We start from the raw sequence: 115,343 nt of genomic DNA, 5'->3' as shown, positions 1-115,343 counted from the left end.
GGACCAGGTTATTCTATAAAGTGTGAAACGGAAGGAAATCCACATAAGCATGTGGCTGGAGCGTTATCAATGGCGCACGCTGGAAAAGACACTGGTGGAAGCCAATTTTTCATCGTACATGAGCCACAACCGCATTTAGATGGAGTACATACTGTATTCGGTCAGGTGATTGAAGGATTAGAGTCTGTTTACCGCATTAAACAAGGCGATGTTATGAAAGAAGTTAAAGTTTGGGAAGAATAATAGTTGATTTTAGACACAACAGGTGATTCTTGTTGTGTCTTTTTCTTTTATTGTCCTATAATAATTCTTGAGGTGAAACTAGATGGGAAAAGGAAGATGGACAGTATTTTTTGTTCTGCTATTATTATCTTTGGCATGGGGAGTCATTTATTGGTTGTTTATTGTCTAATTTGAATGCAGAAGTGTAAAATTCGACAAAATAATATTACTTTATGTTATACTGTTTTAAATCGCTATAATAATTATAATTAAATATTTCCTTCGGGGTTAGGTGAAATTCCTTACCGACGGTGATGAACAATTTGTTCTAAGCCCGTGACCCATTTTAATGCCATATATAATGTAGGTAGGCACTTTTGCCATAAAAACTCAAAGTTTTGGTTTTTTATTTAAAATGGTGGACTTGGTGAGAATCCAAGGCCGACAGTTAAAGTCTGGATGGGAGAAGGATGTTAGGTACGTACAGGTATGTGAAAAAATTTGCTCAATATACCCTTATTTGAGTTGGGCAAAAATACATATTGTGTTACTTGATTACATCTACCAGACCCCGGATTGTTTTCCGAGGTCTTTTTTATTTTAGTAACTAAGATAGAAACTCCCTAATAAGTAAAAGATAAAAGAAAGGAGCGTAGTTTAAAATGAGAGATCAGGATTATATGAATTTAGCGATAAATATTGCAAAAGCAGGGGTCGGTCAAACTACTCCAAACCCTGTTGTGGGTGCAGTTATTGTAAATGACGGACGTGTTGTAGGAATCGGAGCACACCTGAAAGCGGGAGAACCCCATGCAGAAGTGCATGCCGTTAGGATGGCAGGCGAAAAGGCACAAAATGCAACTGCCTATGTCACGTTGGAGCCATGCAGTCACCATGGAAAAACCCCACCTTGTGCGGATTTGTTAATAACAAGTAAGGTGAAAAGAGTTGTAGTTGCAACCACTGACCCTAATCCACTCGTTGCTGGAAAAGGCATGGCCAAACTAAAAGCAGCAGGGATTGAAGTCGAGGTTGGGGTATGTAAGGAACAAGCTGATGCATTAAACGCGGTCTTTTTTCACTATTTAGATAAAAAACGACCCTACGTAACGCTAAAATCGGCTACCACTCTTGATGGAAAAATAGCGACCGTTACTGGTGAGAGCAAATGGATAACTGGTGAGGCTGCAAGACAAGACGTTCATTTATATCGTAGTATACATGATGCCATTCTTGTTGGTGTTAACACGGTACTTATGGACAACCCAAGCTTAACAACACGACTTCCAAATGGTACAGGGAAAAATCCTATTCGTGTTATTTTGGATTCAAAATTACGTACACCAATGGATTCGCAAATTGTAAATGACGGCAAAGCAGAGACATGGATTATTGTTTCTAATCAAGTTAACCAGGAGAAAATGAACGAGTTCTCCGGAAAAAAAGGCGTTCGAATTATTCAATTACAAGAGGATAATTTATCTATCAGCACGATGTTAACACGGTTAGGTGAAGAAGGCATCTCCTCTATTTTTGTGGAAGGTGGAGCTGAAGTGAACGGCAGCTTCTTAAAGGAAAAAGCAATTAACCAAGTTATCGTATACCTAGCACCTAAACTATTTGGTGGCAAGCAAGCACCCACTGCGATTGGTGGCTCTGGAATTGAATCGATTGATGATTCATTACAATTAACAATAAAATCGGTAGAACAGCTTGGAGAAGATGTGAAAATCATAGCCGAACCGGTATTGTAGGTGAAAAAATGTTTACAGGAATTGTAGAAGAAATCGGGAAAATTAAGGCGATAAATGGATCACAGGATTCGGTTGAAATGGTCATTAAAGCTAGAAAAATTCTTGATGATGTGAATCTTGGAGATAGTATTTCTGTTAATGGTGTTTGTCTAACGGTGACCGAATTTACATCAGATGGATTCACAGTTGATGTGATGCCAGAAACGGTTAAATCAACCTCGTTACGTGATTTACAACGGAATGATGATGTCAACCTCGAAAGAGCAATGTCTGCAAATGGGCGTTTTGGAGGACATATCGTTTCAGGACATGTGGATGGTATCGGAAAAATTGTTCGAAAAGAACCCAAAGGGAATGCAGTGTATTATGAAATCGAAATCCCTGAAGAACTTATCCAGTTCATGATTTATAAAGGGTCAGTAACAGTTGATGGAACGAGTTTAACGATCTTTGGGCTGACGAAAAATACATTTACTCTATCACTAATTCCTCATACGCTAACAGAAACAATTTTGCGAAAAAAAGGAGTAGGAGACATTGTAAACATCGAGTGTGACATGCTTGGCAAATATGTCAGTCAGTTTATGCGAAGGTCTTTTGGAAATGAAAAATCAACTGAATCAAGGATTACAGCGAGTTTTTTAGAAGAAAATGGTTTTAAATAAAAATAAAGGGGGGACTACAATGTTTGATCCAATTGAAGAGGCACTTGAAGAACTAAAGCAAGGAAAAGTAATCATTGTATGTGATGATGAAGATCGTGAAAATGAAGGAGACTTTATCGCGATTGCTGATAAAGCAACTCCAGAGGTCATTAATTTTATGATCACACATGGACGTGGACTCGTTTGTACTCCTATTACAAAGTCTCTAGCGAAAAAACTAAATCTTGAGCCAATGGTGACTCATAATACGGATCCACATGGAACTGCTTTTACAGTAAGTATCGACCATAAAACAACTACAACTGGTATTAGTGCAATAGAACGTTCAACAACAATAATGGAGTTGCTTAATCCGGAATCAAAAGCATCCGACTTCAAAAGACCTGGTCACGTCTTTCCTTTGATTGCTAAAGAAGGTGGAGTTCTTCGAAGAGCCGGTCATACCGAAGCAGCTGTTGACTTAGCCGCGCTTGCAGGAGCAGAGCCTGCAGGAGTAATTTGTGAAATTGTCAAAGAAGACGGAACAATGGCTAGAGTTCCTGATTTACGGAAGATTGCCGATGAATTTAACTTAAAAATGATTACGATTGAAGACTTAATTCGATATCGAAATCAAAAAGAAAAATTGGTTAAAAGAGAAATTGAAGTAACCCTACCAACAGAATATGGAGATTTTAAAGCGATTGGATATACTAGTCTTATTGATAATAAGGAACATGTTGCCCTTATTAAAGGTGAGATCAGTGAAACAGAACCAATGTTAGTTAGAGTACACTCAGAATGCTTAGCTGGGGATGTATTCGGTTCGAAGCAATGCACATGTGGACCACAGCTTTATGCTGCATTAAGGCAAATCGAGCAAGCGGGCTCGGGAATCCTCTTATATATGCGTCAAGAAGGTAGAGGACCTGGTTTAATTAATAAAATGCGTGCCTATAAACTCCAAGAAGAAGGGCATAACTCTGCTGAAATCACTAAAAAACTTGGGGGATTACCGGAATTAAGGGATTATGGGATTGGTGCTCAAATCCTTAAAGACCTAGGCATTAAGAAAATGAAGCTATTAACGAATAACCCAAGAAAAATTGCTGGCCTTGAGGGATATAATTTAGAGATAGTAGATCGTGTTCCCATTGATGGAGCAAAAGGAACTGAAAATGTAGGGCATATACTTCATTTTTAAAAAAATAGAACAAATAACTTATAACATAGGAGGATTATAATGAATAAAATTTATGAAGGACATTTAGTTGGTACAGGTTTAAGAGTAGGGATCGTAGTTGCACGTTTTAATGAATTTATAACAGCAAAGCTACTAAGCGGTTCACTTGATGCACTTAAAAGACATGGTGTTGCAGATGAAGATGTTGAAATTGCATGGGTTCCAGGAGCGTTTGAACTTCCGCTAATTGCTAAAAAAATGGCTGAATCAAACAAATATGATGCAGTTATTGCGTTAGGAACTGTTATTAGAGGTTCAACTTCTCACTATGATTATGTTTGTAACGAAGTCGCAAAAGGACTGGCTGCAACTGCCCTATCGACTGGAAAACCTGTTATGTTTGGTGTTTTAACAACAGATACAATTGAACAAGCGATCGAAAGAGCAGGAACAAAAGCAGGAAATAAAGGATGGGATTCTGCGGTAACAGCGATTGAAATGGCGAATCTATCCCGTTCTTTTGAATAATAAATAAGTTTTTGTATAAAATTATAAGATTTTGGTAATAATTTAAATTTAAGGGTATTCCAAAAAGACTATGGAAAAAAAGAATAGAAAATGGTACTCTTAATTAATGTAATGAGGTTAGTCCAAAAGTAGTAGAATGTTTGAAAAATATACTACTCGGAAAGTTTTTCGATAATGAGGGATTTATATGTTAATTCGTTATAAAAAGAATTATGAGAAAATCGCAATGGGGCTTCTTTCATTTATGCCGACTGAAAAGGACTTAAAGAACCTGCAAGCAACGATGAAGCAATATGATGAAGACGATACTCAGCAGTTATTCTTATGGAAAGAAGAAGATATTGTAGGAATTATCGGAACAACAATCCATGACGGGAATCTTGTAGAAATTCAACATATCTGTGTCAATCCATCCCATCGATACCAAGGCATTGGGAAAAAGATGGTGAAGGCACTTAAAGAGCATTTTCCAGAACGTGAGTTACGACCAAATGAACATACCGCAGCCTTTTTTGAGAAATGTGATTTCTCGGAGAATGAAAAATGCGAGGAAGGACAGTCTTAAGACTGTCCTTCTTATTTTTCGTTCCTTAACTTTTGCTTTATAAGAAATTGTTTTTGTCGTTCAGCAATGACATCACTTCTGTCACGTAATTTGTGTTTATCAATTAATCCTTTATTAGATAAGTCACTTGGAGCTCCCCAAGGTTGCCCAATTTGTAGAGCTTGGGAAACACATGTTTCTAATAGTACTTGATCATTAATTGGTAAGTTAATACTGTCATAGGGTACGCCGTTTCCAATATCATGATATTTCTTTTGTAATATTTCAATTAACTTATCAACCTGTAGGCCTAACTGAGCTAAGTCAGTTTTTTTGGCCTTACATATCATTAATGCACTTTTCATCATTCGTAAAGCACCTGCATGATTTCCACGCCGGTGATGATAAAGGGAAACTGCAATTTGAATTAAACCGACCCAATATTGCTTTCTTTCTGCAACAGGGTCTTCTTTCCAATGATCTTCTAATATTTCATGGCATTCAAAATAGTCCCGGCCACAATGGAAGTGAATTAGATATTCAATATAAGCTTGAGGGTACAAGTGGCTTAACACACTCCTTTAACAATATGTATATGTAGTTTATCATATTTTCATATCCGTAACATGGAATAAACAAGGTGTTCAGCAAAATGCCGAACACCTTATTGTTAATTTTTTGTTTATCTTAGAACCAAGCTGCACCAACAATAATTAAAAGAATAAACAATACTACGATTAAGGCAAATCCGCCTCCGAAGTTATATCCGTCACCCATTTAAAATACCTCCTTAATTTTCTTGGTTACACAGTTATAGTATGACTTTTAGTCCTTCATGTGTGGGCGATTGTCCGTATCGACATCATTTTTTTTTGAAAACACTTGGGACAAATATCCAAAAACCTGATATGGCTTGAATGCAAATTATGTTCTATACTAATTATTGTGTTAAAATTAACTATATGAAATTGCGATGAAGGGTATTTTTGGTGAGATGAGCGAGGAATTACATTACAGCGTAAAAATTGACTCTTTTGAAGGTCCATTAGACCTTCTTTTACATTTAATCAATCGATTAGAAATTGATATTTATGATATACCAGTAGCGGAAATTACTGAACAATACTTAATTTATATACATGCTATGAAAGTATTACAATTAGATATAGCAAGCGAATATCTTGTCATGGCTGCTACGCTTTTAGCGATTAAAAGCAAAATGCTACTTCCAAAGCAGGAAGAAGAGCTTATTGACGAAAATTCCGAATTTGAATTTGAAGAAGACCCACGAGAAGACTTAATGAATCGCTTGATTGAATACCGTAAATATAAAAATGCTGCCGATGATCTAAAACATCTAGAAGAAGAACGGTCACAGTTATTTACGAAACCTCCGAGTGATTTAAGTGAATTTACAAAGGATGTTACAATCGATCATTCATTAGATGTCAATATCTATGACATGCTTGGAGCCTTTCAAAAGCTAATGCGCCGTAAAAAATTGCAGAGACCATTAGCGACAAGAATCACAAGACAAGAAATACCCATTGAGAAAAGGATGGAAGAGATTATTCATGAATTAAAAGGGTATCGTGGAAAAAAGAAATTCACAGAGCTTTTTCCATACCATGATAAAAACCATATGGTTGTCACATTCCTTGCGCTTCTTGAATTAATGAAAAAGAATGCTGTGTTAATTGAACAACAGAACAATTTTTCAGAGATTTATATATCGAGTTTGGAAAGGGATTTTATGTAATGAAATTAATAGATTGGAAAGCCGTTATCGAAGGGCTTCTTTTTGCTGCTGGTGATGAGGGTTTGACATTAAAACAAATGGCACTTGTTTTAGAGATTAATGAGAGTACGGCTTTAGATATCATAAATGAGTTAATAAATGATTATAAGCAAGCTCACAGAGGTATTAATCTAGTTGAAGTAGCTGGAACCTACCAACTCACAACAAAAAAGGAACATGCCGTTTATCTGAAAAAACTAGTAGAATCACCTTCATCCTCTTCATTATCACAGGCTGCCTTAGAGACACTAGCAATTATTGCGTATCGTCAGCCGATTACACGTGCAGAGGTCGAAGAAATCCGTGGAGTGAAGACAGAAAGGCCGATTCAAACCTTAATAGCAAAGGCATTGATCAAAGAAGTTGGCCGTGTTGAAGGGACAGGAAGAGCTATTTTATATGGCACAACGAAGGAGTTTTTAGAGTATTTCGGTTTAAAAACATTAAAAGAATTACCTCCACTTCCTGAAAAAGTAGATGAAGAATATGTACAAGAGGAAGCAGACCTGTTTTTTGAAAGGTTTCAAGAAACGATAGAAGATTCAAATTAATTCACCTTAGATAAGTTAACTATGGTAATATGAAGATATATCTAAATGGAAAATGATGGCTGATGAGGTGAAATTGTGTTAATTAAAAAATGTAGTGGATTTGAGCTTGAGAAAACGTTAAAAAATACTTTTGAAGATTTCTTTAATCAATCTGAGGTCACATTTGTTGAAGATGGAGAAGAAAAAACTTTACAAGTCCTTTATTTACGTTATTTTGATGAACAATTTACATCATTTACTCCTTTTACTGAAGACCCGGTTTTTACAATTGATTCGAATGAAGTATATTTCAAAGATCTCGTAGCATTAGTATGTTTACTTAAGAATCCTGGGTACCGTCATCGTAAACGGGTATATCTCAATGAACAAAAACAATTTGAAGAGCATTTTAAAGATATACAATTTGAGAGATTGAAAGAAATTTTCACGCATCTCCATCATAAAAACAGCTATGAAATAAAATCACCACTGGAATTTATTCAACCATAACAACGAACCCCAATTGCAAGTCTTTTAAGCAATTGGGGTTTTCTATTATTCTTGAACGCGCGGCTTTGTTGGATCACAATTTGGTTGATTGATTTCCTTTGTGGATTGCGCTAATTTTATTAAGTAATAGCATTCTTCTCTTGCCATATGGTCTGCCATCAGTGGAGTAAGGACTCCTAGGATTTCTTTATTTAATTGCATCTCCTCTAACTCTTCAAGGAAACCTTTAAAAATTTTCATCTCTAACTCTACATCATTGTTAAAACGGGTAAGGGCAGGGAATTCATATTGACTGGTACGTAAGAATCCAACCATTTCCACTGCTTTTAAGTAAAAATCCTCCCACTCCTTAACAAATTTCTCGCTTTTTTTGAGTAACTCTTTCTCCACACGGTCAACATTTGAAGCAATTCCGCCTGCATGACCTGCAGCATCTAATAGCCAAATGAGGTGGTGATGAAGCGCATGAGTTGGTGGTACACTTTTTCCTTCTACTAGAAAGCTGGATACCCGAAGCCATTCATCTAATTCGTTGACCATATGATTGATAAAAGAAGGAGTAAGACTAATTTTTACCTTTCCAACTAATTGTTCTTTAATAATGTCTAATTTTAAAATGCGAAGCTGTTCTCCTGCACTTCTACCTTCTTTAATGATAGCTATTAATTGATTTGTTTGGAGAGGCTGACGTGCAGTATCTAATAAATAGTCAAATGTGTTTTTAAATTGTTTGGTTTTGGCGATTTTTGATTCTTCACTAGGTGCAAGTGAATCGTGTAAAAATCGGCTGTGGTCACCTAGAACTTGCATCCAAAACTGGGTTTCAAATAAAGCTTGCTCTTGAAAAGAATGATTCAATTCTTATACCTCCTATACTGTTAAACGAAGGCCTTTTTCATAATGATTAGGCGTTTGTCTTGAATTCTATATGTATCTGTATGATGAAAGGATTAAAGAGGTGAATCATAAACAGACATTTTTATCTCTTATAGTCACGAAAAAGGGTTAAGCGCATACGATAGTGACGATTAAACCCTAGGGAGGATAAAGATGAGCAGCCCTGAAAAGTATGTAGAAGAAGTGAAACAATGGTTTTTGAAGCTGAAAAGTCAATTTGAATATGAACGGAATGAAGACCTGCAATCTTATTTATCAAATTTTTCATCTTTCTTAGATTCAATAGAAGAGAATCTAACACTGACGAACTTGCTTCAATTGCAGGAGCAAGTGGAGTTGCTTTATAATGCTGGATTAAGATATTCCGAACAGTCAGAAGAAAATGGAGAACTCGGAGAGGTAAGAAGGATAGGGATTGGACAGCATACATTACCACCTCTCCCATATGACTATGATGCACTCGAGCCATATATATCAAAAGAAATAATGAGACTGCATCATGATAAACACCATAAAAGCTATGTTGACGGTTTAAATAAGGCCGAGAAAATGATGGAAAAAGCACGTGACACAGGGGATTACGAATTACTAAAGCACTGGGAAAGAGAAGCTGCTTTTAATGGTTCTGGTCACTATTTGCATACAATTTTTTGGGAAGTTATGAAGCCAAAAGGTGGAGGAATGCCAGGACGCGAATTGCTTCGGCAGATTAATAGAGATTTTGGAAGTTTTGAGGTGTTTAAGAGACATTTCAGTGAAGCGGCAAATAAGGTCGAAGGAGTCGGTTGGGCGATTCTGGTATGGTCGCCAAGGGCAGGGCGCTTAGAAATTCTTCAATCAGAACGTCATCAGCTGATGACACAGTGGGATACGATTCCTTTACTCGTTTTAGATGTTTGGGAACACGCTTATTATCTTCAATATAAAAATGTTCGTGCAGATTATGTGAAAAATTGGTGGAATATCGTCAATTGGGATCAAGTTGAACGTCGATTTAAGGAAGCATCAAAACTTCAGTGGAAACAGTATTAATTCAATATTTGCTAAGCTGACCCTGTGTTGGTCAGTTTTTTTTGTGTCCCTTTTACTGTCTAACTCAGGTGTTGGAACTTTTCGATGTTTGTACATATTTTATTCATATAGGTGGACATGTTCTGCATACACTTTTACAAAACAGCAAAAGGGACGGGGATCGAATGACATTTATTCGCAGAAGAATTTTTATACTTATCATCACTGTTATGGTTCTCTTAGGCTTAGTTCCTCAAAAAACGAGCGCGCTTTCTGTTAGTGCAAAAGGTGCGATCTTAATAGAGCAAGAGTCTGGTAGAATTTTGTTTGAAAAAAATGCCCATCAACGAATGAGAATCGCAAGTATTACAAAAATCATGACAGCTATTCTTGCCATTGAATCAGGAAAACTAAACGAGATGGTTAAGGTGAGTAATAAAGCTGTACGAACAGAAGGCTCCTCCTTATATTTGAAGCCTAATGAACAAATAAAGCTTGAGGATTTAGTTTATGGATTGATGTTACGATCTGGTAATGACTCTGCAGTTGCTATCGCAGAGCATGTGGGTGGTAGTTTGGAAGGCTTTGTTTTTATGATGAACCAAAAAGCTGCGGAAATTGGTATGCAAAATACAGAGTTTGCAAATCCGCACGGGTTGGATGACCATGAAAATCATTTTTCATCTGCTTATGACATGGCCATTTTAACGCGATATGCGATGATGAACGAAAAATATCGGGAGATTGCTGGTACAAAAGTGCACCGTGCCCCTAACCCTACTGAAAAATGGGATCGTGTTTGGAGAAATAAAAATAAGTTACTGACAAAGCTTTACCCGTATAGCACAGGTGGAAAAACAGGCTATACCAAGCGGGCAAAACGGACATTGGTATCAACTGCAACAAAAGATGAAATTGATTTAATTGCTGTAACGATAAATGCCTCTGATGACTGGAATGATCATATGAATATGTTTAACAGAGCTTTTGAAACGTATGATTTAGTAAAGGTCATCAAAGAAGGCGATCTTCAAACTGATAATAGTTTTTATAAAGGGAAAGTATTTGTGGATCATGATTTCATGTACCCTCTAAGTGAGGAAGAGAAAAAGAATATTAAGCTCGACATTTCTTTAGTAGAACCTGAAAAAGAGTGGCGTAAACCAGAAGCAGTTCCAGACATAGTAGGAACTATTACTGTGAACCTTGGGGATGAGACGATTGAGGAGATGCCTATCTATTTTGATAACGGCAATGTCGAGAGGTCCAAGGAAACATTCTGGGAAACACTTAAAAGTATTTTTCTAGTAATTTTAGGGGTTAGATGACGATGGTTAATATCATATGGGTTGCGATGACAATTATTGGGATAATCTTTGCCGTGGTGAATGGAACCATCAGTGAGGTAAATGAAGCGATCTTTAAGGGAGCATCAGAAGCAGTTACTATTTGTATTGGTTTAATTAGTGTCCTTGTTTTTTGGTTAGGACTCATGAGAATTGCACAAGAGGCTGGTTTATTAGAAAAACTCTCAAAATTATTTCGTCCAGTGGTTAGACGGTTATTCCCTGAAGTTCCAGTAGAGCATCCAGCTATGGGATATATACTGTCAAATATGATTGCCAATATGTTTGGACTCGGAAATGCAGCAACACCCATGGGAATTAAAGCGATGGAGCAATTAAGAGAACTGAATGGAGGCAAAACCTCGGCTAGTCGATCAATGATTACGTTTCTAGCGATTAATACTTCGAGTTTAACGCTTATCCCGACTACTGTAATTGCGATTAGGATGACCTACGAATCTACAAATCCAACTGAAATTGTAGGAACAACCCTTATAGCAACGATTTGTTCGACCATAGGAGCCATACTAATAGATCGATATTTTTATTATCGACGGATGAAGAAGGGTGGCTTTGAAAAATGAGTGTAATCAATTCCATATCACTTTGGCTAATACCTGCGATTATAGGATTTATCCTTCTATATGGTACATTTAAAAGGATTCCAACCTACGAAACTTTTGTAGAGGGAGGAAAGGAAGGAATTAAGATATCCTTTTCCATCATTCCTTTTTTAGTTGGAATGTTAGTTTCTATTTCAATCTTTAGAGCATCAGGTGCAATGGAGTTTTTCATTAATTTAATTCGCCCTGTGCTTGAATTTGTCGGGTTTCCTGCAGAAGTTGCTCCTTTAGCGCTGATCAGGCCAATATCTGGAACCGCAGCGTTAGGAATGACGACAGATTTAATAGCTACATATGGCCCTGATTCTTTTATTGGTAGACTTGCTTCAACTATGCAAGGAAGTACAGATACAACTTTGTATATTTTAACGGTCTATTTCGGAGCCGTAGGAATTAAGAAAATGGGCGATGCGTTAAAGGTCGGTCTTTTAGCAGATTTAGTTGGCATCGTGGCGAGTATAATTGTTGTAACTTTACTATTTGGTTAAGTAGAAAACACGTGAAAACGTGTTTTCTTTTTTATATAGGAAAGTTCTGGGTTGGGCATACTAGAGAATGTTTTTATCTTGTGAAAATACAAAGAAACAAGTAAGATGTTTAAGGGGTGAGCATAGATGGAACGTTTACAGAAAGTAATAGCACATGCAGGTGTAGCATCAAGGAGAAAAGCTGAGGAGCTTATTGTTGCTGGACATGTTAAGGTGAATGGAAAAGTTGTAAAGGAGCTAGGGATTAAAGTAAGCTCAAACGATAAAATTGAGGTGAGCGGCATTCCGCTTGAAAGGGAAGAGCCTGTTTATTTTTTATTTTATAAACCACGTTCTGTGATATCTAGTGTAAGTGATGATAAGGGTAGAAAAGTTGTAACTGACTTTTTTCCAGAAACAAAAGAACGTATTTACCCAGTTGGAAGACTGGATTATGATACGTCCGGATTGCTTTTACTAACGAATGACGGTGAGTTTGCAAATCTTTTAATGCATCCAAAGTATGAGATTGAAAAGGTGTATGTGGCGAAACTTAAGGGTATTCCACCGAAAGAGAAGCTTCGTCAATTAGAAAGAGGAATAAAGCTAGAAGATGGTAAGACGGCTCCTGCTAGAGTGAAGCTGATTTCAATGGATAAGCGAAAACAAACTTCAATTGTCGAAATTAGCATTCATGAAGGAAGAAACAGGCAGGTAAAAAGAATGTTTGAGGCGATTGGACATCAAGTAATAAAGCTTAAGAGAGAAAAGTTTGGCTTCCTTACTCTAAGCGGCTTAAGTACTGGTGAATTCAGAGAACTACTTCCGCATGAGGTTAAACAATTAAGAGCTTTAGCAAGTACCAAAAATAATCGTTTGTAGGGAATAGATTTGTTCAGGTCAAACAAGCTTTACTCGCCCTATTTAGTAAGCTAAAGTGTGACTAAATTACATGAAATCTTTTCGGAAAAGAAGCTTTCTCTTAAGTCTCATGAAATTTAGTCAACTTAGCTTGGCGATAATGGTTCTCAATTGTCACATAACCTTCAAAATGTATGCAATGTTGCTATATTAATAAGTGCTATAATGGCAAAGAAAGTACGCATCAAATCAAATATAAAATAAAGGGAGATTTCAATGGACAAGAAAAAGCGACGATTAGTTATGCGGACCGTCATTTTATTACTTCTCGCCGCTGCACTCGTTTATACATTGTATATCAATTTCTTTACTAGTAAGGAAAAGGTTGCAGTAGGGGATAAGGCACCAGATTTTGTCGTAACAGACCTGAATGGGAAGGAACACCATTTGTCGGAGTATATAGGGGAAAAAGGTGTGTTCTTAAACTTCTGGGGGACATGGTGTGAGCCGTGTCAACGTGAATTCCCATATATTGATACATATTATCAGGAATATAAGGATCAAGGAATTGAAGTTATCGCAATCAATGTTGGTGAGCCGAAATTCAGTGTTAATAATTTTATTAAAAAGTACGACTTATCATTTCCTGTTGTAATCGATAAAGGAAACCAGTTGCTAAATGCCTATGGAATTGACCCGTTGCCAACAACTTTATTAATTGATAAAGATGGAGAAGTTGTTAAAATAATCACGGGCGAAATGACAAGTAAGATGGTGCGAGATTATATGGAGCAAATTAAGCCATAGGGAGTTATTTTTATGGAAAACGTTAAATGCGAATGTGGGCATGTAAACCCACATGGTACAATTTTTTGTGAGGCTTGTGGAAAACCTGTCCAAAACGAAGAAGAAAATCAGAGTGAAAAAGAGAAAAAAACACTGCTTGATATGAGGTATGAGGGTAGTGCAAGGCGCTCTCAAACCTATAATAAAACAATAGTTGATAAGATTTGGAACTTCTTTTCCTCTGTAAAAGTGGGGATTTGGATCATCGTTGTGCTTCTAGTCGCTTCAGCACTGGGTACAATTTATCCTCAAGAATTATACATACCTCCAGCGATGAATCCAGCTGATTTCTATGAACAAGAATATGGTATCACTGGAAGATTATATTATCAGTTAGGCTTCCACAACCTATATGGTTCATGGTGGTATATGATTCTAATTGCAATGCTTGGTATTTCCTTAATTATTTGTAGTATAGACCGCGTAGTACCTCTGTATAAAGCATTAAAAAAACAAGGTGTTACACGTCATGAAAGTTTCCTGAAAAGACAGCGTGTATATGGTAAAAATACTGTTGAAAATATCGATAAGGACTTTGAAAATGCTAAGGAGAAACTAAGGAAGAAACATTATTCTGTCCGTGAAGAAAATGGGAATATATTAGCCGAAAAGGGTCGTTTTTCTCGATGGGGCCCATATGTTAACCATTGTGGACTTATTCTTTTCCTTATTGGTGCGATGCTTCGTTTTGTGCCTGGAATGTACATTGATGAAGTACTCTGGCTTCGTGAAGGGGAAACAGCAAGTATTCCGGGAACAGATGGGAAATATTATTTAAAGAGTGAACAATTTCTTGTAGAAGTTTACGAGAAGGGCAAGGAAAAAGAAGTATTTGATGAAGCGATTGAACTTGCCGGAAATGCAATGGTAGTAAAAAACTATCAAACTGATGTTACGTTATTCGAACGTACAGATGAAATAATTCCTGGAGTGGAACCAGAATTAAAAGAAGTTAAATCTCACGAAATTCGAGTAAATGAGCCATTAAAGCATGACCATTATGCAGTCTACCAAGTGGATTATAAATTAAATGAATTTAGCACGATGTCCTTTACAATGGTAGACAAAGAGACGAATCAGGAATTTGGTTCAATTACAATTAACTTAAACGATCCCCAAGATAAATATGACTTAGGAAACGGATATTCAATCGAGTTGGCAAGCTATTTCCCTGATTTCTTTTTTAATGATGAAGGGGAACCTGCCACGAAAACAAAAATACCGAATAACCCAGCATTTGTATTTAAAATGTATGCTCCAGATAAACCAGAAGGTGAAATTAGTTTCGTAGCTATTCAGCAAAATATTGAGCCTGTGGGTGAGAATAAGTATAAAATGGCGTTTTCTGGTATAGATATGAAGAATGTATCTGGATTAACTGTTAGAAGAGACTTTACATTATGGATACTTGCTTTGGGTGGTGCAATATTTATGATTGGTGTTATTCAAGGATCATACTGGCACCATCGTCGGATTTGGATTCAGCGAAAGAATAATGAAGTTATTGTTGCTGGACATACAAATAAAAACTGGTTTGGCTTGAAAAATGAAATTCGTTATGTATTGGCAGATACCGAAATCGCCGAACCTATCGATCAAGTTGATGCAAAGAATAAGGAAAATAAGGAAAGTAAGGAGGGATAAAAATGGCTGAATTAAGTTCGAATTTGCTATATGCAGCTTTTATTCTCTATCTTGTGGCAACATTTGTCTTTGGTGGAGCAATTCGAGATAAAAAAAGTTCAAATGGGTATAACCGCTGGTCCCATATCGGGATTGCTGTTACAATCATTGGATTTGCTGCACAGTTAGGCTATTTTTTTACCCGATGGATTGCAGCTGGACATGCACCAGTAAGTAACCTATTTGAATTTATTACATTTTTCGGAATGATGCTAGTCCTAGCGTTTATTATTATTTACTTTATATATAAAACAAGTATCTTAGGACTGTTTACTTTACCAATTGCATTGTTAATTATTGCTTATGGTAGTATGTTTTCAAGAGAAATCTCTCCATTAATTCCAGCTTTACAAAGTGATTGGCTCCACATTCACGTTACGACTGCTGCATTAGGGCAAGCAATTCTTTCAATAAGTTTTGTCGCAGGAATCCTCTATCTTTTAAAAAGTGTGGATCAGTCTGTCAAAAGCAAAGAAACATTTTGGTTAGAATTTGTCATGTATATATTAGTAGTTGTTGTTGGATTCGTAGCTATTTCGACGGCCTTTGGTGCTATGAAATATGAATCTGTGTTTTCATGGGTGGATAAAGACGGCGTTGAAGCTGAGATGGTATACAAATTACCAGCTTTAGTAGTTCCTAATGAAGGCGAATTACTAACAGATGGTAAGTTTTCTAGCGGGATTGAATTACCTGCCTTATTAAGCGCTAGAAAAGTAAATACATTACTTTGGTCGATTATATCAGGATCTATACTATATGGATTACTACGTTTAATTTTACGTAAACGTGTAGGAGCGGCCTTAAAGCCTTTAACAAGAAGATTAAATCTAGACTTAACTGATGAAATTGGATATCGTTCAGTAGCGATTGGATTTCCGGTATTCACGTTAGGCGCGTTAATTTTTGCTATGATTTGGGCGCAAATTGCATGGACTCGCTTCTGGGGCTGGGATCCTAAAGAGGTATGGGCGCTTATTACATGGCTCTTCTATGCAGCATTTTTACACTTGAGGCTTTCAAAAGGCTGGCATGGTAAAAAATCTGCATGGCTTGCAGTCGTTGGATTCTTCATAATTATGTTTAATACGATATTTGTAAATCTAGTTATCGCTGGTTTACACTCATATGCTTAAGAGAAAAAGCCCTCATCATTTGATGAGGGCTTTTTTATCTAACACTTTTTGTGTCGAATTATCGACTTTTCCCTCGTTGGTTAAACTAGTGTGATATATGTTATAGCAAATTATGAAATTTTTATGTACGATAGTGATGTAGAGAAATATTCTTTCGGAAAGAAAATGGAGGAATAAGAAAATGGAAAATGAAGCGAAAATTTTAATTGTCGATGATGAAGAAAGAATTCGTCGTTTACTAAAAATGTATTTAGAAAGAGAAAATTATGCAATTGAAGAAGCGGAAAATGGAAATATTGCCTTAGAAAAGGCAATGAAAAATGATTATGATCTTATTCTATTAGACCTCATGATGCCAGAAAAAGATGGAATTGAGGTATGTCGTGAATTGCGTGAGAAGAAATCAACTCCGATTATTATGCTTACTGCAAAAGGAGAAGAAGTAAACCGTGTGCAGGGCTTTGAAGTCGGTACAGATGATTATATAGTGAAGCCATTTAGTCCAAGAGAAGTTGTTCTTCGAGTAAAAGCTTTACTAAGAAGGGCATCACTTACAACCTATCTACAAACGGAAACAACAGCTAAGGATGTTATCGTGTTTCCACATCTAACAATTGATAATGATGCACACCGAGTGCTTGCAGATGGCAAGGAAGTGGGCTTAACACCGAAGGAATATGAACTCTTATGCTTTTTAGCAAAATCACCTGACAAGGTATTTGACCGTGAACAGCTATTAAAGGAAGTATGGCACTACGAATTCTTTGGTGATTTGCGTACTGTAGATACACATGTAAAACGCTTGCGTGAAAAGTTAAATAAAGTGTCTCAGGATGCAGCGAAAATGATAGTAACTGTATGGGGCGTTGGTTATAAATTTGAGGTCGGCCAAGAATGAAATTTTGGAGAAGTGTAGTAGGAAAACTATGGGCAACCATTCTTTTACTGTTTTCCTTTGTGTTATTTGTTTTAACGGTACTTTTCATGGAGTATTTTGAGAATTACCATATCCAAGAAGCTGAAAGAAGTTTAACTCAACTTGCTGCAAATATTGCTGTTATTATGGAGCAGCATGAGGATAAAGATGTGGCAAGGACCCTTGCTTGGGAGCTTGTGAATGATGAAACAAAGGTAATTATTGCGGCAGACAAAAACACGTTATGGGTATCTCCTGATCGAACAGCTGTACCAAACATTCCTGTTACAGTTATTACAGAAGACCCAGATCTTAGACGTGTTATTACAAACGACCAAAACGCAAGCAAAAAGATAAAACTATCAGAAAATGGAAAAAAACCTCAAGAGCAAGGACAAGAACTATTTGTGGTTGGGGCCCCTCTTCACATCGAAAATGACCAGATGGGTGCAGTTTTTCTCTATCAATCCTTAGATGTAGTTCAAAAAACTACCAAGGATACTACTCAATTCATAATATTGGCTGCAGGTATCGGAATTGTCCTTACAACAGTTTTTGCCTTCTTCCTATTAACACGTATTACAGCTCCTTTACGTAAAATGAGGGAAGCTGCTACTGAAGTAGCTAAAGGGAAATTTGATACGAAGGTTCCTATACTTACTCATGACGAAATTGGCGCTTTAGGAATGGCACTAAATCAAATGGGAAGGCAGTTAAAATATAATATAAATGCTCTTAATCAGGAGAAAGAGCAGCTTGCAAGCATATTAAACAGTATGGCGGACGGAGTTATCACTTTAAATCGTGATGGAACGATATTGATAACAAACCCACCTGCGGAACGCTTTTTACAAGCTTGGTATTACCAGCAAGGTATGTATCAGGACGTTGGTCAAGAGCTTCCACCAGAGGTCAAGGATTTATTTCAACGTTCCGTTTCATTTGAAAAAGAACAATTTATTGAAATCAGTCTACAAGGTAGAACTTGGGTTATTTTAATGAGTCCACTTTACAATCAGACGTATATTAGGGGTGCTGTAGCGGTACTTCGTGATATGACGGAGGAAAGACGTTTGGACAAGTTACGTGAAGATTTTATTGCGAATGTTTCTCACGAACTGCGAACTCCGATCGCAATGCTCCAGGGCTATAGTGAAGCAATTATGGATGACATAGCGAGCTCCGAGGAAGAGCGAAAGGAAATTACCAAAGTCATCTATGATGAGTCATTACGAATGGGTCGACTTGTCAACGAGTTACTAGATTTGGCTAGAATGCAATCTGGGAATATTACCTTAAATAAAGAAAAAGTTGATTTCGATACCCTTATTAACCGTGTGATTCGGAAATTCCAAGGTTTAGCTAAGGATAATCAAATAACGTTAACTGCTACAAAGGTAGACGAAATTGGTGAAATCTATATAGATTCTGATCGTATTGAGCAGGTTTTTACAAACTTAATTGATAATGCAATTAGACATACCGATGAAAATGGTCAGGTTGTTGTTCATGTTACTGGTCAAGAAACTTCAATAAAAGTTGATATTAAGGATACGGGTTCTGGAATTCCAGAAGAAGATTTACCTTTTGTATTTGAACGGTTCTATAAGGCGGACAAGGCTAGAACAAGAGGGAAATCTGGAACTGGTTTAGGACTTGCGATTGTAAAAAACATTATTAGTGCACACAACGGGAATATCTCGGTCCATAGTAAGCTTGGTGAAGGAACGACATTTACATTCGTAATACCTCGAAAAAGTGAGTAATTTGAAAAAACGTGGCGAAGATTCTTGTTCCATAAGAAACAATTTCCTTGTAAAAGAAAAACTCTTCTTGTAATATAAGGATTGTTAAATAGAAAATTAAATAATTTATTGAATTTTAGGTGTCAGAGAATGTAGTATAATTCTTTTTGAATTAAAAGGGAATCTGGTGTGAATCCAGAACTGCCCCCGCAACTGTAAAAGTGGACGAAATGAGAAGAACCACTGTATGCCTGGATGGCGAATGCTGTTCAACATATGGGAAGGACTCAAAGTAGGAAGAAGCTTAAGTCAGTAGACCTGCCTAATTCATTTCTTTTTTAATTCTCCGGGGTGCGAGAATTAGCATTAAAACACCATGCATTTTTGTTGTTTTCCTGTTATATCTTCTAAGCTCACCCCAAGGGTGAGCTTTTTTATTTACGATGTTAGGTGCAAAAAACACTTATTCATACACATATTTTAACAAAAGGGGAGCTAGAAACATGAAAAAATTATTAGTTGCTTTACTATCATTGGGAATTTTATTTGGATGCAGCAATGAGCCATCTACAAATGAATCTTCCAACAACAACACCGCAGAAACTGTAGATAAAGAAGAAACAGCAGCAGAGATTGTTACTGTTGTTATCTCGAAAAACAATGGTGAAGAAATCATTGAAGAAAAAGAAATTAAAATTGAATCAGGAAAAGAAGTTACCGTTATGGACGTCATGCAAGCAAACTTTGACATCGAAACACAATTCGATGGTGCTTTTGTTGCCAGCATTAATGGCGTTGCAGGCAGCGAAGAAGAAAAGACATCATGGTTTTATTCTGTTAATGGCGAAGAAGCCATGGTAGGAGCTAATGAATACAAATTAGAGCCTGAAGATAAGATCGAATTCGATCTCCATAAGTGGGAATAATGAATTTATCTGTTAAAAATTTAACGCTCTTATCGATGCTAATCGCATTGTCTGTTGTAGGCAGAATTACATTTACATTCCTTCCGAATGTCCAGCCTATGACAGCGATTATCGTGATAACTAGCTTATTTTTGGGTCCAATCTATGGTATGGTTGTAGCTGTTTTCGGTTCTGTATTATCGAATCTTGTAATGGGTATGGGTTTATGGACCATTGGACAAATCGTTGCATGGGGGATAATTGGGTTAATTAGTGGGGCTTTACGGAAGTATCGTGATCGAATTCCTGTCATATTATTAGCCATCTATGCAGTATTTTGTGGTTTCTTATATGGCTTTGTAATCTCAATCCCTCTTTATTTATTCTCGGGTAAGTTCCTTGCCTATTACGTAGCTGGACTACCATTTGATTTGAGTCATGCAATTGGGAATGGAGTATTTTTTCTCATTCTGTATCCAATTCTGAGACTACTATTCTTAAAAAATGTAACAATTGCAAAGTAAGGAAGAATATTACCAAAATATTCTTCCTTTTTTTATTAATTCATACTATATTGGGAGTGTAACTTTTTTTATAAAACATTCGACTAATGAAATGAACGGGAGGATTTGCAAATGGATTCCTTGTTTGAGGAACTATATGAAAAGTATCATCACGATGTCTTTTCCTTCTTATTTTATATGGTAAAAAATCGTGAACAAGCTGAAGATCTCGTTCAGGAAGTTTATATAAGAGTTTTAAAATCATATGATAGATTCGAAGGAAAAAGTAGTGAAAAAACATGGTTATTTTCAATTGCTAGACATGTCGCGATTGACTCGTTCCGGAAACAAAAAGGGTGGAAACAGCGTATAATGGATTCTTTTGATTGGAGTCGCCAAGAGGTAAAAGACTTTGCTCCACTTCCGGAAGAAATAGCGTTGCAAAATGAGCAGGTACAAATGATGTACCGATGCTTAGAAAACTGTACTACCGACCAGCGTATGGTGCTTATATTACGATATATCCAATCACTTTCAATTTCAGAGACTGCTGAAGCTCTTGGATGGACGGAGAGTAAGGTAAAGACAACTCAGCATAGAGGTCTAAAGGTCTTAAAGAAGTATATGGAGGAATCAGGCGTAAAGGAGGGTATAGATGATGAAAAATTCAAAGTGGAGTGATGACCAACTCGAGCAGATGCTATCGCAAATGCCAGGAATAAAAGACAAACGGAAACCACAAGAGATTTATCAAAATATCACCCTTAAAATGAATAAGAAAAAGAGAAAAATGTGGCTTGTTCCTACCCTTGCATCTGCGGCAGCAGTGCTTCTATTATTCATCTTAGCTCCTTCTTTCATTAATAATATGAACAGCTCAAGCTTCGATTCTGCTGAAATGGCAAGAGAAAATACAAACATTACTATGGATTCAGACAACAGAGAAGCAGCATCAAAGGATGCATCATTGAGCACACTAGAAAAAGCAGAGGAACCACAACAAAATGAAGAGGCTGGAATATTTTCATTTGAGGAACAACTAAGCAATAGTTACACTGTTAATAGTGTAGGGGAAAATGAAGTCCTTCTAACATATGGTGTGTATTTGGGTGGTGTAATGTTTCCTACTGTTGTTTCAGTAATCGTCGAATCTAACGGGGAAAATGTTGTTGAACAATGGCAAAAGACAGTTCCAAGAGTAAATGAGGCTATTCGCGAAAACAAAGAATGGGGCATTGATGAAATTTCGAATTCATATTTTGAAGATTTCTCAGAAGTTGTAACGAAAGACAATTCAAAGGCTGTAAGGGTGGACGTAGACAACTCGATTAATACTGAGTCATTTGCTACTGCGGAAGCTGCAGAATTTTCACATACGATTAGTTCGTTCCGTTATCTGTTAGAAGACTATCAACATGTTGAACTTTTCCAAAATAATCAACAAGGAATTACCATAGGGCAAACGGGTATCATTGAAAATTATATTGATGTTGAGGAAGATACAAAAAAAGCATATCTATATTATGTAAATGATCATTCAGACCGTAAAATTTTAGCTCTAACCTATGAAAATTTTAATACGATTGAACAAGCACTAGAAGCTATGAAAGTGGAGGCTAAACAAGGTGATTATACCCTACATCCGCCAATCATATCTGAAATTAAACAAATTAAAGCAGATGGTACTAATTTAGAAATTCATTTTAGTGATGATTCGGTCTTAGAGAATACAGATAATTATATCCTTATGTTGGATGCAATCATGCTAACCGCTAAAGAGTTTAATTTCGAAACAGTTACTTTTTACGGAAATATTGATCAAATTGGTAATGTGCGTATAGGGGAACCGGTACCAGTACCGCTCGCACCAAATCTAATTCAATTGCAATAAGAGACACCAAGTTGTCTCTTTTTTTTTTGCTTAAAAATATGATTTTGATAGGTGTAAATGGGCAATATTACCTTGCCAGTTACGAAAAGTGTTACTTTATTTACATAATTTAAGAAAATTTTTCAAATAATGTAAGGGTGTCCCTTATTTGCTTAGTAAATAGAGATAATGTGAGATAGGGGGTGTCCTTGAATCTAATCATAACGGGTTCACATTTTCATAGCATCATTTGTTCAATATTTTGAGGAGGATCAAAATGTTTGGTAAACGATTTGTAATTCTTGCCATTTTGGCAGTTTGTACAGGATTACTCTTTGTAGGAGATCGTAATGTCAACGCACATGAACTTACAGGTAATAATGCAACAGAGGAATGGGCGTGGCCGGTCACAGGGAGAATCACTGATACGTTTGGAACGAGACAAGGCAATCACAAAGGCTTAGATATCGCTGCTCCGCTAGGAGATCATATATATGCGGTTGAAGAAGGAATCGTAAAAAAATCATATTACAAGGGTTCATATGGGCATGTCGTTTTTATTGAGCATCCAAATGGATATGAGACAGTTTATGCACACTTAAGTAAGCGCAATGTTCAAGAAGGAGAAAAGGTTGTAAAAGGTCAGTTAATTGGTCATATCGGTAGTACAGGTAATTCAACTGGTCCACATTTACATTTTGAAGTACATAATGGAGAATGGAATTCTTCTAGAAACAATGCGATTGACCCTCTTTATATGCTAACCGATGAGCAAATTTTAGTTCCTACATTAATGGAATTGGAAAAAGAGGACGCTGAAGTTTTAAAAAAGATTGAAACCTATACAGTGAGGGCTGGGGATTCTTTATCAGTAATTGCACATCGGGTAGGTTTAACTGTTGAGGAAATTAAGATGTTAAATCAGTTAACAGATGATTTAATTTTTCCTAATCAAATCTTAATTGTCGAAAAATCCTAAATAATTTTGAGCTTTTTTATTCCCCTAGAGAGACAAGTTCATGTATAATAAGAAAAACTTTGGGGGGATTCGGTATGCGAACTGATTATCACAATCATTTAGAGCTTGGAACGCTTGAATTAGACTATTTAATGAAGTTTATTGATGAAGCAAAGGCAAAAAAAATTGATCATTTCGGGATTTCTGAACACGCTTATCATTTTTATCAGACAAAAGATATTCTGAGTAATCCATGGGTTGATGCAAGAAGATATTATGACATGAAGGATTATGTAGATTTATTTAAGATTGCCTGGAAAAATAATATTGATGTAAAGATGTCCATTGAAATGGATTATACACCTGGGAAGCATGCAGAAATGGAGAAATTCATTTCTACCTATGATTTTGATTATGTAATTGGCTCCATCCATTGGGTTGGCGATTTTGGAATTGACCTTGCGGAGTTTCGTGATGAATGGGATAAAAGGGATCTACATGATACATATACAAAGTATTATGATCAGGTGATTACATTGGCCGAATCAAACCTATTTGATATTATCGGTCATATTGATCTAGTCAAGATTTTTAAATACATTCCTGAAGATGAGGAGTTCCTTTTGCATCAATTTGATCGTGCAACTACAGCATTAGCGAACTCAAAAACCTGCGTTGAAATTAGTACTGCTGGATTGCGAAAGCCAATTGGCAAGCTTTATCCAGATCCTCGACTACTCCAAATGTGCTTTGATAAAAACATTCCAATCGTCTTGTCATCGGACGCACACCGACCACAGGATGTAGGTGCTGATTTTGATCAAGCAATTGAACTAGCTAAAAGTGTAGGCTACAAAACCTTAATGACATTTGAAAAAGGGGAACGTAAAGAAGTTCCACTTGGATAATAGAACGACAAAAAGCAGGCATTGCCTGCTTTTTACCATTTAAAAAAAGAACCCCTAAACGAAAGGGTTCTTCATTGAATATAAAGACTATTCAAATTTTAGTGGATCACCGTCGAATGGCTCGTCTGCTACCTTAATGGAATCCGTTGGGCAACCTTCAAAAGCATCGATCATGTCTTCCTCTAATATTTCTGGAATTTCTACAATTCCTTGGTTATCATCAAGTGTTACAAATGCAATTCCGTCATCATCGTAATCGTAGATGTCAGGTGCAGCTGCACCACATGCACCACATGCGATACAAGTTTCTTTGTCAACAATGGTATACTTTGCCATGTGTACTTTACCTCCCGAAAAATCGTTACATGTATAAAATGTATATTTATAGTAGTTCCCCATCCTACTTCCTCATAGCATGGAAACAGCTTCCTCATATTCATTGTAAAGCTGTTCACAAAACTTTTCAATAAAAATATATAGTGAGATTGCTTAATCTAAAAGGGTTTTTCCCATTTGACAAGCATGTTCATAATTCCACACGAAAACATCCCACTTTTCGTTATTATTTGATAAAATAAAAGTAACATTCGTTCGACAATTTTCCATCTATTTCGTCGTTTGAGGGGGAGAAGCCGTGAACATTACTTATCGCTCGATATTAATCTTATATTGCTTGCATAAACTAGACGGTGAACGGACTGTTTATGGGATACATCACTTGTTGAACGGTAAAAAGTCCTCTCAAACGATTGGGGATGCGAATCTATTTGATCTCACTCCTCTATTCGGTATTCTAAGGCCGATTCGAAGAGAACAGGTTGAGAAGGAGATACAAATACTTCATGAACATGCTCTAATTGAAGAAATAACACCTTCAAGTAATAAATTTACCATTACATCTCTTGGTAAAAGTGTACTAAAAAAGGAATTTGAAAAGAAACCGATTCCTCCGCATTTAAATGGCTGGAAGTATAATGAACAGTCCATCTTACTTTGGCGTAGGCTTTCATTGTTAACGCAGGTTTTGTCGAATTTAGTAAATGAAAAAAAACAATATACTCCAATCCAACAAGAAGATTCAATTGCTGACTGGGTAAAAGGTTTCTTAATTAAGGATGGACATACTCGATTTATTTTATCAGAAGCGCTTTACAATGAGATTTTGTCGCTCCTTGAAATGGTTTCAGAGCTAGAATCAACCATTTTTGTCATGAGGCTGACCAGTTCAGCGAGAATTGGATATACAATCGATCAGATTAGTTCCTTACTAGGTGAGGATGAAGTATGGTGCCAGGTTCTCTTTTTACATACCTTACATACTATTATTCATCATCTTGAAATGAATGGGAACAGTTTCCCTCTTCTTAGTTCTATGATTGAGGCTCAACATCAAGAGGATGTATTACTAACAGCTTCAACAAAGAAAACGTATCAATTGCTACTACAGGGTAAAACAATCGATGAAATTGGAATCATTCGAAATCTAAAACGGAATACAATTGAAGATCATATTGTTGAAGTAACGCATCAAAAACCTGATTTTTCAATTGATCGATTCGTTCCACACGAACATCAGCAGCAGATACTATCTGTTTATAAGACATTACAAATAAAGCAATTACGACCTTTAAAGGAAAAATTGACAAATGACATCTCGTATTTTGAAATTAGACTAGTTCTTGCAAGATTTGGTGGTAAACATGGATCTTAATTTAATTTTAAAAGAAAAATTTAATCATTCTACGTTCCGAGAAGGGCAAAAGGAAATTATAGATGATATTTTAGCTGGACAAGATGTCATGGCACTCTTACCCACAGGTGGAGGGAAATCGCTGTGCTATCAGCTTCCTGCTCAAATTCTCGAAGGTAGTGTACTTATCATTTCACCACTTGTTGCACTTATGGAAGATCAGGTTCTTCAGATAAGAAAAATGGGTGAAAAAAGGGTGATTGCCCTTAATAGTTTTTTATCAAATGAGAGAAAACGTAAGGTTCTACCCAGCTTGCACAAATATAAATATATTTTTGCCTCCCCTGAAATTCTCCAGTCAAAGTTTATTTTAAGTCGATTAAAAGGAATTCGTTTTTCTATGTTTGTGGTGGATGAAGCACATTGTATCTCGCAATGGGGGCATGATTTTCGTCCAGACTATTCCCGATTGGGTGATATTCGCCGTGAAATCGGATCCCCACCTTGTTTAGCACTAACCGCAACAGCTACAAAAGAGGTTCTAGGGGATATTAGCAGGACATTACAATTGAATGATCCGAAAATGCACATCCACTCGATTGATCGACCAAACATTGCCATAACGGTGAAAAAGGTTAATTCGCTGGAAGAAAAGAAAGATGTGCTTTTAAACTATATAAAAGATTTGCAAGGGCCAGGAATTATTTACTTTTCAAGTCGATTATGGGCCGAAAATATTGCGCAATTTTTAAAAGATGAAGGCTTTGATCGAGTTGCTTATTACCATGGTGGAATGGAACAGGAAAAAAGAATGTTGATCCAGGAGCAATTCATCAATAATCAACTATCCATTATTTGTTGCACGAATGCATTTGGGATGGGTGTGAATAAGTCAGATATCCGATATGTCATTCACTTCCATTACCCTTCACAAGTAGAGGCATATTTACAGGAAATAGGGCGTGCTGGCAGGGACGGTAAATCAAGTATTGCTATTTTACTTCATAGTGAATTTGACCGAGAAATACCTGAAGTCTTGCTTAAATATGAGTTTCCATCGAAAGAACAAACACATCAAATAATTGAATACATGAATAAAGAGATACAAACGAAAGGAAAATTTACAAATACAAAATCGGTTGAAGAGTATTTTTATTCAGCATTCGGTGTATCTGAAGTTCAATGGAGATTTATTCAATTTTACCTGGAAATCGATGACTGTATCGAGTACGAACTTAATACACGGCAAAAAGTTGAAATCATTGAGGAAGCTGCAAATAAACGATATTTATACAAGTACAGCAAACTTAAACTGATGGAGAGATGGTTAGAGACTCACGGATGTCGAAGGGAAGCTGTATTATCATACTTCGACGAAAGCCTAAAAGTGAGACCTTCATCTTGCTGTGATTTATGTGGAATTGACTTCAAGTTGTACAAACGAAACGGTAAAGAAGTAAATGAGTGGGAGCTGCCATCTTGGAGACAAGAATTGCATCGTATCTTCCATAGAAAAGGGTGAAAAATTATGGGTAGGCGCCAAGCTGATATTGTCAAAAATTTAGCAGATAAAGAAATCGTTTTTCACCTTTATCTAACACAAGGAATCTTATTAATTTTGTCTTTAGGGCTTGGTTTTTTCCTATTTGATCATTGGTCATCATTTATGGAGCTCTGGCATTGGAAGGATTGGAATATTCTTCTTATTGGTTCTGGATTTGCAATTGCTGTTGTTATTATTGATTTATTGCTTGTAAAATGGCTTCCAGAAGCAATGTATGATGATGGTGGTATTAACGAAAGAATTTTCCAAAAAAGAAGTATTCCGCATATTTTTATTTTATGCTTATTAATTTCCTTTGCGGAAGAGATTTTATTTAGAGGTGTTATTCAGACCCATTTTGGACTGATTATTGCTAGTGTTATTTTTGCATTATTACATGTACGCTATTTACATAAGTGGGTTCTACTATTGTCTGTTGTTATTTTAAGCTTTTTATTAGGTTATATTTATGAGGTTTATCAAAATCTTTGGATTACTGTATATGCTCATTTTTTGATAGATTTTATTTTGGCAGTAAAGCTTAGAATTGATTATTTGCGTGCTCAAAAAGAGGGGGTATCGTCTTGAAGCATCCTGAAGGAGAAGAAAAGTCAGTTGATATAAAAAAACGCACTTCGACTTTACCATCTCGAAGTGAAATCCATAGACAAAAGAAAAAGAAAACACGGTTTAAGATAAAATACCCGATTATTCGCTTGTTGGCTCTTTTATTTATTTTACTTCCTGTTGCAATTCTTAGCTTTAAATTTAATACGAATCCTGAAAAACTGGAGGCAAGTCCGGTAAAAAAGAGTGCGAATTTCGAAAGCATTAGCTATGAAAATAAAGAAAATAAAGACGAGGCCGTTCGTTATCCTGAAAATAATGAGGAAGAAACACCAACTGAAGAAACAGAGACTAAACAAGATCCAGAAATAACTGAACAAGAACAAAAAAATGTTGAACAAGAGGAAGCAAAACAGCCAGAAGTCAATAAACAAGAGGAACCTAAAGAAGAAGCAGGTCAACAGGTTAATGAAAATACAGCAAGTAATGAAGAGGCAAAGCAACCAGTTCAGGAACAGCCAAAGGACCGTTATGATGTGAAATATCATAAGGTAAAAGCCGATGAAACATTATATCGGATATCTATGAAATATTATAATAGTCGCTCTGGTGAAGAGTTAATCAAAAGATGGAATAATATAAATGGTGATACCGTTATTGAAGGTCAAGTTTTACAAATACCGATAAAAAAATAAACGAATGAAACCAGTACAGTGGCGTGAGCGCCAGAGGGTATTTGAAATGATGAAAAAAGAGTTTGACGTGAATTTATATCATGAAAGTAAATAGCTGAATATAGCATTCAGCTATTTACTCATTTAGAAAAATTTCTTTTTATCCCTTTCTTCTTTAAGGATTTCAACAGCTTCTCTAAAACGTTGAGCATGGATAATTTCCCTTTCTCGAAGAAATCGAAGACTATCATTTAAGTCTGGGTCATCACTCATATTAATAATCCATTGATAAGTGGCTCTTGCTTTTTCTTCAGCTGCAATATCTTCATATAAATCAGCAATCGGGTCGCCTTTTGCCTGGATGTATGTCGCAGTAAATGGTACACCACCAGCATTTTCGTAAAATAATGCAGAATCATGGTTCACATAGTGTGCTCCTAGTCCAGCAGCTTTTAGTTGTTCTGGTGTTGCGTCTTTCGTTAGTTTATATACCATTGTCGCAATCATTTCTAAATGAGCAAATTCTTCAGTTCCAATATCATTTAACAATCCAATCACTTTACCAGGTATTGTGTAACGTTGATTTAAATAACGTAATGCAGCCGCAAGCTCACCGTCTGCACCACCATATTGTTCAATCAATAATTTAGCTAAAGCTGGATTACACGTACTTACTTTAACGGGATACTGTAGTTTTTTTTCATATATCCACATTTATATAAATTCCTCCCCTTGATGAACAAAATGATTATTTTGTTAAACCTGCCATGGCCAAGGTTCGTCATCCCAGTTCCAAGGATAATTGGAATAGCTATAACGACCATATTGAGTTAATGGCCCAAACCTTTCCTCATATAGCTTTGCTACTTTTCTTCGTTGCTGTGAAACTGAGTTGAACTGTTGAATCGCCTCATAATCATTAGGGTGGGTATCTAGATACAGGGTGAGTTCTACTAAGACAAAATCCAAAGCCTGTAAGTCTTCTAATAACGCATAATACTCTGGGGGCATCTGTTTAGGATTCATTCATTTTCAGCCTCCCTTTTAGGTTCATATGGACCGTAATACGGATCATAAAAAATTTTCCAAAGTGTACCTGTGTATAATGCTTGCTTTGGAGTGAATTGTGGTAGGTTTGCTGGTTGAAATGTTATATAAAGATTTGGAGGAGTAACGTAGGTTTTACATGTGATTGGTTTGCAAGGATCAAAAGGGCTCACATAGGGATAATAGGCCTTCCTAGTAGTAAACATGAAGTAACCTCCTTGATGTCAAAATACAAAACGATGTCAGTTTACTTTATGGCTGGAGAAATAAAAAAATGACTAGGAAATTATTTTTAATACTGAATAGGAAAATTTGTATCTATTTTATCCTCTCTTCATAATCTGAAATAAGAAGGAGATGGGGGTATGGATAAAATTATATATGAAGTGATTGGATTTTTTTGCGGGTTTATGCTCATTTTTTTAACATCAGGAACTTCCATTATTGAAATACCACAATTGTTAACAAGTTTTATCATAAATCCGTTCCTGTTTTTCATCTTAATGATTTGTTTTTTTATCGGGTTTTTAGCCCATTCTGTGCTAATTAAGGGTGCCATTGAAAGCTTTTATCACATGGCTAAAGGTAATCGTTTTTCATTTATGCAATTATTCATCCCTGTAAGTTTAGTAGGAGGCTATTTGATTTTATTTATATATGGTCCTTGGCAAACTTTTTTATTGATAGCCTTTTCCATTATTTATGGTATCATTACTGTAGATTTACCTTCATACAGTCAAAGTTCAAACTCCGAAAGAATTAAAGTAAAAAGCTGATTAGATAGGTAGGGGCAAGACCATGACCATGCTAATTTTTTACGGTATACTTTTAGTTGGAATAATACTCCTTCTCTATATGTGGCGTGAAGCAAGAATGGAGCGTGTGATAACGAAAACTCTTTCGTTTTCGAACTTCCCAAAAAGCTTTGGAAAGATTACCATTTTCTTCATTTCAGATATTCACAGAAGAGAAGTTTCAGAAAATATAATCAATGAAGTAAAAGGGAAAGCAGACATTGTTATAATTGGAGGGGATTTAACCGAAAAGGGAGTACCGTTTGAAAGAGTGGAGAAGAACCTTCAATTAATAAAAATTGTTGGGCCGACTTACTTTGTATGGGGAAATAATGACTATGAAGTTGATTACCATGAACTTGATTCTCTTCTTTTAAGTATGGGAATTAAAATTCTTGATAATACAGCTATGTTTTTTGAAACTGGTGAGGGAGAAAAGCTCGCTCTCTTAGGAATAGATGATCTGAGGGAAGGCAGAAGTCGTTTGGACCTTGCTCTTCTAGACGCAGGGGATGAGGTGGATTTTAAAATTTTGGTTAGCCATAATCCAGAAATCAAAAGTGAACTTCAACCAGAACAAGGGATAAGTCTTTTATTATCTGGACATACCCATGGTGGACAAATCCGGTTTTGGAAATTCGGGCTTTATCCTAAAGGTGGGGTAGAGCACAAAAATGGAACGACCATTTTCGTAAGTAATGGATTTGGAACATCCGGTATTCCACTCAGGCTCGGTGCACCACCTGAAACACATTTACTTATCCTACAATCATCACAAAGTGAATAGACGTCGCAAAAAAAGTCCCAACAACGGTAATTCCAAGAACATAATTTATATTCCTTCATAAAATAAAGAAACGGTTGCTGTAGGTGTGATGGTGAGGGAGGGTTTTTAATGCGTCTCGAACGCTTAACTTATAATAAAATCAAGATTTTTCTAACATTCGATGATCTGGTTGATCGTGGCCTCACTAAAGATGATCTTTTGTCGGATTCGCTTAAGGTCCACCAATTATTCCGAGATATGATCGAGGAAGCAAGTATCGAATTAGGCTTTGAAGCCGATGGTCCTATTGCTGTTGAAGTGTATTCCTTACAGGCTCAAGGTATGGTGATCATCGTAACTAATTCAGTAGGTGACCTTGAAGACGAAGAATTTATGGATGAAGATTACATTGAAATGCAGGTTACGCTTGATGAAAGTAAAGATATATTTTACGAATTTCGCTCATTTGAAGATGTGATCCAACTTTCAACTAGATTAATAAGTTTATCAATAGATGGTGGAAGACTATATTCATTTAAAGACTATTTTTATTTACTACTTGAAGATAATTTGACACTCCAAACTGAAAACGTCATTGCCATTTTAGCTGAATTTGGCAATCCTGCAACTATTACAAAATATAGGGTCCATGAATATGGGAAAATACTTTTTAAAGAAAATGCAATGAAAGATATTTACAAGTATTTTATTAAAAAATAGGGGAGACCTCTAACCTTGATTAGGGGTTTTTCTTTTATGTTGTTAGCTCTAAAATCTCAAATTGTAAACTAATTTACAATTTAGAGAGAAAAATGAAGATTCTTCATTTTTCATCTTGCATAAACATATGGAAGGTGTATACTAGTGACTGGAAAGGTGGACAATAAGAGAAATTCGATTCGCCAGTTCACCGCACTTTTTGAACATCCTCTAATGGAATTGTGAAAAATCTTGGGAGGTTTACAAATGGTAGCCGAAAACAAAAAGGACATTTCAGGGCAGAATAAGGAAGAAAAGATGGATGTCCTCAAATCTACACAAACAGTTATACATAAAGCATTAGAAAAACTAGGGTACCCTGAGGAAGTTTATGAACTATTAAAAGAACCGATTCGAATGATGACCGTAAAAATTCCTGTAAGAATGGATGATGGATCTGTTAAAATCTTTACAGGCTATCGCGCACAGCATAACGATGCTGTAGGTCCTACAAAAGGTGGAATTCGATTTCATCCAAATGTGACTGAAAAGGAAGTTAAAGCGCTTTCGATTTGGATGAGTTTAAAATGTGGTATCGTTGATTTACCATATGGTGGAGGAAAAGGTGGAATCATTTGTGATCCTAGAGATATGTCATTCCGTGAGCTTGAACGACTAAGTCGTGGATATGTTCGTGCAATTAGTCAAATCGTAGGTCCTACAAAGGATATCCCGGCGCCAGATGTATTTACCAATTCACAAATCATGGCCTGGATGATGGACGAGTATAGTCGCATAGACGAATTTAACTCACCTGGATTTATTACGGGTAAACCACTTGTGCTAGGTGGATCACATGGTCGTGAGTCTGCAACTGCTAAGGGAGTTACAATTTGTATTCGTGAAGCAGCGAAAAAGCGTGGCATTGACTTAGAAGGGGCCCGTGTCGTTGTACAAGGCTTTGGAAATGCAGGTAGCTTTTTATCCAAATTTATGCATGACGCCGGTGCTAAAGTAATTGGTATTTCAGATGCTTATGGTGGTTTATATGATCCAAATGGTCTGGATATTGATTACCTATTAGATCGTCGAGACAGTTTCGGAACAGTTACGAAGCTATTTAATGATACAATCACCAACAAGGAATTGTTGGAGCTTGATTGTGATATTCTTGTTCCGGCTGCGATTGAAAACCAGATTACTGAAGAGAATGCCCATAATATAAAAGCAAGCATAGTAGTGGAAGCTGCAAACGGACCTACTACACTTGAAGCAACACAAATCTTAACTGAAAGAGGGATTCTACTAGTACCGGATGTTTTAGCAAGTGCTGGTGGTGTTACCGTTTCTTATTTTGAATGGGTTCAAAATAACCAAGGTTATTACTGGTCAGAAGAAGAAGTGGAAGAAAAACTTGAAAAAGTAATGGTCAAATCCTTTGAAAATATTTATACAACTGCGCAAAATAGACGTGTTGACATGAGACTTGCAGCCTACATGGTAGGCGTAAGAAAAATGGCAGAAGCTTCACGCTTCAGAGGCTGGATTTAACTTATTTTCATGTGGGTTTAAAAAGTCTGGGCAGGAAATGTATGTCATATTTGATTTATCATTTTATTTGCAAAGACAAGAAAAAACTCCTATCATTTTGGTAGGAGATTTTTTTTTGACTAGTAGGAGTGACAAACATGCAATTGGAAGAAGTCGTCATTGTCGGTGGGGGTCCCTGTGGACTGGCAGCAGCAATCGCACTGCAGAATATTGGAATCAATCCATTAGTGATTGAAAAGGGGAATATTGTAAATGCAATATACCATTATCCAACACATCAAACATTTTTTAGTTCAAGTGAGAAATTAGAAATAGGGGATGTACCATTTATTATTGAAGGTCGGAAGCCCAAAAGAAATCAGGCCTTGGCCTATTATCGTGAAGTAGCAAAACGAAAGAAAATTAGAGTCAATGCGTTTGAAAAAGTGGCAGAAGTCTTGAAGCAAGAAAATGGAGAGTTCCTGATCACTACTTCAAAGGGTAAATATCAATCAAAATACGTCATTATTGCGACTGGATATTATGACAATCCAAACTATATGAATGTTCCTGGTGAGGATCTACCTAAAGTGTTTCATTATTTTAAAGAGCCACACCCATATTTTGATAAGGATGTCGTCGTTATCGGAGGAAAGAACTCGAGCGTGGACGCAGCATTAGAACTAGCAAATGCAGATGCAAGAGTAACAGTCTTATATCGTGGTTCCGAGTATTCGCCTAGCATTAAACCCTGGATTTTGCCAGAATTTGAAGCATTAGTACGAAATGGGATTATTACTATGGAGTTTAATGCAAATGTCCTTGAAATTACCCCTGATGCTGTTAGTTATCAGGTTGGGAATGAGAAAAAACAAGTGAAGAATGAATATGTATTTGCAATGACTGGTTACCATCCGGATCACAGTTTTCTGCAAAAAATGAATGTTGAAATCGATAAAGAAACAGGTAGACCGTTATTTAACCCTGATTCAATGGAAACAAATGTGGAGGGTATTTTTATTTCCGGTGTAATTGCTGCGGGTAATAATGCCAATGAGATATTCATTGAAAATGGGCGTTTCCATGGAGACTTAATTGCAAAAACAATAATGGAAAGAAAATAGGGCGACCATACTGGCGCCCTTTTCTTATTTGTAAAACATTTCTTGTAGTTCATCATGGTCATTTGTGATTTCTAAAGTGACTAGTAGCTTAAGTCTTGCCTTTTGACCATTTAAACCATTTGAAAAAATCACACCAAAATCTTTTAATTGGCGTCCGCCACCTTCATAATTGTACACTTCCTGTACATATCCATTAAAACAGCGGGAAACTAAGACAACAGGTATTCCACTATCCATAAGCTTCTTTAACTCTGGTACCATTCTTGGGGGGAGATTACCTTGTCCAAGGGCTTCGATAACTAAGCCATCAGGATGTAATGAGCGAATCGCTTGAATAATTGACCCATCCATACCCGCGTATGCTTTTAGTACGACAACATTTTTTGTGATCTTTTCTATTTCATATGTTTCTCGAACAGTTGGTACATGGTGAAAGGTAATCTCTCGCTTACTTACAATTCCTAGTGGACCATACTGTGGGCTTTGGAATGTAGCAATATTACTTGTGTGAGTTTTTGTTACGTTCTTTGCTGAATGTATTTCATCGTTTAGGACAACTAAAACACCTTTCCCAATTGCGCTATCGGAAGCCGCTACCCGTACAGCTGAGATCAAATTATAAGGACCATCTGCCCCAATCTCATTGCTTGATCTCATCGCTCCAGTAACAACAATTGGTATATCAGATTGAACGGTTAAATCAAGGAAATAAGCCGTTTCCTCAAGTGTGTCAGTCCCGTGAGTAATAACAACACCCTCGATATTCTCTTCCTTGATACTTTTTTCAATTTTTTCCTTTAGTAACAACATAATCTTTTCAGTAATATGTGGAGAAGGCAACTGGAATAGATCCTCGACCTGAACATCAGCAATGGATGATAAAGCATCAGTGTGCAGAAGCAATGGATTTTGTTGGTTTTGCTGTACCGCCCCGGTGTCTTTATCCTCCATCATTGCAATTGTTCCACCAGTGTGAATAATGAGTATTTTTTTCAATGTAACTCCCTCAATTCTATATAGAAAAATTATCCATAAACAGGATAGTTCATATTTTCATTTACCAACTTACATGTTACGATAAAAGTATCTGTTACTCAAACATTAATTGATTATTAGGGAGAAGAGGAATTATATGGTGGCGGTCATAACCGCAGGACTTGCACCTGGACTTGCGTTATTAAGTTATTTTTATTTAAAAGATAAATATGAAGCAGAACCCATTTTAATGGTTTTTCGAATATTCATTTTTGGTGCATTATTGGTATTTCCAATCATGTTTATTCAATATGTCTTAGGGGTTGAAGAGGTATTTAAGCACAGCTTTTCACAGGCTTTCTTAAGGGTAGCTTTATTAGAAGAGTTTTTTAAATGGTTTATCCTTTTTTATACCGTTTATCAGCATATTGAATTTGATGAACAATATGACGGAATAGTCTATGGTGCGGCGCTGTCGTTAGGATTTGCAACTTTAGAAAATATTCTTTATCTATTGGCGAATGGGGTTCATTTGGCTGTAGGTCGAGCCCTTTTACCAGTATCAAGTCACGCTCTTTTCGGTGTGATTATGGGGTTTTATCTTGGAAAAGCTAAATTTTCTCCTAATGAAAAGCGAAAATGGATTTTGATATCCTTCTTATTTCCATTCCTGTTACATGGGATGTACGATTACATACTTTTATCTTTAAAGAAATGGATTTATATGATGATCCCATTTATGTTGTTTTTATGGTGGTTTGGATTACGAAAAGTAAAAATAGCAAAACCAAATGTATAGATAACCTGTCGCTTAGGCAGGTTATTTTTTATGTTCATTTTTAATCAAATATAAAATCTGAATAAAATACCAATCTCTACAGAAAATACTTGTAAGTATATATAGAAAATGGTTAGGGAGGTAATTGATCATGAGCTTCAAAAAATATTTGATGTTCCCCATCGTCCTTATCATGTTTGTCAGTGTGTTCATCGGCGGAACTAATTATAATGTTCATGCTTTTTCTGAACAGATTATTCAACGTGGTGCAACAGGTGACGATGTAATTGAATTGCAATCAAGACTTCAGTATAACGGTTATTACCACGGAACGATTGATGGAGTGTATGGATGGAGTACGTATTGGGCTGTTCGTAACTTCCAAAAGGCTTTCGGGCTAGAAGAAGTGGATGGGCTTGTTGGTGACAAAACGAAAGCCATGATAAACCGCTTTACAAAATATAATAAGCAATTTGTATATGATAATTTGCGTAAAGGGAATCGTTTTACCCACTATGGAGGCGTTCCGTGGAGCATCCAGTCCGCTCCATCTGAAGCGAACATCCAAAAAGCAAAAACAGCGGCAGAAACAAGGCGAACTGATATAGAAAAGCAATTTACAGCGGAGCAAAAGCAACCACAGGCAGGCCAGGGACAAGCACAACAACCGAAGGCTAAAGCGCCAGCACAACAGCAACCGCAAGCGAAGCAACCAGCGCAACAGCAACAGCAGCCTCAAGCTCAGCCAAAACAACCACAAGGGCAGCAGGGCCAAGCTGGTCAGGCTCAACAGCCTCAAGCTCAACCGAAACAACCAGCTAAACAACAAGCAAAGGTTGAACAGAAGGAAGAGGCACAATCACAAGGACCAACAGCAGTGAATATGCCGGGTGGATTTTCACAAAATGATATTCAGCTCCTTGCAAATGCAGTTTATGGAGAAGCTCGTGGAGAGCCATATGTTGGACAAGTAGCAATTGCAGCAGTGATTTTAAATCGTTTGGATAGCCCGACTTTCCCGGATACAGTATCTGGTGTTATTTTTGAACCACTTGCGTTTACGGCAGTGGCGGATGGACAAATTTGGTTGACGCCGAATGAGCAGGCAAAAAAAGCAGTAATTGATGCGATAAATGGTTGGGATCCGACAGGAGGTGCGACCTATTACTTTAATCCAGATACAGCAACAAGTAAGTGGATTTGGGGTAGACCGCAAATTAAGAGAATCGGAAAGCACATATTCTGTAATTAGAATGGAAGGTGAGACAATTTGCTAAGAGGAATATTAATTACAGTACTTACAATAGGGATTATTGGAACAGGCTATTGGGGCTATAAAGAGCACCAAGAGAAAAATGCCATTCTAATACAAGCAGAAAATAACTACCAACGAGCGTTTCATAATTTAACCTATCATATTGACCTTTTACACGACAAAATTGGAACAACACTTGCAATGAATTCACAAAGTTCACTTTCTCCAACACTTGCAGACGTGTGGAGACTTACGTCCGAGGCACATTCAGATGTAGGACAATTACCATTGTCTCTTATGCCTTTTAATAAAACGGAAGAGTTTCTAAGTAATATCGGGGATTTTAGTTATCGTACAGCGGTACGTGACCTATCAAAAGAGCCATTGTCTGATAAAGAATACGCTACGCTTCAACAGCTCTATAAAAATTCAGAGGATATCCAAAAGGAGCTTCGGACTGTCCAACATCTAGTTATGGAGAATAACCTTCGCTGGATGGATGTTGAATTAGCGCTAGCTTCAGGTGAAAAACAGGCTGATAACACCATTATAGATGGTCTTAAAACCGTCGAAAAAAATGTGGCTGCTTACTCTGAGAGTGAGTTTGGTGTCACGCTAACAACCACGAAAAAAGATGGTGAGAAATTTCCTGATTTAGAAGGACCGGAAATAAATGAAGAACAAGCAAAAGAAGTCGCAAAAAAGTTCCTAGGGTTAAAAGGGAACATTGAAATGTTAGTTACTGAAAATGGTGAGGGGTCGCAAAATGGATTTTATAGTCTAGAAATAAATGATCCAAAATCAAAAGTAAATACGTTCATGGATATTACGAAAAAGGGTGGAGTTCCGATTTGGATCATTCGTAACCGTGAAGTTGCAAAAAGTGCAATCAGTCTTAATGATGCATATAACAGAGCTCAGAAATTTTTAAAAGAGAATAAATTTGAAAACTTAGAGCTATTTGAAAGTGCTCAATATGATAACATCGGAGTATTTAATTTCGTTTCATCTGTTAATGGAGTCAGAGTGTATTCAGATTCCATTAAAATGAAAGTTGCACTTGATGATGGAAACATTATCGGATTTACGGCAAGAGATTATTTAATGGCCGGCAAGATAAAAACAGCAGGTAAACCAAAAATTTCAATAGAAGAAGCGAAGAAACATATTAACCCGAATCTTGAAATAATGGAAGATCGTCTAGCTATCATTACAAATGATCTAGACCAAGACGTCCTTTGCTATGAGTTCTTAGGAACCATTAATAATGATACGTACCGAATCTTTATCAATGCTGAAAATGGATTTGAAGAAAAGGTTGAAAAGCTTAAAAATGCTGAGCCAGTCTATAAAGGGTTAAACAAATCATAGGCGTACAAAAAGGAAAGCAAATTTGCTTTCCTTTTTTTATTTATTCGTGGTTTAATTAGTATACAGAATGTTTTAGAAAGAGTGAACGTCCGTGTTGAAAATTGGGGATATGATAAACCTTGAACCAACCACTAATCCAAATGGTGAGAAATATAGGTGCAGGGTTGTTGAAAGAAATGAACACAAGCTCTATATTGACTATCCTGTTAATACGAAAACAGGGAAAACAGTTTATTTATTAAATGGAACAATGTTAAAGGCTTTTGTAGCGGGAGATAGTACTTCGGCTTATTTTTTTGATACTTCAGTACTAGGCAGAGTTAAACAAAATATCCCTATGATTGTTCTTTCCTTTCCAGGTGACGATCAGATGTTTAAGATTCAACGACGAGAATATGTACGTATAGAAACACCAGTAGATGTTGCTATCCACAGCATGAACGGGGAGTTTCAGCCATTTGTTACAATTACTCATGATATTAGTGCTGGTGGTGCCTCAATCATTCTACCTTCTTCGAAAAGCCTTAATCCTGGAGCAGATATAAACACATATTTTGTCTTCCCAACCCTTCCTGACGAATATCAATACGTATCCTTTAAAAGTAAAGTAATCCGTATTGTTGAAGGGAAAAACGGAGAAAGAAAAAAAGCGTCAATTAAATTTGTGGACGTTACAGAGTCTGCTCGGCAACAGTTAATTAAGTTTTGTTTTCAAAGACAATTATTGTTAAAGAAAAAAGGCATACATTCTAGCGAATTGAAAGAATAGCATGCTTTCCAGAATAAAAAAAGAGATACATTAGCATACTAGTAGTAAAAACTTGGTTTAGGGCTGGTATGGAATGAAAAATTTTGAACGTATTTTAATCAAGCTTGCTATTATTCAATTTATCTTTCTACTTGTTGCACAGGCTATTATTTTATATAGCCCGTTGACTCCGTACATCACGAGAATGATTGAATATGAAGGTGTCGATAAATCAGACACGACTAAAACCATTGAAACATTATTAGATAACAATTAAAATATAAATGCAGGGATTCCCTGCATTTTTTCGTAAGAAGGAATACTGTTCTAATGAATAAATATAATAAGCTTTAGAGAACAAGCTTATTTGTTTATCAAGGTAAAAGGACCTTTTTAGAGCGTTACTAACAGGAGGCTTACTTAGTTTATGGACAAGAAGATTTCAATCGCAATAGACGGACCAGCAGCTGCTGGAAAAAGTACTGTTGCAAAAATTATTGCAAAAGAATTATCTTACATATATGTTGATACAGGTGCAATGTACCGTGCATTAACCTACAAAGCATTGCAATTATCCTTAGATCTAGAAAGTGAAGAACAAATTCTTGATGCTCTTCAAAATGCAAATATAGAATTAAGACCTAGCGAAATTGGTCAGCTTGTTTTTATTGATAATAATGATGTAACCGAAAAAATTCGACAGCATGATGTAACAAATTCAGTTTCTATTGTTTCTAAGCATCGTAAAGTTCGGGAAGATATGGTAAGACGCCAACAAAGCTTAGCTAAGTCCGGTGGAGTTGTGATGGATGGAAGGGATATCGGGACTCATGTGCTGCCAGATGCAGAAGTGAAAATATTCCTTCTCGCTTCTGTTGATGAAAGGGCAGAACGTCGCCACCAAGAAAATCTATCGAAAGGATATCAGTCGGATTTAGAGCAACTAAAGTTGGAAATTGCACAAAGAGACAAACTAGATTCAGAACGAGAGGTTGCTCCATTACGAAAAGCAGAAGATGCGATTGAAATTGATACAACATCATTAGGCATCGAAGAGGTTGTTGCAAAGATTATGGATGTTGTAAAGGAAAGGATTTGAATGGAATGAATCTCTACCCCTTTGCAAGAGGATTAGTTGCAGCAATCATCAAGCCTCTTTACCGTATTGAAGTAATAGGTAAGGAGAATATACCTAAGGAAGGTGGGGTCTTGATTTGTTCGAATCATATCGACAATTTAGACCCACCTGTAGTTGGAGTAACTTCTCCAAGACATATTCACTTTATGGCAAAAGAGGAATTGTTTAACGTACCAGTATTAGGTGCGATTTTACCAAAAATAAATGCATTCCCAGTAAAGCGTGGGATGAGTGATCGTGAAGCACTAAGAACAGCATTAAAGGTGCTAAAAGAAGGGAATGTTTTAGGCATTTTCCCTGAAGGAACAAGGAGTAAGGATGGAAAGCTGGGAAAAGGTTTAGCGGGAGTTGGCTTTTTTGCACTACGAACTGATTGTGTTGTTATCCCGTGCGCAATCTTAGGGCCTTATAAACTGTTTGGTAAATTAAGAGTGGTATACGGTGAGCCAGTTCAGATGGAAAAGTTCAGAACTGAAAAAGCATCACCTGAAGATGTAACCAATAAAATTATGGATTCTATAAGAGAAATACAGGAAAAATATCAATAGATTAAGAGTTTATACTTGACAAATATCTCTATTTATTAGAAGTTAATTAAAAGAATATTTTTAACTTTATTAAGTAGAGGTATACCTCTACTTAATAAAGTTAGCCTCCGGCGGATGCCACGATTTTTCAAAGGAAATTTTTCGATTTGTAAGATCAAAGACTAAGTACGCCACATCCTGTGGCAACGTCTTTATGACCCACTTCCTGTGGGCCTAAAAATCGGGCGCAAATACGCCAAGGCGCATTTGATAATATTATTTATACATACATTGTTTTTCGTGTTGGACTTTGAAGGAGGTAATTGGAATGGCAGAGGATATGAACCAAGTTGAGTACAAAGAGTTACAAGTTGGTGATGTAATCACTGGCAAGATTACAAAGGTTGAGGAGAAGCAAGTTTTTGTATCAGTTGAGAACAGTAAGTTAGATGGCATTATCCCAATTAGTGAGCTATCCAGCCTACATGTTGAAAAAGCTAGTGATGTTGTATCAGAAGGAGAAGAATTAGAGCTTTCTGTAACAAAAGTAGAGGAAGAAGCTTTAATTTTATCCAAAAAAGCTGTACTTGCTTCTAAAGCGTGGGATGATTTAGAGCAAAAATATAATTCAGGTGAAGTATTCGAAGCGGTTGTAAAAGATGTTGTAAAAGGTGGACTTGTTGTTGACCTCGGTGTAAGAGGATTTATTCCAGCATCTTTAGTTGAAAATTATTATGTGGAGGATTTCTCTGATTACAAGGACAAATCATTAACTGTTAAAGTTGTTGAGCTTGACCGTGAGAAAAATAGAGTAATCTTATCACATCGTGCTGTAGTTGAAGAAGAGCAAAAAAATAAAAAACAACAGGTTTTAGATTCTTTACAAGTTGGAGCTGTTCTTGAAGGTACTGTTCAACGATTAACAGATTTTGGCGCATTTGTTGATATCGGCGGTATTGATGGACTTGTACACATTTCTCAGCTTTCGCATGAGCATGTCTCAAAGCCTTCCGATGTTGTATCAGAAGGTCAAGTGATTAAGGTTAAGGTATTATCTGTTGACCGTGATAATGAAAGAATTTCGTTATCAGTGAAGGAAACATTACCTGGACCTTGGGAAAGCATCACAGAAAAATTATCGATCGGCGATGTAGTTGAAGGTACAGTAAGAAGACTTGTTTCCTTTGGTGCTTTTGTTGAAGTGTTACCTGGAGTTGAAGGGCTGGTTCATATTTCACAAATTTCTTCTAAGCACATCGGCACTCCTCACGAGGTATTAAAAGAAGGCCAAGAAGTAAAAGTGAAGATCCTTGAACTAAATCAATCTGAAAAACGTATTTCATTAAGCATGAAAGAACTAGAAGAAAACGTTGAAGAAGACTACAGCAAATACCAACAACAAGAAGAATCAACTGGTTTTCAGCTTGGAGAAGTAATTGGTGACCAATTAAATAAATTAAAGTAAGCATTCATCGAAAAAAAGCTCTCACCCATATGGGTGAGGGCTTTTTATTTTGGATTCATACGGTTCATTTCCCTAGCTTCATCAGGAGTATCTAATCTCGTTGCGCCGGGATAGTCAAGAGATTGATCACGGTCAGACTCCGTTAATCGCGCCTCTTTATGCTTTTTTTCCTGTCTATCTTTACCCACTTCATTTCCACCTCTTTCTTCCTACATAACAATCCTTTTTTTAGGGGATTGTATATAGGGGTAATGAGTATTTCTGAATTCATTTTATTGTTTCATAAAAGGAATTTTGGTATTCAAATAAGGTTAAAATTCATAATTTCTAGCCATAATGGGAATAATGGGAGGTGGAGATATGGAAGGTGTCTTATTTTATTGGATTTCTTGGATGGCTTGGGTGTGTAGTACTTTTTTGATGAAGAAAAACAAAGAAAGGCTTTTCCTATCAATTTTGTTTCTAGTAACTATCATATTATCACCGTACTACGTTGGAGTGGGTGATATAAAAATAAATTACAGTATCTTTCCAATCTTGTTTTTTTGCATAAAAGAAATTTCGAAACGACCAAAAAAACAAGTGTTTTATATGCTAATTTGTATTCTTACCATTTCATTAGCGTATTGTAGTTTCTTAATGTTCGAATTATATGACCCGGTCTGGCTTTTTTTTAATCGTAATTTGATGCTTGGTGCCGCATTAATTTACGTAACCTTAATGTTATTAAAGGATTTCCGTTTACGATTGGTTGGGCTTTTAGTGGGTGCTATACAAGGGGATATTCTTTATGGAATTATTATAAATAAGGTCAACTTTTCTTATGAAATTGGTTCATTTGTCTTTTTAGATGTTATTGCAATTAGTTTTTGTTTTATTTTTGTTTGGTCATCATTAGAGATTCTACTACATCATGTGGATGTTCTGGTCCAAAAAAACACAAAGGAGAAACACGGCTAGCATGAATGAATATACATACCCAATTTTATTTGGGGTCATATTTGGAGTTTCGGTACGCCTTTACATGCTGCGTACAGATTATCGTCAGTATCCAACATATCTACATGGTAAGATCATTCATATTGCGTTAGGATTTATTGCTGCAGGCTTGGGAACTGTGGCTGTACCTTCAATCATGGAAGAAGATTTTACGGCAATCACCTTCTTAACAATTGCGGCTTCGCAATTTCGCGATGTGCGAAATATGGAGCGAAACACACTTACTGAACTTGATTCATACGAACTTGTTCCAAGAGGAAAGACATATATTGAAGGAATTGCGGTTGCCTTCGAAAGTCGAAATTACTTAGTTATTTTTACTTCCTTATTATCTACCTTTGCCTATTTAGCAATCAATATGTGGGTTGGAATACTTGTGGGTATCATTTGTCTGTTAATCTGCAAAAAGCTAATGGCTGGCAGTAGACTAAAGGATATTGTAGATATCGAGTTTGTTAAGCCACATTTTAAGGATGCAGGATTATATGTTGATAATATCTATATTATGAATATCGGACTTCCTGCTAGACAGGAAGAAATATTAGAATATGGGATGGGGTTTATTTTAAAGCCTAAAACGTTTAATGCCAGAGCTACCATTGCAAACTTAGGTCAAAGACAAGCCATTCTACACGATGTATCTACTGCTTTGGGGATCTTCAGAGATTCAGGGACCCCTGCTCTTACGCCGTTGGCAAAACGAGATTTGAATGATGGACGAGTCGGAATTTTTGTTTTGCCACAGGAAAAAGATGTTGAGAAAGCAATTGAAATAATTGGTCGTGTACCAACTTTAGAAAATGCAATCCGAATGCCAACAGAGAGGAACGCAAACGAAAAGGGGCGTCCACTTAAATGAATATCGAAAAATTTATTTTAGCAGCGATTAAGATGGATACATCAAAGGTTAATGTTTCTGGGGGAACACCCGTGTTTTCATGTCCTACAAAAGAGGAAATGGAGACAGTAGCTGCAAATTTGGAGGCAATCTTAGATGGAATTGCTCATGAAATCAGTGAGAATTTGTACATAATCGTAAAACACTAAACAATTGATTGTTGTTACCATTTATTTTTGATAGAATGTAAAAGCATGACCCTTCTAACGTAGAAGGGTTTATTTTATACATAACGTTGATTTTAATCATATTTTATGTGATATATGTAGTATTAGATAGTTTAGAAAGGAAGAACGCATGTGGCAAAACCAGTAGTGGCTATTGTTGGTCGTCCGAACGTTGGAAAGTCAACAATTTTTAATCGTATAGTAGGAGAAAGAGTATCAATTGTAGAAGATGTACCTGGAGTGACAAGGGATCGAATCTATAGTTCAGGTGAATGGTTGAATCAAGAATTTAGCATTATTGATACAGGTGGTATTGATATCGGTGATGAACCTTTTCTTGCCCAAATTAGACATCAAGCTGAAATCGCAATCGATGAAGCAGATGTAATTATTTTTATGACAAGTGGTCGCGAAGGCGTGACAAGTGCGGACGAAGAGGTTGCTAAAATATTATATCGCTCCGAAACGCCAGTTGTTTTAGCTGTTAATAAAGTGGACAACCCCGAAATGAGAACAGATATTTATGACTTTTATGCATTGGGATTTGGTGAACCTGTGCCAATCTCAGGCTCCCACGGAATTGGCCTTGGAGATTTGCTAGATGAAGTTATAGGACATTTTCCAAAGGGTGGAGATGAAGAATATGATGAAGACGTCATTAAGTTCTCTCTAATTGGTCGTCCTAATGTAGGAAAGTCATCTCTTGTAAATTCTTTGTTAGGTGAAGAAAGAGTAATCGTAAGTGACATAGCGGGGACCACAAGGGACGCTATTGATACAAAATACACAGTTGATGGTAAGGAATATGTCATCATCGATACAGCTGGTATGAGGAAAAAAGGAAAGGTCTATGAAAGCACTGAGAAATACAGTGTATTAAGAGCGCTGAAAGCGATTGAACGCTCTGACGTCGTCCTTGTCGTCTTAAATGCTGAGGAAGGTATTATTGAACAAGATAAAAAAATAGCCGGCTATGCTCATGAAGCGGGTAGAGCAGTGGTGATTGTTGTTAATAAATGGGATGCCATAGAAAAAGATGATAAAACCATGAAGGAATTTGAACAAAAAGTACGTGATCATTTCCTATTTCTTGATTACGCACCGATTGTATTTTTGTCTGCAAAAACAAAAAGACGGGTCCATACGTTGCTACCGATGATTGATATGGCCAGTGAAAACCATACAATGCGTGTTCAAACGAATGTGTTAAATGATGTCATCATGGATGCTGTTGCAATGAACCCGACACCAACAGACAAGGGAAAACGATTAAAAATTTTCTATGTATCACAGGTTGCTGTTAAGCCACCGACTTTTGTTGTATTTGTCAATGAACCTGAATTGATGCATTTTTCTTATGAACGTTTCTTACAGAATCGAATTAGAGATGCTTTTGGCTTTGAGGGTACGCCAATTAAGATAATCGCGAGAGCTCGAAAATAGAAAGGGGAGGAAGTAATGGAGAAGATAACGGTTGTTGGAGCTGGTAGTTGGGGTACTGCACTGGCGCTCGTTCTTGCGGACAATGATCATGAGGTGAGGCTTTGGTCACATCGTAAGGAACAGGTGGATGAGATCAATTCGAAACACACTAATTCAAAATACGTGCCTTCAATTGAGCTTCCAGAAACCATTATTGGGTATTCGGATTTAGACAAATCCCTAGAGGACGTCAAAACAATTGTACTTGCTGTTCCGACGAAAGCAATTCGTGAAGTCCTTCAGAAAATAACTCAGGTCGTTTCAATTCCTTTAACGATTATTCATGTTAGTAAAGGGATTGAACCGGATACATTAAAGCGGATATCTGAAATGATTGAGGACGAAATGCCGTCAAACTTACTCAAAGATGTTGTTGTTCTTTCTGGGCCTAGTCATGCAGAGGAAGTGGTACTTCGCCATCCAACAACTGTTACAGTGTCATCAAAAAATATGGAAAGTGCTGAATATGTGCAAGACTTATTTATTAATCAGCATTTCCGTGTCTACACAAATCCTGATATTGTGGGTGTAGAAATTGGTGGGGCGTTAAAAAATATTATTGCTTTAGCTGCCGGCATTACGGACGGACTTGGGTATGGTGATAATGCTAAAGCTGCGTTAATCACACGCGGTTTAGCCGAAATTTCACGTTTGGGAAGCAAAATGGGGGCAAATCCCCTAACTTTCGCTGGATTAACTGGGATTGGTGATTTGATCGTAACTTGTACAAGTGTCCACTCACGGAACTGGCGTGCAGGAAATCTGCTTGGCAAAGGTCAAAGTCTGCAGGAAGTTTTAGATAATATGGGTATGGTTGTCGAGGGTGTTAGGACAACAAAAGCAGCCTATCAGTTAGCCAAAAAAATGGATGTTTCCATGCCGATAACGTTTGCCCTATATGATGTTCTATTCAACGGTCAGTCACCTAAAGAAGCTGTAGATAAACTCATGTCCAGAGGAAGGACAAACGAGATGGCTGATCTTTTCAACTATTTAGAAGAAAAAGGGTCAATGTAGCAAGATTTAGCACACCTACCGCTTTTAGCGTGCATATGATGGCAAGGAGAATACCATATTAGCGGGATTTCTAATAATTTCGCATAGCAAGGATTTTCTACCGAGTAAAACGTTTGCACTTTTCTTGCTAAAAATAGGCATTAGACGATACATTTCATGCCTTTTTCGCATAAAATGCAACGTAGTATACTGTGTGGGTTGAGCGATTGGATAAAGGGAATATTTAGTTGTTCAAGTTTTGCTGAGGTAAAGGCGCCCCTCTTTACTTCAGTTTTTTTGTTTTATTTAGGAATAAAAAAGTTTTCATGTTCACAGTTAACAACATTGCCTTAGTTTATAGATGCGTATTATGATATAATATTTGACGGAATGTTAGAGTTGGACAAGGGAGTGAAAAAGGTGACACCAGGATTACTAAAAATGTGGATATCATTTGCAGGCATTGCATTTATGTTTATCGCTGTTATATCCATTTATCTTAGTCGTTTTAAACTGAAGGGCTTCTTAAAAGGATTAGTAGCCACGATTGCATATATTTTTATGATTCTAGCAGGAATTATTATCTTCTTCGTCGTGTTCAGCGGACCTGTTAGTGAATAAAGATACAAACATAAGGATGGTATTATTATGAGAGTTACGTTACAACTGATGGTAATTGTTTTTTCTTTATCATTACTTACAGGATGCTTGTATCCAAAAGAAAAGCTTACTCAAAACCAAATTCCATATGAAGATCAAATCGCAGATGTTCAGAGGGCGGTTGACCAATTTAAAGAGGATAGTGGTGGGCTCTTACCGATCAAAACAAGAGACATGGAGACCCCTCTATATCAAAAATATCCGATTGATTTTACCCGAATTTCACCCAAGTACATAGCCGAACCTCCTGGAAATGCATATGAAACTGGTGGAGTTTATTTATATGTTTTAGTAAATGTAGAGACAAACCCGACTGTTAAACTTTTAGATGTTCGAATTTCAGAGGAAATTAGTGAATTAAATTTACGAGTAGAAATGTATCGGTCTTCAAATGGATATGCGCCATTTAAAGACCAACTTCAAACAAATGTGTTTACTTTGGATTATAGCAAGCTAGGTTTGAAAGAAGAACCTTTTGTGGTTAGTCCTTTTACAGGGAAAAATTTACCACTCTTGATAACGAACACAAATGAGATATTTGTAGACTATCGTATGGATTTATATGAGTATTTAACAAAGTATGAGCATACCTATCAAACAGGTGATGATATTCGGGATATTTTAGTTGAACATTCAATGTTTGTTCCAATAAATTCCCAGCCCACTACGATTGATGATAAAAATGAACCAATATTTTTAAATAAATAAGTCATGAACCCTTTTTTTAGACATAAACTCTAAGAGAAGGGTTTTTAATTTGTAAATTATGTTCAAAAAGTGTAAGAAATATAGCTTGCTAGGGAGTTTTCAATCTTCTTTTTGAACTCAACTTTGCTGCTACATATTATGGGGGGAATTTTTTTCTAGAAATAGTCATATTTAATTAGGACAACGTCATACAAATATAATGTCCTAGAATATGTAGTAAACGGATAAAATTATCCCAAGAACTGTAAAATCGGGAGGGATCACACTTGGAAAAGGTAGATATTTTTAAAGATATCGCTGAGCGCACCGGTGGCGATATATATTTAGGAGTCGTTGGTGCAGTTAGAACTGGCAAATCTACTTTCATAAAGAAGTTCATGGAATTAGTAGTCTTACCGAATATTGGTAGTGAAGCAGATAAGGCGCGCGCACAGGATGAGCTACCACAAAGTGCTGCAGGTAGAACAATTATGACAACAGAACCAAAGTTTGTTCCAAATCAAGCTGTTTCTGTACATGTTGAAGATGGGCTTGATGTTAACATTCGCCTTGTGGATTGTGTGGGATACACGGTTCCAGGTGCAAAGGGCTATGAGGATGAAAATGGGCCTCGTATGATAAACACTCCTTGGTATGAAGAGCCTATTCCGTTCCATGAAGCAGCTGAAATTGGCACAAGAAAAGTAATTCAGGAGCATTCAACAATTGGGGTTGTGGTAACAACAGACGGCTCAATTGGAGAGATTCCTAGAAGAGATTATATTGAAGCAGAAGAGCGTGTGATTGAGGAACTTAAAGAGGTAGGAAAACCATTTATTATGGTTATAAACACCGTTCATCCTCATCACCCAGAGACAGATGCGCTTCGTCAAGAGTTAAATGAAAAATACGATATTCCTGTATTAGCGATGAGCGTTGAAAGCATGCGTGAAGCAGATGTATTCAATGTTCTACGCGAAGCACTTTATGAGTTCCCAGTACTAGAGGTAAATGTAAATCTACCAAGCTGGGTAATGGTCTTAAGAGAAGATCATTGGTTAAGAGAAAGCTATCAGGATGCTGTGAAGGATACAGTCCAAGATATCAAGCGATTACGAGATGTTGATCGCGTTGTCGGGCAATTTAGTGAATATGACTTTATTGACCAAGCAAGCTTGGCTGGTATCGAAATGGGGCAGGGTGTAGCTGAAATTGACTTATATGCTCCAGATGATTTATATGATCAAATCCTTAAGGAAGTAGTGGGTGTTGAAATCCGCGGAAAAGATCATCTCTTACAGTTAATGCAAGACTTTGCGCATGCAAAAGCTGAGTATGATCAAGTGGCTGATGCACTAAAAATGGTAAAACAAACAGGTTATGGAATTGCAGCACCTGCGTTATCTGACATGAGTCTTGATGAGCCTGAAATTATTCGCCAAGGTTCAAGATTTGGAGTTCGCTTAAAGGCTGTTGCACCATCTATTCATATGATTAAGGTAGATGTAGAATCTGAATTTGCGCCGATTATTGGTACAGAAAAACAAAGTGAAGAATTGGTCCGATACTTGATGCAAGACTTTGAAGATGATCCACTTTCTATCTGGAATTCAGATATATTTGGCAGATCGTTAAGCTCTATCGTTCGTGAAGGTATCCAGGCGAAATTATCTTTAATGCCTGAAAATGCGCGCTACAAGCTTAAAGAAACGCTTGAAAGAATCATTAACGAAGGTTCGGGCGGATTAATTGCTATCATATTATAGGATAAGGGCTCCTCACAAGGGAGTCTTTTTTTTTATGCCATAATTGCACAAAAAGAGGCGGATTTGCTTACGAAACACTAATGTGATAAGCTTTTTACAAAAAAACATAGACGAATTGGTGAAATATACATAAAAAGGTAAAATTTCTGTTGAAATATATTGAATTATGTCTAATAATCGTTTATTATAAGGCATGTTAGTATTAGACTAACGTTGAAGACACTTGATGACACAAGACTCGCAGAGCAATGAATAATCACTCATATTGATTGAATAGCATATTTGGGAGGAGGTGAATGTCATGAACAAAACAGATTTAGTTAACGCGGTGGCTGAAAGTGCTGAACTATCTAAGAAGGATGCTACAAAAGCTGTTGATGCAGTTTTTGATTCAATTCTTGAAGCCCTTAAAGGTGGAGACAAAGTTCAGTTAATCGGATTTGGTAACTTTGAGGTGCGTGAGCGTGCTGCTCGTAAAGGTCGTAATCCTCAAACTGGTGAAGAAATCGAAATTGCTGCTAGCAAGGTTCCTGCATTTAAACCAGGAAAGGCGCTTAAGGATGCAGTAAAATAATTTTACATAGAAACTATGTGAAAGATAACAAAGAGGGTCGTTTTTAACGACTCTTTTTTGTTTTCTGTACATAATTATGCTAGAATCAATGGACTGGCAGTACGTAATAAGAAGAGGGGTTGGCTAAAATGACTTCCATAGATTATAAAAAAATAGAGCAGGCAGTAACCATGATTTTAGAAGCAATCGGCGAAGATCCACAGAGAGAAGGACTAGTCGATACGCCAAAAAGAGTCTCTAAAATGTATGCGGAAGTGTTCTCTGGTCTCCAAGATGACCCAAAAGAATATTTTCAAACGATTTTCGGTGAGGAACATGAAGAGTTAGTGCTTGTCAAAGACATCCCATTTTTCTCAATGTGCGAGCACCATCTTGTCCCATTTTATGGTCACGCACACGTTGCTTATATTCCTAAAGGCGGTAAGGTAACTGGCTTAAGCAAGCTTGCACGCGCCGTAGAAGCTGTCGCTAAAAGACCTCAATTGCAAGAAAGAATAACCTCAACAATTGCTGATTCCATCGTTGAAACCCTACAACCTCATGGGGTAATGGTAGTAATCGAAGCAGAACATATGTGTATGACGATGCGGGGAGTGAAAAAACCAGGAGCAAAAACAGTTACTTCTGCTGTTCGTGGAATATTACAAAAAGACCCAGCTGCTCGCAGTGAGGTATTATCTTTAATTAAGAATTGACATACGTAATGAAGTACGAGATAGTAAAAAAGATGTGAGTTTCACTCATTTTCCATTAAGTGTTGAATGAGTTGAAAAAATTTCCTTTACATAGCATTCATAGGAGTGAAGAAGGATGAGTAATAATTCAAACTCAGAGTTTATTGTAATTAAAGCAGTAGAAGATGGAGTGAATGTAATCGGTTTAACTAGAGGAACTGATACACGCTTTCATCATTCGGAGAAATTAGATAGAGGCGAAGTAATGATCGCTCAATTTACTGAACATACTTCAGCAATAAAGGTTCGTGGTCATGCCATTATTCAAACTAGCCATGGAGAAACTGAATCAGGTTCCAAAAAATAAAGCAGGTAATTCCTGCTTTTTCTTTTGGATTGCACAAAACTAAGGGAAAAACTATGGGATATATGTTATAATTAACGTTGTTTTAAGGAGACTAATATAAAGACCTTCAAAATAGAAAAAATTTTATTTAAATTGGGGAAACAAGGGTGATTGATTTGCATGACATCAAGGAAATAGTTGCCAATCTTAAGGAGCGTATTGAGGTTAAAATAGGACACTCATACCTTCAAAGATATATGGAAACACCTAGCATAGATGAAGATAAGATTTTATTATTAAATTCGATATGCGAGGATTTACTTTTGCCAAAAGAGCAATTGGAAAACTATATAGTAACAACTATGCTTGTTCAACAGGCATTGGATACCCATGAATCAGTCCCCAATCGACTTTCCTATTCAGATGAACACATGCGCAGTCAACAGTTGGCTGTATTGGCGGGAGATTATTTTAGCGGATTATATTATAAACTTCTGGCTCAGGTCTCCGATATTAACTTCATTCGAGTACTTGCAGAAGGTATTAAAGAAGTTAATGAAGCCAAAATTTATTTGTATCAAATGGACAATGAAAATATAGACAAGCTTTTTACTTGTGTAACAACAGTTGAATCGGCTATTTTTCAAAAAATTGTAAAAAGCTTTCAAATAAAAAAATGGGAAGAGCTCATTTTAAATTTTTTGTTATTAAAAAGATTACTGCATGAAAGAGAACAGTATTTAGAAAATGGTAATTCAATTCTCTTCAAGACTTTAAAGAAAATAGTTTTTCATCAAGAAAAACAAGATCAGGAAGCAGAAGTTATGATCATTTTTAACAGGCAGCTTTCTTATGTAACAAATAAGTTGGAGCAGTTTTTAGCAACGAACCCGAAAATGAACAGTATGTTATTAAATCGAATTAATGAGCTACGATTTGAAGGTGCTTCAATATCAATGAATAAGATTGTGGAAGAAGGGTAATTATGGAGCAATCTAAAGAACAGCGTGTACACCATGTGTTTGAAAAAATATATAAAAATTATGACCAAATGAATTCCGTGATTAGCTTCCAACAACATAAAGCTTGGCGTAAAGATACAATGAAACGAATGGATGTCCAAAAAGGTTCTTCCGCGTTAGATGTTTGTTGTGGAACTGCCGATTGGACAATTGCGCTTGCAGATGCAGTGGGTTCTACGGGGGAAGTAATTGGTTTAGACTTTAGTAAAAATATGCTAAAAATTGGTCAAGAGAAGGTAGACAAGCTGGAATTAAATCAGGTTAAATTGGTACATGGAAATGCGATGGAATTACCGTTTGAGGATAATTCTTTTGACTATGTAACAATTGGCTTTGGCTTACGAAATGTTCCGGATTATATGACCGTTTTAAAAGAAATGCAAAGGGTAGTAAAACCTGGTGGCAAGGTTGTTTGTTTAGAAACTTCACAACCAACAATAATTGGATTTCGTCAATTATACTTTTTCTATTTTCGTTTTGTTATGCCAGTTTTCGGAAAGCTTTTTGCAAAAAGTTATCAGGAATATTCATGGTTACAAGAATCTGCCCGTGATTTTCCAGGCATGAAAGAACTAGCAAATATGTTTCGAGAAGCAGGCTTAAAAGACATTGAAGTTAAACCGTACACTTTAGGTGTAGCTGCTATGCATTTAGGGTATAAGAAATAATATTTTCGCGTCATATTTTTGTAAACTAAGGTGAAACTCATGAAATTATCTTTGATGTATTCGTATTTGAATACAGATTTAGCCATTATAGAAAAGGAACTGGAGGCTTCCATCAAAGGGGAGCATCCTGTTCTTCAGCAAGCTGGATTGCATTTATTGCAATCAGGTGGAAAACGATTACGACCTGTTTTTGTCCTATTAGGTGGCAAATTCGGTAAGTATGATATAAATGTGATAAAAAACGTAGCAGTAACACTTGAGCTTATTCATACAGCATCGCTTGTCCATGATGATGTAATTGATGACGCGGACCTACGTCGTGGCAAGCCAACCATTAAAGCAAAATGGGACAACAAGATTGCGATGTATGCAGGAGATTATATACTAGGAAGTTCATTAGAAATCATCACGAAGCTTGATAATCCTTTATTACATAAACTTCTTGCTCATACAATCGTCGAGGTCTGTTTAGGTGAAATTGAGCAAATCAAAGATAAATATCGGTTTGATCAAGACCTACGGTGTTATTTGCGTCGAATTAAACGGAAAACGGCCCTATTAATTGCAAGTAGCTGCCAACTAGGTGCAGTTGCTGCAGGTGTTCCTTCTGATATCCATAATAAATTGTATCTTTTTGGTTATTATGTTGGAATGGCCTTTCAGATTACAGATGATATTCTAGATTTTACAGGCACTGATCAACAACTAGGAAAACCTGCTGGTAGTGACTTGATGCAAGGGAATATTACATTGCCTGTTCTTTATGCGATGAAGGATGAGAAACTTAAAGACCTTATTACAAAAGTTTCAGAACATACAACATCAGATGAAATTAAACCTTTAATCACGTTGATTAAACAATCAGATGCAATCAAGCAGTCCGAGGCTATAAGTAACCGTTATTTAGATAAAGCGTATAAGGTATTAGAGGAATTACCTTCTGGTCGTGCTAGAAATACGCTTTATAATATTGCAAAATATATCGGAAAAAGAAAATTTTAACTATATTTGTCCCCTATGTAACCTGCATCCTGTTGTCATTAAAAACTGAGCGCAAAAACGCAAAAGTGTATTTGATGAATAAAGTTGCAAACCAATCAAAATAGTGTTACTATTTTGATTGGTCGCTAAAACATGACTATTATACATATTTTGGTGGGGTGGAGAGAATTATGGAAAAAACGTTTTTAATGGTTAAGCCTGACGGAGTTCAACGTCAATTAATTGGTGAGATTGTTTCACGCTTTGAAAGAAAGGGCTTTCAATTAGTCGGAGCAAAATTAATGGTTATTTCTGAAGAGCTTGCTGGAGAACATTATGGTGAGCATAAAGAGCGTCCATTCTTTGGAGAGCTTGTAGATTTCATCACTTCTGGTCCAGTATTTGCAATGGTTTGGCAAGGTGAGAATGTAATTGCAACTGCACGTCAAATGATGGGTGCAACAAATCCGAAGGATGCCCTTCCAGGAACAATTCGTGGTGATTTTGGATTAACTGTTGGAAAGAACGTTATTCACGGTTCTGATTCACCGGCAAGTGCTGAGCGTGAAATTGCACTTTTCTTCAAAGAAGAAGAAGTAGCTGCGTACGAAAAGCTAATTAATAACTGGATTTACTAATCCATCAAAAACCAGCTCTAGTAGGGCTGGTTTTTCTTAAGGAACTTTCTATTATCACCACCAAAATTATGTTTAGTTTTTAGGAGATTGCTATGAACACAGATTACATCACTTTTACCCAACAAATAAAAAGGAAAACAGGTATTGATTTACGTTTATATAAGGAAGCTCAAATGCTAAGAAGACTTACATCGTTATACGAAAAAAGGGGTTTCGCAAGTTTTGTTGATTACTATAAGGGCATTGAAAAGGACAATGAGCTATTTCACGAATTTTTGGATCGAATGACGATTAATGTTTCCGAATTTTATAGGAATGCGAAAAGGTGGGAAATACTAGAAAAAAAGATTCTCCCAAAACTCATAGATAAGAATCGAAATCTAAAAGTATGGAGTGCTGCATGTTCTGCAGGTGAGGAGCCTTATACTCTAGCAATGATTCTTTCAAAATTTTTGCCTTTACAAAAAGTATCGATTTTAGCTACAGATATTGATGAAAATATACTAGCTAGAGCAAAGCTTGGTGTGTACTCTGAGCGCGCGCTTCAAGAGCTCCCAAACGATATGAAGAATCATTTTTTTTCACAAAAGGATACTTTTTATCATATCAAACCTGAGATTAAAAAGACGGTGACCTTTAGAAAGCAAAATTTATTAGCAGACCCATTCGATGCTGATTTTGATCTGATCGTCTGTCGTAATGTCTTGATCTATTTTACAGAAGAGGCTAAAGACATGGTATACAAAAAGTTTAGTAATGCCTTGAAAAGTAACGGGATATTGTTTGTCGGTAGTACTGAACAAATTTTCAATCCTGGTTCATATAATTTAGAAACCGAAGATATATTCTTTTATCGAAAAAAATAAAACATGTAAAATAAAACGTCAGAATAATGACAAATATAATAATGTTTGCTACGATATAGTAATCGAATTTGCCTATGGGTGAATTCTTTTTCTTTATCACAATTGTATATAATCATAGAAATTTTTGAAAAAATCTATCCGGAATTACAGAGATTATGATATATTGGTACATAATCGCTTTAAATTACGAAAGTGAAATTCTTTTTCACTATTGCATATAAGGGGGAAACACACATGAGATACTTAACAGCTGGTGAATCACACGGGCCACAACTTACAACCATACTTGAAGGTGTACCTGCTGGTTTAGAACTTACTACAGAAGATATAAACTTCGAACTTGCTAGACGTCAAAAGGGACATGGACGAGGCAGAAGAATGCAAATAGAAAAGGACCAAGTGCAAATTGCAAGTGGTGTTAGACACGGAAAAACTTTAGGTTCTCCAATTGCATTAGTTGTTGAAAATAATGACTGGAAACATTGGACGAAAATAATGGGTATCGATCCAATTACTGATGAAGAGGCAGAAGATATTAAGCGTAAAATTACACGTCCACGCCCTGGACATGCAGACCTTAATGGAGCCATCAAATACGGACATCGCGATATGCGTAATGTTCTTGAAAGATCCTCAGCACGTGAAACAACAGTACGAGTTGCAGCTGGGGCAGTGGCTAAAAAATTCTTGGCATCTTTAGGGATTCAGGTTGCTGGACATGTATTAGAAATTGGTGGAGTACGTGCGAAGAACACTACATATTCATCCCTAGAAGAATTGAAAATAAAGACCGAAGAATCTTCAGTCAGATGTTTGGATGAAGAGGCAGGCATTCAAATGATGAATGCCATTGATGAAGCAAAGAAAAATGGTGACTCCATCGGTGGGATTGTAGAAGTCATCGTTGAAGGTGTACCTGCAGGTTTAGGAAGCTATGTTCATTATGACCGTAAATTAGATTCGAAAATTGCAGCAGCAATGGTAAGTATCAATGCCTTTAAAGGTGTTGAATTTGGTATTGGATTTGATGCAGCAAGAATTCCTGGAAGTCAGGTTCATGATGAAATCATTTGGGATAAAGAAGATGGATATAAGCGAAGAACCAATAATTTAGGCGGCTTTGAAGGCGGTATGACAAACGGTATGCCAATTGTTGTTCGAGGTGTAATGAAGCCTATCCCAACCCTATATAAGCCATTAAAAAGCGTAGATATTGAAACTAAAGAAGTATTTGAAGCAAGTATTGAAAGATCTGATAGCTGTGCAGTACCTGCCGCATCAGTTGTCGCTGAGGCAGTTGTGGCTTGGGAAGTTGCAAACGCAATTGTTGAACAATTTGGACAAGACAGAATCGATTTAATTCAAGAAAATGTAGCGAAAACGCGTGAGTATTCGAGGGAATTCTAATGGACCAGTTAACCATAGCAACAAAATCGAAAACCTATCCAATGTTCATTGGAACTGAAATTATCGATCAATTGCCACAGGTTATAAAGGATACATGTAAATCGGTATCAAAGGTACTTGTTATAAGTGATGAATCTGTTGCGTCACTTTATTTAGAGAAAGTAATAGATATCCTTAAGTCCCAATTTGATGAGCCGTTATCATTCGTTATCCCTGCTGGGGAAAGTGCAAAATCTTTTGAAATGTATTATCAATGTCAGACCTTTGCGCTAGAAGAAGGATTAGACCGTTCTTCGGTGATTCTTGCATTAGGTGGGGGTGTTGTTGGCGATTTAGCAGGGTTTGTCGCGGCAACATTCATGCGTGGCATCCCATTTATCCAAATTCCAACTACATTACTTGCTCATGACAGTGCAGTTGGAGGGAAGGTTGCCATTAATCATGAACTTGGAAAAAATATGATTGGTGCTTTTCATCAACCGAATGCGGTATTGTATGATATTGATTTAATGAAGACATTGCCAAAAAACGAGCTTCGTTCAGGCTTTGCCGAGGTCATTAAGCATGGATTAATTTGGGATCCGGAGTTTTATGAGTGGCTAACTGAAAACATAACATCTTTAGACGATTTAAAAGGTGAAAAGCTTCAATATGCTGTATTAAAAGGTGTAGCCGTAAAGGCAAAGGTTGTTTCTGAGGACGAACAAGAAAAAGGACTACGTGCCATCTTAAACTTTGGTCATACCCTAGGTCATGCTATTGAAGCTGAATCTGGTTATGGAAAGATTACCCATGGAGATGGCGTTGCGATTGGGATGATTTTTGCATTAAAGGTGAGCGAAAAAATCTTTAATAGTAATCTATCATCTGAAAAAATAAAAGAATGGTTCAGTTTGTTTGGGTTCCCAACAAGCATTCCTGATGAATTAGAAGTTGAAAAATTACTTGAACGAATGAAGCATGATAAAAAAGCTACCTCTGGTAAGGTAAAAATGGTCTTGTTAAAAAACATTGGGGAAACTGTTATTCAAGATATAGAAGATGAGCATCTACTCCGTTTCTTAAAGGATTTTATTTAAGATAAGATGTCTTCATGCAAAAAAAAGGAGGAGTGTAAATGATCAGGGGAATACGTGGCGCTACAACGATTAAAGAAAATAATAGACAAGAAATATTAACATCTACTGAGCAGCTATTGCGTGACATGATCACTGAAAATCACATTGAAGCTGCTGATGTTGCTCAAATTGTATTTACAGTTACCGATGATATTGATGCAGCTTTTCCTGCTGCAGCAGCAAGACAAATTGATGGATGGACATTTGTTCCAGTAATGAGTATGAGAGAAATTCCTGTACCAGGTTCATTGCCAATGTGTATTCGTATCTTGATGACTGTGAATACTATGGCAAAACAAGAAGAAATCAATCATGTTTACCAAAATGGAGCGATCGTCCTCAGACCGGACCTTTCAACTGTTCAAGGTAAATAAACTATATATTGACAAACTAAAGATGTATATGATAAGTTTAGTTACAATATTTGATAAAGTTTGAGTTTAGTAAGTTTTCTGTGAAGTTTAGAGTTGAGTTTAGGGTAGATGAGAATGAGAGAGTTTAGCCGAGGTTAGCAGAGTTTAGTTATGTTACTTCTACCCAAAGATACGAATGTGTCTTTGGGTTGTTTATTTTTATCGTTTTTTATATTAAAAAGCGATTCCTATCTTCAAATACCTCCTAAATCCTCATTCTCCATATTACATGGAGGAGTGAGCTAAATGAATACGTATGATTTTTCCTCGTTTGCGTCCGATGCAAAACAATTTCGGACAATTCCGATTGTCAAACGTTTCTTAGTTGATACGTTGACACCCATTCAAATTTTTCAAAACCTAGAAAATGAAGCATCCTTTCTGCTTGAAAGTAAGGATCACGAATCCGAGTGGTCTCGGTATTCATTTATTGGCTTAAAGCCATTCCTGTTTATGGATGAAAATAAAGGTCACTACTACGTGAAAAATGAAAACCAGCAAAGCTTAGTAAAGAAACCAACAATGAAGGATGCATTTAACTGGATTAAGGATTACCTTGCCTTAAAGCCGCTTGATATCGAAATCCCCTTTTATGGAGGGGCAGTTGGATATATTGGGTATGATGCAATCTCGACATTTGAAAAGGTAGATGAACACTCAAACAATGATTTAAACATGGAACGCTATCAATTTTTCTTTTGTGAAACCATTTTAGCGTTAGACCATCATTCACGCGAGTTGATTGTCGTTCATTTTGTTCGGTTAAACGGCGGTGAAGATGATCGGATTCAAAAGGCTGTTTTCGATCATGCCCACTCAAAAATCAACATGTATTTATCCCGAATCATTCAAAACAAAGAACAAAGTGAAATGTTACTACTTCCAAAGTTACATGAAATACCGAATGTAAAAGATATAAAAACGAACTTCGAAAAACAGGATTTCTTAGATGCTGTTGCTAAAATAAAGGATTATATCACGGATGGAGATATTTTTCAGGCGGTTTTATCACAACGCTTTGAAATTCCTGTCTCAGTAAGTGGATTTCAGCTTTACCGTGTCTTACGGATGGTAAATCCTTCACCTTATTTGTTTTATATCAAAATCAATGATATCGAAATTGTAGGTAGCTCACCAGAGCGTTTAATCAAAGTTCATAACAAACATCTTGAGATTCACCCGATTGCAGGTACAAGGCGGAGAGGGAAGACGAAAGAAGAAGATGATGCCCTTGCATCGGAATTGCTTCAGGATGAAAAAGAGATGGCGGAGCATTATATGCTAGTCGATTTAGCACGTAATGATATTGGCAGGGTATCTACATTTGGCTCTGTTAAAACGCCTGTATTAATGGAAATTGGTCGATTTTCACATGTGATGCACATTATCTCGAAGGTCACAGGTGAATTAGATGAGAAAATTGATCCATTAGATGCGTTACAAGCAGCGTTCCCGGCAGGAACTGTATCTGGAGCACCTAAAATTCGTGCAATGCAAATTATCTCAGAACTGGAACCAACGGCTCGAAACTTATATGCCGGCACCATTGCTTATATAGGCTTTGATGGAAATATAGATTCCTGTATTACAATTCGGACGGCAATTATAAAAGATGGTGTGGCTTACGTCCAGGCGGGAGCAGGTATCGTTGCTGATTCAGTTCCTGAACATGAGTGGATGGAAACCGTAAATAAAGCAAGTGCCTTAATTCAAACAATCCAGTTAGCAGAAGAAGCATTCGATAAGGAGGATATTCATGTTTAAACAACTTTTAAATAAATGTATTACTGGTGAGGTATTAACTGAAGAAGAAAGCTATCGAGTGATGGACGTGATTATGTCTGGTGATGCAACTGCAAGCCAGATTGCAAGCTTACTTTCAATCCTTCGTTTTCGTGGGGAAACAGTCGATGAAATTACTGGCTTTGCAAGAGCGATGAGGGAGCATATGATGCAGCTTGATTATGAAAGTGATCAAGTAATTGATACATGTGGGACAGGTGGGGATGGTGCTTCTACCTTTAATATTTCAACTGCATCTGCAATTATTGTCTCTTCCTTAGGAATAAAAGTTGCAAAGCATGGGAATCGTGCTGTGTCATCAAAAAGTGGTAGTGCTGATGTTTTAGAATATTTAGGTGTTGAGATCCAATCAACCAAAGAAGAAGCGAAGGCTGCATTAAATAAACGAAATATGAGCTTTTTATTTGCCCCTATCTACCATGCTGCGATGAAGCATGCTGTCACACCGAGACAGGAAATTGGATTTCGAACCATTTTTAACCTATTGGGGCCAATGGCAAACCCAGCTAGATGTAAAAGGCAAGTATTAGGTGTGTACTCAACTGAGTACGCTGAAAAGATGGCATATGCCCTTCAAAAACTCGGTTCTGAGCATATTTTATTTGTTTCAGGACGTGATGGACTAGATGAATGCAGTATTACAACTGAAACAGATATTGTGGAATTAAAAGATGGAGAGATTACTAGATTTGTCCTCTCGCCTGAGGATGTCGACCTTCCCCGTGGAAATATGAAGGACATTCAAGTATCTTCCGTGGTTGAGAGCGCAAACCTCTTGCGGGATGTTTTATATGGAAGTGCCAATCAAAGTGCAACGAATATTGTTTTATTAAATGCTGGTGCAGCTATTTACATCTCAGGAAAAGCGAACAGTATTCGTGAAGGTGTTGAAATGGCGAGGGAGGCACTTGTAATGGGAATAGCAAGAAACCAATTTGAACAGCTAAGAAATCGTGAGGTGGAGTATTTTGCTAAACAAAATTCTTGAAAATAAGAAAATAGAGGTTAAAAACATTAAATATCCTGAGATTGACAGTGTTGTAAAGCGAATCTCTTTATATGAAGCATTATCTAATCCTAATCGTTCCCTTGGTATCATTGCAGAGGTGAAAAAGGCATCACCTTCTAAAGGTGTGATACGAGAAGATTTTCATCCAGTCGATGTTGCAACAGAATATGAAGAAGCAAAAGCGGACGCTATTTCAGTATTAACAGATGAACCATTTTTCCAGGGGTCAATTGAATATTTAATGGATATTAAGAAGAATGTAAATATTCCTGTTCTTCGGAAGGATTTTATCGTTGATGCAAAGCAGATTAAACAAAGTGAAAAAATAGGTGCAGATGCGATCTTATTAATTGGAGAAGCACTTGAGCCCAACCAATTACATGAATACTATTGCGAAGCCTATGAAAAAGGCCTTGAGTGTCTTGTTGAAGTCCATTCTAGGGAAACACTAGAACAGGTGTGTAGCATTTTTACACCTAGAATCCTTGGTATTAATAATCGGAATTTGAAAGTGTTTGAAACTTCGATTACACATACAGAAGAAATTGCAAAAGATGCTCCAGCAGATAGTCTTGTCGTGAGTGAAAGTGGAATTCACACTCCACAAGATATTAAATCCATCATTAAATATGGTGCAAAGGCAGCGCTTATCGGAGAAGCATTTATGCGAGCAGAGTCTCCGGGGATTGGGATTAAGCAAATGTTTGGAGAGGTCCCTCATGCAACGTCCTCTCATTAAATATTGTGGAAATAAATCATACGAGGACTTACAAGTGGTTGCAAAAAGCAAAGCGGATTATATCGGATTTATTTTTGCAACCAGTAAGCGAGAAGTAAATCCAGTTTATGTGAAACAATGGTTACAAAAAATTGATCTGAAGGATAAACAAACTGTTGGAATCTTTGTTAATGCAGGCCTGGAAGAGATAGAGACTGTATTGGCAAATGTCCCATTATCCGTTATCCAATGTCATGGAACAGAGTCAGTTGATTTTATTACGCAACTAAAAAAGAAGACAGGGACTACTGTATGGAAGGTTATCCATCACGATGAACAAGCTCTAAGAACGATGGAGGAGTTTGCTGATGTAGCTGATGGTTATGTTGTTGATACAAAGATTGCAAATGTTTGGGGTGGCTCTGGTATCACATTTGATTGGCAGTCAATTCCTGTCTATCAACAGGAAGCAAATCGACAAGGGGTTCCTTGTTTCATTGCAGGTGGAGTAGGCCCTGAAAATATTGATAGCCTACTAAGCTATAAGATCGATGGGTTTGATATCTCAAGCGGGATTGAATACGAAGGAAAGAAAAATCAAAACATCATACAAACTATTGAGAAATGGGTGGATAAATTTGAAGAACGTACCAAATGAAAATGGTAGATTCGGAGATTTTGGTGGGAAATTTGTACCGGAAACATTGATGATGCCATTAGAAGAAATCGAAAAGGCATTAGACGAAGCATATCAAGATGAAGAATTCCGTAACGAATATACTCGTATTTTAAAAGAATATTCAGGTCGACCTACAGCACTTACATATGCTGATCAATTAACGAAAGAATTAGGTGGTGCGAAGATCTATTTAAAGCGTGAGGATTTAAATCATACTGGCGCACACAAAATCAATAATGCAATTGGTCAAGCTCTCTTAGCAAAAAGAATGGGTAAGAAAAAAATAATTGCTGAAACAGGAGCGGGTCAACATGGTGTTGCAGCAGCTACAGTGGCCGCTAAATTTGGATTAGAATGTAAGGTTTTTATGGGTGTAGAGGATATTGAGAGGCAAAAGCTAAATGTGTTTCGAATGAGACTTTTAGGTGCTGAAGTAATTCCAGCTACCAGTGGAAATCAAACATTAAAGGATGCAACGAATGAAGCAATCCGTTACTGGGTACAAAATTGTGATGATCACTACTATATGATTGGCTCGGTAGTAGGTCCACATCCTTATCCGAAAATGGTGCGTGATTTCCAACGAATTATTGGTGATGAAGCAAGAGAACAGTTTTTAAAACGCGAAAATCAATTACCTTCAACAGTAGTAGCCTGTGTAGGTGGCGGAAGTAATGCGATTGGTATGTTCTATCCGTTTCTAAATGATGATGTGCGTTTAGTCGGTGCTGAAGCAGCGGGAAAAGGTGTCGATACATTGTTACACGCAGCAACAATTACAAAAGGAACAAAAGGTATTATTCACGGTTCGCTTACGTATCTTCTTCAAGATGAGCACGGCCAAATAACAGAACCTTATTCCATTTCTGCTGGATTGGATTACCCTGGTGTAGGCCCTGAACATGCATATCTTGCAAGCAGTGGAAGAGTGAATTATGAAAGTGTAACCGATCAGGAAGCTCTCGATGCATTGCAATTACTTACTCGGGTTGAAGGAATTATCCCAGCTATTGAATCCGCACACGCGATGGCTAAAGCAATCCAGTTGGCAAAAGAAATGTCACCAGAAGAATCAATCTTAGTTTGTTTATCCGGACGAGGAGACAAAGACGTTTACTCACTAATGACATATCTAGAAGAAGGGGGAGCTAAAAATGAACACAACCTTTACGAACCGATTACCCAAGGCTGAAAAATTATTTATCCCATTTATCGTGGCAGGGGATCCTCATCCTGATGTGACCGTTGAAATCGCCTTAACATTACAGGAATCTGGTGCTTCAATCATAGAATTAGGGATACCATATTCAGATCCACTAGCAGATGGTCCTACTATTCAAAGAGCTTCTGGGCGTGCACTTAAAAATGGGGTCACACTAGAAAACTCAATGAAACTCGTTTCGGTAATGAGAAAAAAAGGTCTAAAAATTCCAGTAATTATCTTTACCTATTACAATCCTGTGCTACAATTAGGAGAAGAAAACTTTTTCGCTTTAGCGCGACAAAATGGTATTGACGGACTACTTGTTCCTGACCTTCCTTTTGAGGAAAGTGAAGACCTTAGAAGTAAATGTGAAAATGAGGGATTAAAATTTATCTCTCTAGTTGCACCAACTTCTTCAAGTCGAATTGAAAAGATCGCTTCGAATGCACAAGGATTTTTATATTGTGTTTCATCCCTTGGTGTAACGGGTGTTCGAAATTCGCTTAATAATGAGGTATACTCATTTTTACAAGAGGTAAAACGCTATAGTAATATTCCTGTAGCGGTTGGGTTTGGTATTTCTAATTCTTCTCAAGTAGAAGCACTTAAAGACCATTGTGATGGGGTGATCATGGGAAGTGCCCTTATCCAAAAGATTGAAGAGTATCTACCAGAATTAGTAAATGAAGAAACAAGAGCTACCGCCTTATCCCATTTTAAAAATTTTGTAGATGATGTATTGCATCCAATTAACAGTTAAGAGGTGTAGCTTCAGATGAATATCAAGGAACAGTTATTAGATTTAAAACCATATCAACCAGGAAAACCAATTGAAGAAGTAAAAAGAGAATACGGTTTAGAAAAGATTGTGAAATTAGCTTCAAATGAAAATCCATATGGGTGCTCAGAAAAAGTTAAAGAAGCAGTTAAAAATAGCTTGGACTCATTTGCGATTTACCCTGATGGCTATGCAACGGTGCTTAGAGAAAAGCTCGCAAAACACTTAGGTGTAGATGGTTCACAACTTCTTTTTGGGAATGGGTCTGACGATGTCATTCACATTATTACGGCTGCTTTACTTGCACCTGGCAAAAATACAGTTATGGCAAATCCTTCATTTTCGCAGTATAAGCATAATGCTATTATAGAAGGGGCAGAAGTACGTGAGGTTGAGCTAATTGATGGTCATCATGACCTTGATGGAATGCTCAAGCAAATCGATGAGAATACGGAAATTGTTTGGGTTTGCTCTCCAAACAACCCATCAGGAGTGTATGTGAACTCAGAGAAACTTCATCATTTCTTGAAGCAAGTTCCAAAGCATGTCCTAATTGTAATGGATGAAGCTTATTATGAATTTGCGGCAAATGAAAAGGATTATCCAAATACTGTTGCACTTCTAAATGACTATCCTAACTTACTTGTTTTAAGGACTTTTTCAAAGGCATATGGCCTTGGTGGACTTCGCGTTGGCTATGCAATTGGAAACAGTGATTTCATCAATAAAATTGAACCTGTTCGTCAGCCGTTCAATTCAAATCGAGTAGGTCAAATAGCAGCAGCTGCTGCAATAGATGATCAAGATTTTATCACTTCTTATGTTGAGAAAAACAAACAAGGCTTGCAGCAGTATTATAGTTTCTGTGAGGAAAATCAATTATCTTATTATCCATCGTTCGGAAATTTTATTTTGATTGATTTTAAACAACCAGGTGATGATGTGTTCCACTATTTATTGGAGCGTGGTTTCATTGTTCGCTCAGGAAATGCTCTAGGCTTTCCAACTAGCCTTCGAATTACTGTTGGCACAGAAGAACAAAATAGTGAACTTATAGCGATACTTTCAGAGATGTTAGCAAATCAACAGAAGTAAAACTGTGGGGGTTCAATGTAACCCCCATTAGTGTTTCTATTATCGGTGGTGATGAGATGGGAAAAAATATATTAGTAATTGGACTTGGTTTAATAGGGGGTTCAATTGCACTTGCGATAAAGAAGGAACATCCTAATGCTACAATTTATGGTTTTGATAGCAATACAGAATCATCACTGTTGGCAAAAACGTTACAAGTGATTGATGAAGTGGTATTTAAGCTAGAGGATGTCGTACATACATGTGACTATATTTTTATATCGGTTCCAGTAAAGCAGACGATTGACATTATTCATGAGCTCAGCTTATATGAGCTAAAAGAAGATGTCATCGTTTCTGATGTGGGGAGTACGAAACAGGAAATTGTTCATACAGCAGATTCCATTTTTGAGGAGATTGGTGTAACCTTTATCGGTGGCCATCCAATGGCTGGTTCTCATAAAAGTGGTGTTGTTGCTGCGAAGGAACATTTATTCGAGAATGCTTTTTATATTTTTACCCCCCATAATGAATCACCTTCTAGTAAACTTGGTGTAGAGCAACTTAAAACTCTATTAAAGGGAACAAAAGCAAATTTTGTTATCATGACTCCTGAGGAGCATGATCGTGTTGCTGGTGTAATTAGTCATTTTCCACATATTGTTGCAGCAAGTCTTGTACATCAAGCGCTAAAATATGATCAAAAAAATGAACTGGTTCGTCCACTAGCAGCAGGAGGTTTTCGCGATATTACTAGAATCGCATCTAGTAATCCGTCCATGTGGCGTGATATATTATTACATAATCGAAATGTATTACTAGATCTTTTTGAAAATTGGATTGACGAAATGGAACAAATCCGAAACTTTGTAGCAAGTGGAAATGGCGATGATATTTATAATTATTTTATGGATGCCAAAAACTTTCGCGATGGACTTCCTACTCGTACAAAAGGTGCTATACCTTCATTCTACGATTTATATGTTGATATTCCGGATTATCCTGGTGTCGTTTCGGAAATCACAGGTCTTCTAGCTCAAGAAAGAATTAGTATTACGAATATCAGAATTATTGAGACGAGAGAAGAAATCTACGGTGCGTTACGTATCAGCTTCCAAAGTGACGAGGATCGTGCCAAAGCTAAGTTATGTATTGAAAGCAAGACGAATTATGAAACATTTAATGGATAATGTATAAAAAACACAAAGGGGTATTTGATTAGGAGTGGTAATATGGATTCAATAAAGCTACGTACAAATATTACAGGTCTCAATGGTTCAATTGATATTCCTGGTGATAAATCTATCTCCCATCGCTCTATTATGCTTGGGGCAATTGCAGAAGGGAAAACAGTTGTGGACAATTTTCTACCTGGGGATGACTGCTTAAGTACGATTAGTTGTTTTCAAAAACTTGGTGTGAAAATTACACAGGATAAGGACCATGTTGAAATTGAAGGAGTAGGTTTTGAAGGGCTACGTGAACCAGAAGTAGTATTAGATACAGGTAATTCTGGAACAACCACAAGACTAATGGTCGGACTTCTCTCTGGTATACCAATTCATACTTGCATGATTGGGGACGAGTCAATTGCAAAGAGGCCAATGAAGAGGGTAACAGCACCATTGCGTCAAATGGGAGCAAAAATCGATGGAAGAGAAGATGGGAATTTTACTCCACTCTCAATTCGAGGTGGCGAAATACAGGGAATTGACTATGTTTCTCCTGTAGCAAGTGCACAAGTAAAATCATCTATTCTTTTAGCGGGTTTAAATGCGAAAGGGACAACATCTGTTACTGAGCCGCATAAATCAAGAGACCATACTGAACGCATGCTGCGTGCCTATGGCTGTGATGTTGAAGAGGAAGGTCTAACTGTTAAAGTAAAAGGCGGACAGAAGCTCATAGGAACAAATATTCAGGTTCCTGGGGATATTTCTTCTGCTGCATTCTTCCTTGTTGCAGGGGCGATTGTACCAAACAGTCGAATTACACTGAAAAATGTTGGAATGAATCCAACTAGGACAGGTATTATTGATGTGCTGGTTAAAATGGGAGCACGTCTAGAAATCGAGAATGAGAGAGTGGAAAATAACGAACCTATTGCTGATTTAACAATCCAAACATCTGAGTTAAGAGGGATTGAAATTGGTGGTGACCTCATTCCGCGTTTAATTGATGAGATTCCAGTCATTGCGCTTTTGGCAACACAGGCTGAAGGTAAAACAATTATTAAAGATGCCGAGGAGCTTAAGGTAAAGGAAACAAACCGAATTGACACAGTTGTCGGCGAGCTTTCTAAACTTGGAGTTTCAATTGAACCGACAGATGATGGAATGATTATATCAGGCGAGAAGAAACAATTAACGGGTGGACATGTTCATAGTCATGGAGACCACAGAATTGGCATGATGCTAGCTGTTGCGGCATGTATTGCGGGTGATGAAGTTTCTCTTGAAGATTATGATTCCATTAAAGTTTCGTACCCAAGCTTTTTTGAACACCTTGATTTATTAATAAAGGAAGATTAAGAATGAAAACCCTTGGAAAACTGAATTTCCATGGGTTTTCTGTTTTATTAAGAACAAAAACTAACATACATCCACTACTTTTTGCATAGCTTGTCTTAAGACTAAGATTTGCGAAAGGGGAGGTTTGATGCCATATATATTAGAAAAAGCGAATGTTTTAAAGGATAATAGGGTCATAACATGCTCAATTCTTATAAAAAATCAACGCGTAGATTATATGAAAGAAAACCTCAAAAGACTCTCTTTTATGAAGACAAACCTATCACAATACTTATTAACACCCGGTCATGTTATGATTAACTACTCCTTTTCGAAAGGGCATTCATTTCAATCCTTTAAAATGGAAGTGACGGAAAAATACTTGAGAAAAGGCTGTACAACCTTACTAGTCATAAGTGACGTAAAGAGTGAACGCGAACTAGCCAACTCACTAAAGAATACTAGGCATTACCTGTTAAATAGTCCAATTGATTATTATTTAGGAATTCGTATTCCCCTTGAAGCCTTAACGCCATCTATCATTATTGCCTGCAGGCGAAAAAGGGTCCCTGTCATTATTGTCACAATTGAGAAAGTGGACGATCTATACAAGGTGCCATGGGGATGGATTAGGGAATCCTATCATTCATTCCAAATTCCAATCATTCCTGAGTGGAAAATCAAAGAGAAGGCGATTTTTCATAGTAATCGAAAAGAAGAGATGTGGAAATCTATTACTGAAGAGAATCGAATCCCGACGATACCGGTTTGTCCGACTGAGAATGAACCATTGTCCTTTGATATGTTAAAAAAGATCGGGATATATCCAGATAAAGGGGATATACGTGTAGGTGGAGAACTAGATTATAATTTATATGAAAATGATTCTATAGGCTATTCAGTTGATGAAAAGCCAACTCTCGATTATCATAATCTTATACCCACAATCACCATGCATAAAGGTAATTTTACAAAAGTTGATGCTAATGTATACTTTCGTTCCGGCTATGGTAATGAATGTATAGTAAAAAAGCCTGGCTTTTTTGCATCTTCGTATGATCCGGACGTATTGGTGGAAGAGAGATAGGTAAGAGGAGTTAATAATTTTATGAATAGATTAGAGAATGCAATTCAGTTAGTTGAAGATGGTAAAGTTGAAGAAGGGCTCAAAGCTTTAAAGAAGCTAAGAGAATACTCCAATGATGATGAAAAATACACCATTGCAGAAAGTTACTATAAATGGGGCTTTGTCGAAGAAGCCAAAGAAATCGTTGAGGAATTAATCGCAAGATACCCTGATGAAGGTGAGCTTTTTGTATTTTTAGCAGAAATTATGATTGATCTAGATATGGAAGAGGAATCAATTGAAATTCTCGAGCAAATTTCAGAAGATGACCCAGTCTATTTGGAATCCCTTGTTTTGCAAGCTGACCTGTTTCAGATGCAGGGTTTACACGAAGTGAGTGAGCAAAAGCTTCTGTTAGCTAAGGAAAAATCAGGGGATGAGCCAATCATTGATTTTGCTTTAGCAGAATTGTATTCAACTCACGGCGAATACAGCAAAAGTATTCCTTATTATGTGAAGGTTTTACAGGATAATGACGAAGTTGCAGGTGTAAATGTTAACGCCAGAATCGCGGAAAGCTATAGTACAACAGGTAAATTTGAAGAGGCTCTTCCGTATTATGAAGAAGCAATCAAAAAACAAGAAGATAGTAATACGTTGTTTGGATTCGGCGTTACTGCTTTTCAGGCAAAATACTATAAAAAGGCAATTGAGATTCTTTCTAGACTAAAAGAGCTAGACCCGGACTATGGTTCACTTTATTTATACCTTGCTAAAGCTTATGAGGAAGAAGGAAGCTTCACTGAAAGCCTTCAAATCCTCTTAGAGGGTCTTGAAGTGGAGTCATTAAATAAAGAACTCACATATTATGCAGGAAGAATATCTATGCTGCTTGGAGATAAAGAAAACACTGAGAAGTACCTTCGCGCTGCAGTTGGAATTGATCCAGGGTATCTGGAAGCAACTTTACAACTTTCAAAGTTTCTATTGCGCGAAGAAAGATTCGAGGATGTTGTGGAATGCCTCGATAATGTCATGAGCTATGGCGAATATGATGAACAATTTGAGTGGGACCTTGGGTTTGCAAAAAATAAACTAGAACAATATTCGGATGCATTAAACCATTACCGTCATGCATATACTTCTTTTAAAGAAACTCCAGAGTTTTTAGAAGAGTTTGGATATTTCCTGTTGGAGGACGGTAAACGGGAAGAGGCAATCGAAGTATTTAGGGAACTTCTTAAGCATGACCCAATGAAGTACGAGATTGAAGAATTAATATCCGAACTTGAATAAGCTTAAAGTTCTGTTGTTTTTAACATCCTTTTGAAGGATATTTTGATGTCAATGTTGAAGTATAACATTAAAATTACTCCATACTAGCAGAGGAGGGAAGCATGCGATGACTACCCCTGTATCTGTCAACGAGAAAAAAGACTTCATTCGCTGGTTTCTGAATAATTATCAGCTAAAGAGAAGAGAGTGTGTTTGGATTTTAAACTACTTGATGAGCCATGACCAACTCATGAAAAATGTCCACTTTGTCGAGCAAGCCCAATACTGCCCTCGAGGAATCATTATGTCGACTCATTGTGTTGATGATGTACCCTTCCGTTTTTATAAGGAAAATGTCATGACCACTGATGCTGAAAAGTCATTTCATGATATTCGACTAAATAGGGAAGAAGAAATTTATATTCAACTAAATTTCAGATCCTCCTTCCATTCTCCGAATTATGTGGCTGTACTTGAAGAGAATCCATATATGCCAAAACATCTTCAAGTGAACGAACAGGATAAAGAGCTGGCGAAAAAGTTTCTTGAGGAATCCATTCATATGTTTCAAAAAGAACATCTGTTGAAGAGGATTGATGAGGCGCTTGACAAACAGGATGAGACAGCGTTTAAAAGGCTAACTGAACAACTTAAACAATTATAGAGGGTTGTATGAACATTGGGGCTGACAAAGTGTGTCAGTCTTTTTTATTTGTCCAGAATATGGTATGGTAGTTTAGGAGTTTACCATTACAACATAACGCAATTGAGAAAGGAAGCATACATAATGAAATGGGTAACCAAGGATATGGATGTGTACATTCAAGCAAAGGAATATGTTGATACAGCTGTCATTCCACTCATTCCTGTTTCGCTTGAAGGAAACTTAAAAAACACTGTTTCGATGGGGGAGTTTATTACCATTCTTTCAAATGAAGTGGAACGTCAATTTAAAGGAAGAATTATCTTATTTCCTGCGTTCACGTATTCAAATGGTGAAGAACTTGAAATGGCGAAAGTTCGATTAAATCAGTGGACAAGCGATTTAAGTAGTGGTGGTATGAAGCATACGATATTTATCACGTCTGATAGCAGCTGGAAACAGGTAGAATCGGATATAAATGGATCTCTAATTTGGCTTCCTACTTTACCGCTTGAATATGTTGAAGAAAAATATAAACAAACGATGCTTCAAGATCAAATGAAACAACTTGTCACATTATTTACAAACATCTGGCAAAGATAATTCATCATTATTTAGCAATAATATTGAAAAATTCCTTACTTTTCCTAAGAAAGTCACATAGTTGCCATTGTTTCGGTAAATCCTATTATTGACCTGTACCAAATATTGATATATCATGAGAATGTCCTAGTTTTAAATGTGTACAATTATGTCCGGAGTGGACTTAGCTTAGCATAGAGGGGGGAAAAAAATGAGCGAGAATAAACAACGGGTTTCAAGACGTCAATTTCTAAACTATACTCTAACAGGTGTAGGTGGATTCATGGCAGCTGGGATGTTAATGCCAATGGTTCGCTTTGCAGTTGACCCATTACTTCAGCAGGATGCTGAACAAGACATGGTACAAGTGGTAAGTGTTGATAAGATTTCAAATGAACCTCAAAAATTTGATTTTAAAATAAATCAAGTTGATGGATGGTATGAATCAGAGGTTCCAAATTCAGCATGGGTTTATAAAAAAGATAACGGCGACATCATTGCATTGTCACCGGTATGTAAGCACCTAGGCTGTGCAGTTTCTTGGGGTGAAGATCCAGCTAACCCAGATCGTTTCTTCTGTCCTTGTCATTATGGTTTATATGAAAAGGATGGTATGAACGTTCCAGGTACACCACCAATGGGCCCATTAGATGTATTTGAAAGTGAAGTAAAAGATGGTTATTTATATTTAGGAAAAGCAAAACCACATCCTGGAGGAGGCAAGTAATCAATGTTAAATAAGATTTTTGATTGGGTTGACGAACGACTTGATATTACTCCTCTCTGGGCAGATATTGCAGACCATGAAGTTCCTGAGCATGTTAACCCAGCGCATCATTTTAGTGCGTTTGTTTATTGCTTTGGAGGATTAACATTCTTTATCGTCGTCATCCAAGTACTATCTGGTATGTTTTTAACAATGTATTATGTACCAGATATCATTAATGCATGGAATTCTGTTTATTACTTACAAAATGAAGTAGCATTTGGACAGATCGTTCGCGGAATGCATCACTGGGGAGCTAGTTTGGTTATCGTCATGATGTTCCTACATACCCTACGTGTTTTTTTCCAAGGTGCTTATAAAAAACCTCGTGAGCTTAACTGGATAGTGGGAGTTTTAATTTTCTTTGTCATGTTAGCGCTCGGTTTAACAGGTTACCTATTACCTTGGGATATGAAAGCGTTATTCGCAACAAAAGTTACAATCCAAATTGTTGAATCAGTTCCACTCATTGGGCCTTACTTAAAGACTCTAATTGCGGGACACCCTGAAATTGTTGGGGCACAGACTTTGACACGTTTCTTTGCTATTCATGTATTCTTCTTACCAGCAGCATTATTTGGATTACTAGCTGCTCACTTTATCATGATTCGTCGTCAAGGTATTTCTGGTCCATTGTAGGATGGAATTACCTTCATTTTATGAAGTGTAAAGTGTGCACTACACACATTGGTTTGAAATGGACTAATAATTTTCGAGCTTGCTCGATTGAATAATGAAAAATATGTACAAACTCTTTTGAATGAAAAATTCTCTAAAAAGGAGGGGGACTGATTATGCATCGCGGAAAAGGAATGAAATTTGTTGGGGACTCACGTGTTCCTGTAAGTAATAAAAAGCATATTCCTAAGGATTACTCCGAGTATCCAGGGAAAACAGAAGCATTCTGGCCAAACTTCCTCTTAAAAGAATGGTTAGTTGGTTCTGTTTTCTTAGTAGCCTTTTTATGCTTAACAGCAGCACACCCATCACCATTGGAAAAAATCGCTGATCCAACTGCGGCAGGATATATTCCATTACCAGACTGGTATTTCTTATTCATGTATCAATTAATTAAGTACACGTATGCATCAGGTGATTATAACATAATAGGTGTACTTGTTATTCCGGGACTTGCGTTTGGAGCACTTTTACTAGCACCATTCTTAGATCGTGGTCCTGAGCGTAGACCATCTAAACGCCCAATTGCTACAGGTATGATGCTTTTAGCATTTGCCGCAACTGCTTACTTAACATGGGAATCAGCTTCTCAAGTAGACTGGGAAGCAAGAGCAGAATCTGCGAAAATTGTAGAAGAGGCTGAGGTAGATAAGGAATCTGAAGGATACTTACTTTACCAAGACAAAGGTTGTATCGGATGTCATGGTGGTAACCTTGAAGGGGGACCAGCTGGAAAGGCGTTAGTAGATAACGGACTATCAGCTGAAGAAATCGCAGACATTGCGAAAAATGGTCAAGGTGCAATGCCTCCAGGTATGTTCGAAGGAACTGATGAAGAATTACAGAAGCTAGCTGAATTTATTTCAGGTGTAACTTCTAAATAATGAAACAAAAAGCTGACTTATACGGTCAGCTTTTTTTATTAGAAATACAACCTTTTTTAACTTGACAAAGAGACTATTTTTAAGAGAATCTTGAGGTAAGAAAAAAGGAAAGTTGGTACATAAATGAAGTGGATTTCATATTTAATGGGGCAACGCTGGGTGCTTTGGATTCTATTACTCATTAACATACCTGGTACGATATATGGTTATATTTGGTATGAAAGTCAATTAAACACTACACCTCCAAAATTTTTAATTTTTGTTCCAGACAGCCCGACGGCAAGTTTGTTTTTTTGTTTTGTTTTAATCGCGTTTTTACTGAGAAAAAACTGGCCGCTTATTGAAGCATTGGCCATTATTACCCTATTTAAATACGGGATCTGGGCAGTAGTTATGAATATTCTTACTTATTTTGTGGACGGCCTAAATATATATGGGTATATGCTTATTTTTTCTCATCTAGGAATGGCAATTCAAGGGCTATTATATGCTCCTTATTATCGAATAAAGCCGATTCATTTAGTAATTGCAGCTATATGGACCCTACATAATGATGTAATTGATTACGTTTTCTTTATGATGCCAAGGTATAGTGTGTTGGATCAATATATCCCTCAGATCGGGTACTTTACATTTTGGTTAAGTATGGTGTCAATTTTAATTACCTATCTTCTTTGTATAAAAAAAGATCGATATAAATTAGAGTTAATCTAATCAAATACACCTTGGTGTATTTGACGTCCGACTTTTAGGCCCACAGGAAGTGGGTCATAAAGACGTTGCCACATGAAGTGGCGCTTTTAGTCTTTAATCTTACTGGTCGAAAAATTTCCTTTGAAAAATCGTGACATCCGCCGGAGGCTTTTTACTTTATTCAACAGAAGTTCGTAACTTATTCTGTTGAATAAAGTAAAATTAGTGGTCTACTCTTGTCCAATCTATCATACATTTTATTAGATGTTTGAGGAGGGACAAGTATGAAAATTTCTAGAATTATATGTATTATTTGCTTTATAGTTATGATTCATCCTATATCCATAAACGCCACCTCCAACGAAGAAAATTGGGAAAAGCTCGATCAAATCTCTGATCAGGCACTGCAAATGGTGAAGCAAGAAAGATACAAGGATGCCAAGCAATTATTAACACATTTTTCAAATGAATTTTTACGAATGAATCAGCGAGAACAATCATTTTCAATGGATGACCTTCGAATTATTACAATGACCCATAATTCAGCATTTGAAGCTGTAAATTCGACTTCAATCAGTTTTGAAGATAGGATAAATCGTGTTACACAATTCCGTTTAGTGATTGATGCGATGAGATCCGAACATCAGCCGATGTGGACTGAAATGGAAGATTCCATTATGACGACATTTGGACATATGAAGGAAACTGTAGAAGAAGGAGATACTGAAAGCTTTAATCATCAACTGACAGTCTTTCTATCAAAATATGATATGATCCACCCGAGTATAACGGTTGATATTACGCCAGAGGATGTTCAAAAAATTGATTCACATATCGCATTTTTAGATACGTACCGAAATGAAGACCTTAAGTCAACTACAAGAATCCAGCAACTTGAACAAATGGAAATGGATCTGAAGAACTTATTTGAACGCATGAAAGAGGATGAAGCCGATCCATCACTTATTTGGGTGATGATATCAACGGGTGGTGCCATTATTCTCACATTAATTTATGTCGGATGGAGAAAATATAAAGGTGATAAACAAAAGCGACAAAAACAAAGAGATTATGATAATCGATAACAGTGGGACATAACCCACTGTTTGTTTTTTAACGATTATATTTTGTAAGCAAGTCAATTGACTTTAGGTCCTACTCAAATTAAAATTAAACTATACTATAAGTATGGAGGAAAAAAAATGATTTTTGTTTATTTTGCTTTAATCATTATCATTCCAATTTATGCGCAAATTAAAGTTAAGAGCGCATATAAGAAGTATTCACAAATTCCCTCTTCATCTGGTATGACAGGTGCAGACGTAGCGAGAAGAATACTCGATCAAAATGGACTATATGATGTGAGAATTGAAGAAACACCTGGTATGCTATCAGACCATTATGACCCAAGATCAAAAGTTGTTCGACTATCTACAAACAATTACTACGGGAATTCAATTGCGGGTGCGGCAGTTGCAGCCCATGAGGTTGGACACGCGATTCAAGATCAACAAAATTACGCTTTCCTTCGCTTCCGCCATGCACTAGTACCGGTAGCGAACATTGGCTCAAACTTTTCATGGATTTTAATTATTGCAGGTATGATTTTCACAATACCAAGCTTAATGCTATACGGAATCATCTTTATGGCAGCAGCAGTATTATTCCAGCTTGTAACACTACCAGTTGAATTCAATGCTTCGTCAAGAGCAATGAATGAAATCGTATCAGCAGGCGTTATTCGGAATGATGAAGAGCGTGAAACTAAAAAGGTTCTGAATGCAGCGGCATTAACATACGTTGCAGCAGCTGCAGTAGCGGTACTAGAACTATTGAGATTGATCTTAATGTACACAGGAATGACTCGTTCAGAAGAATAATATAAGCCGAAAGCCAGTTATCAAAGTGATAACTGGCTTTTTTATTCATCGCTCTATTGGCTTTTTATTCTCATCTAGCGTAAAACCTTCACCGAGTACATCATGAACGTCACTAACCGAAACAAAAGCGTGGGGATCAACAGATATAATGACCTGTTTTAAGCGACCAACCTCACTTCTACCCACAACACAATATAAGATATTTTTCTCTTGTTTCGTATACGACCCCATTCCCTTCAAAATCGTAACACCACGTTCCATCTCATTTAAGATCTTTTCAGCTATTTTATCGTTCTGCTCTGAAATAATCATCGCACCTCTAGCCGCATACGCACCTTCCTGCATAAAATCAATCACTCTTGCCCCAATAAACACAGCTAGTAACGTATACATTGCCTCTCGAGGAGATAGATAGAAAATAAGCGAAATCGTGATAACAACAGCATCAAACAAAAACATTGTCCGTCCCATTGGCCAACCTACGTATTTGCGAACTAGCCTTGCAATGATATCTACCCCGCCAGTGGTTCCTCCATAGCGGAATATAATACCGAGTCCAACCCCAATAAAAACACCCGCAAATAGAGCTGCAAGCATTAAATCCCCATGAAGTGGGATATCAAACTGATAGCGTTGAAATAACCATAAAAATATTGAAACACTAATAGTACCGATCATTGTATAGTAAAATGCAACACGGCCTAGAAGCTTCCACCCGAGTATAAACAGCGGGATATTTAATATTAGATTCGTATAAGATGGATCGAATTCAAATAGAAAATAGAGCAAAAGAGTGATTCCGGTAAATCCACCTTCCGCAAGATTATTTTGCATATTGAAATGTACAATTCCAAACGAAAAGATGGCAGAGCCTAATAATATAAAAAAGATACTTTTGATCGATAACTTCAAAATGATTTACCCCCGAGATAGTAATATTTTGCCACTTTATTATAAAGTATGGGTAAATATCTGACAAATCATGTTATATAAAAGAAAAGTTTGTCAAAACTCTATATTTTAAGCTAACATAAGAAGAGAAACTTCATGAGGTGATAGAGATGGCAGATAAAACAATGAAACAGCTACAAGAAGAAGTAGATGCGTACATAAGCCAATTTAAAGAAGGATATTTCAGCCCTCTTGCATTACTAGCAAGATTGACAGAAGAATTAGGTGAACTTGCTAGAGAAGTTAATCACTATTACGGTGAAAAACCAAAAAAAGATACAGAAACTGAAAAAAGCATGGCAGAAGAAACGGGCGACATGCTATTTGTTTTGATTTGTCTTGCAAATTCCTTGAACATTGACCTTGAAGACGCACATAATACTGTTATGAACAAATTTAATTCAAGAGATAAAGATAGATGGACTCGAATTGACACTAACGAATAAGGGAGATATAAGAATGGAAACAATTAAAATCGTAATTGCTGGACCTAGAGGCAGAATGGGAAAAGAAGCGGTAGCGCTTGTACAGGACACAGAGAATTTTTCTCTAGTTGGGGTAATCGACCATAAGAACAACGGAATGTCTTTAAGTGAGATTGATGGATTCTCAAATGTTAACGTACCTATCTTTACTGATATTAAAGAAGCGTTTAAAGAAACAAATCCCGATGTTTTGATTGATCTAACGACACCTGAAACGGGTAAATATCACACAGAGATTGCTATTGAACATGGAGTACGACCAGTCGTTGGCACTACAGGATTCACAAAAGATGAATTAGAAAGATTGTCAGTGCTAGCAGAGGAACGTAAAGTGGGTGCAATTATTGCTCCAAATTTTGCAGTTGGCGCGGTTTTAATGATGAAATTTTCACAAATGGCAGCCAAGTATTTTCAGGATGTGGAAATTATCGAGCTACACCATGACCAAAAACTCGATGCTCCTTCTGGTACAGCTGCTAAAACGGCAGAACTTTTAACAACTGTTAGGGAATCAAAGAAACAAGGACACCCTGATGAAAAGGAAACCATTCAAGGTGCTCGAGGTGCTGAGTATGATGGAATTCGTATACATAGTGTCCGCTTACCAGGACTTGTCGCACATCAAGAAGTACTGTTCGGTGGAAATGGACAAATGCTTTCCATTCGCCATGATTCTTTCAACCGAGCTTCTTTCATGTCGGGTGTTAAATTATCGGTTGACACTGTAATGAACCTTGATGTACTAGTTTATGGATTGGAAAATATTATCGAATAAGGGGATACATAACTATGAAAATTGCATTAATTGCTCATGATAAAAAGAAAACAGATCTTGTTCAATTTTCTACAGCTTATAAATCCATTTTAGAGGATCATGAATTGTTTGCTACAGGTACAACAGGTTCACGAGTTTCTGAAGCTACTGGGTTAAAAATCCACAGATTCCAATCCGGCCCATTAGGTGGCGATCAGGAGATTGGTGCCATGATTGCAAATAATCAAATGGATATGGTGATCTTTTTTAGAGACCCACTTACTGCACAGCCACATGAGCCAGATGTAACAGCACTTATAAGATTATGCGATGTATATGCTGTACCATTAGCAACAAACATGGGAACGGCAGAGGTGCTTATTCATGGCCTTGAACAAGGATTTTTCTCATGGCGTGAAATAATCCGTGATAGACAAGAAGGAAATAAATTGTAAGTTATTAAATACACATACATGTATTTGACGAAGAAGTGGGAGATTCGTAATGAAACTTAAAATTGGGATTACCTGTTACCCATCTGTTGGAGGTTCAGGTATTGTAGCAACAGAGTTAGGGAAGCTACTTGCAGAAAAAGGACATGAAATTCATTTTATTTCCTCAAGTCTTCCATTTCGTCTCAACAAAATTTATTCAAATATTTATTTTCATGAGGTGGAGGTAAATCAATATTCTGTTTTTAAATATCCACCCTATGACCTTGCATTAGCTAGTAAAATGGCAGAAGTCACAAAGAGGGAAAATCTAGACCTTCTTCATGTGCACTATGCGATCCCACATGCTGCATGTGCATTTTTAGCAAAGCAAATGGTGGGCGGTGATGTGAAGATTGTAACCACCCTCCACGGAACAGATATTACAGTTCTCGGGTATGATCCATCTTTAACAGAACTTATTCGTTTTGGAATTGAACAATCTGATGCGGTGACGGCTGTTTCACAATCACTTGTTGACCAAACGTATGAGTTAATCGAACCCCAAAAAGAGATTAAGACAATTTATAATTTTGTAGATGAGAAAATCTATTACAAGCGAGATGTAAATGATCTGCGAAGTCAATATGGGATTGAAAAGGATGATCGAGTGATCATCCACGTTTCCAACTTCCGTAAGGTAAAACGTGTACTCGATGTTATCCGCGCATTTGACCTCGTTCAAAATGAAGTTAAATCAAAGCTGTTACTGGTTGGTGATGGGCCGGAGTTAACAACTGCCTGTAAATTAATTAATGAATTAGGACTAGATGATAAAGTCCTTCTTTTAGGAAAGCAGGAGAACCTTGCTGAACTGTATTCGATCAGTGACTTAAAGCTACTATTATCTGAAAAAGAAAGCTTTGGACTCGTTCTCATTGAAGCTATGGCATGTGGGGTTCCGACTATCGGTACAAATGTTGGTGGAATTCCGGAGGTCATTGAGGATGGTGTAGATGGCTATATTTGTGAACTCGGTGATATTAAAGATATTGCAAAAAAGGCAATCAACCTGCTATCCGATTTTGAGTTACATAAAAAGATGTCAAATCAGGCAATTAAATCTGTTCAACAGAAATTTAATTCTGAACGAATTGTCAATAACTATGAGGATTTATATTATTCAATACTTTCGAAAAAACGTTGATAGGGGCTCACGAAGATGGATGAATCTTTTGTAAAAGCAAAAGCAATTCTTACAACATTACATAATAATGGCTACGAAGCTTATTTTGTTGGTGGTTCTGTTCGTGATTATCTCCTTCATCGTCCAATTGGTGATATCGATATTGCTACCTCGGCATTACCGAAGCAAATAATCGATTTATTTCCTAAAACGATTGATGTCGGAGCCGTTCATGGTACCGTGATCGTTTCACATGAGGGTGAACAATTTGAGGTCACAACCTTTAGAACGGAAGAAGGTTATGAGGATTACCGTCGACCATCACATGTGGAGTTTGTTACTTCCCTACATGAAGATTTAAAAAGAAGAGACTTTACGATGAACGCGATTGCGATGACGATTAATGGAGATATTATCGATCCTTTTGATGGAAGGAAAGCGATTGAAAAGAAAATTATCCAAACAGTCGGTAATCCAACTGAACGTTTTCGTGAAGATGCGCTAAGGATGATGAGGGCTGTTCGATTTTTAAGTCAATTGTCCTTTTTGCTTTGTGAAAAAACTCAATCTGCTATCATGGAAAATGCATATTTATTAAAAAAGATCTCAGTTGAACGGATTACAATCGAATTTGAAAAGTTACTATCGGGGCCGAGTTGTCAGGCTGCTTTTCCAATCTTAATTGATACAAAATTATTTAAGTACATACCAGGATTAGAAAATGAAATAAAAGGGTTGGAAAACTTCCCTACATACAAATGGAATCAATTGCAAGACAGAGCTGAATACTGGACACTTGTTTGTTATTTGTTGTCTAAAGAGGATTTCAATTCTTTTTTAAGGCAATGGAAACTCCCAAATAAAGTTATAGAACAAGTTGTAAAAAATGTAGCTTGTATACAAAATGTCTTTCAAAGTGGTTGGAACAATCGGCTGTTATATGATAGTGGAGCTAATTGTGTCCAACAAGTTGAGAGAATTTTAAGTGTGCTGGGGTGTGAACAAGAAATATCACCCTATAAAGCATATGAAAAATTGCCCATTAAGCATCGATCAGACTTAGATATTATGGGTGAGGATTTATTAAATTGGTTCGATCAAAAACCAGGAAAATGGGTATCAGATCTCTTTTATAAAGTTGAAGATGGAATACTTGAAAACGAAGTGGAAAATAACAAGGGAAAAATAAAGGAGTGGCTTCTATCGTGCAATCAGAAATAAGAAAAAGATTGTTAGAGGTCTTCTCTAATGCTAACGGAAAATTTATTTCTGGTCAAAAAATTAGTGAGCAACTAGGGTGCTCACGTACTGCCGTTTGGAAGCATATTGAAGATTTGCGAAACGAAGGGTATGAGTTAGAGGCAGTTAGAAAACTTGGTTATCGAATCATCACGAAGCCAGATAAAATTAGCGGCAACGAAATTCAATTGGGTCTTGAAACCGAATTTCTAGGAAGAAATATTCATTTTGAAGAATCACTCACCTCAACCCAAAAAATAGCACACCGTCTATCGTATGATGGTGTTGCTGAGGGTACACTTGTAGTGGCCGAAGAACAAACAACAGGTCGTGGAAGACTAGACAGGGCCTGGTATTCACCCAAGCATACAGGAATCTGGATGAGCATGATATTAAGACCACAAATTCCACCTTCACAAGCTCCGCAATTAACGCTTTTGGCGGCAGTAGGTGTAGTCCAAGCGATTCAAGAAGTGACAGGGTTAGAGCCTGATATAAAATGGCCAAATGACATTTTAATCAATCAAAAAAAGATTGTTGGTATTCTAACAGAACTTCAGGCAGAAACTGACCGGATTAATTCAGTTATTATTGGAATTGGCATTAATGTAAATCAAGAATTGGACCATTTCCCTGAAAGCTTACATTCAATTGCAAGCTCACTTGCAATTGAAAAAGGAGAAAAAATTGATCGCGCGAAGCTTGTTCAGGTAATCTTATTAAAAATCGAAAAACTGTATAAGGAATATTTACAACATGGCTTCAAGGTTGTGAAGTTATTATGGGAAAGCTATGCAACAAGTATTGGCAAGAGAATCGTAGCAAGAACACTTTCAGGGGCGATTGAAGGTAAAGCAATCGGTATCAATGACGAAGGTGTATTACTTCTTGAGGATGCAGCTGGGGTATTGCACCATATCTATTCAGCAGATATTGAGGTTCCTGAAAAATAAAATGTAGAAATAATATTGAATATTTTATATAATTCAAAGTAATGGGTGGTATCCTTTTTGGAACTACACCAGTCACTTACGTTTTACCATTGTCATTTACAATTATATTCTGCCTTGATCCATTGGACTGGGACAGAGGGATGAAATTTACCGAACACATTAATGTTTAATCCTTCTTTCTCTTTTTAGAAAGAAGGATTTTTTACTGAATTTACAAAAAACGCCACGAATCGGTTTTTCATCTCCTCTTTAAGGACTCGAGGACAGCCTTAAGCAAGGCGAGCTTTAAAAGCCAAAAGGAGGAAAAATGATGAAACAAACAACAGAATTTTTAAAAATGAAGCAGAAGAAAGAGCCAATTGTAATGCTAACAGCTTATGACTATCCATCTGCAAAGCTTGCAGAAGAAGCAGGGGTCGATATGATCCTTGTTGGTGATTCATTGGGTATGGTTGTATTAGGCTATGATTCTACTATTCCAGTAACAGTAGATGATATGATTCATCATACGAAGGCCGTAAAACGTGGTGCAAAGGATACGTATATTGTAACGGATATGCCATTCATGTCGTATCATGTCTCTCGATCAGATGCCTTGAAAAATGCCGCTCGAATTATTCAAGAATCGGGTGCAAATGCAGTTAAAATAGAAGGATCAAATGATGTTATTTATACGATTTCGGCTTTAACTGAAGCTGGAATTCCTGTAGTTGCGCACTTAGGGTTAACCCCACAGGCAGTTGGTGTATTAGGTGGTTATAAGGTACAAGGAAAAGATGCAGAAAGTGCTAGACAGCTCATTGAGGATGCAAAAAAAGTAGAAAAAGCAGGTGCAATCGCTTTAGTATTAGAATGCGTTCCGAAACAATTAGGAGAAGAAGTCACAAATAGTATTTCAATTCCGACTATTGGAATTGGGGCTGGAAACGGTACAGATGGGCAAGTTCTTGTTTTCCATGATGTGGTTTCTTATGGAGTCGATCGTGTTCCGAAATTCGTGAAACAATATGCTTCTGTAAATGAACCGATTAAACAAGGAATCCAAGCTTACATTACTGAGGTTAAAGCTAAGTCATTCCCTGATGAAAAACATTCGTACACAATGAAAGAAGAAGAGCTTGCAAGCCTTTATGGGGGAAAATGAACATGAAAGTTATAACATCGATTAAGGAAATGCAGCAACATATCAAGACTTTAAAGCTAGAAGGAAAAACGGTTGGGTTTGTACCAACAATGGGGTATCTTCATGAAGGTCATTTAACATTAATGAATAAGGCAAGAAGCGAAAATGATGTAATAGCTGTAAGTATATTTGTAAACCCGCTTCAATTTGCTCCAAATGAAGATTTTGATTCATATCCACGTGATTTTGAAAGAGATAGCAAACTCGCAGAAAACAATGGTGTTGATATTCTATTTCACCCAAGAACCGAAGACATGTACCCGACCAAGATGTCACTGACTGCAAATGTTCAATCAAGAATAGATGTGTTATGTGGTAGACAACGAAATGGACATTTTGACGGAGTGGCTACAGTATTAATCAAATTATTTAATATTGTACAACCAGACCGAGCGTACTTTGGGTTAAAGGATGCTCAACAGGTAGCTGTGGTGGATGGTTTAATTACTGATTTTAATTTCCCAATTACGCTTGTTCCGGTCGAAATTGTCCGAGAAGAGGATGGGCTAGCAAAAAGCTCTCGTAATGTTAATTTAACTGCCAAAGAGAGAGCAGAAGCTCCAAAATTATATGAAGGCCTTCAAATAGCTAAAACGGCCATAGAGGATGGACAACGAAATCCAAGAGTAATTGAAGAACTAATCATGAACCATCTTACAAAACATACATCTGGTGAAATCGATTATGTAGAAATATACAGTTACCCTGCGCTTGACGAGCTTTCTGAGCTAACTGGTAAAATCATTATTGCGATCGCTGTTAAGTTTACAAAAGTTAGACTTATTGATAATATAACTTTTGATGTGAAAGAAATCTTTTGATTCAAGGGGGAGCATCATGTTCCGTACAATGATGAACGCAAAAATACACAGAGCACGTGTCACAGAAGCAAACTTAAACTATGTAGGTAGTATTACTATTGACGAAGATATATTAGACGCAGTCGGAATGGTTGCTAATGAAAAAGTTCAAATTGTTAATAATAACAATGGGGCTCGACTTGAAACATATATTATCCCTGGTGAAAGAGGAAGCAGTGTTTTTTGTTTAAATGGAGCTGCTGCTCGTCTTGTACAAGAGGGAGATGTTATTATTGTGATTTCATATGCGATTGTACCTGAAGAAAAACTGGCAGAACATAAGCCTAGGGTAGCAATCATGAACGAAGACAATCAAATTAAAGAGTTACTTTATCAGGAACCAGCTGCAACTGTTTTATAAGAAAAACTTGATAAAAACAACGCCCCCGCATTGGGGGCGTTTGTGTTAGGAGGTGGCACCAAATGAATAAGCGCTTTGTCGTTGTAGACTTGGAAACAACAGGGAATTCTCCAAAGAAGGGTGATAAGATTATTCAGTTTGCAGCTGTAGTTATTGAAGATGGAGAGATCATTGAAAGATTTGCAACTTTTGTAAACCCGAAACAAGACATTCCTGTTTTTATCGAACAATTTACAGGGATTTCAAATGAAGTCGTTGCAAATGCTCCTGATTTTTCAATTGTGGCACCCGAAATTATTTCGATGTTTAAGGATTCCTATTTTGTTGCTCATAATGTTCCTTTTGACTATTCCTTTTTACAGGAGGAGCTAGCCAAGTGCGGTTTTACGAACTTTCAATGTCTTACTATTGATACGGTTGAACTTTCAAGAGTGATGCTTCCATTGGCAGATAGCTATAAACTTGGACAGCTTGCTGAATCTCTTTCATTAACCCATGAAAATCCACATCAAGCTGATAGTGATGCTGAAGTAACTGCAGAAATCCTCCTGAAAATAGTACGTAAAATAGAGCAACTGCCTTTAGTAACGATTCAAAAGCTTTATACCCTTTCAAATTATTTTAAAAGCGATATCCGTGAAATTTTGCGAGAAATTATAGATGATAAATCCATTCATGCACAACGTGAATCGAAATTTGATATCTATCGAGGACTTGCACTGCGTAAAAAGAAGAAGCGTAAAGGTAAACCAAACCCAAAAAGTAATACATATACTGAGGTTTTTCACTCGGTGATACATGATTATCCTTTTCGACAGGGTCAATTAGAAATGGTGCAAACAATTCACCATGCGCTTGAAACAAACCAACATGCAATCATCGAAGCGGGTACAGGTATTGGGAAATCATTAGCTTACTTGCTTCCAGCAATCTATATCTCGAAAAAGAAGGGACGTTGTATGATCAGTACAAATACCCTTCAACTTCAGCAACAATTAGTAGAGCGGGATATCGCGAAATTGCGAGAAATCCTTCCGTTTGATTTCGACGTTGCTCTTTTGAAAGGAAGAGGGAATTATCTCTCTTTAAGAAGGTTTGAACAGATTCTTTATGAGAACAGTGAAAACTATGATGAGGTCTTAGCGAAGGCTCAAATACTAGTATGGTTAACTGAGACAGAGACAGGAGACATTGACGAAATTAACCTACCTTCAGGCGGCAAGCTTTTATGGGATCGTGTGAAAAGCACATATGAAAATCCTGGATTTGAAGATACGATTTGGGAGTCAAGAAGTTTCTATAAAAGAGCAAGGGAAGCTGCAGAAAAAGCGGATATATTGATTACAAATCATGCTTTACTATTACAGGATCTGAGCCGTGATTTTGAGATTCTCCCTTCTTATGACTATTTAATTATGGATGAAGCACATCATTTTGAAGCTCTGGCGAAGCGGCAGGTAGGATTACATATTCATTACTTAATGATTCACTCTGTACTAACGAGGATTGGTCTACTCGAAACAAATGATTTACTTAGGAAATCATCAAAAGTAATGGAGCGGATTGGATACAATTCAGATTCATTTGTACGTGTGAACCAACTCTTAAAGGACATGAGGGCATCTGTTAATGAATTTTTCCGGATGATACGGAGTCATGCATTATCAAAACAATCATATGATAACCAAACCAATCGGATTCAATATGTAGTAGATCCAATAAATGAAACAGGTGATCATTGGCAAGAAGCGATTGAACAACTGACAAAGCTCAGTATTTCAAAAAAAGAGCTTACTACAATGGTTCAATATCAGAACGAGTTTATTATACAAAATAAATCATTGCTAACACCTTTGCAATTTGGCCTATTTAATGATTATGTATTAAGTTTCAATTTGTTATTTGAAAAATGTGCTATCATCGAGAGTTTTTATAGTGTGTTGGAAAATCAAATGGTTTGGATTGAAATCGATCCAAAAGGGCCTGTAAATTCAGCAACATTATTTGTGGAGCCTACAGATGTTTCTGATTATTTAGCTGATCACTTTTTTACTTTTAAGAAAAGTGTGATTATGACTTCTGCAACATTAACGATAGATGATTCATTTTTTTATATGGTTAAGAAACTGGGCTTGTCAGATTTTCAACCAATTACATTGTCAATACCATCACCATTTGATTATGAACGTCAAGCAGCAATGATGGTACCGTCAAATGTTCCACTAATCAATTCTGTATCACAGGATGAATTTGTTGATTCGATTTCTGTTCATATTGCTGAAATTGCCAAAAAAACGAATGGACGTATGCTTGTTCTTTTCACTTCTTATGAAATGTTGCAGAAAACATATATGAATTTAAAAAGTATGCAGCAACTTGAAGAATTTGTGTTAATTGCTCAGAGTATAAGTGGGGGTAGTCGGGCAAAATTAACAAAGAATTTTCAAGCGTTTGATAAGTCAATTCTTTTAGGTACGAGCAGCTTTTGGGAGGGGGTAGATATCCCAGGCGAAGATTTAACCGCACTTGTTATCGTCAGGTTGCCGTTTACTCCTCCAAACGATCCAATTTTCGCTGTACGTTCAAATGAAATTGAAAGAAAGGGCGGAGATTCCTTTAGGGACCTTTCTTTACCTGAAGCGATTCTTCGATTTAAACAAGGCATTGGTAGGTTAATACGGTCAGAAAAAGATAAAGGGGTAATCTTTATTTTAGATCGTCGAATTGTAACAACATGGTATGGAAAGAAGTTCATTTCATCTATTCCACAGATGAAATTTATTCAAAAACCTCTTAATGAGTTATTAGAACATGTTGAAAAATGGCTATAGATTTTCTTATTCTGGAGGCTGATTTGTGAAGCATTTAAATCTGATCTTATTACTTTTTTTAACATTACTTAATTCAGACTGGACAAGTGAAAATGTGCGGACTAATATAGAGAAAATAAATGTTAAATTATCCGAGGATGAGATTGCGATTACATTTTTGGACCTATCAAATGGTGAAGCAAGTTTGATCCATTTACCAAATGGGGAGTTTTACCTAGTGAATACCGGTGGGAACGGAACGCAAAAGGAGCTAAAGGAGTACCTTGAAGTCTATGAAGTGAAACAATTAAAAGGCATTATTATTACAAAACAAGATACATTATATACTTCAAATAGAGACTGGCTATTACAGCAATTCTCAGATGTACAAATCATTCAAGGGGCACATAATAAACAGGAATATCCCCATATCAAAATCGTTAAGTGGGAAAATCAAAAGACCTATCAATTAAGCTCTTTATTAGCTGCAGAAGTCATTCATGAAGAACATGATAATGAAAAGTCTCTAGGCATGGATGTATTATTGAGATTTGGTAACCATCAGATTCTTTTTATGACCAGTGCTAATTCAAAGTTAGAGCATCAAATGCTTTCAAATAAAGAGCTGCCCATAACAAATATTCTAAAGGTCGCAGAATTTGGGAATGAAAAGGGTTCAGGAGAAAAATTTGTGAATCATGTAAATCCCCAAATGGCGATTATATTCCATAAAAAAGGATCACTTCCTAGTTCAGACGTGTTAGAAAGACTAAATAGTAGTTGGATTGACATTTACTATACAAAACAGTTTGGCAGTGTCACCATCAAATGTTCACTGACCGATTATGAAGTCTTTCCAATATCGTTAAAAAGTGACCAACCAAAGGGTGACTAAGAATAAAAAAGACCTGTCAAAAGACAGGTAAAGGCATGGGATTAGGAGTTAATTTTTTAGGCTATTTTTTCAGTTTGGATTTAACCCGAACTGAAAAAATTATATTGTGAATGGTAATACACCTGTTATAATGATGTAAGGCAACTTAGTGTAGACAACTTCAACTGTAATGTTGTAGTACTTCTATTGTTGCCGTTAGTGAGATATCGTATGAGTAGTAAAATTTGTGATGAATGAAGGGAGAGCTCTTGCTTGGAAAGTAAGATAGAAGTTCTATCGACTGTTAAGATTCAAAATACTCCTGATTTATATAAAATTGTTGATGTGTTAAATCGAAGTTTAAAGCATGAAGATCTTATGTTTGGATTGGCACTCGATAAAGATGATGAAAATAAAGCAGTTTTTACAATTTATCGTACGTAAAGAAGTTGATTAAAATGAAAAAATGGATTATTTGGATACTCGTCCTTCTCCTTATTATAATAATTTGGACAGGAATCAGCATTTATCAGTCGGCATTAGAGCCGTTTAATATTGCTCAATCAAAAGGAAATGAAATTGCGCTCGAGAAGACAGCAATTGAAACAATTGAAGAAAGTTATACATATTTTGGAACGAAAGCGTATCAAGTCGTTATTGGTAAAAGTGATAAAGGTGAAAAAATGATGGCTTGGATTCCAGAAAAAAATGGTGAAATAGTAACGCGCTTTGAACGTGATGGAATCACAGAAAAAGAAGCAATTGCTATACTAAAAAGGGAACGGGATCCACAAGAAATTCGTTCCGTCAAACTTGGGATCGAAGATAATATCCCAATTTGGGAAATTATTTATATAGGTAGCGATAATCGATTAACCTACCATAAATTATATTTTGAAACTGGCAAATACCGCAATTCAATCAAACCATAATACGTGGGGGGAAAACCATGAAATTAGCAAACAGAGTAGCAGCATTAACACCTTCATCTACACTTGCCATTACCGCAAAAGCAAAAGAATTGAAGGCAGCGGGGCATGATGTGATAGGACTTGGTGCAGGTGAACCGGATTTTAATACACCTGATCATATAATCGAGGCTGCAATAAAAGCAATGAAAGAGGGGCATACAAAATACACACCTTCTGCCGGATTACCTTCTTTAAAACAAGCGATTTGTAATAAGCTTCTAAAAGACCAACAATTAGAATATAAGCCAAATGAAGTGATTGTTGGAACGGGTGCAAAGTTTGTATTATATGCTTTATTCCAAGTGCTCTTAAATAAAGATGATGAAGTTATTATTCCAACTCCTTACTGGGTTAGCTATCCTGAGCAAGTAAAGCTTGCAGAAGGTGTTCCAGTGTATGTTGAAGGAAAAGAAGAAAATAATTTTAAAGTTACAGTAGAACAGCTGGAAGCAGCCATTACAAATAAAACAGTTGCTTTAGTATTAAATTCACCAAGTAACCCAACTGGTATGCTTTATTCAGAAGAAGAATTAAAAGCAATTGGTGAATTATGTGTGAAGCATAATATTTTGATTGTTTCTGATGAAATATATGAAAAACTTGTGTATTTTGGTGCTACTCACTATTCAATAGCTCAGGTAAGTGAAGAAGTGAAAGCAAAAACCGTGCTTATCAATGGACTTTCAAAATCACATTCAATGACAGGTTGGAGAATTGGTTATGCGGCGGGTCCTGTTGATATCATTAAAAGTATGACAGACCTCTCAAGCCATAGCGTATCTAATCCAACATCAATTGCACAATATGCATCAATTGCTGCTTATGAAGGGCCACAAGAACCTGTTGAAACAATGAGACAGGCGTTTGAACAAAGGTTAGATGTTATTTATGATAAATTAGTAAGCATTCCTGGTATTTCATGCAAAAAGCCACAGGGCGCATTTTATCTTTTCCCAAACGCTAAAAAATGTGCGGAATTGACAGGATATGATAATGTAGATGATTTTGCTAAGGCTCTATTAGAAGAAGCACTTGTTGCTGTTGTACCTGGATCAGGATTTGGTGCACCAAACAACATTCGTTTATCTTATGCTACATCGTTAGTACAGCTTGAAGAGGCGATTGATCGTATTCGTAAATTTGTTGAGGAAAAAATGTAATTAAGGGATTTATATGGGGATGGTTCAATTGGGTTTTATTCACTCATGAACCATCCCCATGGTATTTCTTGCTTCATTATGACAAGAAATGTATAATAAAGTAGGTATTTATACATAAGTGGCGCTAATACGCCAATGCGCATTTGATTGATTTTTGGAGGGAAAATTGTGAAAACAACTATTTCTGAAGTTAATAAATTTGTTGGAGAAGAGGTTACAATCGGTACTTGGTTAGCGAATAAACGCTCAAGTGGTAAGATTGCCTTCTTACAACTTCGTGATGGGACAGGCTTCATACAAGGTGTCGTTGTGAAGGCGGAAGTGGATGAGGACGTTTTCAAAGCAGCGAAATCAATTACACAAGAAACATCCTTATATGTAACTGGTGTTGTTAGGGAAGATGAAAGGTCACCTTTTGGTTATGAACTAACGGTTACAAATATTCAAGTTATACATGAAGCAGTCGATTACCCAATTACCCCAAAGGAACACGGAACAGAATTCTTAATGGATAATCGTCACTTGTGGCTTCGTTCAAAGAGACAGCATGCTGTCATGAAAATCCGTAATGAAATTATTCGTGCAACTTACGAATTTTTCAATGACAATGGATTCACAAAGGTTGATCCACCGATACTAACTGGAAGTGCACCTGAAGGCACAACTGAACTCTTCCAAACAAAATACTTTGATGAAGATGCATATTTATCACAAAGTGGACAATTATATATGGAAGCTGCAGCGATGGCTCTAGGTAAAGTATTCTCCTTCGGCCCGACATTCCGTGCGGAAAAATCGAAGACACGACGCCATTTAATCGAATTCTGGATGATTGAGCCAGAAATGGCCTTCTATGAACATGAAGATAGCCTAAAAGTACAAGAAGAATATGTTGCACATATTGTTCAGTCTGTCTTGAAAAATTGTCAATTAGAGCTACAAACATTAGGTCGTGATGTATCGAAGCTTGAAAAAATACAAGCACCATTTCCACGTATCTCTTATGATGAGGCGATTGAATTTTTACATGAAAAAGGTTTTAATGACATACAGTGGGGCGATGACTTTGGTGCGCCACATGAAACAGCAATTGCTGAAAGTTATGAAAAACCAGTATTCATTACAAATTATCCAAAGGGAATTAAACCTTTTTACATGCAGCCAGCACCTGATCGTGATGATGTGGTGTTATGTGCGGACTTAATTGCTCCTGAAGGCTATGGTGAAATCATTGGTGGATCAGAGAGAATTCACGATTATGATCTTATGAAACAACAGCTTGAAAAACATGGATTAACAAGTGATGCGTACCAATGGTATCTTGAATTACGTAAATATGGTTCAGTACCACACTCAGGCTTCGGATTAGGCTTAGAGCGAACTGTAGCATGGATTAGTGGTGTTGAGCATGTACGTGAAACAATACCATTCCCACGCTTATTAAACCGACTATATCCATAATTAACAATAGTAGAGACCTTCTTGAAGGAGAAGGTTTCTTTTTTATTTTTTCAACAATTCGAAGCCAAATATTTCTTTCTTATTGCTAACCGTAATCTCATGTTATACTAGGTATGAAGAGGTGTTTATACATGAAAATGGATAAATTAGTTGATTTATTCGAACAAGGCAGTATTTCAATTCCGAAAATGTTAATGTCCTCGTATCGACATCTACAGCTTAATGAAGAGGAAATGATGGTCCTATTCCATATCTTAACTTTTATGGATGGTGGAAATTTCTTTCCTACACCAATTGAAATCTCAAATCGCATGACAATCACAGAAGAAAAATGTATGGAAATTCTACGTCAGCTCATTCAACGTGGTTATTTAGAAATAAATGAAGGAAATGATGAAAATCGTATCATCTACGAAAAATACTCTTTACGACCATTATGGGAGAAAATGCTCCAATATCTTGTTCAACAAAATATACATGAAGAGAAAGAAATCGAACAACAACACGAAAAGGATTTATATAGTATTTTTGAACAAGAATTCGGACGACCACTCTCACCATTTGAATGTGAATCCTTAGCGATGTGGCTAGATCAAGACCATCATGATCCTTCCATTATAAAAGCCGCCTTACGAGAAGCAGTTATGTCAGGAAAGCTCAATTTCCGATATATTGATCGCATCCTCTTTGAATGGAAAAAGAATGGTATCCGTACAATTGCACAAGCTCAGAACCATTCTCAAAAGTTCCGCCAACACCAACATAAACAAAAACAATCTGAGCAACCTCAGCAGGGAAATTACAAACGGACAATCCCTTTTTATAATTGGTTAGAGAGCTAAAGATAAAAAACAGGTGATAAAAAATGCTAAACAAACAACAAATTCAATTTTGTCTAGACACAATGGGAGAGATGTTCCCGGAGGCTCATTGTGAGCTGAATCATAAGAATCCGTTTGAACTGGTGATTGCTGTTTCATTATCTGCTCAATGTACAGATGCATTGGTGAATAAAGTAACAGCTTCTCTTTTTGAAAAATATAAAACACCAGAGGATTACTTAGCAGTTTCTCTTGAGGAGCTTCAAAATGATATTCGTTCCATTGGTCTTTTTCGAAACAAAGCAAAAAACATTCGTAAACTATGCCAAATGTTAATTGAAGAATATGGAGGCATCCTTCCACAAGACCGTGATGAATTAACAAAATTACCTGGAGTAGGTCGAAAAACGGCTAATGTTGTTGTCTCTGTAGCCTTTGATATTCCGGCAATTGCGGTTGATACTCATGTAGAAAGAGTAAGTAAGCGACTAGGATTTTGCAGATGGAAAGACTCTGTATTAGAAGTTGAAAAAACATTAATGAAAAAGGTTCCTAGAGAAGAATGGTCTGTGACCCATCATCGGATGATTTTTTTCGGAAGATACCATTGCAAGGCTCAAAATCCTCAATGTGAAATATGTCCGCTTTTAGAGGTTTGTAGGGAAGGTAAAAAGCGAATGAAGGGGAAAGAAAAGGTTGGATAATGAAAAGGGTATATCTGATATTATTGAAAATTGGGATATAAGAAAAGAACATCTAACTCGCTGCTATCGAAATAGAGAAAAAGTAGCAGTTGTTGAGCCGATGAAAGAAGCAATAGATGATTTTTTAACTTTTTTATGTTTAATAAATGAAAAGCAATTTTCAAGTGCAGAAACCATACTTGAAAACCCTCAGGAATTCAATTATAAGCCGATTAATTTTGAGGAGCGGATTTCTTTTATCTTGAAAAAGCCTCATCAATACCATTCATTTGTACAATTAAACGAACTTTATCATGAACTTCTAAAACTTCATGCAATCATGAAAATTAGAACACAAAAAAAATAACGCACAATTTGTGCGTTATTTTTTATACTTATTCACGGTCTTCATTACCAGGTGGGAGAGGAGGGAAGATCGCGCCTTCACCAGCACCTTCGCCTTCACCGTTGCCATTACCTTCGCCATCGCCACCATTATCACCATCGTTTCCACCGTTTTCATGACCTGGTGGAGTTACAGGAGGGAGTGGAATTTCAATTTCTTCTTCCTGTGGTTCCGGAACATTTATTGTGTTTGATGCAGGATCACTGCGTTTCTCAGGGTTATCATCATTTACAACTGTAACTGTAAATTTGTAGATAGCTCCAGGAATAGCATCAGGAATTGTATAGGTTAATTCCTTAGTTGTTGTAAGAACCTTAGCGGGCCCTTCATCAATTGATACACCAATCTCAAAGCTATTACCCTCAAGCTCACCTTCAGTATATGCCCAAGATAGATTGATTTGATTTGTCACTTGGTCATATTGCACATCAAGGTTTGATGGTGGGTTAAGTTTGTCATATTTATCAGACACTTGAGTTGGTTCTGTACCTTTTATGAAATATTCATAAACAATTTGGTCTTTTGGCGTATAATCACTTGGAAGTTTTGCAGGATTTGATCCTTTTTCCACACCGACCTTAACAACTGATTTAGGCATTACAAAATCCTCTGCTTCTTTTCCTTCAGAAAGATTAGTAATGATGTTTCTAAATAATTTTAATGCTAGGTTCTGTTCAGCAGGCTTAATAGGCTCTCGATTATTTTTATAACCCGTCCAAATTGCGACAGTATGGCTTGGGGTGTAGCCACTGAACCATACATCTGGTACACCAGAAGAAATATTATATTTTTTCATATCCTCTGCTGAATAGTTTGTTGTTCCTGTTTTTCCAGCAATTTGTAAACCGGAAACATCATATTTTCTACCAGATCCAAAATCCATTACAGATTTTAGCATGTCTGTAATCATAAATGCTGTTGCTTCCGACATTGCTTCTTCAGGCTCGGGAGCAAGAGTTACTTCTCTTCCGTCCGGAAAGACAATTTTGTTAACCGCATGTGGTTTAATAAAGTTCCCTTGGTTTCCGAATGCCGCATAGGCTCCAGCCATTTCAAGAGGAGAGATACCCGTTAACGTCCCACCAATTGAATATGGTTCATTAATTCTTTCATCGAAAGTAATTCCAAGATTTTCAGCAAATTCAGTTGCTTTTGTTACGCCAACTTCTTGGAATGCCTTAAGTGCTGGAATATTTCTTGAGTGGGCTAATGCAACTCTTGCAGTTATTTGTCCCATATGTTTTCGATCAAAGTTATTAATAGGAACACCATCTGAGTAAGTGTATGGTTCATCTTTAATTTGATGGTAGGTTGACCATTTTAAATATTCAATAGCAGGGCCATAGTCTAATATAGGTTTAATCGTTGAACCAGGTTGGTTTTCGGATTCAAGCGCAAAGTTTCTTCGGTTATTTTGAGCCTGGTTTCTTCCGCCACCTAATGCTCTAATTTCGCCTGTTTTCGTATCCACTACCGCAATTCCAGCTTGGAACTCGTCATTTGGAAATTGGACATCAGTATTTTCATTTGCTAATAATGAATCGACGTGTGCTTGTGCTTTAGGGTCAAAGGTTGTATAAATTTTCACACCTGCATTATAAACATCGATATCATCATATTCTTTAAGCTCGAGTTTTACTTGGTCCATGAAAGAATCTATTGGTGATGATTGTTGCTTTGATTCTACTATAGACGATTCAATCGGCACCTTTTTAGCAGCTTCTGCTTCTTCTTTCGAAATAAATTCATGCCTAACCATTAGGTTTAGTACAATATTACGACGCTTTTCTGCTGCTTCTGGATGAACAAAAGGGTTATAAATCCCTGGATTTTGCCCTAATCCAGCAATAAAAGCAGATTCATGAAGTTCAAGTTCGTCAAGTGACTTATTAAAATATATTTCGGCAGCCTTGGACACGCCATATGTGTTACCGACCCCGTAGTAGATTTTGTTAAGGTACATTTCAAGAATTTCATCTTTTGAATATTTACGTTCTAATTGAAATGCAAGCCATAATTCCTGTGATTTTCTCGTAAGCTTTTTTTGCCCTTCTTCGAAGAAGGAATTCTTTATTACCTGCTGTGAAATGGTACTCGCTCCTTCAGAACCAAATCCATCAGTAATATTTGCGACAACGGCGCCACCAAGACGAATCACATCTAAGCCATGGTGCTCATAGAAACGAGCATCCTCAACAGCTATTACCGCATTCTTTAAATCCTCAGGTATTTGATCAAGAGGGACGTAGGTCCGTTTTTCTGCCCCAAATTCATAAATTTTATTACCATCCATATCATAAACTTTTGACGATAGTGGATCCTTTAGTAAGGATTCATCTAATGGTGGGGCTCCACTTGCCATTACGAAGAATGTAGTAGCCCCTGCTACCATCCCTATTATTCCAATTAGTAGGACAATGAGTATGATTCGTTTAAATAATGAACCTTTTGCTTTTGCTTTTTTTGGTTTCTTTTTCTTTTGATTCGCATGTCGACGTTCTTCACGTGTTTTATATTTTTCAGACATACAGTTTCCTGCCTTTCAAATGCATTCATACCTATTGACGTTTTTGAATAACAAAATGTTTCATTTTTAGCTTTTTACTATTCAAAATAAAGTTGATTAATAACTTTAATATAATCAATTCTTGGCCTAAATCCAATAGATAATGGATGTCCGTAGGTTTCTACTTCTTTTTTTGTAATTGATTTTCTTCCATCAGCCATTTTTCGATTCCAGAAGGTTAATAAGTGTTTAGCTTCAAGGAAATACATTTCATCTAATGTTGTAAAACGAAGAATTACAAAGCAAATCCCATTTTGCTTTACACAATCAGACATATGCTTTATTTGGTGCTCGTGAAAGTTTTGAAGCGGAAAAGAAGTTTTATTTTTCGTTTCCTTCGCTTCGAAATCAATATAACGGCCTTTGTAAATACCATTATAGTCCGTGGTTGATGCTTGCTTAAAATAAGCTTCCTTTATTACTGCTGCACTTCTTTTCGGATAATCGACATTTACGATTTGCACAGGTGTTGGTTTTTTATGAATGACTGCAATTTCCTGTTCCAAATAAAATTGATTTGTTTCGTTGAGATCTTCTTCTAGCGTCATCCCACGATTCCCATATATTTTTTGCTTGAGATGTGGTTTGTTTTTTACCTGTTGGGGCTTATATACTTTCCCATTTGGATAACGAAACTCCATACTCACATACCCCCTTAGGACACCTATTATACCAAAAATTTCTCAGAATTAGTTTGAAGAAATTGTAACAATTAGGGTCAGGTCTTGAAGGATTACTTTTCACTATACCATACTATTCGGCTGAAAATATACTTTTGGGGGCGTGTTGCTCTAAAGGATGGACACACTATGCGTAAGAGGTGTGCCAAGAATGAGTAAAAAACAAATAGATATTTTTGATATAGAAATGATGGTAGATATTCGTAGAAACAAGGAACTGCATTTAACAATTGAAGAAAGAGAATTACTTTTAGATATTCAATCAAAAACAGCAAAAGGAAATATTGATAATATTTCGCGGACGAAGCGTTATGCAACTTACTATAAAAGAAATAAAGAGATACGTTGGTCATTTTTAGCAAGTCAAGTGTCACGGAATGCTGGTTGGAATATGACGGATTTAGAAGGAGAATGGTTCCCGAAAATTCTAAAAAAGAAAGAGAGAAATATTTTATTCGACACATATGAACGGGCGAACTGGCTCATTTTTTCAGATGCATTTCCACAACTCTTGGTTTACGAGTATTCGAAAAAAATAGGGAAGCCTTTGTTTCACATGCTTAAAATGTTTTCGGTATCCCGATTTATCGAGGCAGAATGGGAGTTTTTTTGGCGATATGGTGATGGGGGGCGTTTGGTAACAGCCCAAATCATTAATGAACAGAATCTCATTCAAAAGCCTGTAATCCAACATCCGTTATTAAAAAGGAAGGTTTTTCAAAGTTTCTTCTATAATCTTCAGGACTTTCTGCACTTTAGTTCAGTCCTTTTTCCAACAATGGATGGAAGATTATTTGGATTTTCCGTTCATAAATTTACAAAACTAGATAATAGAATTGAACTTGGTAAAAAGCTTGCTTCCCTTTTATTTCACAAGGACTATTATAAACTTTTTATTCAATTTTCCAACGTCGTTGAGCATACAGGTTCTAGATATGATTATGAAAGGTATATAGATGAACGAAGATTTCGTAATACTCCATTTTTACGAACTACCTACCCAATTATCCAACACCATAAAGGCAAGACATTAGATTGGTATAAAGGAGAGAGAAAAGATAAATGGTTTGAAGAAGTGGAGTTAGGAGACCAATTTGATCTTACAAAATGGTTCCTGAAAAAACAGAAGCAAGTACAAGCAGGCATCCTACTAGAAGAATTGTTATTAAAAAACAAAGGCTGACTGTCAGCCTTTGTATGTATATTATGTTGATGGTCTATCTGGTCCTTCAAGTTTTTTGTCTCCATAACCAGGTGCTTTCTCTTCATTACGTTCTTGCTTATTTTCCTTCTTATTTTGCTTTGCCATGGAATCTTCACCTCCTACTCGTAGTGTGAGCATCTTTCATAGATAACATTCTTAAAATGTAGGAAACCATTGTCGAAAATAGGGAAAGCAGTTGGAGGAATTCCGCTTTCTTTGACGAATAAAAACTAGTTTTGTCAAGCGTGCAGGAGGAAAAAATTCGGTATCGAATTAACTAAAAAAGACCGAATAGGAGGATGGATATGTTGAAGAGTGAACTTACGACGAAAGCACATGTTTTTGGGGATATTGATCAATTGCTTAATTCATTAGACACGATTGATAGACAAATCCAGGCCGAAGTAGATTTGTGTATTAATGAAGGGGAAGAACAGAAACTGAAGCATATTAAGAATCTCGAAAATGATCTTATTACCTTACAAAACACATATCATAGTCAAAACCCAGAACAATCAATGCAAACTAAAAAGGAGCATTCTTATCACTTAACATTAAGCTATTAAAGCGGTAAGATAGATGTTGAGGTGAAAGAATGTATACGGAATTATTAGCGAAGACGAATATTGTAAAGGATCTCTGTGACCAATCCCTTAAACGATTAGAGGATGTTAAAACGAGTGAATCCTATGAAGTGGATTTTTATAAAGAAGTTAAACCTTTTGTAGATTCTACAATGGAAATTGCAGATAGTTGGAGAGATTTGGCGATTGCATGGATTAATAAAGAGTATCCTAAAAATCTTCATCCTAATCAGATTGATGCTACGCATGAAAATATCCAACATATCTCCATCCAAAGTTTTTATCAAGATACAAAAGTCAAACGTTTTAAAAATATGTATGAATCTATTCAATTTGTACTTGATAACATCCTGGAAAGGGCTACAAAACCAAAACAATAAACCCTCCGTTAAAGATACCTTGATAGAATGGTATCTTTTTTTGAACACCTAACCCAACTTCTACATAATCTATAGTAAAAGAACATCACAGGAGGTTTGTTCCACATGTATCAACATTTTCGAAGGAACAAATATGCAGCTAGACCTTATGGAACTTCGTGGCCTTACTATGGGCAATCTACTTATCAGCAATTTTACGGAGGAGGGTACCAATCGAATTGGAATCAATACAATCCTCCAAGCTATATGCACAATAACATGAACAGTTATCCTGGTTATTCTCCAAACGGATATCAGACTCCATATTCAAATCCTTATCCGATCCCTAACCCAAATGGTACGGGTCAAATGAAAGTGAAAGGAGCGGGGGCCGTCCTTAATCAATTTAAGAAAAAGGATGGGACCTATGATATCAATAAAATGATGGACACAGCAGGACAAATGGTAGGGGCAGTAAACCAAGTTAATTCAATTGTTAAAGGTTTAACGAAAACATTTAAAGTGTAGCTACGAATAAATAAAAGAAAGCTGTTACATATTCAGCTTTCTTTTTTACATAGGTTTATTTAGGTTTCTTTTGTTCATTGTACTGCTTTGCCATTAGCTGTAATGCTTCGTTATAGGATAATCCAGAATTTGCATTCAATCGTTTTACATCTTCGACATTTGTATTCGAATACTGCTTCGTACTAAATCCGTTTGCCATTTTATCCACCTTTTCTAAAGCAATTCATATACTTCATTAAGTTGATGAACACGTGTAAAATCCTTTTCGTCCATCGCATAATTAATTTCTTCTGGTAAAACTTTGTTTAAAAATTCGATTTCTTCCTCATCTAAGTCTCTTACAAATGCTTCTTCAGAAGCGTATTGGGCGTTTATCATCTTTGTAAGAATAGCACGGCTTGTCTTATTCTCATCACCATAGTTTGAAATTGATTCTATTAAATAGCCTAATGTTTTATCCACGATTAATCACCATTTCATTATTATTTGAACATCCTCTATTAGGATTCTTCAAAAAAAGAGGTAAATTCCTCTTTATTATCTGATTCAGATTCTTTAAAATATGGGTTTTCCTCTGTTGCATTTTTAGGGTCAAGATTCGTTTTAATCACAAGCATCGGTTCATCACTGGCTTCTGCAATAATTCGATCGTTTAATTCCTTAAAATCAGGTAAATTTTGGTTGCCTGCCTTTTTGTCCATAATTACACCTCCTAGCCATATCATGCTAATCTTCGAAAGAAAGTATGTAAAAAAGAGCATGTAATTTCACATGCTCTCATCGATGGAGATTTTTCGTTTTTTTGGTTTAGGTATCCGAATTTTTAAGACACCATTTACATAAGATGCTTTAATGTGGTTTGTGTGAATGGGGTATGGTAACGAAATTGTCCGACTGGCTTTGTTGAAAGAATTCTTTTTTACATAATAATGTTTTTTCTCATTGGTTTCTTCCATTTCTTCAACATGGTTAACGGTGATCGTAATATACCTTTCTGAGTACTCGATATCGATTTGTTCTTTTTTGACTCCTGGTAAGTCTGCTGAAATAATAAGCTCTGTGTCTGTTTCATACATATCAATGGGAATCGTTGAGAACGGGAATGGTTTTTCGAAGAATTCGTCTATCGTATCTAATAGTCGTTTGACAGGTTGCTGGGTAAAGAACTCATTCATAGATTTCATAAGTGGACCGAATGCTTCATTTTCACCTTTTGGGTTTGGTTTATCTGACATATCGTCTTTCATTCTTTTTCTCCTCCTAGACGTATTATCTATTGTCACTATATTCATTTCAAATCAAAATGTTTTTATTTTGGGCATGAAAAAAGAACTGAGTTAAAATTGGCTCAGTTCTTTAAAACTTAAATGAATAGTTCTTCCTCTAAGCTTTCATAATCAACCATAATGTTCCCTTTTTCATCAACTTCCACTATATCTTTTTTCTTTAATTTGGTTAAAGTTCTGCTGACTGTTTCACGAGTGGTTCCGATCATATTGGCTAAATCCTTATTTGTGAATTGCGTTGTAATCATGATTTTGCCATCGGGCGTCTCTTGGCCATCTGTATTACAAAGGCGCATGATTAATTTAATAATTTGTTCATATGTATTATTTAAAATCTGAGCCTCTAGTCGATTTTGAAGGTCTACTATTTTCTCACCCATCACCCTAAAGAGCTTGATGCTAACTTGCGGCTGCTGTAGTAATACGTTTTCAAAATGAGAAATTGAAATAACCACAGCCTTTGTATTCTCTAGCACCAGAGCATAAGCAGGATAGTTTCCTTTTCTGAAAAAACCAACGTGTGGGAACATATCTCCATCCTTTTGGACAGTCACAATTTGTTCTTTTCCATTCACATCATTTTTATATATTTTTACTTTTCCTTGGTAAATAAAATAAACATTCTCTAAAGGGTCGTCCTGCATAAAAACATGGGAGCCCTTTTTATACTGACGGTATTGGGCAATGTTCACGATTTCATTTAATTCACTACTTGTTAGTTCTTTAAAAAGTGGTACCGTTTGTAACACCTCAGTTATCTCGATCCGATTCATTTGTATCACTCCATGTCTCTACTATTACTTTAAGTGTACCAAACTACTAGATTACAGGTAAAGCACTTGCGATTTATTTAGCGGCTTAAAAGGTCGTTGTATTAAAGTATGAAAGGAAAACTAGTACTTATCACATAAAATCAAAAGAAATTTATACCTTGTGTAATATTTTGATGATTTTTTTTATAGATTTAATGTAGAAATCATATGATTTCAAAAAATAGTATAGGGGGTCATTTTTTTTGAAAAGGAAGCTTTCAGTTGGATTGGTATTATTGCTTTCTATCTTTTTAGCTTTATCTGGTTGCTTTAGTGGTGAAACGACGACAAATGAACCAGAAAAGCCAGCAACTCCTAGTGAGGAAGGTAAAGAAAACGAACAGGAATCATCAGGACCAAAGATCCTTCGCTTAAATAATAATGAGGAACCTGGTTCATTGCATCCAGGAACTGCACAAGGAACGCATGATTCATGGATTCTTGAGCATGCATTTGAAGGGTTGACAAAGAAAACGCCAGAAGGTGAGATCGTAGCCGGCATGGCAGAGTCCTGGGAGCCAAGTGAAGATGGACTAACTTGGACTTTCAAACTTCGAAGTGATGCAAAATGGTCAAATGGTGACCCTGTTACAGCACATGATTTTGAGTATGCGTGGAAATATGCTTTAAACCCAGAAACTGCGTCTACATATGCATATCAACTCTATTATTTAGAGGGTGGAGAAGCATATAATTCAGCTGAAGAAGGTGCTGATCTAGCAGCACTTGAAGCTGCAGTAGGTGTCAAAGCAGTTGACGATACGACGTTAGAAGTCAAGCTTGCACAACCAACACCATATTTCTTAGACTTAACCTCTTTCTATACGTATTATCCGATTAATAAAGCTGTTCAGGAAGCAAATCCGAACTGGTACCAGGAAGCAGAATCCTATGTTTCAAATGGTGCATTTAAATTAACAGAGTGGAAGCATAAAGAAAGCATGAAGCTTGCGAAAAACGAAAATTATTATGAAAAAGATAAAATCAATTTAGACGAGGTTCATTTTGTTATTATTGACGATGAAAATACGTCTTGGCAAATGTATCAATCAGGTGAATTGGATCTGGTTTACCCGCTTCCACAGGATGTAATTGGTCAGTTAAAGGCTGAAAATAATCCTGAGTTCGAAATCGGCTCTGATCTTTCTGTGTATTATTACAATTTAAACACAGAGAAAAAACCGTTCAATAATGCAAAGATTAGAAAAGCGTTATCTATGGCAATTGATCGCGAAACAATTGTGGAGCACGTTGCTCAAGGTGGTCAAACTCCAGCATATTCAGTAGTGCCACCAGGAATTCCTGATGTATCAGGGGATTTCCAAGAGAATACAGGTAAGCTATTTGAAGCAAATATTGAAGAGGCGAAGAAGTTAATGGAAGAAGGATTGGCTGAAGAAGGACTCGATAAGTTCCCAGCGGTAACGTTAACTTATAACACGTCTGAAGGGCATAAAATGATAGCTGAAGCTGTTCAAGAAATGTGGCGTAAAAATCTCGGTGTTGAGATTACATTAGAGAATGTTGAATTCCAGGTTAAGCTTGACCGTGAAAAAGCAGGAGACTATGAGATTTCTAGAGCGGGTTGGGTAGGTGACTATGTAGACCCAATGACATTTATGGATCTTTGGGTATCAGATGGACCATATAATGACGCAAACTGGAGTAATTCCGAGTACGACAAGTTAGTCAATCTTGCGAAAACAACAATGGATCAAGAAGAACGGATGAAGGCAATGCATGATGCTGAAAAAATCTTAATGGATGAAATGCCGATTATTCCTATTTATTTCTATACAAAGCCGTTTACTGTGAAACCACATGTAACAGGTATCTACACACCAATTAATAGTTATCCTCAGTTCATCTATGCAGATATTAAAAACTAGGTAACAAGTAAATCGAGGTATGCTAGAAATTTAGCATACCCCGATTTTTCTATAGTAGAAGCTCTACTTAAATGCTTGCAATCAAGGTTTTAGAGGGGGATAACATGCTTAAGTATATTGGAAAACGAATTGTCCTAGCGGTTGTAACCCTTTGGGTGATTGTCACACTAACTTTTATTCTCATGCACAGTATTCCAGGAAATCCATTTGCCCAAGAGGGAACAATGCCTGAGGCAGTCTACAATAATCTACAAAGCTATTATAATTTGGACAAACCTTTACATGTACAATATGGTCTTTATTTACTTTCTATTTTACAGTTTGATTTCGGACCTTCTTATAAATCTTCAACCTTAACAGTGAATGACTTAATCGTGAACGGCTTCCCAGTTTCCTTACATTTAGGAACACAGGCCTTGCTAATTGCGATTCCACTTGGCTTGCTTTTCGGAATCATTGCTGCCCTTTATCGGAATAGGTGGCCTGATTACTCCTCTATGATTCTCGCAATCATTGGAATCTCTGTACCAAACTTTATTCTTGCAACCTTTCTCATCAATTATTTGGCGGTTGAATTTAGATGGTTCCCTGTTGCAACTTGGAAATCTTGGTCACATACCGTTTTGCCGTCCCTATCACTTGCGATGATGCCAATGGCCTTTATTGCGCGGTTAATGAGGTCAAGCATGCTCGAAGTAATGAGTCAGGACTTCATTTTAACAGCCAAAGCAAAAGGACTTAAAAAAGGGTCGATCATTTTAAAGCATGCGATTCGAAATGCGATATTGCCAGTCGTTACAATTGTTGGTATCTTAATTGCCAATATTGTAACTGGAAGTTTTATTATTGAAAAAATATTTGGTATCCCAGGCATGGGAGAAATGTTTGTAACTAGTATTTTTAATCGTGATTACCCTGTTATTCTTGGCTCTACGATTTTTTATTCAGCCATCCTAATTCTTTTCATTCTGATTGTTGACATTGCCTATACGTGGATTGATCCGAGAATTAAGGTAACGGGGGAGAGCAAATGAAAAATCAACCAAATCTAACGGAAGATATGTTCACACCAGTTGAACAGAAATATGCGGAAGCAGAGAAAATCGCAAGGCCTAGTATTTCCTATTGGGGCGATGTTTGGAATCGCCTAAAGGAAAATAAATTAGCGATAATAGGGCTCATTATCATTATCATCATCGGAGTCATGGCCATCATCGGTCCCCATTTAAACGGATATACGTATTATGAGCAGGATTTTACGAAAAAGAACCTACGTCCGAATGCTGAGCATTGGTTCGGAACAGATGCATCTGGACGTGATTTGTTTACACGAGCATGGTATGGCGCGCGAATATCTTTATTTATCGGACTAATGGCTGCTCTAATTGATTTTGTAGCGGGGATTATTTATGGAGGTATCTCAGGTATTCGCGGTGGCAGAGTCGATAATATTATGATGAGAATCGCAGAAGTCCTTTATGCTATTCCCTATCTCCTAATGGTCATTTTAGTCATGATTGTCCTTGAAAGAGGCTTATGGGCAATTATTATTGCAATGTCCATTACGGGTTGGATACCAATGGCGAGGCTTGTCCGTGGGCAGGTACTTCAACTCAAGGAATATGAGTACGTCCAAGCAGCAAATGCGATGGGAGCAAAAACCTCTTGGATATTAAGAAGACATATGATTCCAAATACGATGGGGCCAATATTAGTAAATGTGACATTGACCGTCCCAACTGCAATATTTGCTGAAGCAACACTTAGCTTTTTAGGACTTGGGATTCCTGCACCGAAGGCAAGTTGGGGTACGATGGCGAATGATGCATTAGGAAGTATTTTAATCGGGAATTTCTATCAACTATTTTTCCCAGCTTTTCTCATCTCACTGACAATGTTCGCATTTAATGTGTTCGGAGATGGATTAAGAGATGCACTCGATCCAAAATTGCGGAAATAGATTAACTGCATTGATTAGAAGAGGGGGGAAAGTAGATGGAAAACATACTAGAAATCAATGATTTGCATGTTTCGTTTGATACCAGTGCAGGAAAAGTAAAGGCAGTTAGAGGAGTTTCATTTTCAGTTGAAAAAGGGGAGGCAATTGCCATTGTTGGCGAATCGGGCTGTGGTAAAAGTGTGACGGCTAAATCAATTATGAAGCTACTTCCAAGCCCACAAGCAAGAATTGAAAATGGCTCTATTCTTTTAAATGGAGATGATTTAGTTCGAAAATCAGAAAAAGCGATGGGGAAAATTAGAGGAAATGAAGTAGGGATGATTTTTCAGGATCCTATGACATCGTTAAATCCTACAACAAGGATTGGGATTCAAATTGCGGAGGGTATCATTCGCCATAGAAAGGTTTCAAAAAAGGAAGCACTTGAGAATGCGGTAAACATGCTTGAAATGGTGGGCATTCCTCAACCTGAGAAGCGCATTCATCAATATCCACATGAATTTTCAGGTGGGATGAGACAGCGGGTTATGATTGCCATTGCGCTTGCCTGTCAGCCCAAACTTCTAATTGCTGATGAGCCTACTACTGCGCTTGATGTGACCATTCAGGCACAAATTTTAAGGCTGATGAAGAATTTGCAAGAGCAAACCAATACTTCGATTATATTAATCACCCATGACCTTGGAGTTGTAGCGGAAATGTGCAGTAAGGTCGTTGTGATGTATGCAGGGGAAATTGTTGAAACAGGACTTGTCGAGGAAATCTTTTCAAATCCGACTCATCCTTATACGAAAGGATTGTTAAAATCAGTACCTCGTCTCGATATGGATAAGCATGAAAAACTATCGACCATAACTGGTACTCCTCCAGATTTACTCGACCCACCAAAGGGTTGCTCATTCTATCCAAGGTGTGAAATGGCAATGAAAGTTTGTGCTGAACATAAACCAGTTTTTGAAGGCGTTAGCCCAACACAGTACAGCTCATGCTGGTTAAATCATCCGATGGCTAAAAATCGTCTAAATCACGTCTAGGGAGGAGGTAAGAAAGTGGTTGAGAAATCAAACGCATTACTTGAAATAAAAAATGTAAAGAAATACTTCTCGATCCAAAAGAAGCCGTTAAAGGCGGTTAATGATTTGAATTTAATCATAAATAAAGGGGAAACAGTTGGATTAGTAGGGGAAAGTGGCTGCGGAAAATCAACAGCAGGAAAAACGATTATTCGTTTAATTGAACCAACAGCAGGAGAAGTCCTATTTGAAGGAAAAAACATTTATAAGTTTAATCCAAGACAAATGAAGGAGCTTCGCAAAGATGTTCAAATTATTTTTCAGGACCCCTATGCATCTCTAAATCCAAGAATGAAAATTGAGGATATTATTGCGGAACCACTTGATATCCACGGTTTTGCAAGAGGTAAAAAAAGAAAAGAACGTGTGAAGGAACTTTTAGAATTGGTAGGTCTTCGTCCAGAGCATGCTAATCGATTTCCCCATGAGTTTAGCGGGGGACAAAGACAGCGAATTGGAATTGCCAGGGCCTTGGCTCTGAATCCAAAATTTATTGTTTGTGATGAACCAATTTCAGCATTAGATGTATCAATTCAGGCGCAAATAGTTAATCTGTTAAAGAGTTTACAGGAAAAAATGGATTTAACCTATTTATTTATTGCCCATGATTTATCAATGGTCAAATATATTTCAGATCGCATTCTTGTGATGTATTTAGGAAATATGGTTGAGTTTACGGATAGTGAGTCCCTTTATGATGAACCACTCCATCCATACACAAAAGCTTTGTTATCCGCTGTGCCAATTCCTGATCCGGTAGTGAAACGTGAACGAATTGTGCTCGAAGGAGAAGTGCCCAGTCCATTATCTCCACCATCTGGTTGTGTGTTTCGAACAAGATGTCAATATGCAATGGAAAGATGTTCAACGGAAGTTCCACAGTGGAAGGAAGTAAAGCCATCTCATTTCACAGCCTGTCATCTTTATGATTAATACGCACGTTTTACAAATATAGGTAGAAAGTGGTATAATATTTACTAACTAAGTTAAATTAATAGTAATGCTTATTATAAGGAGTTTCTCAAGGAAGCTTCGCGTTAACAAAAAGCCCTAAAGCCAAAGTTAGCCGTAGTGGCGCTATCCAGTTTATAAGCGCACAAAGAACACTTTTTATAATAAGTTTTTTTTTGTCTAGCTTCTGGCGCCATCGGCTCTCTGGTCTAAGTAAATCGCTTCGGAAGGCAAAAAACGCCTTCTGTCAGCGCTTGTCTTATGCTTGTCACCGATAAGCGGGCGCCATGCGCTTTTCTTTTTTTAACAATACTTTGCAATAAGTTTCGTGCCAACCAAAACAAAGGAGATGATTTGAATGGCTTTTGGAAGAAGACCAGTCGAAGAAATTGTTACTGAGGAAACAAAGGTGTGGGAATGCACAGCTGAGGAATGTAATGGATGGGTACGAGATAATTTTAAGAGCACACAAGAACCAACTTGTCCATTATGTGGAGCAGAGATGGAGACCAATACAAGATTATTACAGGTTGTCAACAACCATAATAAAAGCTTTTTAGCATAAAAATTTTATCTGTTTCCTCCACCAAAAAATAGAAAATAATTTTTTAGTTATAAAATGTTTTTTCTATGGACATAATAATTCATGCATTACCTTGCAACAACTTTTGTTGCATTACATAGGAGGAAACAATAATGGCACAAGGAAAAGTAAAATGGTTTAACAGTGAAAAAGGCTTTGGATTTATCGAAGTTGAAGGTGGAGACGATGTATTCGTACATTTTTCAGCAATCCAAGGTGACGGGTTCAAAACGTTAGAAGAAGGTCAAGATGTTACGTTCGATATCGAAGAAGGTAGCCGTGGACCACAAGCTGCTAATGTTCAAAAAGCATAATGAACCAATCATAAACCGTTCAAAACAGACTCTATTATAGAGTCTGTTTTTTTTGTCGTTAATAATCCACTGAAATTGAAAAAACCCCTAACTAATGTTAGGGGAGAGTAATTAATTTGTAGCGGCTTTAACTGGTTTTGCAATCTCAGACCCATGAACGGCCTTGTTGCTAACATCTACTCGTTTAATAAACAATGCTAAGATTAAAGCAACTATATTAATACCCAACGCTACTAGGAAGGAATAATTAATTCCTGCAAGTAATGCTTGTTGACCAATTAAAGCTTGAGTGCTTTCAGTTAATGTAGTTGGATCTACATTTGCTATGAGATTTTCGCCTTCAGACTTGGCCACGCTATTCATTACAGTTACCAATACGGCTGTTCCAATAGAACCAGATACCTGCTGGGCTGTATTGTTGATAGCTGTTCCGTGTGGGTAAAAACGTGCAGGCAGTTGATTTAATCCATTGGTCATAATCGGCATCATGACCATTGACATTCCAAGCATACGAAGAGTGTATGTTGTGATGATATAGGTGTATGAAGAATCAATTTGCAATTGTGATAATAAATAGGTTGAAACTGCTGTAATTACTAACCCACATATTGAAAGAAGACGTGGTCCGAACTTGTCAAATAATTTTCCTGTAATCGGGGACATAATTCCCATAACGATTGCTCCGGGTAACATCATTAAACCAGATTCAAATGGAGAAATTCCACGAACACTTTGTACATATGCTGGTGTCAAAATCATCCCTGAGAACATCGCTACCGCGTTTACAATGGAGATGATTGAAGCAAGTGCAAACATTGGATATTTATAAGCTCGTAAATCAAGAATAGGTTCATCTATTTTTAATTGGCGTAAAATAAAGATAATAAGTGCTAAGCCACCAATAATTAATGATGAAAGAACAAGGGTATCGCTCCATCCGTCGTTGCTTGCGGAGCTGAATCCATATAATAATCCTCCAAAACCGATTGTTGATAGAATAACGGATAAATGGTCAATTGTTGCATTTTTGTTTACTTCCATCACATTCTTTGATTTCCAAACAGCAAGGACTAAGCTGATTACTGCAAGAGGTAAAATCATTTCAAACAATACGCGCCAATCGTAATGCTCTACAATATAACCTGATAAGGTAGGTCCAATTGCAGGTGCAGTTATCATAACTAATCCAAAAACGCCCATTGCCGTACCGCGTTTTTCAACTGGGAAACTAACAAGCATGATGTTCATTAACAGTGGTCCCATAACTGAAGATCCAGCTGCTTGAACCATACGACCAGCAAGTAATACTCCAAAATTAGGTGCAAATGCTGCCATAGCCGTACCAAGTGCGAAAATAACCATTGATGTAATAAATAAGCTACGGTTTGAAAAACGTGTGATTAAATATGCTGAAGCAGGAATTAAAACACCGCTAACCAACATATATCCAGTTGCAAGCCATTGTACAGTAGAATAATTTTCGATATTTAAATCAATCATAATGGATGGTAATGCAACATTTAATAATGAATTATTTAAAAAAGAAACAAAAGCCCCAATAAATAATACAGCTAACATTAAATATGGTGGTTTTTTTTGTTGTAAAGTAGTCTCCATTCATCTTCCCCTCGATCCGTTCGTAAAATATTTACTTGATGATTTTATACCATCAGTTCAATTTATGCAATATATTTATACTTAAGGTATAATATGCTAGTAGTAGTAAATAAAATGTTTACTTGGAATATACAGGAAACGGTTGGAGGATGTATGAATAAACGTAGGAGAAAAGTGGCTGACGTTGCTTTGAAATTATTTGTAGAGAAAGGATTTCAACAAACATCGATACAAGATATCATTGAACAAGCCAATATTTCAAAAGGTACATTTTATAATTATTTCTCGAATAAAAATGACTGTATTGCTGAAATATTAGAAGGATTGCGTTATGATGCCAGCCAAATTCGTATGGAATTGCAGGTTGGGAAAGATGAAACTGACCGTAGTGTTTTAGTTGAACAAATTTCGATACTAACCAAATTAAATAGAGAGCGTAACCTGAATACCATTTTTGAGGCGATTTTAAACTCAAATGAAGTAGAACTGAAAAAACTTGTGATGCATCATCGGATTCATGAGTTGGAATGGCTAGCAGGACGATTTGTTGATGTGTATGGGGATGAAATAAGTCAATATGGGTTTGAACTTTCGATTCTTTTTTATGGGATGATGCATTACATCTCATTTACAATGAAGATGACGAATAGTACGCAACCAATGCCAGAGACGGTAGAGGTGCTGTTAACCTATTTGGAGGCAATAATCCCAATTATGGTCAAAAGTGGTAGTACTTTGCTTGACTCGTCGTCTCTTGATTTTTTACAAGCGAGAATTGATCGAAAGGTACTAAACTTACAGGAACTTTTGGATTTAGCAAAGAATATAGAGAAGGACGTAATTTTTTCAACAGACCAGCGAGATTTATATAGTGCGATTGTGTCAGAATTAAAGCGGGAACGAATTCGAAAAAGTGTGCTTCAGCCATTGATAAAACCATTTCAACTGTCTTTCGTACAAACAGATATTGAACATGAAGTAAATACTTTCACAAATTTTCTTTGGTATTACTTAAGGATGCATTAATAAAAAATACAAAGGGGTGTTCAAGATTACAAAAAATAAAATGGGTTGGAATTTTGACAATAGTTATGTACGTTTACCAAAGGAATTGTATTCAAAAACAGATCCTACTCCTGTACGTGAACCAGAACTAGTGAACTTAAATAAGAATTTAGCCGACTTCCTTGGGTTAGATGTAAATACTTTGCAGAAAGAAGGGGTAGAGGTCTTTGCTGGGAATAAGATTCCCGAGGGGGCTGAGCCTATTGCGCAAAGCTATGCTGGTCATCAATTTGGTCATTTTACAATGCTTGGTGATGGCCGTGCGGTGTTGCTCGGTGAACAGATGACTCCAGATGGAAAACGATTTGATATTCAGTTAAAAGGTGCAGGTCGTACACCTTATTCACGCGGTGGTGATGGTCGGGCTGCAATTGGGCCAATGCTTCGTGAATATATTATAAGTGAAGCAATGCATGGATTAGGGATTCCCACTACCCGAAGCTTAGCTGTAGTTACGACAGGAGAACCGGTTTATCGAGAGACAGTTCTACCTGGTGCGATTCTTACACGCGTTGCCTCAAGTCATATTCGTGTTGGTACGTTTCAATTTATTGCAGGACTTGGGAAAATCGAAGAACTGAGATTGTTAGCAGATTATACGATAGAACGACATTATCCTGAGATTAAAGATGAGGAAGACCGGTACCTTGCTTTACTACGAGAGATGATTAATCGCCAAGCTGCTTTGATTTCAAAATGGCAATTGGTCGGTTTTATCCATGGGGTTATGAACACTGATAATATGACGATAAGTGGGGAAAGCATCGATTATGGACCATGTGCATTTATGGATACCTATGATCCAGCCACTGTTTTTAGTTCAATCGACACGGGCGGTCGTTATGCATATGGTAAACAGCCATATATCGGTGGCTGGAATTTAGCCAGATTTGCAGAAAGCTTATTGCCTATATTAGATGAAAATGAAGAAAAGGCACTTCAATTAGCGCAGGATGAAATGTCAAAATACATCGGGATTTATGAAGAAAATTGGTTAAACGGGATGAGAGCAAAGCTTGGCTTGTTCAATGAAGAGGCGGAAGATAAGAGTCTTATTGAAAACCTATTGGAACTGATGAATTCAAACCAACTAGATTACACGAATACATTTGTAGCGTTAACCTTCGATAAGCTTGATAGCATTGAGATATGTAACACAGCGAAATTTAAAAGCTGGCAGCATAAATGGAAGGAAAGACAGTCTAGACAAGAGAAATCAGAGGTTGAAATAAAAGAATTAATGAAAACATCGAATCCTGCTATCATACCAAGAAACCACCGTGTTGAAGAAGCGTTGGAAGCAGCTGCAGAAGGTGATTATAATGTCATGGGTAAACTGTTAAAGGTATTAAAAAATCCTTTTGCGCACTCCCCGGACCAAGCTGAATACGCAAAACCACCTGAGCCAACAAACAGGTCATATCAAACATTTTGTGGAACTTGATTTAAAGAGCACGCCAATTTAGGTGTGCTTTTTTGTATGCTTAAATATACCAGTAGGAATAACTTCAAAAACGAACGTTTATTCTGTACAATAGGAGATAGATATCCCTGAGGTGATTGATTATGAAGTTTCGAAAAAATATCCATGAAATAATAGATCTAATAAAAGAAAACCCGCAATACGCGAAAAATATTGTACACTGGCATACTATTGAGGCTACGTCCGCTAAAACAATGGACATGCCGAGAGCCATAGATAATAGATTACGAGAAGCATTGGACAAAAGAGGCATACATCAGCTATATACCCATCAACATTCTGCCTTTGATATAACACGAAAAGGTGGAAGTTTTGTCGCCGTAACTCCTACAGCATCAGGAAAAACACTTTGTTATAATCTTCCTGTATTACAATCGATTGTTGAAAACGATCAGGCACGTGCACTTTATTTGTTTCCTACTAAAGCTTTAGCACAGGACCAAAAAAGTGAATTAAATGAAATTATCGAAGAAATGGGAGTTGCAATTAATAGTTATACATATGATGGTGACACACCAGCAAATATCCGCCAGAAAGTTAGAAAAGCAGGTCATATTGTCATTACAAATCCGGATATGCTGCATTCTGCGATTCTCCCACATCACACAAAATGGGTTTCATTGTTCGAAAATCTGAAATATGTCGTTATTGATGAACTACATACATACCGTGGAGTTTTCGGAAGCCATGTTGCTAATGTAATCAGACGGTTAAAACGGATCTGTGAATTTTACGGTAGCAGTCCAATTTTTATGTGTACTTCAGCGACTATTGCCAATCCAAAAGAACTCGCCGAAGATCTGACGGGTACCCAAATGGAGTTAATAGAAAACAATGGTGCCCCAACTGGAAGAAAGCATTTTGTTTTTTACAACCCACCAATTGTCAATAAGCCACTCAATATACGGAGAAGTGCGACACTTGAGGTGCGAAAATTAGCCAGTGAATTTTTACAAAATAAAATTCAAACCATCGTTTTTGCACGAAGCAGGGTGAGGGTAGAAATTATCCTAACGTATTTACAGGAACTAGTTAAACATAAGCTTGGACCAAAAGCGATCCGTGGCTATCGTGGAGGCTATTTACCGAAGCAACGGCGTGAAATTGAACAAGGTCT

General features: G+C 36.8%; 131 protein-coding genes and 2 riboswitches (2 of these 133 running past the window's edge). Of the genes, 113 read left to right on the top strand and 18 right to left on the bottom strand.

Features of this window, described 5'->3' with window-relative positions:
• The 6 genes from CKJ95_RS02060 to CKJ95_RS02035 all read left to right on the top strand — a co-directional run.
• Window positions 1-243: the 3' portion of a peptidylprolyl isomerase gene (locus tag CKJ95_RS02060; RefSeq protein ID WP_099351754.1), read on the top strand. It extends 192 nt beyond the left edge of the window; the window shows 243 of its 435 coding nt (coding positions 193-435); its start codon lies off the left edge, out of view; the stop codon is at window positions 241-243.
• Window positions 244-496: 253 nt separating this feature from the next.
• A riboswitch (FMN riboswitch) is annotated at window positions 497-697 on the top strand.
• Window positions 698-884: 187 nt separating this feature from the next.
• A complete protein-coding gene (gene ribD / locus CKJ95_RS02055) occupies window positions 885-1,976 on the top strand; it encodes a bifunctional diaminohydroxyphosphoribosylaminopyrimidine deaminase/5-amino-6-(5-phosphoribosylamino)uracil reductase RibD (protein WP_099351753.1) in 1,092 nt (363 codons plus the stop codon).
• A gap of 8 nt (window positions 1,977-1,984) precedes the next feature.
• Window positions 1,985-2,641 (top strand): riboflavin synthase, encoded by a 657-nt coding sequence (gene ribE / locus CKJ95_RS02050; RefSeq protein ID WP_099351752.1) that lies wholly within the window; start codon window positions 1,985-1,987, stop codon window positions 2,639-2,641.
• 19 nt (window positions 2,642-2,660) lie between these two features.
• Window positions 2,661-3,824, top strand: a complete 1,164-nt coding sequence (locus CKJ95_RS02045; RefSeq protein ID WP_099351751.1) for a bifunctional 3,4-dihydroxy-2-butanone-4-phosphate synthase/GTP cyclohydrolase II — start codon at window positions 2,661-2,663, stop codon at window positions 3,822-3,824.
• Window positions 3,825-3,863: 39 nt separating this feature from the next.
• Entirely contained in the window at window positions 3,864-4,331 is a 468-nt protein-coding gene (ribH, locus tag CKJ95_RS02040; RefSeq protein ID WP_099351750.1) for a 6,7-dimethyl-8-ribityllumazine synthase, read from the top strand.
• A gap of 187 nt (window positions 4,332-4,518) precedes the next feature.
• Window positions 4,519-4,896: a GNAT family N-acetyltransferase gene (locus tag CKJ95_RS02035; protein WP_099351749.1), complete on the top strand. Its 378-nt coding sequence runs from the start codon at window positions 4,519-4,521 to the stop codon at window positions 4,894-4,896.
• An 11-nt stretch (window positions 4,897-4,907) separates the two neighbouring features.
• On the opposite strand, the gene CKJ95_RS02030 is transcribed toward CKJ95_RS02035, so the two are convergent.
• Both CKJ95_RS02030 and CKJ95_RS02025 read right to left on the bottom strand, forming a co-directional pair.
• Complete coding sequence (locus CKJ95_RS02030) at window positions 4,908-5,438, bottom strand: DUF309 domain-containing protein (protein ID WP_099351748.1); 531 nt, start codon at window positions 5,436-5,438, stop codon at window positions 4,908-4,910.
• A 124-nt stretch (window positions 5,439-5,562) separates the two neighbouring features.
• Window positions 5,563-5,652: a YjcZ family sporulation protein gene (locus CKJ95_RS02025; protein WP_077618657.1), complete on the bottom strand. Its 90-nt coding sequence runs from the start codon at window positions 5,650-5,652 to the stop codon at window positions 5,563-5,565.
• A gap of 217 nt (window positions 5,653-5,869) precedes the next feature.
• Here CKJ95_RS02025 and CKJ95_RS02020 point away from each other — a divergent pair, with 217 nt between their 5' ends.
• From CKJ95_RS02020 to CKJ95_RS02010, 3 genes are all read left to right on the top strand, one after another.
• Window positions 5,870-6,634 (top strand): segregation/condensation protein A, encoded by a 765-nt coding sequence (locus CKJ95_RS02020; RefSeq protein WP_099351877.1) that lies wholly within the window; start codon window positions 5,870-5,872, stop codon window positions 6,632-6,634.
• A complete protein-coding gene (gene scpB / locus CKJ95_RS02015) occupies window positions 6,634-7,224 on the top strand; it encodes an SMC-Scp complex subunit ScpB (RefSeq protein ID WP_099351747.1) in 591 nt (196 codons plus the stop codon). Before CKJ95_RS02020 ends, scpB begins: the two co-directional genes overlap by 1 nt.
• A gap of 75 nt (window positions 7,225-7,299) precedes the next feature.
• Window positions 7,300-7,713, top strand: coding sequence for a hypothetical protein (locus CKJ95_RS02010; RefSeq protein ID WP_099351746.1), 414 nt, complete (start codon window positions 7,300-7,302; stop codon window positions 7,711-7,713).
• Between the two features lie 45 nt (window positions 7,714-7,758).
• Here CKJ95_RS02010 and CKJ95_RS02005 read toward each other — a convergent pair whose 3' ends face one another.
• Window positions 7,759-8,571, bottom strand: coding sequence for a DUF2935 domain-containing protein (locus CKJ95_RS02005; RefSeq protein WP_099351745.1), 813 nt, complete (start codon window positions 8,569-8,571; stop codon window positions 7,759-7,761).
• 192 nt (window positions 8,572-8,763) lie between these two features.
• Between CKJ95_RS02005 and CKJ95_RS02000 the strand changes: the two genes are divergently transcribed.
• The 16 genes from CKJ95_RS02000 (at window position 8,764) to CKJ95_RS01925 (ending at window position 24,388) form a co-directional block, all read left to right on the top strand.
• Window positions 8,764-9,642: a superoxide dismutase gene (locus CKJ95_RS02000; RefSeq protein ID WP_099351744.1), complete on the top strand. Its 879-nt coding sequence runs from the start codon at window positions 8,764-8,766 to the stop codon at window positions 9,640-9,642.
• Between the two features lie 164 nt (window positions 9,643-9,806).
• Window positions 9,807-10,949 (top strand): D-alanyl-D-alanine carboxypeptidase family protein, encoded by a 1,143-nt coding sequence (locus CKJ95_RS01995; protein WP_099351743.1) that lies wholly within the window; start codon window positions 9,807-9,809, stop codon window positions 10,947-10,949.
• Window positions 10,950-10,951: 2 nt separating this feature from the next.
• Window positions 10,952-11,551, top strand: coding sequence for a nucleoside recognition domain-containing protein (locus tag CKJ95_RS01990; RefSeq protein ID WP_099351742.1), 600 nt, complete (start codon window positions 10,952-10,954; stop codon window positions 11,549-11,551).
• The gene (locus CKJ95_RS01985) at window positions 11,548-12,078 is read left to right on the top strand and encodes a spore maturation protein (RefSeq protein ID WP_099351741.1); all 531 of its coding nucleotides are present in this window, start codon (window positions 11,548-11,550) and stop codon (window positions 12,076-12,078) included. Before CKJ95_RS01990 ends, CKJ95_RS01985 begins: the two co-directional genes overlap by 4 nt.
• A gap of 126 nt (window positions 12,079-12,204) precedes the next feature.
• Complete coding sequence (gene rluB, locus CKJ95_RS01980; protein WP_099351740.1) at window positions 12,205-12,939, top strand: 23S rRNA pseudouridine(2605) synthase RluB; 735 nt, start codon at window positions 12,205-12,207, stop codon at window positions 12,937-12,939.
• 255 nt (window positions 12,940-13,194) lie between these two features.
• Window positions 13,195-13,725: a thiol-disulfide oxidoreductase ResA gene (gene resA, locus CKJ95_RS01975; RefSeq protein WP_099351739.1), complete on the top strand. Its 531-nt coding sequence runs from the start codon at window positions 13,195-13,197 to the stop codon at window positions 13,723-13,725.
• A 12-nt stretch (window positions 13,726-13,737) separates the two neighbouring features.
• Entirely contained in the window at window positions 13,738-15,408 is a 1,671-nt protein-coding gene (locus CKJ95_RS01970) for a cytochrome c biogenesis protein ResB (RefSeq protein ID WP_099351738.1), read from the top strand.
• 2 nt (window positions 15,409-15,410) lie between these two features.
• Window positions 15,411-16,583: a c-type cytochrome biogenesis protein CcsB gene (gene ccsB / locus CKJ95_RS01965; RefSeq protein WP_099351737.1), complete on the top strand. Its 1,173-nt coding sequence runs from the start codon at window positions 15,411-15,413 to the stop codon at window positions 16,581-16,583.
• Between the two features lie 181 nt (window positions 16,584-16,764).
• Entirely contained in the window at window positions 16,765-17,481 is a 717-nt protein-coding gene (locus CKJ95_RS01960; protein WP_099351736.1) for a response regulator transcription factor, read from the top strand.
• Entirely contained in the window at window positions 17,478-19,265 is a 1,788-nt protein-coding gene (locus CKJ95_RS01955; RefSeq protein ID WP_099351735.1) for an ATP-binding protein, read from the top strand. Before CKJ95_RS01960 ends, CKJ95_RS01955 begins: the two co-directional genes overlap by 4 nt.
• Window positions 19,266-19,367: 102 nt before the next feature.
• Window positions 19,368-19,584: riboswitch (cobalamin riboswitch) on the top strand.
• A gap of 163 nt (window positions 19,585-19,747) precedes the next feature.
• Window positions 19,748-20,170: a DUF4430 domain-containing protein gene (locus CKJ95_RS01950; RefSeq protein ID WP_099351734.1), complete on the top strand. Its 423-nt coding sequence runs from the start codon at window positions 19,748-19,750 to the stop codon at window positions 20,168-20,170.
• On the top strand, window positions 20,170-20,673 hold the full coding sequence (locus tag CKJ95_RS01945) for an ECF transporter S component (RefSeq protein ID WP_099351733.1): 504 nt from the start codon (window positions 20,170-20,172) through the stop codon (window positions 20,671-20,673). The genes CKJ95_RS01950 and CKJ95_RS01945 overlap by 1 nt, the downstream gene beginning before the upstream one ends.
• Window positions 20,674-20,784: 111 nt before the next feature.
• The gene (sigX, locus tag CKJ95_RS01940; RefSeq protein WP_099351732.1) at window positions 20,785-21,333 is read left to right on the top strand and encodes an RNA polymerase sigma factor SigX; all 549 of its coding nucleotides are present in this window, start codon (window positions 20,785-20,787) and stop codon (window positions 21,331-21,333) included.
• Window positions 21,311-22,543, top strand: coding sequence for a hypothetical protein (locus tag CKJ95_RS01935; RefSeq protein WP_142353913.1), 1,233 nt, complete (start codon window positions 21,311-21,313; stop codon window positions 22,541-22,543). The genes sigX and CKJ95_RS01935 overlap by 23 nt, the downstream gene beginning before the upstream one ends.
• A 256-nt stretch (window positions 22,544-22,799) precedes the next feature.
• Window positions 22,800-23,501, top strand: a complete 702-nt coding sequence (locus CKJ95_RS24005; protein ID WP_099351730.1) for a peptidoglycan DD-metalloendopeptidase family protein — start codon at window positions 22,800-22,802, stop codon at window positions 23,499-23,501.
• Between the two features lie 74 nt (window positions 23,502-23,575).
• On the top strand, window positions 23,576-24,388 hold the full coding sequence (locus CKJ95_RS01925) for a histidinol-phosphatase (protein ID WP_099351729.1): 813 nt from the start codon (window positions 23,576-23,578) through the stop codon (window positions 24,386-24,388).
• An 87-nt stretch (window positions 24,389-24,475) separates the two neighbouring features.
• Here the strand turns inward: CKJ95_RS01925 and CKJ95_RS01920 are convergent, their stop codons facing one another.
• The gene (locus CKJ95_RS01920) at window positions 24,476-24,724 is read right to left on the bottom strand and encodes a ferredoxin (RefSeq protein WP_077618638.1); all 249 of its coding nucleotides are present in this window, start codon (window positions 24,722-24,724) and stop codon (window positions 24,476-24,478) included.
• A gap of 298 nt (window positions 24,725-25,022) precedes the next feature.
• Here CKJ95_RS01920 and CKJ95_RS01915 point away from each other — a divergent pair, with 298 nt between their 5' ends.
• The 5 genes from CKJ95_RS01915 to CKJ95_RS24050 are packed head-to-tail and all read left to right on the top strand — an operon-like array spanning window position 25,023 to window position 28,977.
• Window positions 25,023-26,099 (top strand): helix-turn-helix domain-containing protein, encoded by a 1,077-nt coding sequence (locus CKJ95_RS01915; RefSeq protein WP_099351728.1) that lies wholly within the window; start codon window positions 25,023-25,025, stop codon window positions 26,097-26,099.
• Window positions 26,089-27,600 (top strand): RecQ family ATP-dependent DNA helicase, encoded by a 1,512-nt coding sequence (locus CKJ95_RS01910; RefSeq protein ID WP_099351727.1) that lies wholly within the window; start codon window positions 26,089-26,091, stop codon window positions 27,598-27,600. The genes CKJ95_RS01915 and CKJ95_RS01910 overlap by 11 nt, the downstream gene beginning before the upstream one ends.
• Before the next feature lie 6 nt (window positions 27,601-27,606).
• Window positions 27,607-28,209 (top strand): CPBP family intramembrane glutamic endopeptidase, encoded by a 603-nt coding sequence (locus CKJ95_RS01905; RefSeq protein ID WP_099351726.1) that lies wholly within the window; start codon window positions 27,607-27,609, stop codon window positions 28,207-28,209.
• A complete protein-coding gene (locus CKJ95_RS01900) occupies window positions 28,206-28,883 on the top strand; it encodes a LysM peptidoglycan-binding domain-containing protein (RefSeq protein ID WP_099351725.1) in 678 nt (225 codons plus the stop codon). Before CKJ95_RS01905 ends, CKJ95_RS01900 begins: the two co-directional genes overlap by 4 nt.
• Window positions 28,884-28,887: 4 nt before the next feature.
• The gene (locus CKJ95_RS24050) at window positions 28,888-28,977 is read left to right on the top strand and encodes a DUF2663 family protein (protein WP_142353912.1); all 90 of its coding nucleotides are present in this window, start codon (window positions 28,888-28,890) and stop codon (window positions 28,975-28,977) included.
• 29 nt (window positions 28,978-29,006) lie between these two features.
• Here CKJ95_RS24050 and cotJC read toward each other — a convergent pair whose 3' ends face one another.
• From cotJC to CKJ95_RS01885, 3 genes are read right to left on the bottom strand one after another with little or no spacing between them, the layout of a single operon-like run.
• A complete protein-coding gene (gene cotJC / locus CKJ95_RS01895) occupies window positions 29,007-29,576 on the bottom strand; it encodes a spore coat protein CotJC (RefSeq protein WP_099351724.1) in 570 nt (189 codons plus the stop codon).
• Window positions 29,577-29,618: 42 nt separating this feature from the next.
• Entirely contained in the window at window positions 29,619-29,888 is a 270-nt protein-coding gene (locus tag CKJ95_RS01890) for a spore coat protein CotJB (RefSeq protein ID WP_099351723.1), read from the bottom strand.
• A complete protein-coding gene (locus CKJ95_RS01885) occupies window positions 29,885-30,115 on the bottom strand; it encodes a spore coat associated protein CotJA (RefSeq protein ID WP_099351722.1) in 231 nt (76 codons plus the stop codon). Before CKJ95_RS01885 ends, CKJ95_RS01890 begins: the two co-directional genes overlap by 4 nt.
• 159 nt (window positions 30,116-30,274) lie before the next feature.
• Between CKJ95_RS01885 and CKJ95_RS01880 the strand changes: the two genes are divergently transcribed.
• The 5 genes from CKJ95_RS01880 (at window position 30,275) to CKJ95_RS01860 (ending at window position 34,822) form a co-directional block, all read left to right on the top strand.
• On the top strand, window positions 30,275-30,685 hold the full coding sequence (locus tag CKJ95_RS01880) for a hypothetical protein (protein WP_099351721.1): 411 nt from the start codon (window positions 30,275-30,277) through the stop codon (window positions 30,683-30,685).
• Between the two features lie 28 nt (window positions 30,686-30,713).
• Window positions 30,714-31,490, top strand: coding sequence for a metallophosphoesterase (locus CKJ95_RS01875; protein WP_099351876.1), 777 nt, complete (start codon window positions 30,714-30,716; stop codon window positions 31,488-31,490).
• 108 nt (window positions 31,491-31,598) lie between these two features.
• A complete protein-coding gene (locus CKJ95_RS01870) occupies window positions 31,599-32,189 on the top strand; it encodes a genetic competence negative regulator (RefSeq protein WP_099351720.1) in 591 nt (196 codons plus the stop codon).
• A 246-nt stretch (window positions 32,190-32,435) separates the two neighbouring features.
• Window positions 32,436-33,719: a Glu/Leu/Phe/Val family dehydrogenase gene (locus CKJ95_RS01865; protein WP_099351719.1), complete on the top strand. Its 1,284-nt coding sequence runs from the start codon at window positions 32,436-32,438 to the stop codon at window positions 33,717-33,719.
• Between the two features lie 137 nt (window positions 33,720-33,856).
• Window positions 33,857-34,822: a YpdA family putative bacillithiol disulfide reductase gene (locus CKJ95_RS01860; protein WP_099351718.1), complete on the top strand. Its 966-nt coding sequence runs from the start codon at window positions 33,857-33,859 to the stop codon at window positions 34,820-34,822.
• 24 nt (window positions 34,823-34,846) lie between these two features.
• Here the strand turns inward: CKJ95_RS01860 and CKJ95_RS01855 are convergent, their stop codons facing one another.
• The gene (locus CKJ95_RS01855) at window positions 34,847-35,818 is read right to left on the bottom strand and encodes an asparaginase (protein WP_099351717.1); all 972 of its coding nucleotides are present in this window, start codon (window positions 35,816-35,818) and stop codon (window positions 34,847-34,849) included.
• A 136-nt stretch (window positions 35,819-35,954) separates the two neighbouring features.
• On the opposite strand from CKJ95_RS01855, the gene prsW reads away from it, so the two are divergent.
• The 8 genes from prsW (at window position 35,955) to rpsA (ending at window position 43,079) form a co-directional block, all read left to right on the top strand.
• Window positions 35,955-36,596 (top strand): glutamic-type intramembrane protease PrsW, encoded by a 642-nt coding sequence (gene prsW / locus CKJ95_RS01850; RefSeq protein WP_099351716.1) that lies wholly within the window; start codon window positions 35,955-35,957, stop codon window positions 36,594-36,596.
• Window positions 36,597-36,768: 172 nt separating this feature from the next.
• Window positions 36,769-37,827: a spore cortex-lytic enzyme gene (sleB, locus tag CKJ95_RS01845; protein WP_257215702.1), complete on the top strand. Its 1,059-nt coding sequence runs from the start codon at window positions 36,769-36,771 to the stop codon at window positions 37,825-37,827.
• A gap of 18 nt (window positions 37,828-37,845) precedes the next feature.
• Window positions 37,846-39,201, top strand: coding sequence for a germination protein YpeB (ypeB, locus tag CKJ95_RS01840; RefSeq protein ID WP_099351714.1), 1,356 nt, complete (start codon window positions 37,846-37,848; stop codon window positions 39,199-39,201).
• A 91-nt stretch (window positions 39,202-39,292) separates the two neighbouring features.
• Window positions 39,293-39,970, top strand: a complete 678-nt coding sequence (locus CKJ95_RS01835) for a flagellar brake protein (RefSeq protein WP_099351713.1) — start codon at window positions 39,293-39,295, stop codon at window positions 39,968-39,970.
• Between the two features lie 73 nt (window positions 39,971-40,043).
• Complete coding sequence (locus tag CKJ95_RS01830; RefSeq protein WP_099351712.1) at window positions 40,044-40,226, top strand: YpfB family protein; 183 nt, start codon at window positions 40,044-40,046, stop codon at window positions 40,224-40,226.
• A 150-nt stretch (window positions 40,227-40,376) separates the two neighbouring features.
• Window positions 40,377-41,048: a (d)CMP kinase gene (gene cmk, locus CKJ95_RS01825; RefSeq protein WP_099351711.1), complete on the top strand. Its 672-nt coding sequence runs from the start codon at window positions 40,377-40,379 to the stop codon at window positions 41,046-41,048.
• A 5-nt stretch (window positions 41,049-41,053) separates the two neighbouring features.
• Window positions 41,054-41,635 carry a lysophospholipid acyltransferase family protein gene (locus tag CKJ95_RS01820; protein ID WP_099351875.1) on the top strand — a complete coding sequence of 194 codons (582 nt, stop codon included), beginning with the start codon at window positions 41,054-41,056 and terminating at the stop codon, window positions 41,633-41,635.
• A gap of 307 nt (window positions 41,636-41,942) precedes the next feature.
• Complete coding sequence (gene rpsA / locus CKJ95_RS01815; RefSeq protein ID WP_099351710.1) at window positions 41,943-43,079, top strand: 30S ribosomal protein S1; 1,137 nt, start codon at window positions 41,943-41,945, stop codon at window positions 43,077-43,079.
• Window positions 43,080-43,123: 44 nt separating this feature from the next.
• Here rpsA and CKJ95_RS01810 read toward each other — a convergent pair whose 3' ends face one another.
• Entirely contained in the window at window positions 43,124-43,267 is a 144-nt protein-coding gene (locus CKJ95_RS01810; RefSeq protein WP_099351709.1) for a YpzI family protein, read from the bottom strand.
• Between the two features lie 172 nt (window positions 43,268-43,439).
• Here CKJ95_RS01810 and CKJ95_RS01805 point away from each other — a divergent pair, with 172 nt between their 5' ends.
• The 38 genes from CKJ95_RS01805 to CKJ95_RS01620 all read left to right on the top strand — a co-directional run bounded on the left by CKJ95_RS01805 (window position 43,440) and on the right by CKJ95_RS01620 (window position 77,683).
• Complete coding sequence (locus CKJ95_RS01805) at window positions 43,440-44,039, top strand: YphA family membrane protein (protein ID WP_099351708.1); 600 nt, start codon at window positions 43,440-43,442, stop codon at window positions 44,037-44,039.
• 1 nt (window position 44,040) lies between these two features.
• Window positions 44,041-44,937 carry a YIEGIA family protein gene (locus tag CKJ95_RS01800; RefSeq protein ID WP_099351707.1) on the top strand — a complete coding sequence of 299 codons (897 nt, stop codon included), beginning with the start codon at window positions 44,041-44,043 and terminating at the stop codon, window positions 44,935-44,937.
• Window positions 44,934-45,125, top strand: coding sequence for a capping complex subunit for YIEGIA (locus tag CKJ95_RS01795; protein WP_099351706.1), 192 nt, complete (start codon window positions 44,934-44,936; stop codon window positions 45,123-45,125). The genes CKJ95_RS01800 and CKJ95_RS01795 overlap by 4 nt, the downstream gene beginning before the upstream one ends.
• Before the next feature lie 150 nt (window positions 45,126-45,275).
• The gene (gene der / locus CKJ95_RS01790; RefSeq protein ID WP_099351705.1) at window positions 45,276-46,586 is read left to right on the top strand and encodes a ribosome biogenesis GTPase Der; all 1,311 of its coding nucleotides are present in this window, start codon (window positions 45,276-45,278) and stop codon (window positions 46,584-46,586) included.
• Window positions 46,587-46,601: 15 nt separating this feature from the next.
• Complete coding sequence (locus CKJ95_RS01785; RefSeq protein ID WP_099351704.1) at window positions 46,602-47,642, top strand: NAD(P)H-dependent glycerol-3-phosphate dehydrogenase; 1,041 nt, start codon at window positions 46,602-46,604, stop codon at window positions 47,640-47,642.
• A 399-nt stretch (window positions 47,643-48,041) separates the two neighbouring features.
• The gene (locus CKJ95_RS01780; RefSeq protein WP_099351703.1) at window positions 48,042-48,242 is read left to right on the top strand and encodes a DUF2768 domain-containing protein; all 201 of its coding nucleotides are present in this window, start codon (window positions 48,042-48,044) and stop codon (window positions 48,240-48,242) included.
• 27 nt (window positions 48,243-48,269) lie between these two features.
• Window positions 48,270-48,989 (top strand): hypothetical protein, encoded by a 720-nt coding sequence (locus tag CKJ95_RS01775; RefSeq protein WP_099351702.1) that lies wholly within the window; start codon window positions 48,270-48,272, stop codon window positions 48,987-48,989.
• A gap of 266 nt (window positions 48,990-49,255) precedes the next feature.
• Entirely contained in the window at window positions 49,256-50,734 is a 1,479-nt protein-coding gene (gene spoIVA, locus CKJ95_RS01770) for a stage IV sporulation protein A (RefSeq protein WP_099351701.1), read from the top strand.
• 301 nt (window positions 50,735-51,035) lie between these two features.
• Entirely contained in the window at window positions 51,036-51,308 is a 273-nt protein-coding gene (locus CKJ95_RS01765) for an HU family DNA-binding protein (RefSeq protein ID WP_077618610.1), read from the top strand.
• Between the two features lie 128 nt (window positions 51,309-51,436).
• Complete coding sequence (gene folE / locus CKJ95_RS01760) at window positions 51,437-52,003, top strand: GTP cyclohydrolase I FolE (protein WP_099351700.1); 567 nt, start codon at window positions 51,437-51,439, stop codon at window positions 52,001-52,003.
• A gap of 115 nt (window positions 52,004-52,118) precedes the next feature.
• Window positions 52,119-52,349 (top strand): trp RNA-binding attenuation protein MtrB, encoded by a 231-nt coding sequence (gene mtrB / locus CKJ95_RS01755; RefSeq protein WP_099351699.1) that lies wholly within the window; start codon window positions 52,119-52,121, stop codon window positions 52,347-52,349.
• A 146-nt stretch (window positions 52,350-52,495) separates the two neighbouring features.
• Window positions 52,496-53,311, top strand: a complete 816-nt coding sequence (locus CKJ95_RS01750; protein WP_099351698.1) for a heptaprenyl diphosphate synthase component 1 — start codon at window positions 52,496-52,498, stop codon at window positions 53,309-53,311.
• 2 nt (window positions 53,312-53,313) lie between these two features.
• On the top strand, window positions 53,314-54,018 hold the full coding sequence (locus tag CKJ95_RS01745; protein ID WP_099351697.1) for a demethylmenaquinone methyltransferase: 705 nt from the start codon (window positions 53,314-53,316) through the stop codon (window positions 54,016-54,018).
• Between the two features lie 39 nt (window positions 54,019-54,057).
• Window positions 54,058-55,020: a heptaprenyl diphosphate synthase component II gene (hepT, locus tag CKJ95_RS01740; protein ID WP_099351696.1), complete on the top strand. Its 963-nt coding sequence runs from the start codon at window positions 54,058-54,060 to the stop codon at window positions 55,018-55,020.
• A gap of 170 nt (window positions 55,021-55,190) precedes the next feature.
• Window positions 55,191-55,637, top strand: coding sequence for a nucleoside-diphosphate kinase (gene ndk, locus CKJ95_RS01735; protein WP_099351695.1), 447 nt, complete (start codon window positions 55,191-55,193; stop codon window positions 55,635-55,637).
• Between the two features lie 92 nt (window positions 55,638-55,729).
• Window positions 55,730-56,503 carry a CheR family methyltransferase gene (locus CKJ95_RS01730; RefSeq protein WP_099351694.1) on the top strand — a complete coding sequence of 258 codons (774 nt, stop codon included), beginning with the start codon at window positions 55,730-55,732 and terminating at the stop codon, window positions 56,501-56,503.
• A gap of 234 nt (window positions 56,504-56,737) precedes the next feature.
• Window positions 56,738-57,910 carry a chorismate synthase gene (gene aroC / locus CKJ95_RS01725; protein WP_099351693.1) on the top strand — a complete coding sequence of 391 codons (1,173 nt, stop codon included), beginning with the start codon at window positions 56,738-56,740 and terminating at the stop codon, window positions 57,908-57,910.
• Window positions 57,910-58,989: a 3-dehydroquinate synthase gene (gene aroB, locus CKJ95_RS01720; RefSeq protein WP_099351692.1), complete on the top strand. Its 1,080-nt coding sequence runs from the start codon at window positions 57,910-57,912 to the stop codon at window positions 58,987-58,989. The genes aroC and aroB overlap by 1 nt, the downstream gene beginning before the upstream one ends.
• A 38-nt stretch (window positions 58,990-59,027) precedes the next feature.
• A complete protein-coding gene (aroH, locus tag CKJ95_RS01715) occupies window positions 59,028-59,402 on the top strand; it encodes a chorismate mutase (protein ID WP_099351691.1) in 375 nt (124 codons plus the stop codon).
• Between the two features lie 285 nt (window positions 59,403-59,687).
• Window positions 59,688-61,205 (top strand): anthranilate synthase component I, encoded by a 1,518-nt coding sequence (trpE, locus tag CKJ95_RS01710; protein ID WP_099351690.1) that lies wholly within the window; start codon window positions 59,688-59,690, stop codon window positions 61,203-61,205.
• On the top strand, window positions 61,198-62,232 hold the full coding sequence (trpD, locus tag CKJ95_RS01705) for an anthranilate phosphoribosyltransferase (protein ID WP_099351689.1): 1,035 nt from the start codon (window positions 61,198-61,200) through the stop codon (window positions 62,230-62,232). Before trpE ends, trpD begins: the two co-directional genes overlap by 8 nt.
• Window positions 62,213-62,992 carry an indole-3-glycerol phosphate synthase TrpC gene (gene trpC / locus CKJ95_RS01700; protein WP_099351688.1) on the top strand — a complete coding sequence of 260 codons (780 nt, stop codon included), beginning with the start codon at window positions 62,213-62,215 and terminating at the stop codon, window positions 62,990-62,992. The genes trpD and trpC overlap by 20 nt, the downstream gene beginning before the upstream one ends.
• Window positions 62,973-63,629, top strand: a complete 657-nt coding sequence (locus tag CKJ95_RS01695; RefSeq protein WP_099351687.1) for a phosphoribosylanthranilate isomerase — start codon at window positions 62,973-62,975, stop codon at window positions 63,627-63,629. Before trpC ends, CKJ95_RS01695 begins: the two co-directional genes overlap by 20 nt.
• A complete protein-coding gene (trpB, locus tag CKJ95_RS01690; protein ID WP_099351686.1) occupies window positions 63,610-64,842 on the top strand; it encodes a tryptophan synthase subunit beta in 1,233 nt (410 codons plus the stop codon). The genes CKJ95_RS01695 and trpB overlap by 20 nt, the downstream gene beginning before the upstream one ends.
• Window positions 64,805-65,614: a tryptophan synthase subunit alpha gene (gene trpA / locus CKJ95_RS01685; protein WP_099351685.1), complete on the top strand. Its 810-nt coding sequence runs from the start codon at window positions 64,805-64,807 to the stop codon at window positions 65,612-65,614. Before trpB ends, trpA begins: the two co-directional genes overlap by 38 nt.
• A gap of 15 nt (window positions 65,615-65,629) precedes the next feature.
• Entirely contained in the window at window positions 65,630-66,727 is a 1,098-nt protein-coding gene (gene hisC, locus CKJ95_RS01680) for a histidinol-phosphate transaminase (protein WP_099351684.1), read from the top strand.
• 56 nt (window positions 66,728-66,783) lie between these two features.
• Window positions 66,784-67,896: a prephenate dehydrogenase gene (locus tag CKJ95_RS01675; protein ID WP_099351683.1), complete on the top strand. Its 1,113-nt coding sequence runs from the start codon at window positions 66,784-66,786 to the stop codon at window positions 67,894-67,896.
• A 42-nt stretch (window positions 67,897-67,938) separates the two neighbouring features.
• Entirely contained in the window at window positions 67,939-69,237 is a 1,299-nt protein-coding gene (aroA, locus tag CKJ95_RS01670) for a 3-phosphoshikimate 1-carboxyvinyltransferase (RefSeq protein ID WP_099351682.1), read from the top strand.
• A 127-nt stretch (window positions 69,238-69,364) separates the two neighbouring features.
• Window positions 69,365-70,303 carry a hypothetical protein gene (locus CKJ95_RS01665; RefSeq protein WP_099351681.1) on the top strand — a complete coding sequence of 313 codons (939 nt, stop codon included), beginning with the start codon at window positions 69,365-69,367 and terminating at the stop codon, window positions 70,301-70,303.
• Between the two features lie 21 nt (window positions 70,304-70,324).
• Window positions 70,325-71,578: a tetratricopeptide repeat protein gene (locus tag CKJ95_RS01660; protein ID WP_099351680.1), complete on the top strand. Its 1,254-nt coding sequence runs from the start codon at window positions 70,325-70,327 to the stop codon at window positions 71,576-71,578.
• A 106-nt stretch (window positions 71,579-71,684) separates the two neighbouring features.
• A complete protein-coding gene (locus CKJ95_RS01655) occupies window positions 71,685-72,221 on the top strand; it encodes a ReoY family proteolytic degradation factor (RefSeq protein ID WP_099351679.1) in 537 nt (178 codons plus the stop codon).
• A gap of 123 nt (window positions 72,222-72,344) precedes the next feature.
• A complete protein-coding gene (locus CKJ95_RS01650; RefSeq protein WP_099351678.1) occupies window positions 72,345-72,803 on the top strand; it encodes a YpiF family protein in 459 nt (152 codons plus the stop codon).
• Between the two features lie 190 nt (window positions 72,804-72,993).
• Complete coding sequence (locus CKJ95_RS01645; RefSeq protein WP_099351677.1) at window positions 72,994-73,509, top strand: QcrA and Rieske domain-containing protein; 516 nt, start codon at window positions 72,994-72,996, stop codon at window positions 73,507-73,509.
• 3 nt (window positions 73,510-73,512) lie between these two features.
• Window positions 73,513-74,187 (top strand): menaquinol-cytochrome c reductase cytochrome b subunit, encoded by a 675-nt coding sequence (qcrB, locus tag CKJ95_RS01640; RefSeq protein ID WP_099351676.1) that lies wholly within the window; start codon window positions 73,513-73,515, stop codon window positions 74,185-74,187.
• A gap of 155 nt (window positions 74,188-74,342) precedes the next feature.
• Window positions 74,343-75,110 (top strand): menaquinol-cytochrome c reductase cytochrome b/c subunit, encoded by a 768-nt coding sequence (locus CKJ95_RS01635; protein WP_099351675.1) that lies wholly within the window; start codon window positions 74,343-74,345, stop codon window positions 75,108-75,110.
• Between the two features lie 123 nt (window positions 75,111-75,233).
• Window positions 75,234-75,824 carry a DUF1405 domain-containing protein gene (locus CKJ95_RS01630; RefSeq protein ID WP_099351674.1) on the top strand — a complete coding sequence of 197 codons (591 nt, stop codon included), beginning with the start codon at window positions 75,234-75,236 and terminating at the stop codon, window positions 75,822-75,824.
• A 263-nt stretch (window positions 75,825-76,087) separates the two neighbouring features.
• On the top strand, window positions 76,088-76,888 hold the full coding sequence (gene ypjB / locus CKJ95_RS01625) for a sporulation protein YpjB (RefSeq protein WP_099351673.1): 801 nt from the start codon (window positions 76,088-76,090) through the stop codon (window positions 76,886-76,888).
• 117 nt (window positions 76,889-77,005) lie between these two features.
• Window positions 77,006-77,683: a zinc metallopeptidase gene (locus tag CKJ95_RS01620; RefSeq protein ID WP_099351672.1), complete on the top strand. Its 678-nt coding sequence runs from the start codon at window positions 77,006-77,008 to the stop codon at window positions 77,681-77,683.
• A gap of 45 nt (window positions 77,684-77,728) precedes the next feature.
• On the opposite strand, the gene CKJ95_RS01615 is transcribed toward CKJ95_RS01620, so the two are convergent.
• Complete coding sequence (locus CKJ95_RS01615; RefSeq protein WP_099351671.1) at window positions 77,729-78,595, bottom strand: YitT family protein; 867 nt, start codon at window positions 78,593-78,595, stop codon at window positions 77,729-77,731.
• Window positions 78,596-78,744: 149 nt separating this feature from the next.
• On the opposite strand from CKJ95_RS01615, the gene CKJ95_RS01610 reads away from it, so the two are divergent.
• The 18 genes from CKJ95_RS01610 to CKJ95_RS01525 all read left to right on the top strand — a co-directional run bounded on the left by CKJ95_RS01610 (window position 78,745) and on the right by CKJ95_RS01525 (window position 95,233).
• A complete protein-coding gene (locus CKJ95_RS01610; protein WP_099351670.1) occupies window positions 78,745-79,080 on the top strand; it encodes a nucleotide pyrophosphohydrolase in 336 nt (111 codons plus the stop codon).
• A gap of 13 nt (window positions 79,081-79,093) precedes the next feature.
• On the top strand, window positions 79,094-79,894 hold the full coding sequence (gene dapB / locus CKJ95_RS01605) for a 4-hydroxy-tetrahydrodipicolinate reductase (RefSeq protein WP_099351669.1): 801 nt from the start codon (window positions 79,094-79,096) through the stop codon (window positions 79,892-79,894).
• 14 nt (window positions 79,895-79,908) lie between these two features.
• Window positions 79,909-80,328 (top strand): methylglyoxal synthase, encoded by a 420-nt coding sequence (mgsA, locus tag CKJ95_RS01600; protein WP_099351668.1) that lies wholly within the window; start codon window positions 79,909-79,911, stop codon window positions 80,326-80,328.
• A gap of 49 nt (window positions 80,329-80,377) precedes the next feature.
• Complete coding sequence (bshA, locus tag CKJ95_RS01595; protein WP_099351667.1) at window positions 80,378-81,511, top strand: N-acetyl-alpha-D-glucosaminyl L-malate synthase BshA; 1,134 nt, start codon at window positions 80,378-80,380, stop codon at window positions 81,509-81,511.
• Window positions 81,512-81,526: 15 nt separating this feature from the next.
• On the top strand, window positions 81,527-82,711 hold the full coding sequence (locus CKJ95_RS01590) for a CCA tRNA nucleotidyltransferase (protein WP_099351666.1): 1,185 nt from the start codon (window positions 81,527-81,529) through the stop codon (window positions 82,709-82,711).
• Window positions 82,696-83,682 carry a biotin--[acetyl-CoA-carboxylase] ligase gene (locus CKJ95_RS01585; protein ID WP_373604819.1) on the top strand — a complete coding sequence of 329 codons (987 nt, stop codon included), beginning with the start codon at window positions 82,696-82,698 and terminating at the stop codon, window positions 83,680-83,682. Before CKJ95_RS01590 ends, CKJ95_RS01585 begins: the two co-directional genes overlap by 16 nt.
• Before the next feature lie 310 nt (window positions 83,683-83,992).
• Complete coding sequence (gene panB / locus CKJ95_RS01580; RefSeq protein ID WP_099351664.1) at window positions 83,993-84,826, top strand: 3-methyl-2-oxobutanoate hydroxymethyltransferase; 834 nt, start codon at window positions 83,993-83,995, stop codon at window positions 84,824-84,826.
• A gap of 2 nt (window positions 84,827-84,828) precedes the next feature.
• Entirely contained in the window at window positions 84,829-85,686 is an 858-nt protein-coding gene (panC, locus tag CKJ95_RS01575) for a pantoate--beta-alanine ligase (protein WP_099351663.1), read from the top strand.
• 16 nt (window positions 85,687-85,702) lie between these two features.
• Window positions 85,703-86,086: an aspartate 1-decarboxylase gene (gene panD / locus CKJ95_RS01570; protein WP_099351662.1), complete on the top strand. Its 384-nt coding sequence runs from the start codon at window positions 85,703-85,705 to the stop codon at window positions 86,084-86,086.
• 62 nt (window positions 86,087-86,148) lie between these two features.
• Window positions 86,149-88,917: an ATP-dependent DNA helicase DinG gene (dinG, locus tag CKJ95_RS01565; RefSeq protein ID WP_099351661.1), complete on the top strand. Its 2,769-nt coding sequence runs from the start codon at window positions 86,149-86,151 to the stop codon at window positions 88,915-88,917.
• 25 nt (window positions 88,918-88,942) lie between these two features.
• Complete coding sequence (locus tag CKJ95_RS01560) at window positions 88,943-89,791, top strand: ComEC/Rec2 family competence protein (RefSeq protein ID WP_099351660.1); 849 nt, start codon at window positions 88,943-88,945, stop codon at window positions 89,789-89,791.
• A 252-nt stretch (window positions 89,792-90,043) separates the two neighbouring features.
• Window positions 90,044-90,214: a YpmA family protein gene (locus tag CKJ95_RS01555; protein ID WP_099351659.1), complete on the top strand. Its 171-nt coding sequence runs from the start codon at window positions 90,044-90,046 to the stop codon at window positions 90,212-90,214.
• Between the two features lie 14 nt (window positions 90,215-90,228).
• Entirely contained in the window at window positions 90,229-90,702 is a 474-nt protein-coding gene (locus CKJ95_RS01550) for a cell wall elongation regulator TseB-like domain-containing protein (protein ID WP_099351658.1), read from the top strand.
• A gap of 17 nt (window positions 90,703-90,719) precedes the next feature.
• Window positions 90,720-91,901, top strand: a complete 1,182-nt coding sequence (locus CKJ95_RS01545) for a pyridoxal phosphate-dependent aminotransferase (protein WP_099351657.1) — start codon at window positions 90,720-90,722, stop codon at window positions 91,899-91,901.
• Window positions 91,902-92,069: 168 nt separating this feature from the next.
• Window positions 92,070-93,362: an asparagine--tRNA ligase gene (asnS, locus tag CKJ95_RS01540; RefSeq protein ID WP_099351656.1), complete on the top strand. Its 1,293-nt coding sequence runs from the start codon at window positions 92,070-92,072 to the stop codon at window positions 93,360-93,362.
• Window positions 93,363-93,493: 131 nt separating this feature from the next.
• Window positions 93,494-94,204, top strand: coding sequence for a DnaD domain-containing protein (locus tag CKJ95_RS01535; protein WP_099351655.1), 711 nt, complete (start codon window positions 93,494-93,496; stop codon window positions 94,202-94,204).
• A 23-nt stretch (window positions 94,205-94,227) separates the two neighbouring features.
• Window positions 94,228-94,887 (top strand): endonuclease III, encoded by a 660-nt coding sequence (nth, locus tag CKJ95_RS01530; protein ID WP_099351654.1) that lies wholly within the window; start codon window positions 94,228-94,230, stop codon window positions 94,885-94,887.
• Window positions 94,880-95,233 carry a YpoC family protein gene (locus CKJ95_RS01525; RefSeq protein WP_099351653.1) on the top strand — a complete coding sequence of 118 codons (354 nt, stop codon included), beginning with the start codon at window positions 94,880-94,882 and terminating at the stop codon, window positions 95,231-95,233. The genes nth and CKJ95_RS01525 overlap by 8 nt, the downstream gene beginning before the upstream one ends.
• A gap of 28 nt (window positions 95,234-95,261) precedes the next feature.
• Here CKJ95_RS01525 and CKJ95_RS01520 read toward each other — a convergent pair whose 3' ends face one another.
• Both CKJ95_RS01520 and recU read right to left on the bottom strand, forming a co-directional pair.
• Window positions 95,262-97,799 (bottom strand): PBP1A family penicillin-binding protein, encoded by a 2,538-nt coding sequence (locus tag CKJ95_RS01520; protein WP_257215696.1) that lies wholly within the window; start codon window positions 97,797-97,799, stop codon window positions 95,262-95,264.
• A 77-nt stretch (window positions 97,800-97,876) separates the two neighbouring features.
• Window positions 97,877-98,479, bottom strand: a complete 603-nt coding sequence (gene recU / locus CKJ95_RS01515) for a Holliday junction resolvase RecU (protein WP_099351652.1) — start codon at window positions 98,477-98,479, stop codon at window positions 97,877-97,879.
• A gap of 190 nt (window positions 98,480-98,669) precedes the next feature.
• Between recU and CKJ95_RS01510 the strand changes: the two genes are divergently transcribed.
• The 4 genes from CKJ95_RS01510 to CKJ95_RS01495 all read left to right on the top strand — a co-directional run bounded on the left by CKJ95_RS01510 (window position 98,670) and on the right by CKJ95_RS01495 (window position 101,193).
• On the top strand, window positions 98,670-99,701 hold the full coding sequence (locus tag CKJ95_RS01510; protein ID WP_257215695.1) for a DUF2515 domain-containing protein: 1,032 nt from the start codon (window positions 98,670-98,672) through the stop codon (window positions 99,699-99,701).
• Between the two features lie 326 nt (window positions 99,702-100,027).
• Window positions 100,028-100,288 (top strand): hypothetical protein, encoded by a 261-nt coding sequence (locus CKJ95_RS01505; RefSeq protein WP_099351650.1) that lies wholly within the window; start codon window positions 100,028-100,030, stop codon window positions 100,286-100,288.
• Window positions 100,289-100,317: 29 nt separating this feature from the next.
• Window positions 100,318-100,686: a YppE family protein gene (locus tag CKJ95_RS01500; RefSeq protein WP_099351649.1), complete on the top strand. Its 369-nt coding sequence runs from the start codon at window positions 100,318-100,320 to the stop codon at window positions 100,684-100,686.
• Between the two features lie 105 nt (window positions 100,687-100,791).
• On the top strand, window positions 100,792-101,193 hold the full coding sequence (locus tag CKJ95_RS01495) for a YppG family protein (protein WP_099351648.1): 402 nt from the start codon (window positions 100,792-100,794) through the stop codon (window positions 101,191-101,193).
• A 55-nt stretch (window positions 101,194-101,248) separates the two neighbouring features.
• On the opposite strand, the gene CKJ95_RS23270 is transcribed toward CKJ95_RS01495, so the two are convergent.
• From CKJ95_RS23270 to CKJ95_RS01475, 5 genes are all read right to left on the bottom strand, one after another.
• Window positions 101,249-101,392 (bottom strand): hypothetical protein, encoded by a 144-nt coding sequence (locus tag CKJ95_RS23270; protein ID WP_180271390.1) that lies wholly within the window; start codon window positions 101,390-101,392, stop codon window positions 101,249-101,251.
• Between the two features lie 14 nt (window positions 101,393-101,406).
• Window positions 101,407-101,655: a sigma-G-dependent sporulation-specific acid-soluble spore protein CsgA gene (locus CKJ95_RS01490; RefSeq protein ID WP_099351647.1), complete on the bottom strand. Its 249-nt coding sequence runs from the start codon at window positions 101,653-101,655 to the stop codon at window positions 101,407-101,409.
• Window positions 101,656-101,693: 38 nt separating this feature from the next.
• Window positions 101,694-101,894, bottom strand: coding sequence for a hypothetical protein (locus CKJ95_RS01485; RefSeq protein ID WP_099351646.1), 201 nt, complete (start codon window positions 101,892-101,894; stop codon window positions 101,694-101,696).
• Window positions 101,895-101,960: 66 nt separating this feature from the next.
• Window positions 101,961-102,440, bottom strand: a complete 480-nt coding sequence (locus tag CKJ95_RS01480) for an Hsp20/alpha crystallin family protein (RefSeq protein WP_257215694.1) — start codon at window positions 102,438-102,440, stop codon at window positions 101,961-101,963.
• Between the two features lie 116 nt (window positions 102,441-102,556).
• Window positions 102,557-103,252 carry a Crp/Fnr family transcriptional regulator gene (locus CKJ95_RS01475; RefSeq protein ID WP_099351645.1) on the bottom strand — a complete coding sequence of 232 codons (696 nt, stop codon included), beginning with the start codon at window positions 103,250-103,252 and terminating at the stop codon, window positions 102,557-102,559.
• Between the two features lie 242 nt (window positions 103,253-103,494).
• Here CKJ95_RS01475 and CKJ95_RS01470 point away from each other — a divergent pair, with 242 nt between their 5' ends.
• The 7 genes from CKJ95_RS01470 (at window position 103,495) to CKJ95_RS01440 (ending at window position 110,061) form a co-directional block, all read left to right on the top strand.
• A complete protein-coding gene (locus CKJ95_RS01470) occupies window positions 103,495-105,180 on the top strand; it encodes a peptide ABC transporter substrate-binding protein (protein WP_099351644.1) in 1,686 nt (561 codons plus the stop codon).
• Between the two features lie 104 nt (window positions 105,181-105,284).
• Window positions 105,285-106,214 carry an ABC transporter permease gene (locus CKJ95_RS01465; protein ID WP_099351643.1) on the top strand — a complete coding sequence of 310 codons (930 nt, stop codon included), beginning with the start codon at window positions 105,285-105,287 and terminating at the stop codon, window positions 106,212-106,214.
• Window positions 106,211-107,140, top strand: coding sequence for an ABC transporter permease (locus CKJ95_RS01460; RefSeq protein ID WP_099351642.1), 930 nt, complete (start codon window positions 106,211-106,213; stop codon window positions 107,138-107,140). Before CKJ95_RS01465 ends, CKJ95_RS01460 begins: the two co-directional genes overlap by 4 nt.
• Before the next feature lie 35 nt (window positions 107,141-107,175).
• On the top strand, window positions 107,176-108,174 hold the full coding sequence (locus CKJ95_RS01455) for an ABC transporter ATP-binding protein (protein WP_099351641.1): 999 nt from the start codon (window positions 107,176-107,178) through the stop codon (window positions 108,172-108,174).
• A 15-nt stretch (window positions 108,175-108,189) separates the two neighbouring features.
• Window positions 108,190-109,146 carry an ABC transporter ATP-binding protein gene (locus CKJ95_RS01450; protein ID WP_099351640.1) on the top strand — a complete coding sequence of 319 codons (957 nt, stop codon included), beginning with the start codon at window positions 108,190-108,192 and terminating at the stop codon, window positions 109,144-109,146.
• Between the two features lie 376 nt (window positions 109,147-109,522).
• Window positions 109,523-109,729 (top strand): cold-shock protein, encoded by a 207-nt coding sequence (locus tag CKJ95_RS01445; protein ID WP_099351639.1) that lies wholly within the window; start codon window positions 109,523-109,525, stop codon window positions 109,727-109,729.
• A gap of 131 nt (window positions 109,730-109,860) precedes the next feature.
• Window positions 109,861-110,061, top strand: coding sequence for a cold-shock protein (locus CKJ95_RS01440; protein WP_099351638.1), 201 nt, complete (start codon window positions 109,861-109,863; stop codon window positions 110,059-110,061).
• Between the two features lie 111 nt (window positions 110,062-110,172).
• Here CKJ95_RS01440 and CKJ95_RS01435 read toward each other — a convergent pair whose 3' ends face one another.
• Window positions 110,173-111,678 carry an MDR family MFS transporter gene (locus CKJ95_RS01435; protein ID WP_099351637.1) on the bottom strand — a complete coding sequence of 502 codons (1,506 nt, stop codon included), beginning with the start codon at window positions 111,676-111,678 and terminating at the stop codon, window positions 110,173-110,175.
• A 153-nt stretch (window positions 111,679-111,831) separates the two neighbouring features.
• Between CKJ95_RS01435 and CKJ95_RS01430 the strand changes: the two genes are divergently transcribed.
• The 3 genes from CKJ95_RS01430 to CKJ95_RS01420 form a co-directional block, all read left to right on the top strand.
• Window positions 111,832-112,704, top strand: a complete 873-nt coding sequence (locus tag CKJ95_RS01430) for a TetR/AcrR family transcriptional regulator (protein WP_099351636.1) — start codon at window positions 111,832-111,834, stop codon at window positions 112,702-112,704.
• Between the two features lie 40 nt (window positions 112,705-112,744).
• Window positions 112,745-114,187 carry a protein adenylyltransferase SelO gene (locus CKJ95_RS01425; RefSeq protein ID WP_099351635.1) on the top strand — a complete coding sequence of 481 codons (1,443 nt, stop codon included), beginning with the start codon at window positions 112,745-112,747 and terminating at the stop codon, window positions 114,185-114,187.
• A 122-nt stretch (window positions 114,188-114,309) separates the two neighbouring features.
• A protein-coding gene (locus tag CKJ95_RS01420; protein ID WP_099351634.1) for a DEAD/DEAH box helicase crosses the window boundary here: on the top strand, window positions 114,310-115,343 show its 5' end (the start). Its footprint extends 1,249 nt past the window's final position; only the first 1,034 of its 2,283 coding nucleotides appear in the window; its start codon is at window positions 114,310-114,312; the stop codon falls past the right edge of the window.

The organism is Fredinandcohnia onubensis (assembly GCF_002734285.1).
GTDB classification, from domain to species: Bacteria; Bacillota; Bacilli; order Bacillales; family Bacillaceae_L; genus Ferdinandcohnia; species Ferdinandcohnia onubensis_A.
The sequence above is the reverse complement of the archived record's forward strand: the minus strand, read 5'-3'. Positions and strand labels throughout refer to the sequence as shown.

Bases quoted from the DNA above. Each gene is read 5' to 3' on its own strand.
- ribD (WP_099351753.1), top strand. From the start codon at position 885: ATGAGAGATCAGGATTATATGAATTTAGCGATAAATATTGCAAAAGCA.
- ribE (WP_099351752.1), top strand. From the start codon at position 1,985: ATGTTTACAGGAATTGTAGAAGAAATCGGGAAAATTAAGGCGATAAAT.
- CKJ95_RS02045 (WP_099351751.1), top strand. From the start codon at position 2,661: ATGTTTGATCCAATTGAAGAGGCACTTGAAGAACTAAAGCAAGGAAAA.
- ribH (WP_099351750.1), top strand. From the start codon at position 3,864: ATGAATAAAATTTATGAAGGACATTTAGTTGGTACAGGTTTAAGAGTA.
- CKJ95_RS02035 (WP_099351749.1), top strand. From the start codon at position 4,519: ATGTTAATTCGTTATAAAAAGAATTATGAGAAAATCGCAATGGGGCTT.
- CKJ95_RS02025 (WP_077618657.1), bottom strand. From the start codon at position 5,652: ATGGGTGACGGATATAACTTCGGAGGCGGATTTGCCTTAATCGTAGTA.
- CKJ95_RS02020 (WP_099351877.1), top strand. From the start codon at position 5,870: ATGAGCGAGGAATTACATTACAGCGTAAAAATTGACTCTTTTGAAGGT.
- scpB (WP_099351747.1), top strand. From the start codon at position 6,634: ATGAAATTAATAGATTGGAAAGCCGTTATCGAAGGGCTTCTTTTTGCT.
- CKJ95_RS02000 (WP_099351744.1), top strand. From the start codon at position 8,764: ATGAGCAGCCCTGAAAAGTATGTAGAAGAAGTGAAACAATGGTTTTTG.
- CKJ95_RS01995 (WP_099351743.1), top strand. From the start codon at position 9,807: ATGACATTTATTCGCAGAAGAATTTTTATACTTATCATCACTGTTATG.
- CKJ95_RS01990 (WP_099351742.1), top strand. From the start codon at position 10,952: ATGGTTAATATCATATGGGTTGCGATGACAATTATTGGGATAATCTTT.
- CKJ95_RS01985 (WP_099351741.1), top strand. From the start codon at position 11,548: ATGAGTGTAATCAATTCCATATCACTTTGGCTAATACCTGCGATTATA.
- rluB (WP_099351740.1), top strand. From the start codon at position 12,205: ATGGAACGTTTACAGAAAGTAATAGCACATGCAGGTGTAGCATCAAGG.
- resA (WP_099351739.1), top strand. From the start codon at position 13,195: ATGGACAAGAAAAAGCGACGATTAGTTATGCGGACCGTCATTTTATTA.
- CKJ95_RS01970 (WP_099351738.1), top strand. From the start codon at position 13,738: ATGGAAAACGTTAAATGCGAATGTGGGCATGTAAACCCACATGGTACA.
- ccsB (WP_099351737.1), top strand. From the start codon at position 15,411: ATGGCTGAATTAAGTTCGAATTTGCTATATGCAGCTTTTATTCTCTAT.
- CKJ95_RS01960 (WP_099351736.1), top strand. From the start codon at position 16,765: ATGGAAAATGAAGCGAAAATTTTAATTGTCGATGATGAAGAAAGAATT.
- CKJ95_RS01955 (WP_099351735.1), top strand. From the start codon at position 17,478: ATGAAATTTTGGAGAAGTGTAGTAGGAAAACTATGGGCAACCATTCTT.
- CKJ95_RS01950 (WP_099351734.1), top strand. From the start codon at position 19,748: ATGAAAAAATTATTAGTTGCTTTACTATCATTGGGAATTTTATTTGGA.
- CKJ95_RS01945 (WP_099351733.1), top strand. From the start codon at position 20,170: ATGAATTTATCTGTTAAAAATTTAACGCTCTTATCGATGCTAATCGCA.
- sigX (WP_099351732.1), top strand. From the start codon at position 20,785: ATGGATTCCTTGTTTGAGGAACTATATGAAAAGTATCATCACGATGTC.
- CKJ95_RS01935 (WP_142353913.1), top strand. From the start codon at position 21,311: ATGAAAAATTCAAAGTGGAGTGATGACCAACTCGAGCAGATGCTATCG.
- CKJ95_RS24005 (WP_099351730.1), top strand. From the start codon at position 22,800: ATGTTTGGTAAACGATTTGTAATTCTTGCCATTTTGGCAGTTTGTACA.
- CKJ95_RS01925 (WP_099351729.1), top strand. From the start codon at position 23,576: ATGCGAACTGATTATCACAATCATTTAGAGCTTGGAACGCTTGAATTA.
- CKJ95_RS01920 (WP_077618638.1), bottom strand. From the start codon at position 24,724: ATGGCAAAGTATACCATTGTTGACAAAGAAACTTGTATCGCATGTGGT.
- CKJ95_RS01910 (WP_099351727.1), top strand. From the start codon at position 26,089: ATGGATCTTAATTTAATTTTAAAAGAAAAATTTAATCATTCTACGTTC.
- CKJ95_RS01905 (WP_099351726.1), top strand. From the start codon at position 27,607: ATGGGTAGGCGCCAAGCTGATATTGTCAAAAATTTAGCAGATAAAGAA.
- CKJ95_RS24050 (WP_142353912.1), top strand. From the start codon at position 28,888: ATGAAACCAGTACAGTGGCGTGAGCGCCAGAGGGTATTTGAAATGATG.
- cotJC (WP_099351724.1), bottom strand. From the start codon at position 29,576: ATGTGGATATATGAAAAAAAACTACAGTATCCCGTTAAAGTAAGTACG.
- CKJ95_RS01890 (WP_099351723.1), bottom strand. From the start codon at position 29,888: ATGAATCCTAAACAGATGCCCCCAGAGTATTATGCGTTATTAGAAGAC.
- CKJ95_RS01885 (WP_099351722.1), bottom strand. From the start codon at position 30,115: ATGTTTACTACTAGGAAGGCCTATTATCCCTATGTGAGCCCTTTTGAT.
- CKJ95_RS01880 (WP_099351721.1), top strand. From the start codon at position 30,275: ATGGATAAAATTATATATGAAGTGATTGGATTTTTTTGCGGGTTTATG.
- CKJ95_RS01875 (WP_099351876.1), top strand. From the start codon at position 30,714: ATGCTAATTTTTTACGGTATACTTTTAGTTGGAATAATACTCCTTCTC.
- CKJ95_RS01870 (WP_099351720.1), top strand. From the start codon at position 31,599: ATGCGTCTCGAACGCTTAACTTATAATAAAATCAAGATTTTTCTAACA.
- CKJ95_RS01865 (WP_099351719.1), top strand. From the start codon at position 32,436: ATGGTAGCCGAAAACAAAAAGGACATTTCAGGGCAGAATAAGGAAGAA.
- CKJ95_RS01860 (WP_099351718.1), top strand. From the start codon at position 33,857: ATGCAATTGGAAGAAGTCGTCATTGTCGGTGGGGGTCCCTGTGGACTG.
- prsW (WP_099351716.1), top strand. From the start codon at position 35,955: ATGGTGGCGGTCATAACCGCAGGACTTGCACCTGGACTTGCGTTATTA.
- sleB (WP_257215702.1), top strand. From the start codon at position 36,769: ATGTTTGTCAGTGTGTTCATCGGCGGAACTAATTATAATGTTCATGCT.
- CKJ95_RS01830 (WP_099351712.1), top strand. From the start codon at position 40,044: ATGAAAAATTTTGAACGTATTTTAATCAAGCTTGCTATTATTCAATTT.
- cmk (WP_099351711.1), top strand. From the start codon at position 40,377: ATGGACAAGAAGATTTCAATCGCAATAGACGGACCAGCAGCTGCTGGA.
- CKJ95_RS01820 (WP_099351875.1), top strand. From the start codon at position 41,054: ATGAATCTCTACCCCTTTGCAAGAGGATTAGTTGCAGCAATCATCAAG.
- rpsA (WP_099351710.1), top strand. From the start codon at position 41,943: ATGGCAGAGGATATGAACCAAGTTGAGTACAAAGAGTTACAAGTTGGT.
- CKJ95_RS01805 (WP_099351708.1), top strand. From the start codon at position 43,440: ATGGAAGGTGTCTTATTTTATTGGATTTCTTGGATGGCTTGGGTGTGT.
- CKJ95_RS01800 (WP_099351707.1), top strand. From the start codon at position 44,041: ATGAATGAATATACATACCCAATTTTATTTGGGGTCATATTTGGAGTT.
- CKJ95_RS01795 (WP_099351706.1), top strand. From the start codon at position 44,934: ATGAATATCGAAAAATTTATTTTAGCAGCGATTAAGATGGATACATCA.
- CKJ95_RS01785 (WP_099351704.1), top strand. From the start codon at position 46,602: ATGGAGAAGATAACGGTTGTTGGAGCTGGTAGTTGGGGTACTGCACTG.
- CKJ95_RS01775 (WP_099351702.1), top strand. From the start codon at position 48,270: ATGAGAGTTACGTTACAACTGATGGTAATTGTTTTTTCTTTATCATTA.
- CKJ95_RS01765 (WP_077618610.1), top strand. From the start codon at position 51,036: ATGAACAAAACAGATTTAGTTAACGCGGTGGCTGAAAGTGCTGAACTA.
- folE (WP_099351700.1), top strand. From the start codon at position 51,437: ATGACTTCCATAGATTATAAAAAAATAGAGCAGGCAGTAACCATGATT.
- mtrB (WP_099351699.1), top strand. From the start codon at position 52,119: ATGAGTAATAATTCAAACTCAGAGTTTATTGTAATTAAAGCAGTAGAA.
- CKJ95_RS01745 (WP_099351697.1), top strand. From the start codon at position 53,314: ATGGAGCAATCTAAAGAACAGCGTGTACACCATGTGTTTGAAAAAATA.
- hepT (WP_099351696.1), top strand. From the start codon at position 54,058: ATGAAATTATCTTTGATGTATTCGTATTTGAATACAGATTTAGCCATT.
- ndk (WP_099351695.1), top strand. From the start codon at position 55,191: ATGGAAAAAACGTTTTTAATGGTTAAGCCTGACGGAGTTCAACGTCAA.
- CKJ95_RS01730 (WP_099351694.1), top strand. From the start codon at position 55,730: ATGAACACAGATTACATCACTTTTACCCAACAAATAAAAAGGAAAACA.
- aroC (WP_099351693.1), top strand. From the start codon at position 56,738: ATGAGATACTTAACAGCTGGTGAATCACACGGGCCACAACTTACAACC.
- aroB (WP_099351692.1), top strand. From the start codon at position 57,910: ATGGACCAGTTAACCATAGCAACAAAATCGAAAACCTATCCAATGTTC.
- aroH (WP_099351691.1), top strand. From the start codon at position 59,028: ATGATCAGGGGAATACGTGGCGCTACAACGATTAAAGAAAATAATAGA.
- trpE (WP_099351690.1), top strand. From the start codon at position 59,688: ATGAATACGTATGATTTTTCCTCGTTTGCGTCCGATGCAAAACAATTT.
- trpD (WP_099351689.1), top strand. From the start codon at position 61,198: ATGTTTAAACAACTTTTAAATAAATGTATTACTGGTGAGGTATTAACT.
- CKJ95_RS01695 (WP_099351687.1), top strand. From the start codon at position 62,973: ATGCAACGTCCTCTCATTAAATATTGTGGAAATAAATCATACGAGGAC.
- trpA (WP_099351685.1), top strand. From the start codon at position 64,805: ATGAACACAACCTTTACGAACCGATTACCCAAGGCTGAAAAATTATTT.
- hisC (WP_099351684.1), top strand. From the start codon at position 65,630: ATGAATATCAAGGAACAGTTATTAGATTTAAAACCATATCAACCAGGA.
- CKJ95_RS01675 (WP_099351683.1), top strand. From the start codon at position 66,784: ATGGGAAAAAATATATTAGTAATTGGACTTGGTTTAATAGGGGGTTCA.
- aroA (WP_099351682.1), top strand. From the start codon at position 67,939: ATGGATTCAATAAAGCTACGTACAAATATTACAGGTCTCAATGGTTCA.
- CKJ95_RS01665 (WP_099351681.1), top strand. From the start codon at position 69,365: ATGCCATATATATTAGAAAAAGCGAATGTTTTAAAGGATAATAGGGTC.
- CKJ95_RS01660 (WP_099351680.1), top strand. From the start codon at position 70,325: ATGAATAGATTAGAGAATGCAATTCAGTTAGTTGAAGATGGTAAAGTT.
- CKJ95_RS01655 (WP_099351679.1), top strand. From the start codon at position 71,685: ATGACTACCCCTGTATCTGTCAACGAGAAAAAAGACTTCATTCGCTGG.
- CKJ95_RS01650 (WP_099351678.1), top strand. From the start codon at position 72,345: ATGAAATGGGTAACCAAGGATATGGATGTGTACATTCAAGCAAAGGAA.
- CKJ95_RS01645 (WP_099351677.1), top strand. From the start codon at position 72,994: ATGAGCGAGAATAAACAACGGGTTTCAAGACGTCAATTTCTAAACTAT.
- qcrB (WP_099351676.1), top strand. From the start codon at position 73,513: ATGTTAAATAAGATTTTTGATTGGGTTGACGAACGACTTGATATTACT.
- CKJ95_RS01635 (WP_099351675.1), top strand. From the start codon at position 74,343: ATGCATCGCGGAAAAGGAATGAAATTTGTTGGGGACTCACGTGTTCCT.
- CKJ95_RS01630 (WP_099351674.1), top strand. From the start codon at position 75,234: ATGAAGTGGATTTCATATTTAATGGGGCAACGCTGGGTGCTTTGGATT.
- ypjB (WP_099351673.1), top strand. From the start codon at position 76,088: ATGAAAATTTCTAGAATTATATGTATTATTTGCTTTATAGTTATGATT.
- CKJ95_RS01620 (WP_099351672.1), top strand. From the start codon at position 77,006: ATGATTTTTGTTTATTTTGCTTTAATCATTATCATTCCAATTTATGCG.
- CKJ95_RS01610 (WP_099351670.1), top strand. From the start codon at position 78,745: ATGGCAGATAAAACAATGAAACAGCTACAAGAAGAAGTAGATGCGTAC.
- dapB (WP_099351669.1), top strand. From the start codon at position 79,094: ATGGAAACAATTAAAATCGTAATTGCTGGACCTAGAGGCAGAATGGGA.
- mgsA (WP_099351668.1), top strand. From the start codon at position 79,909: ATGAAAATTGCATTAATTGCTCATGATAAAAAGAAAACAGATCTTGTT.
- bshA (WP_099351667.1), top strand. From the start codon at position 80,378: ATGAAACTTAAAATTGGGATTACCTGTTACCCATCTGTTGGAGGTTCA.
- CKJ95_RS01590 (WP_099351666.1), top strand. From the start codon at position 81,527: ATGGATGAATCTTTTGTAAAAGCAAAAGCAATTCTTACAACATTACAT.
- panB (WP_099351664.1), top strand. From the start codon at position 83,993: ATGAAACAAACAACAGAATTTTTAAAAATGAAGCAGAAGAAAGAGCCA.
- panC (WP_099351663.1), top strand. From the start codon at position 84,829: ATGAAAGTTATAACATCGATTAAGGAAATGCAGCAACATATCAAGACT.
- panD (WP_099351662.1), top strand. From the start codon at position 85,703: ATGTTCCGTACAATGATGAACGCAAAAATACACAGAGCACGTGTCACA.
- dinG (WP_099351661.1), top strand. From the start codon at position 86,149: ATGAATAAGCGCTTTGTCGTTGTAGACTTGGAAACAACAGGGAATTCT.
- CKJ95_RS01550 (WP_099351658.1), top strand. From the start codon at position 90,229: ATGAAAAAATGGATTATTTGGATACTCGTCCTTCTCCTTATTATAATA.
- CKJ95_RS01545 (WP_099351657.1), top strand. From the start codon at position 90,720: ATGAAATTAGCAAACAGAGTAGCAGCATTAACACCTTCATCTACACTT.
- CKJ95_RS01535 (WP_099351655.1), top strand. From the start codon at position 93,494: ATGAAAATGGATAAATTAGTTGATTTATTCGAACAAGGCAGTATTTCA.
- nth (WP_099351654.1), top strand. From the start codon at position 94,228: ATGCTAAACAAACAACAAATTCAATTTTGTCTAGACACAATGGGAGAG.
- CKJ95_RS01520 (WP_257215696.1), bottom strand. From the start codon at position 97,799: ATGTCTGAAAAATATAAAACACGTGAAGAACGTCGACATGCGAATCAA.
- recU (WP_099351652.1), bottom strand. From the start codon at position 98,479: ATGGAGTTTCGTTATCCAAATGGGAAAGTATATAAGCCCCAACAGGTA.
- CKJ95_RS01510 (WP_257215695.1), top strand. From the start codon at position 98,670: ATGAGTAAAAAACAAATAGATATTTTTGATATAGAAATGATGGTAGAT.
- CKJ95_RS01505 (WP_099351650.1), top strand. From the start codon at position 100,028: ATGTTGAAGAGTGAACTTACGACGAAAGCACATGTTTTTGGGGATATT.
- CKJ95_RS01500 (WP_099351649.1), top strand. From the start codon at position 100,318: ATGTATACGGAATTATTAGCGAAGACGAATATTGTAAAGGATCTCTGT.
- CKJ95_RS01495 (WP_099351648.1), top strand. From the start codon at position 100,792: ATGTATCAACATTTTCGAAGGAACAAATATGCAGCTAGACCTTATGGA.
- CKJ95_RS23270 (WP_180271390.1), bottom strand. From the start codon at position 101,392: ATGGCAAACGGATTTAGTACGAAGCAGTATTCGAATACAAATGTCGAA.
- CKJ95_RS01485 (WP_099351646.1), bottom strand. From the start codon at position 101,894: ATGGACAAAAAGGCAGGCAACCAAAATTTACCTGATTTTAAGGAATTA.
- CKJ95_RS01480 (WP_257215694.1), bottom strand. From the start codon at position 102,440: ATGAAAGACGATATGTCAGATAAACCAAACCCAAAAGGTGAAAATGAA.
- CKJ95_RS01475 (WP_099351645.1), bottom strand. From the start codon at position 103,252: ATGAATCGGATCGAGATAACTGAGGTGTTACAAACGGTACCACTTTTT.
- CKJ95_RS01465 (WP_099351643.1), top strand. From the start codon at position 105,285: ATGCTTAAGTATATTGGAAAACGAATTGTCCTAGCGGTTGTAACCCTT.
- CKJ95_RS01460 (WP_099351642.1), top strand. From the start codon at position 106,211: ATGAAAAATCAACCAAATCTAACGGAAGATATGTTCACACCAGTTGAA.
- CKJ95_RS01455 (WP_099351641.1), top strand. From the start codon at position 107,176: ATGGAAAACATACTAGAAATCAATGATTTGCATGTTTCGTTTGATACC.
- CKJ95_RS01445 (WP_099351639.1), top strand. From the start codon at position 109,523: ATGGCTTTTGGAAGAAGACCAGTCGAAGAAATTGTTACTGAGGAAACA.
- CKJ95_RS01440 (WP_099351638.1), top strand. From the start codon at position 109,861: ATGGCACAAGGAAAAGTAAAATGGTTTAACAGTGAAAAAGGCTTTGGA.
- CKJ95_RS01435 (WP_099351637.1), bottom strand. From the start codon at position 111,678: ATGGAGACTACTTTACAACAAAAAAAACCACCATATTTAATGTTAGCT.
- CKJ95_RS01430 (WP_099351636.1), top strand. From the start codon at position 111,832: ATGAATAAACGTAGGAGAAAAGTGGCTGACGTTGCTTTGAAATTATTT.
- CKJ95_RS01425 (WP_099351635.1), top strand. From the start codon at position 112,745: ATGGGTTGGAATTTTGACAATAGTTATGTACGTTTACCAAAGGAATTG.